Raw genomic sequence first — 112647 nt, 5'->3', positions numbered from 1 at the left:
AGGAATGCAGGTAGGGGCGCATGGTGTTGGCGCGCAGTTCGTCGGCGAGGTCGGAGGTGGTGAGCCACCAGCGCATCATGCCGCGCACGGTGCGGGCGGACAGGGTGCGGTCGTGGACGCGGTAGTCGATGCGCGCGGCGATCACTCCGCCAAGGCCCCTGGGAATCACCGACAGCAGCAGGACGCCCAGGAGCAGCGGGTGCAGCGAGGTGAGGACGGTCGCGGCCGAGACCAGCTGGACGAAGCCGTTGGTGAGGGTCTTGGCGTCGTCGGCGAGGTCGACCGCGCGCAGGGCGCCGATCTCGGCGGCCTGGCTGCGGTCGGTGAACCCTTCGGTGTCGTAGGCGGACAGCTCGGCCTTCATGTGGAGGTCGACCAGGGTGAGATCGGCGGCGGAGGCGATCTTCGGGTTCAGCCGACGGGTGGCCCAGTCCGCGAGGATCCACATGCCGGCGCCCATGGCCATCGCGGCCACCGCGACGGCCAGGGCCGGCCACGCCTGGCGCAGCCCGGTGCGGGCGTGGAGGGTGGTGAGGTGGGGCAGCGCCCGGGAGACCGCGGTGAGCATGACGGCCGTGCCGAGGCCGGACAGCACCTGGCACACGATGATCGTGACCGTCATGCGCCGGTCGACGGACCAGGCGAGGCGGGCCGACTGGGCGAGCGCCATCGGGATCCGGCGGGCCATGTCCCACAAGGTGGCGTCGTCCATGGCACGGCGGTGCTTGCGCCCGTTGTAGTCGAGCTCGGGCGGGGCCGAGGGCTGCGCGCCCGCCGTGCGGGCGGCGGGAACGGTGGCCGTGTCCGCGACCGTGCCCGTGGGCGTGGCCGTGCCCGTGGGCGTGGCCGTGCCTGCGGGCGGGGTCTGTGGCAGAGCGGTCGCGGGCCGCCTGCCGGTGATGCGGAGCCGTTTCACGCGAGTACTCCCGTCATCAGTCGGTGAAGGGTGCGGTGCCCGCGCTCGGCGGCGTCCGGATCGTCGTGCGCGGCGCGCGGGGTGAGGGCACGCACCGCGTCCAGGCCGGCCAGGCAGGTCAGCACGTGTTGCTCCTCCGGTGTGAGCTCGCGTCCGTATCCGCCGAGGAAGGCGGTGCGCAGACGTGGTCGATCGGCCCAGGCCCCGCAGGCCAGGGCGACGAAGTCCTGGACGACGGGCGCGAATCGGGACCGCGCGAAGCCGATCCAGGCCGCGTGCCCCGACCAGAGCAGGTTCGCCGGCGTGGCATTCCCGTGAATGAACCCGAGCGGCAGCGGCCCCACTTGACGGAGCCGGTCGGTCAGGTGGCGTACGAGCGTGCGCTGTTCCGGTGTCAGCCGGTGCCCGGCCGCTTCGACGTGGCGGTCCGCCTCCTGCGCCGCCGTGTGCAGCGCGCCCTCGGCCTCGGTGCGCCAGTGGCCGGTGAGGTCGCCGGCGGTGTGGAGCCGGGCCAGGAGCAGACCGGCCTGCCGGTGGGCCTCGTACTCCTCGGCGGCTGCGAGCGGGAGTTCGTTCGCCGGTCGGCCGGGCAGGGCGGCCGTCAGGAGCGCCAGGTGCTCGGCGCTGGACGCGTGCAGCTGGGGTGCCCGGCCGCCTCCGAGTGCGGGTGCGGCGTGCCTCAGGGCGAACGTCTCCCGCTCGTAACTCCGCGCCGTGGCCGCGACCTTCAGATAGAAGCGGCGGCCGTCTGCGCGCACGAGTTCCCACACCCGGGAGTTGTCGCGCGGGGGCGATGCGTCGCGGGCTCGGGCGGTGCCTGAGATCTGTCGTTCGGCCCAGCGGTGAAGGGCCGTGGGACGTGAGGGTGCCTCGCTCATGCCCCCCACCTCGGTGACGGTCGTGATGCCGATGCGAACGGGGCGCGACGAGCCTCCGCGGGGCGCCGGGGCACCACGGGTCCGGCGGGCAGAGCGGGAGGATTTTCGAACGCGGGGTGGGCGGCGGGAAGAGGGCTTACGGGATTCACGGTGTTCTCCTCGGTAGGGATCGGGTGGAGCACCCCGGACAACGCGGCTGATCACGTGGCCGATACGGGGCGGACCGGGCGACGGTTCGAGCGCAGGTTCGAGGATGGGCGTGGCGGGCAAGTGCGGTGGGCGCCCCTGCCCGTTCGATTCACTCGGCCAGGGGACAGCGGTGGAGGCGTGACCCGAGCGGGGGATTGCGTGAGGGTGTCGAGAGCGCGGTTCTCCTGGGTGGGTCGTGACCGGACTGGGAGAGGGAACCTTCGGTCACGCCACTGACAATCGGGCGGGTGCGGTGCCGCATTCCGGACAATCCGAGCGGCCCGTTCGGCGCCGGGAGCGGGCATCGGGCAGGCCGCCCGGCCTGGGACGGAGCCGGGAGAAAGGATTCTCGAACCGGTCGCGGAATCCCCGCGGCCAGGCGGTCGCCAAGATGGCTTGAACTGCCCGGATCCCGGTGCGGGTGGCGCAGCATTCCGGAGTGGCGGCCCGCATCGGAGCGTCCCGGCGGCTAACGTCTGCACCTTCGGCGCCGGCCACCGGGGGTCTGCGCGGTGGCCGGCACGCGATCAACGCCAAGGGATGTCGGCCGGAACCTCTACGAGTTCAACGTTGGTGTTTCTGTGGTGCGGCTTGGCCGCGGGCTGCGGAACTCCGCTACGGCCGACCGCCGAAGGCGGCCAGCGGATCCATCAACAGCACTGCTCAACATGAGGATTGACATAGCGTCAGGACACGGCACCGGCAGCATCGCCGGACAGACCCTTCTGCACCAACGTGATCAATTCCTGGTCGGTGAGGCCGAGTTCGCGGGCCTGGGTGACGAGGTCGTGCACGGATGCGGTGAGCCGGGCGTGGCGGGCGATGCCGGGAGCCGTCGTGACCATCGCACCCCGGCCGCGCCGCAGCTCGATCAGGCCCTCGTCACGAAGCCGCTGGTAGCCGCGGAGCACCGTGTGCACGTTGACGTTCAAGGACGCGGCGACCTGGCGGGCGGGCGGCAGCCGCTCCCCCGGGGCCGCGGTGCCGTCGGCGATCGCCCCCCGGACGCAAGCGGCGATCTGCTCGCCCAGGGGTACCGGCGAGTCGGGCAGGACACGGATCAGCATTCCGGCGCCCGCTCCCCCGCGTGCCGCGCCACCAGGCCGTTGAGGAGCGCGGCCGCGGTCGTGGCGTCGTCGACGGTGACCACGTATTCGCGTCCTTTCACCGTGCGGACCGACAGGGCCTCTCCCGAGCGGAGCACGACTCCCCGCCGGTGCGGCAGGATCCGGTATCCCCAGCCGCCGAAGTCTCCCATGGCGTCGATCCGGGCGCTGCCCGCGTCGGCGATGTCGTCCAGGGGCAGGGCCAGGCGGGGCCGGGGCAGCAGGGTCGAGGCGACCGTGAGTCCGCGCCGGTCGACGGTGACCCGTACGGCGGCGATCGGCGCGCAGGCCAGGCCGAGGACGAACAGGGGCAGTCCCAGCTGCCAGGGCCCGAACACCGTGGCGAGCAGGCCGCCGAGCGTGACCGCGGCGGCCGGGAGCAGCAGCGCGCGGGTGACGACGGTGCGGCTCCAGGCCGCCAACTCGCCCTCGGCGAGCGGCAGTGAGGGGGCTGCCGACGCGGCCTCGCGTCGCGGGGCGGCGTTCGCCAGCCACCGGATCAACGCGCCGGTGCCCGCACAGATCAGGAGCAGCAGCACGGCCAGGAACCACAGGGGCAGCCGGGCGGCCGCCGGGTCGTGGACGCCGGCGTCCGCGTCGGCGACGACGGTGGCGATCAGCGGACAGCCCAGAAGGGCCGCCGTCGCGGCGCCGAGCGCGGCGGTCACCCGCGCTCCCGCGTCCTTCGTGGCGACCGCGGCGAGGACGACGAACAGCACGGCGACGCCGGCGATGAGGCCGACGCCGGACCACAGCGCGGCCTCGCGGCTCATGAAGCCGTCGGCAGTGCCGTCGAGGGAGAAGTGGGTGGCCATGCGGCCGGGCAACCGGTCACGGTTCGCCGAGAAGACCACGGCGTAGGCAGCGGCGGCCACGGCGAACGGACCGGCGGTCAAGGCGCACCGGCGGATGGTGGTCATCTGACTTCCCCCTCATCATTGTTCGTATTCAAGTAGAACAATGACACAGAGCCGGAGTGTCGCGGAAGGCGGTGTCAGGAGTTGCTCCAGCGACGCGTGCTGAGGACCAGTCGGTACCCGTCCGGGTCCTCGACGGTGACGCCCCAGGTGTCCCAGTACGGGTTACGGGCCCCCACACGCCGGCCGCCGTGGGCTTCGAGGCGTGTGAGCAGATCGTGCGGTACCTGCTCGTCGAGGTAGACGACGAGCAGGTCTTCCTCGGTGGGCCGCGGTACGACCGCGGTGTCGTGGACGAGTTCGAGGTGCCAGGAGGCGTCCGGCCAGCCGACCATCAGCAGATCGTGTTCGCCGGGCCTGCCCCCGGCATCCGCCCGGAACAGCACGCTCAGCCCGAGCCCGTCGGCCCAGAAGCGTTCCGCCGCGGCGAGGTCGCGCGAGGGGCGGGCGATACGGATGTGGCTGTGGCCGCCGGCAGGCATGGTGGGCTCCCCGATGTCGGTGTCGAACTCGGTGTCGGTGTGGGTGTTGGTGTCGATCACGTTCTGGGCGAGCAGCCTAGGCAGGGGCACCGCCGACGGCATCGGCCCGAGGACGCAGGAGCCGTCCGCCGCGAGCCCTAAGCCTTCGGACGGTCTGGGCCGGAGCACCACTCCGCGGCGCCCGAGCGCATCCCGGCTGTAAAGGCAGGCGCCCACCTCGCCGAAGGACCCGCAATACGGGAGGGCCAGAGTGCCGCCGAAGGCGAGATCACGCAGACGGGCGAAGACCAGACCGACGTACGTGCGGCCGCGGTGAAGATCGGGAACGGTGCCGCGCGGAAGAAGACCTGCCGCCCGGAACGGATCCGCGGGCCAGTGCAGGACACCAGATCGTGCCAGCTGTGACGAAAGAGCGCCCGCTGTAGCGCGCGAGGCGTGCAGGAGGCGACCGGCTCCACGGGTCGTGTGGTCCGGTGATGCTGTCGGGGTGGTCCGAGCTCGCGCATCTGTGATCAAGCGCCATGGCCCCCGGTCGGCTCTCGTCGCATCAGAGCGCGCCGCTCGGCCTGGGCAGGCCGCCGATCCGTTCCGCCCCGACCCGCTGGCAAGGACTACTTCTGCCTATCAGATGGCTCCTGTCAGCCCCTGGACTGCGTCGATCACGCTGCCGACCACGTCGGTCACCGGCTTGGACGCGTCGACGATTGCCGCGCCACGGCGTTCATAGGTCGCTCGCATCCGAGGGTTCCACTCCAGGGCCGCTGCGAGCTCTTCGGGATGTTGCCCGAATGTGTTCGTAGTGCGGGTAGCGAGCCGGTGGCGGAGGGTGTCCTCGTCGATCACCAGACACACGATGAGGTCGAAAAGATCGCGGACGTCTGCCTCGTTCTCCGCCGACCCGCACAAGAACGCGATTCGGAAGCGAGACTCTTCGACGAGGGTCTCAACGCGCTCACGGACGATCGCCCACCCAAATCGGTCGAGCCAGCCCCCAGGAACCGGATACGGAGGATCCACCACAACCGCGCCCTCAGCCCGGTCGATCCAGCGACTGAAGCCGTCCTCGTCGGCATCGAGCGCAACGTAGCCCCGCGCTCGCAACACCCCGCAGACCGTGGACTTACCGGTTCCTGAATTGCCCGTCACCCACACCAATGTCACGCAGCCAGCGTAGACATGACCACCGGGACAGTGCCGTGACCGTGCAGGTTCGGCGGGTGCAGCTCGATCGGCCTTTCTCTACGGGGCCGTCCGCTGCACCACACGATGATCCAACCCAACCCATCCCGCGATATCCCATCCGGAATCCCGGGATGGAGGGAAGAAGTGATGAACGCGCCGACCGAGGCGTTTGCACTCTGGGCGAGGAGACGCGGAAGCACCGGCGCGGCCCACCATGTCCTCCAAGGCGTCATCCAGCATCCGGACGCCGGGCTTCTCGCTGCGACTGGACGCCGCACATCCCCATCCCCTCGGACAGGCGAATCGCCGCCGCGCATAACGACTGTCCCTCGCCTTGCGATAATGGCCGCCTCATGTTGCGCGACCAGAGCGATGCCGGGCGTCGGCAACCCGCCCACCCCGGCCCACTCCTGCTGCGCAGCGCAGCCAACTCGTCGCCAGGGCACCGATGGAGGGCCCGTCCTCTCGGAGGCGGGCCCTCCAACCGGTTCACGCTTCAGTGCTTGCCGTGCTTGCCGCGCATGGATTCCTTGGCGTCGTGCACGGCTTCCTTCGCCTCACCCTCCGCCTGGTCCATCTTTCCCTCGGCTTTCATCCGGTCGTTTCCAGTGACTTTGCCGACCGCTTCCTTGGCCTTGCCCTTGACCTTGTCCATGCCGCCCTTGCCTGCCATGCCCTGCTCCTTGCATGAGAAATCAGTGACGGTGACAAACTAGATTGAAAATACGCATATCGCTCGGCGAGTACTGCACGAGACAGTCACGGCCAGGGTGACAGCAGGCTGGGCATCCAGCTCGGGAATCCGGGCAGTTCCGAGCAGCACGGGGCCTGTCTCCGCAAAGGGTCGAGCCGGTCGGGCGAGGCGCGAGAGGGTGGTGGCGGGGGATTGCGCCGGGTCCGAATTCGGCGCGGATGCGGTCGCTGACTTCTTCGGCGATCAGGCCGGTTTCGCATGCGTGGTCGAGGCTGATCCGTTCGGCGACCTGGCCGAGGTCTTCGGCTTTCAGGTGATGCCGGTGATCCGGCCGCGTTGCAGGCCGGCTGCCTTGGTGGCCGTCGCGGCGTCGGAGGTCTCGGCGGTGTCGGTGGTCTTGCCGCCTTGGCGCCAAGTGCGTCGCGTACAGCGCAAAAAGGCCCTGTCCCGCAGAACGCGGGACAGGGCCTTCACAGAGCGCCGGGCAGGCCTTGCACCTGCATTTCCCCGCAGGAAGCGGGGCGTCTTTCCTTGGACCACCGACGCATCACCGAACCGGTGCGGTGTGCCCCGATCAGCTCAAGATCAATCGTAGCGCACGCCCGGACGGGCTCGGTGCCGGGACCGGGACCGGGACCGGTGCCGGTGCCGGGACCGGGACCGGGACCGGGACCGGCCGCACTGTGCTGCTTACGGCGCCGGTCCCGGCCGGTGTCATGCCTGGCGGGCGGCGAGGCGCCTGGCCGCCGAACGACGCTTGGGCTGGAGCGGATCGACCATGACCCCGGATCCCCTGCCCGGGGTGTAGTCCCACTCCCGCACCTTGTCCGCGACACGGGTCAGGCTCTCGTCGCCGGGGGCCACGTCGACGTAGAAGAGGGATTCGTCCGGCTTGGAGTCGTCGCCGCCCCAGCGGACGACGCCTTCGAGGTCGGCGAGGATGTCGCGAACGACCAGTTCCTGCTGGGGGAAGAAGCCGCCGCGGGCGCCGCTCGGGTAGTGCTCCGGGCGGATCTGCACCGCGGTGCCGGACGCCTGGTTGGACTCCGCGCGGCCCTTGCGGACCGTGCCGGGAGAGCGCCAGCCCACCACATCGCCCTTGCGCAGGGTGTCGACCTCGTAGTGGAAACGGCGGACGACATGGACGAGTACGGTCTCCACCTCGCCCATGCGCACGGCGACGCCGGCCAGCGGGGTGCCGGGAACGGGCCGGGTGAAGACATTGCCGCCGTCGTCGGCGGCCCGCTCCATCTCCCAGCCGTTGCGCGACGGCTTGCCGGTCAGGACGCGCTTGTCGCGGGCCTTCGCCCGGCGGACCGCTTCACGGACCTTGGCCGGGTCGGGGCCGCGGCCGGCCGCGTAGGCCGGGGAGGTGAGGAACTGGGAGGCCGGCAGGGACGCCACCAGTGCGGCGGCGGTGATCACCGCGGTGCGGGAGAAGAACGTACGGCGGGACAGCTGGGGGGTGTTCAACTGATGTCCTCTTTCTTGAAGTCGGTCCTGGCTCGCCGCTCGGATTCGAGGGCCGCGAAGACTCCGAGAACGACAGCGATCAGCGCCAGTGCCAGCACGGCGGGGTTGACGTAGTCCGGGACGGCGGCCGCGTACGAACCACCGCTGGTGACATGGCAGTTCAGGTGCAGCGGCACGAGGGAGACGTCGACGCCGGAGATGTGCGCGGCCTGCGCCGCGGGCACCGCGGCCCGGCACGCCTGGGTCGTCATCGTCTCGTCCCGGACCAGGTGGACCGCGCCCCAGACGTACATCAGGGCCGTCGCGGCCGCGGCGAGGGCGGCGCCGGCGCGCAGCCGAAGGCCCAGGCCCGCCTGCCGGATGCCGCGCCGGGCCAGCGAACTGGCCCCGTACACCGCCGATGTCACCGCGACGATCAGGCCGATGAGGATGATCGGCAGGACCACGGCCAGGCTGGGCTGATCGTTGTTCATGGAGTCTCACTCACCGCTTGGAGGTCACTGGTTACGGATGATGCCGTTGTACTTCTCGAAGACCTGGTACAGCCCCATGCGCTTGGTCGCGTGCGCCACCGCCTCGTCTCCCCAGCCCTGGTAGCGCCGCAGCACCTCGAAGATCTCCGTCTCGGTGTAGTCGAGGCGCATGGACCGCAGGACAGACTCGCCGCCCGGGGGGTTTTGGCCGCCCTCCTTGCCCTCCGCGTCCCACAGGTGGATGAGCGACACGGTCTGGAGACTGAAGGCGTTGTCCTTGTTGAGTTTCTGCCACATGGTCCAGATGTCGTCGTCCTTGGCGGGGTCGAGGACCGTTCCGGAGACGTACCCCTTGTTGATGCAGTGGTTCCAGGCACGGATACCGACGTCGCCGCTGATCTGCGCGATGCCCGTGGAGGAGTCCCGGATCGGGGTCATGCCACCGCCGATACCGGTGTGGTAGTAGGCGACGGCCGCGTCCACGCCCTGGTCGATGATGTCGTAGTGGCGCATCTCCCAGTACGCGGACGTCTGGATCAGCGCCTTGCGCATGCTGTAGCGGGTCGACTGGGCCGTGACCACGGGGTCGTTGGCGAGGATGGTCTCGAAGCACTGGGTGTGGGTGAAGATCTTGTTGCCGCCGTCGTCGGGGAAGCCGATCGACTGCATGTACTTGCCGATGTCGTCGTGCAGGGCGTTGAGGAAGCTGCCGACGAACGGGACGTCGGGGAGCATTCCGCGCGGCTTGTCGAAGGAGTTCTCGCCGATGTCCCGGCCCGAGGCGACGTTGTTGTCGATCTCGATCTTCCCGTCACCGGATCCGACGGTACGGGTCACGATCTGGTCGTAGGCCCAGTCGGGCGGCAGCGGGTAGCCGAAGTTCCCGGAGAATCCGGACGACATGTCCGAGACGAACGAGGCGGAGGTGTGGCCGGCCTCGGCGACGCGTGTACAGACGTTACGCGGTCCGTACACGCCGATTCTGAAGCGGTTGCCGTCGTCGGTGAGGGCGTCCTGGATGCCCTTGAAGTGCGGCAGGACGTTGCTGGTGATGTCCGCGTCGAGGGCGTCGAAGTCGACCGCGAAGAAGATCCGCGCACCGGCCTTGAAGCCGTGGTCGAGGGCGGCGTTGACCGCGGCCTGTCCGGCGGCGCGGCCCGCGGGGTAGCTGAAGCTGGAGGCGTCGCGGGCGTAGGTCTGGTAAATCGGGTAGCAGCGCAGGCCGTTGTCCGCGATGGTCTGGAGCTCGCCGGGCTGGATCGCCTTCTCCAGCAGGGACGTCGTGCTCGGATTCGTCAGATAGCGGCCTACGTACTTGACGCCCTCGGCCTTCAGGGCGGCCGCCCGTGCAGCCGTGATCCTGGTGACCCCGTCGCATGCCTCGCCCTTGCGGGACTGGTCGCCGTAGGACACGAGGAGCGAGGCCCAGGTGGAGAAGTCACCGGCGCCGGACACCGGGAGCTTCGCGAACGACTGGAAGTTCCTGACCGCCGCCTGCGTGTCCGCGGTGAAGTCACCGAAGGCCACCGAACGCTGGTTGAGGATCATGGCGCCGGAGAAGAGCAGCGCCCAGGTGCCGGTGGTACCGGCCGCGACCGTGTGGCTCTTCAGGCCGTTCTGGGTGCCGGGGCCGAAGACGCCGTTCGCCGTGCCGTCGGCCATGCCGAGTTCGTACTGGATGGCGTAGAGCATCGACTTGGACACATCACGGGAGTTGTGGCCGTCGCAGGGGACGATGAAGTAGTCCGCGCGGTTCACATAGCGACCGTTCATCCACCGCTGCACGCTGCGTATCGCGTCGGTCCCGGAGTTGACGGTGACGTAGGCGTCCATGTTCAGCAGGGCCTTGAACACCTTGGGCGTCAGATCGCCGCCGGGGAACGCTCCGTTGACCCCCATGTCGAGCTTCATGGCGGAAATTCCGGACTGTACACGGGAGTTGAACGTGCCGTCGATGTCGCCGCCGTCATAGCCCTTGCAGTACATGGCGGACTGGATGATCCGGCAGAAGTCCGCCGAAGGAACCGTCGAGGCGTTCAGCTTGGGATACTTGGAGGCGAGCGTCGACAGCGTGGTGGGGCCGAAGGTGTTGGACAGGGTGGCGATTCCCAGTTCGTACTGGAGGGCCCGGGTGAGGGCGTACATGACGGGCCAGCCCGTCTTCCCGTTCTCGTCGACGGTGAGGCCGATTCTGCTTCCGTAGACGCTGTTGACGAATTTCTGGGCGCGCAGCACCATCTCGTCGGCCATGGGGGGTCATGCTCCTTCAAGGATCAAGGGTCACGGATTGGCGGATTGCGGGGCGGCGGATTCAGGGGGCGAGGGAATCGGGCACGGACCGGATTCCGCGCTCGCCGGCGACTGGGCCCGCCGCAGATGACGGCCGGATTTCACCGGTTCACGTCATCCGCTGAACCGGTTCGGGCTTCGGTGCGGGAGTGCATTCGGCGCTGGAGTGCATTCGGCGCGGGAGTGGCTTCGGTCTCGGCTTCGGTTCCAACGCCGTTTTCGTGCAGCCGCGTTCGAATGCATCGCGATTCCAGCGCGCAGGGATCCAGACCGTCTGAAAAGCGTCGGACGGCATGGTCCGGTGGTCCGGGGCGTGCCGACGGAATGCGTGCGAACGCACCGGGAAAGGCATCTTCGGTCGTGCCGCCGTCAGATGCCTCGGACGTCCTCGGCCGACGGTCCGAAAGGATTCGCTCGCAGTGGAGTCAGCCGGTCCCGCGGGCGGACGGCAGGGCGTGGCTCCAAGCGCCATTGCCCGAAAGGCGAAGGGCACGCCCCGTTTCGACGGTCGAGTAATTCTCGTCAGCTTGGTCAGACACCACGGAACCCCATCCCCCGTTCATGCCGACGTCACGACAGACGGCGGCGCGATCACGACCCTGCGCCAGTCGGCACCCTTCTGTCAACGCGTGGCAAAAAAGGGCCCATGGCGCCATGGAATCGACACACACGAACCGGACGGGGCGCGCACCTTGCCGTAGAGCGGGCTCGGAACGGACGGATTGCGTGAGCGTCTGGAGCTGTTGGACTGTTAAGGCTTGCCCTATGGTGCGGCGGCATCGGGAGATTGACCGGAAACAGTCGATTGCTGGAGAGAAAGTCCTGGTTCGCCGTTCAGTGCCGGATGGGATCGGATGGGATCGGTCCGGCTCCGTGCATTTCCGGTCAAGGCTGCTGTGTCCGAATACTGACGGCTGTTCAGGCAGAAGTGGTGCGGCGAAGTCGCGCGTCCAGCAGGCGCATCAGTTCGCCCACCCGACCGCCGCTCTGCGGTGCCTCCGGGTAGCGTTCGAGTACCTCCACTACGGCGAGGGTCGCGCGGCTCGCGGCCTGCCCGATGCTTTCGGTGCCGGTGTCCGGGTCGTCACCGCCGGCGAGTTCGGCCGCTCTGGCCGCGTGGGCGGCCGCTCCGAGGATGTGTTTGACCTGGGTGGCCTGGGCCAGCGGGTGCAGATATGCGGCACCTGCCGCGGACATCGCCGCCCGGGCCGCCTCGCGCGCGGCCGCGGTCTCCGCGCTGCCGGCCGCCTTGAGGGCCGCCCACGCGGTGTCCCGCAGCCGTTTCCCCCGCTCACCGCCCCGGGCGAAGTCCCACGCGGCGCCGATGGCGTCCCGGGGCCGCGGATCGTCCGGGCGTTCCGCCTCGAACAGCGCGAGCACCACTTGCGCGCACGTCGCGGCGAACGCGGTGACCTCGCGGAGGTCTTGCTTGCTCAGAGTGATTCCGCTCGCGTCTTCCGGCATGCTTTCATTCTCGGGCGGCGCGGCGGGGACGAGCCAGGGCGGCCCCGCCGGAGAGCGGGAGGTCCCGCCGGGGCGAATGGGAGCCGCCCCGCCGTGGGTCGAGCCAGGGCTGCTCAACCGGGACGAGCCAGAGAAACCCGCACCGGACGGGACGGGCCCTCTGGCTCGTACGGCTGAAAGCTCATCCTCAATCATCTGATGCAGCCAGCAGATCTGAGCGCCCCAGAGATCACGCTGGGGCAGCTCGCTGTGTGCCGTGATCAGACGACGTCGATCTGCCAAGCGATCACGCCAGTGGCGCCTTTGACCCCATCAACGTCGATGCGAATCGACTTGGGCGCAGTAATGCGCTGCTGCACCACCGACGCATCACACGGCACCATGGTTTTCGCAGCGCTGACGGTTGGCGTGAACTTCACTCGCGCGCTTCCGGTACCGACACATATCAGGTTCAGTCTGTAGGACTTCCCCTCGGTCAGCGTGGGTTCAGTGTGGATGCCATCGGTCACACGCTCCGATCCTGCCTCCACCAGCGTTCCGCGGCCGACTGAAGCAAGGGCCGCTTGAGCCTGCCTGATCAGCTTTGCCTCTGACGGCCCGGTGGACGCGTGAGAGGTGCGGGACACAGGAGGCGGCGAGTCGGCAGCCTTGCCGTGGTCACCCGCAGACGTGCACGAGGTGAGGAGGAACGTCGACGCCATCACGGCGCATCCGATGAACCGGGCTCGCAGGCTCACAAAGGTCATGACGAGGTTTCCCAGTACTTCCAGCCAGTCTCGGACGTGGGCACCGTCGCCGTACCATGGCCGAGCTCGACAGCGCCGCAACCGCCGCCAGTCGATCGGTACTTCTTCCAGGTCAACTTGTAGCCCCACGAACCGTACTGCAAGTGGCCGTACTTGTTTGCTCTGATGTCGTGGGAGTAGTTGTGGCCGGTGGTAATGGTCACGCTGCCACCTACCTTGACGCTGACCTGGGCCTTGGCTTTCGCGATGATCGCGTTGCTCGACCACTCGATGGTACCCGTGATTTCAGCGGAAATAGTCCCACTCTTGGTCACCGAGACGGCTATAGTGCCGCCCGGCCCATCCTTGAATTTGGTCCCATTCCACCAGGAAGGTATGTGGTATGCCGTCTTTGACGTGATGGTGTACCACGTCGATGGCATGTCACACGCCGAGGGGCCAACCACACCTAGCGGCTGATCGTTGTCATCCTCCCATCCCCCCCTGTCGTTGATGTCTGTCGTTTGGTCAGCGGAGATGGCCGTCGCGTCTGACACGACAGATGCGTCGGTCGGTACATCTTCAGCAGCAGCTGTGCCCACGCTCCCGCACCAGATAAGCAGTGCAGTGGTCGTAGCACTGAGCGCAGCGCGCCGTAATTCGATGTCCACGTGAAATTCCCCAGGTCGGCGAGCTGGGTGTAGGCGGTGGCCTGCTGGGGCCGGGTCTCCCACGCCGTGGGAGGTGCCGTGAGCACGAGCCGGTCGAAGCGATGGGGAACCAGGACGGCGGCGTGGAGCAGGGTGGCGGTGCCCAGGGAGAGGCCGATCCGGCGGCGGGGCGTGCGGGGAGACCACGTCGAGGAGGGCGAGCAGGTCCAGGTGTTCGCCGAGGACACCCGCGAGCGCGAGACCCGCGCCCGCGTGGCCGATCTGCGAGCCACATGGGTGCGCCGGTCCGATGCGGCGGCCCGGGAACTGGTCGAGCTGCTGCGGCGCGAGAGCGGGGGGTTCGAGGACCGGTGGGCCGCGCACGAGGTGGGGAAGGCCGTCCCGGCCACCCGTGACGGACGATCACGCGTCGGCCGCGGTCGCGTGCCTAGTGCGCCAAGTGCTCTTCTTGGACTTGTTCCCGCAGGTCTCCATCGAGCACCAACGCCGGTTGCCGGGACGGGACGTGTCCAGGAACCAGGCCGCGCAATGGGGGCCGGAGCAGGCGCGCACCTGGGCCAGGGCGGGGGACGTGGCCAGCGTGACGGCATCGCGCGCGATGTCCGCCAGTACCGCGCCGACAGGGTCCTCGGCCCCGTAGACCGTCGCGCCCGTCCCGTCGAGCCGCGGAACCGGAGTCGCTGCGGCGCCGGCGGTGTTCAGCAGCTCGCGCTCGGCCGCGGGGCAGGCGGCCGCTCCGCCGTCGCCGCGGGCGGCCGTCAGGAGGGTATGGACCGCCTCCCGCAGTTCTCGCGCCCGGACAAGGACGGCCGTGGGTGGAACGGGGATGGCCAGGTCTGCGGGATAGGGCCCCAACTGGGCGACCCAGTCGGCCAGATCCTGGACGGTGGCCAGCTCCTCGGTGGCGTCGCCCGAGCCGCGCAGCCGCAAGGTCCGCATGAAGTCGAGGCACAGCCGGCCTGCGCCGCTGCGGAATCGAGGAGTGGCCGGTTCGGCGGTGAGCACCATGAGAGCCACCCTACTCGGGAACCGGTTTAACTGGTACGTTGCTGGAACCGTTTAAACAGGTTCCAGTGGCGAAGTGCGCCCTCTTCCTTCGTCGCAGTCTCCATCCGCCCCCTTCACGGCCGAGGTGCGCGATGTCCAACAGTCCTTCCCTCCTGCCTTCTTCGACCCTGAGCCGGCCGCTGATCCTGCTCTCAGCCATCGCCTGCGGCATCGCGGTGGCCAACGTCTACTTCCCGCAGGCACTCAGTCCGCTGATCGCCGACGACCTGCACGTGACGTCCTCCTCCGCGGCCCTGGTGGTCACCTGCGCCCAACTCGGTTACGCGTCAGGCATCTTCCTGGTGGTGCCGCTCGGCGACCGACTGCGCCACCGCGGCCTGGTCACCACGCTGCTGCTCCTCACGTGCGCGGGACTCGTCCTCGCCGCGACGGCCCCCTCCCTGCCCGTTCTGGCCATCGCCTGCGCACTGGTCGGTCTGGCCACCGTGGTCCCGCAGATCCTCATTCCCATGGCGGCGGGTCTGGCCGCCCCGGAACGGCGCGGCGCCGTGACCGGCACCCTGCTCTCCGGGCTGATCGGCGGCATTCTGCTCGCCCGCACGTTCTCCGGCACACTCGGCCAGTGGCTCGGCTGGCGCGCCCCCTTCCTGGTCGCCGCCGCCCTGGCCCTCGTGCTCGCCCTCGTGATGGCCGCGGCGCTTCCCCGTACCGCACCGAGCACCAGGCAGCCGTACGTGAAACTGCTCGCGTCCTGCGTCCATATGCTGCGCGCCGAGCCGCTGTTGCGGCGCTCCTGCCAGTACCAGGCGCTCGTCTTCGCCGCGTTCAGCGCGGCCTGGACCGCGCTCGCCCTGTTCGTCACCGGCCCGCGCTACCACCTGGGCACCCAGGCGGTCGGTGTCATCGCCCTCGTGGGGGCGGCCAGCATGTTCGCCACACCGGTCGCGGGCCGGCGCACCGACCGGCACGGTCCCGACGCCGTCAGCCCCGTCTGCATGACCGCGGCCGTCGCGGCCGGCCTCCTGCTGCTCACCGGAACTCTGGGCGGGGTCGCCGGACTCGTCGGCCTGGGAGCGGGCATGCTGCTGCTCGACGTGGCCGTCCAGTCGGGCCAGGTGGCCAACCAGCCCGCATCTTCGCCCTGCGCCCCGAGGCCCGCGCCCGCCTCAACACGGCGTACATGACCTGCGCGTTCCTCGGCGGCAGCGCCGGTTCGTGGGCGGGCGTCCGCGCTTACACGGCGTTCGGCTGGACCGGCGTGTGCACCCTGGTCGCACTCCTCTCCGGCCTGGCCCTGCTACGGCACACGCTGCGCGATCGTCCAACCACACCGGCCACCAAGCGCCTTGTGCTTGCGGAAGGCCAACCAGCGAGCAAATCCGCTGGCACCGACGGCCTTCCGCCCACAAGACTGCACCGGTGAACACCCTGCCACCGCCGCCCGACCCGCTCCTGCTGCCGGTACGGGACCCGCGCGGCCGCGACCTCGTTCTCGACTACGCGGACATGCATGCCCTGGTTGGAGACCTGGTCCTGCCCGGCAACGCGTCGATGTACGTCATGAGCGCGATGGAAACCTCACGCGAGCTCATCCGGCACTCCTACTATCGGTACGAGTTCGCCACCGTCTCCGTGACGCATTCCCTGTTCGCCCTGGAGCACGTCCTCACGGAGCGTCTGGCCACGAACGAACCGCTCCACATCCTCATCGAGCGGGCCACCGACGCGGGGCTCTTCACCGCCGGACTCGCCGCCGAACTCGACCGAAGCCGACTGCTGCGCGACAAGCTGGTGCAGGGCTCCGCGTCAAGTGCCGCCCTCCACCCGCTCCGGGCCCTCGCGATGGTGCGTGCCGTGTTCGATGCCGTCTCCCTGCTCCTTCGCCCATCGTCCACGCCAGCGGCGACAGCCGCCGACGCGGGCGGAGCACAGTCCGACGGGGGCCTTGCCCGGCTGTGGGAGGACCACCTGCACGCGCTGTTCCCCGACGGCTTCCGCGGCGTGGACTTCGACGGCGTGGATCTGGTCCTTCTGGACGCCGACGTCGCCGGCCTCGTGCAGAAGGAGCTGAGGGGCGGACTCGACGACACCGGCATCGCCTGCCTCTGGGGCCGCATCGCCGATCTCGACAAGATCGTTCCTCAGATCAACGAGGAGTACTGCGCCTCCTACTTCACCAGCCTTCGGACCATGGCCCAGGTCGCGGCGGCGCCCTACCTTCCCACCGCGACCTGACCACCGGGGGTTTCCCGCGAGCACGCTCACGGACGGTGTCACACCCCCGGGAGCGGACAGGGTCACACGCCGGCCGCGGAGCCTCCGTGAGGACCGCGGCCGGCGTTCTGGCCCGGCGGAGGGAGCCTGCGCGGCTACAGCGCGTCGGTCACCGGGGCCAAGGTCACGGTCGAGGTGAAGATGTCACGGTCGTTCTGGCGGGCTGTGACGCGGACCCGGGGGCGGCCGAGGGAGTCGGGTGCCAGGGCGTCGGCCAGGATCCAGCACGGGGCGTCGAGTTCCGCGTAGCGGGTGAAGACCGACTCCATGCCGACGGCGACCGTGGCCTCAGGGTGAGCCAGGGCCTGGGCCGCCTGGCGCGCGGCCTCCAGCAGCAGCATGCCGGGGGCGTGGTCGACGGGGTGGTCGAAGAGGATCGGGTGGGTGGTGTCCGTCCGCAGCTGCCAGCGGTCGGAGGTGTGGGTGGGGGACAGCACCACGTCCTCGAAGCCGTCCCGGCCCACCGGTCGCGGGGACGCCGGGGGCGACAGTGGCAGGCCACGGACGGCACCGATGTCGGCGTACCGGCCGCGCAGGCGCTCGTACACGGCGCGGTCCTGGATGGTGAAGCGGGAGTGCGCGACCGCGAACGGCGCGCCGTCGCGCAGGACTTCGACACGCAGGGCGATCGCCGCGGCGCGGTCACGGCGGTAGGTCACCTTCGGGCAGGTGATGCGCAGTTCGACGAGGGCGGGAGCCGGATCCGAGCCCGCGTACAGGGCGGCAGGGGCTTGGGGACCGGTCGGTGTGTCCGAAGGGTCCGAAGAGAGTGCGACAGGTCCTTCCGGGCCGGACTCGGGAGCCGTGTGCGCGGTGGCGGGGGCTTCGGGGCCGGCGGGTATCTCCGGGGCAGGGTCCACGAGGTGCCAGTCGAGGTCCTGCCACAGGAGCTGGTGGCCGAGCGGTACGGCGTAGGCGCCGTGGGACAGCAGCGGCAGGGTCTGACGGATCGTCTCGCTCAGCAGCATCGGATCGAGCAGGCCGTGGCGGGTGCGGTAGAAGGCGTGGTCACGCGGCCACTGGGCGGTGACGGTGAAGGCGTCCGGGCCGGTGCGCTCCCAGTCGCGGAGCAGCACCTCCTCCGGGCGGGTCTTGTGCGTGTAGCTCTGCGGTACGGGTGTGAGCGAGCCGGTGGCATGTCCTTGGGCGACAGCGGTGGCGCGCTCCCCGACGGCGGTGGCGGCACGCCCCTGAGCAGCGGCGGCGTGCTCTTCGGCGGTGGTGTTGACGTCTTCGCGGACAGCGGTGTTGACGCGATCCCGAACAGCGTTCGACGACATGACTGAATCTCCCCCTGGGTTCAGCACGGACGGAATGCCGGTCCCGTTTGGTCTCTCGGGCCCGACTCGAATAACATAGAGGTCGTTCTTTTTGTTTGTCGAGGGGATCAGGAGGCCAATCGATGGCGCGTCAGCAGGAGCGTGCGGTCAGGACCCGGGAAACACTGGTGCGCGCCGCCGCCGAGGTCTTTGACGAAGTCGGTTACGAGGGCGCGAGCATCAACAAGATCCTCGACCGGGCCGGCGCCACGACCGGAGCCATGTACTTCCACTTCAAGTCCAAGGAGGAACTGGCCCGCGCGGTCATCCTGGAACAGGCCGCCGACCTGCGGCTGCCGGAAGGAAAGGGCGGCCTCCAGCAACTTCTGGACATGACCGGCTACTTGGCGGTCGAGATGCAGCGCAACATCCTCTTCCGGGCGGGCGTACGGCTCGCCGTGGAGCAGGGGGCCACCGGTCTCCAGGACTACGCGATCTACGAGTGGTGGGCCGACCAGTTCCGCCAGGAGCTGGTGCGGGCCCGCGAGATGGGGCAGCTCCTGCCGAGCGTCCAGGAGGCGGAGTTCGCCCGGGTCCTGGTGGGCGCCTACACCGGCACGCAGATCATGTCCCAGATCTCCACCGCCAGGGCCGACCTGCCCGAGCGGATCGCCTCGATGTGGCGATGTCTGCTGCCGGCACTGGCTCCGGCCGAGGTCATCGCGGAACTGGATCTGTCCCTGTACAGCGGCAGCGGCAGCAGCGACGCCACCACCGGCTCCGGCGGCGCGACGGAAGCTCCCGAGTGAAGCCCCTCGAAGTGCTGATCACCGGTGCCACCGGTTTCGTCGGTTCCGAGGTGCTCCGCACCGCCCTGCGCGGGCACGCCGACGGGCGCGCCATCAGCGTCCGCGCCCTCGCACGGACGGCTCCGCCCGGCGGATCGGACACCCCCGGCCTGTCCTGGGTGCCGGGGGATCTGTCCGATCCTGCGTCACTGGACGGCGTGGCGCGCGGAGCGGACGTACTGGTCCACCTCGCCTCCAGGGTGTCCGGCAGCCGGGAGGCGTGCGAGGCGGTCAACGTCCGCGGGACCCGGGCGCTCATGGAGGAGGCCCGGAAAGCCGGCGTCCCACGGATCGTGCACCTGTCCACCGCGGCGGTCTACGGGCCAGGCCCGCACCGGGGGATCGCGGTGGACGAGATCGATCCCGCGCCCGTCTCCTCCGCGAGCGTCACCCGGCTCGCCGGGGAGCGTCTCGCCCTGGAGGCGGGGGCGGTCGTGCTGCGGCCCGGACTCGTCCTGGGCGCCGGTGACCGCTGGGTGGTACCGGCCCTTTCGGAGCTGCGTTCCAGGGTCCCGGCCCACTGGGACGGCGGTAGCGGGATGCTGTCGGCGGTCGACGTCACGGACCTGGCCCGCCTGATCGTCACGCTCGCCGGGAGCGACAGTCCGGCGGGCCCGGCGGTGCACCACGCGAGCCATCCGGTGCCCGTCGCCAACCGCGATCTGATGGCCGCTCTGACCGAGCACGGCCTGCTCGAACCGGTCCTCGCCGACTGGTCCTGGGCGACCTGTCTGCGTCAACTGCGGCAGGTGTCGGGCACCATGAGTGAGCGTCAGTTCTCGCTGCTGGCCCGCGACCACTGGTACCGCAGCGAGGAGATCTGGCGGATCTCCGGCTGCCCCGCCGGGCCCGGCCCGCTGGTCCGTCTCGCCGGGTCCGCGTCCTGGTACCGCGTTCACCTGGCGGCCGGTTGAGCGATGCGTGGGCGTCGTACGGCGGATACGTGCAAGGGCGTCGTACGGCGCATACGCGCAAGGTGCCAAAGTCGTCCGGCAGGTGCGCGAGCGGGGCGGCATCGGCGCCGCCCGCCGATAGGCTCCGGGGCACCGAAACACACCGAAGCAAGAACCGTCATCAGCGAGCGCCGTCATCGTGTGCCCGGACCGGCAGCCCAACCATGCTGAGCGGTCCAGCGGGACCACCGCCCGTCCCGCGGGACCGCAGCACAGCCCCGCTGGATCGCGCAGTCCCACAGGACCGCGCAGTCCAGCCGAACCGCACAGTCCGTCGGACCGGCCTGTACGGCTGGGCCGCCGGGGCCCGCGGCACGTGTCACCGTCGCAAGAGGCCCAGGAGCCCGGCTTCGCCGGTAGCCGTCAGGCGGCCGGCGGTCCCGGCGTCGCCGGGGCCGTCTCCTCCCCCGTGCGGCGCACGGCGCCGGACACACCGATCACGCCGGGCCGCTCCGGCCCGACCGGCGCAACGCCTTCTAGCAGCCCGGAGGAACCGTGCAGCCCGGTCGAGACCAGCGAACCCCTCCACCGCCGGCCGCCCCCACCCCACGGGAACGGCGTTGTCGCGGCGTGGAGGCCCCGGCATGGTGAGACAGCTGCGGGCCGAACAGACCCGCCACGCACTGATCGCCGCCGCAGCGGCGGAGTTCGACCGGCACGGGTACGCCGGGACCTCCCTGTCACGGATCTGCCGGACGGCCGGCACGACCATGGGCGCGCTGACCTTCCACTTCCCCACCAAGTGCGACCTGGCGGAAGCCGTACGCGCCGCCGGGAACACGGCCACCCTCACCGCCCTGCGACCCCTTGGCGCCGTACCGCGCCCCGGCATCCAGGCGGTCGTCGACCTGACGTTGGAGCTGGCCCAGTTGCTGGAGCGGGACGTCACCGTACGGGCGGCGGGACGGCTGGCGCAGGAAATGACGGCCGGTCCCGAGCAGCGGGACGCGGGGTGGGTCCCTGTCCTGCGCGACCTGCTGGAACGGGCCCGCGCCGAGGTGGACGGGATCCGGGTGCCGTGCGACGGGGAACTGCGGGACATGGAACTGCTGGTGGCCTACCTCATGGCGGGCGCCGAGGCTTCGGTACGGTCCGGGGCCGAAGGAGGCAGCGTGTCGCGGGAGTTGCGCGCGCTGTGGGCGTTCCTGGCGTGCGGCAAGCTCCACGCCGCGCTCACGGCCGACCCGGCCCACGCGGCAGACCCGGCCCTCGCCACGGACCACTCCCCCGCCGGGGACCCCGAGAGCACGCTCTGACGTCTCGACCTTCCCTCCGTCGCACCCGACTACGTTTCCGAACAGCCCAGTTCACCTCGCCACCGGCACACCTCACCCCACACACCTCAGACGGGAAATGGACTCCACCATGGACGGTACGACCGTGCGCGCAACGCTCCTTCAGATCGATGTGAACCCCGGCGAGACGGCCGGTGCCCGCCGCGAGCGGGTCGCGGACCTGGTCCGGGCCGAACACGACGCGGACCTGGTGGTGCTGCCCGAGCTGTGGGCCGTCGGCGCCTTCGCCTTCGACCAGTTCGAGACCCACGCGGAACCGCTGACGGGCCCGACGGCCGCGGCGATGGGGGCGGCGGCCCGTGACGCCGGGGTGTGGCTGCACGCCGGTTCGCTCGTCGAGCGGTGCCCGGACGGCGCGTTGCGCAACACCTCGCTGCTCTTCGGACCCGACGGACGCCCGCACGGCACGTACCGAAAGATCCACCGCTTCGGCTTCGACCGCGGCGAGGCCGCTCTGATGGCCGCCGGGCAGGAGGTCGTCACCGTCCCGCTGACCGGCACGGGGCTGACCGCGGGCCTGGCCACCTGTTACGACCTGCGCTTCCCCGAGCAGTTCCGGCTGCTCGTCGACGCGGGCGCCGATCTGCTGGTCGTCCCGGCCGGCTGGCCCGCGCGGCGGCGCTCGCACTGGTCGCTGCTGGCACGGGCCCGTGCGGTGGAGTCACAGGCGTACGTCCTGGCCTGCAACACCGCGGGCACGCACGCCGGCGTGGAACAGGCGGGGTACAGCGTGGTCGTCGACCCGTGGGGCGAGGTGGTGGCCGAGGCGGGCGCCGGGGAGCAGGCGCTGCGGGTGGAGCTGGACCCTGGCCTGGCCGCCCGGACCCGCGAGGAGTTCCCGGCGCTACGGGACCGGGTGCTTGGCGTGCCCGTTCCGCAGCCCGCTTAGGCGGGGGTCGCTCCGGACGCCGGAAGCCGGACCAGCCCCCGGCGCCCGCCTTCTGGTGTCCGGAGCTCGCAGGCGGTCGCTCCGGTTCGCCCCGCCGGACGACCTGCCTTCGGTGCGCGCCAGGGCGGTCACGCCATCCCTGCCGAGGCGATCGCGGCGCCGAACTTGCCGAAGTAGAGGGGGAGTCCGGCCCCTGAGGCGGTCGGTCCTTGTGGCCACGAGGCTGCCGTGTAACGCTCTTTCCCGAGCCCGTATGTCTTCTTCCGGACGCACTCCGCGTACCGCCCGAACCGCCGCACCCCACAAGCCCGTTCGCGCCGTACATGGCTCCCGCCTCTCCCCCGAAGCGCCGCCCTGTGCGGCGCTTCGCTGTTCACCGACCCCGAAAACGCAAGGAGTTGGCCGTGGCCGACGAAACGTCCCTGTGCACCTCGACGCGCTGCCGCAGGGCGGACGGCGATGCCGCCCGCCCGCACGGGCGGCGCGCGGAGTCCGGCAGCCGCCTGTGCGGCCTGTGCCGGCGGGCCGTGGTCCGTGACCTCGCGGCCCTGCCGGGGCTGCACGGGCACAGTGAGGCCGAGTTGGGCCGGCCCTCCGGCGGTGCTCCCGCGCAGCGCATCACCGGCAGCCGGGAACCCGTTCTGCCCGTACGGTCCTCGGTGCTGGAGGGCCGCCGCGAGGTGGTCGCCGTGCTGTCCTCCTGGTCCCGGCTCGTGGTGGACGAGGTGGCGGAGGCCGCACCGCCGCGCCGGACGGTGGCCGCCATGGCCTCCTTCCTCGGCCGACACGCGGGCTGGCTGGCGGCCCGTCCGGAAGCCGGCCGGTTCGCCGACGAGATGGCGCGGGCGACGGCGGGTCTGCGCAGGGAGGAGGCGCCTCCGCGGGTCGGCCTCACGTCCCTGGGACCGTGCGTCGAACCGGGCTGCGTGGCCAAGGTGTTCCTGCCCCGGCGGGGCGGCGAGGGGCTGGTGCTGCGCGGGCCCGTCTGCACCGCGGGGCACGTCCTGACCCCGCGCCAGTGGCTCGCCCTGCGGGAGTCGGCGTGAACGGCCGCGCCCGACGGGTGCCCACCGAACTGGCGGCGCTCGTCCTGGGCGTCCAGGAAGTCACCATCCGCCAGTGGGCGCGGCGCGGCAAGATCACTCGGTACGGGACCGCGCGGCGCGCGCTGTACGACCTCGACGAGCTGACCGCCCTCGCCCGGACCACGGCGGCTCCGCCCGCGTCCGCGCCCGCCAGCGGGGGCGGGACACCGGCCGTCGGCGTCCACCACAACTGACGGCCGAACGGCGGCCGTTCGCCTCCGGGCGCGCCCTCCCGGCCGCCACCCCGCCCGCTCGCTCGCCTCCCCCACCCCCACCTTCCTCCCCCACGCCCCCACCCCGGGTGCCCCTGATCACGGGCACCTCCATGCCCCACGAGACCGTTTTATCCACATTTATCCGCAAGGAGAGACGACACCGATGGACACCACCGACTGGCAGCAACACTGGAACGACCGCCGTGGCCCCTTCGTGGAGGAATGCCTCCAGGCCCGCGACGACCTGCTCGCGGACCTCAAGGACCCCAAGTCCGCTCAAGAACGGGTGCTGCGCGACATCATCGGCGTCTGCGCCGACTCCCTGCACTGGAAGGCGCAGGGCTACAACGTCACCGCCGAGGACCCCTCACGCTTCCGCTCGGTCCTGCCGATCAGGCGGTACGCCGACTTCCTCCCCGAGATCGAGCGCGAGACCCGTACGAAGGGAGGCGTGCTCTCGTGCAGCCCCGTACTGCGCTGGCTCAAGACGAGCGGTACGACCGGAGTGCCCAAGCGGGTCCCGTACACCCTGCATTGGCTGCTCACGTACCGCATTCCGGCCATGAAGGCCATGTGGGGGACCTACCTGCTGCACCACCCCGAGCTGCTCGCACACCCCTGGGCCACGCTGGACACCCAGACCGTGCGCGAGGACGTCTACGACTTCGTGCACGGCGTGGAGCACCAGGCGATCAGCAACCGGCACCCCCAGATCAACAGCCGTGACTGGAACCCGCCGTGGTACCAGTCCCCCTGGTTCAACACCCAGGCCCCCGCCACCCACACGGGCCGGATGTACCACCGCATCCGCCACCTGGTCGGCAAGGATCTGCACTACATATCGGCCATCAACCCGAGCACGCTCATCTCGCTGCGCGACCTGGTCGCCGAGCACGGCGAGGAGCTCGTACGCGATCTGCGCGCGGGAACGCTCGACGGCCAACCGTGGTCCGAGCCGGACGAGGAGGCGGCCCGTCATCTCGAATCCGTGCTGGCCAAGGGCGAGTTCAGCCTGACGGACGTGTGGCCGTCGCTGACGCTGTACAGCTGCTGGCTGTCCTCCAGCGCCGAGCTGTACCGCGCCAAGCTGGACGCGGTGCTGCCCGGCGTCAGCAAGCTGCCGTTCATGGGCTGCGGCACCGAGGGCGTCACCTCCGTACCGGTGGACGAGTCGCTGGACAGCCAGCCCCTCGCGGTCGGCCAGGCCTACTTCGAGTTCGTCCCCGCCGACGTGCCGCTGGGCGAACTGGTCGACGCGGGCACCCGGGTGCGGACGCTGCTGTTCGACGAGGTCGAGGCGGGCCGCGACTACCACCTGATCATGACGCAGGGGAACGGTCTGTACCGGCTGTGGACCGGTGACATCTACCGCGTCGACCGGATCGTCGACGGCACGCCGTGGCTGCACTTCGTCCACCGGGACGGTGTCTTCCACTCCTTCACCGGCGAGAAGATCACCGAGGCCGAGGTCACACAGGCCATCAAGCAGGGCATGGCCGGGCTCGGCCTCGACACCGGCCTGTACATGTGCGGGCCGCAGTGGGCCGAGCCGCCGTACTACGTCGTCGCCACCGAGGTCGCCGTCCCGAGCCGGGAGCTCGACCGGGCCCTGTCCCTGGCCGTGGACCGGGAGTTGTGCGAGGTCAACATCGAGTACGCCTCCAAGCGTGACAGCGGCCGGCTCGGACCCCTGAACGTGCGCACCGTCCCGTTCGACGCGATCACCGCGTATGCCGAGTCGCGCCGCCAGGTGGGCAACGCCACCCAGTACAAGTACAAGCCGTTCCACCAGGACGTCGACTTCATGACCGGCATCGACGGGATCGGCCGGGTCGACGGAAGCACCGCCGACACACCGCCGCCCACGGCCACGGCCACCGACTCCGAGTCCGACTCCACCGACACACCGGCCATCGCCACCGTCATCACCACCGACACACCGGTCACCGCCACCACCGTCATCACCGCCGGCACGCCGGTCACCATCGCCGCGGTCGCCACCGCGGGCCACTCCGCACGCTGAGGAGAACAACGACATGATCGAGACCAAGAGGCCCCCGCAGAACACCCGCCGCGAGATAGTCGACCTGCCCTCCGGTGGCGTCGACCTCGCCCTGCATCTGTGGCGACCCCAGTACCCCCAGCGGGTCAAGGGCGCCGTCTTCTACTTCCACGGCCTCCAGAGCCACGCCGGCTGGATGTGGGAGGTCGGCCCCCGCTTCGCCGACAACGACATCGCCTTCTTCGTGCTTGACCGGCGCGGCAGCGGGATCAGTCCCGGCGAGCGCGGGAACCTGCCCGACGCCGAGACGCTGCTCGGCGACTACATCGCCGCGCTGGCCCGGGTACGGGAGATGATCGGCGACGACGTGCCGCTGTCGCTGTTCGGACACTGCCTGGGCGGCTCCTTCCTGGCCGCCCTCATGCACCACCCGGACTTCACCACCCGCTACGACGCCGCCGTGTTCTGCTCCGCCTGGCTGGGACGGATGCACGCCACACTCGGCGAGGACGAACTGCGGGCGCTGGCCGCCGAGTCCGGCACCGAGCCGTGGGACGCGGGGCTGAGGTCACGGGACTTCACCGACGACCCCAAGTACCAGCAGTTCATCGACCACGACGATCTCGCCGTACGCCTGATCACGCGCCGCTCACGGGCCACCCTGCTGGAGTTGGAGAAGCGCTATCTGGAACCAGGCACGCGTCCCCTCCCCGCAGTCCCGGCGACCTTCGTCTCGGGCATGAGCGACCCGATCGTCGACCTCGACAGCGCCCACCGGGTGTTCGCGGCGCTGGCACCGGACCGCGGGACGATCATGAAGCTGCCCACCGACAGGCACTACCTCTTCTTCACCGGCGCCGGCGCGGACCTGGTCGACTGGACCTCGACCCACACCCTGCTCCAGGGACTCGACCGCAATGGCTGACACGGCGGTTGAGACCAAGGGCGGGACCGCGGCCCTGATCGCAGACCGGACTGTGGACCGGACCGCAGACCGGGCCATACACGGAACCGCGGTCGAGGGCGCGGCGGTGCTCTACCGGGTGCGCCTGCCCATGCATGCCCGCTTCGACCATCCCGCGGCGCGCCGCGCCGCCTCCGACAGCCTGGTCCTGCGGCTCACCTGCGAAGGCACGAGCGGGATCGGCGAATGCGCGCCCCGTCCGTATGTGACCGGCGAGAGCGGCGAGTCCGTCATGGCGGCGTTGCGCGGAACCCCGCTGCACCGGGTCTTCGCGCTGCTGCGCGGCGAGCCGCCTGCCGAACTCCTGGAGCGCATACGGCGCGAGGGCTTCGCGGAGGTCTTCCGGATCACCGGCCAGAACAACCTGCTGTGTCTGCTGGAGACGGCTGTTCTGGACCTGCTGGGGCGCCGACTCGGGCTCGGCGGGGCGGAGTTGATCGGCGCCGGGCCGACCCCGGACGGTCCACCCGCCTCGGTGGCTGCGCTGCCCGTCTCGCAGGTGCTCGACCTGAGCATCACGGCCGAGGAGTTCCTGGCCACGCGCGGGCCCTTCCACTTCGTCAAGATCAAGGCGTCCGACGACATCGAGCGTGACGCCCGCAGTGTCCGGGCGGTGCGCGCGCACGTGGGTCACGGTGTGCCGGTCATGGTCGACGCGAACATGAGCTGGACCGAGGCCACCGCGCTCCCCCACGCCTGGCGACTGCGGGACGCGGGCGCGGACTATGTGGAGGAGCCGCTGCCCAAGGGCTCATGGGCCGCCCTGGGCGTCCTGCGTCGCAAGGCCGGGCTGAAGATCATGCTGGACGAGTCGCTCTGCACGCTCGACGACGCTCGGACCGCGGTCGAGACGGGAGCGTGCGACGCCTTCAACATCCGGGTCGCCAAGAACGGCGGCCCGCTGCGCGCGGCCCGGCTCATCGAGCAGGCCCGCCGGCACGGCATCGCATTCCAGATCGGTGTCCAGGTCGCCGAGGTCGGCCCGCTGATCAACGCGGGCCGGGCGCTGGCCTTCTGCCACCCTGATGCTCTGACCGTCGAGGCCGGCCAGAGCGACCGCTTCTTCCCCGAGATGATCGTCTCGCCGCGCCCGGTCGTCGACCGCAGGGCGAACACCCTCTCGCCCGCTCCGGGTTCGGGTTTCGGCGTGAGCCTGAACGGCGCGGCGGAGCCGTGGGCCGTGCTCGTCCTCCCCGACGAGAACGGCTCCTGGCAGCCCGTGGCCCCCACCCCGCGACCCGCGGCTCACGCCTCGCTCTGAGCACCTGCCGGACAACTACGTTCCGACGGCCGCGCCCCGACAGTCCGGCCCGGCAACTGCGCCCAGGCAAAGGGTTCTTGACCTCCGCGCCACGGCTCCCGGCGTGCCCTGACATCCGTCCGCCACCCGGGTCCCGTGCCTCGGCACCAGCCAAGCGCAGTGCGCCATGCGCCGACATCCATACAACATCCAAGGAGATTCCTGCCATGAACGTGTTCTTCGAGTGCACCTACCAGGGCGAGCGCCACTTCGGCCTCGGTCTGCCCGCGGACGGCGAGGCGCTCACTCTCCACCCGGTCCGCCCCGGCGAGGACCTGGGCGCCTCGGTCGTCGCCGCGGTCTCGGCGGCGGGCGGCGACGGTCACGCACTGCGGGCCGCGCTCACGGCGGGCCGTCCGCACGTGGTGGTCCCTGCCGCCGAGCGCGGCAGCCTCGTACCGCGGCCCCCGCTGCTGCCCGCGTCCATCGGGGACGCGATGGTCAGCGGCTTCATGCAGACCCACAACGTCAAGGTCGACTCCGCCACGCAGGCGCAGCCCAACTGGTTCGTCAAGGGCCTCGGGGAGGTGCTGAAGGTCTCCGGCGAGCCGCTGTCCGTGCCGCCGGGCGCCGTCGCGCTGTGCGAGGAGGCGGAGGTCGTGCTGGTGTACGTCACCGACGAGCACGGCAGTCCGCAGTACGCCGGCTACACCTTCGGCAACGACCTCACCGACATCGGCCGGTTCCGGCGCCACGCCGGGCACCTGTCGTACGCGAAGCTCTGCGACGCCGGGGTGGCGCCCTGGCTGTTCCTGGACGAGCCGCCCCGGTCGGTGACCGGCCGGGTGACGATCGAACGGGACGGCGCACGGGTCTGGGAGGGCGACTTCACCACCGGGACCAAGGCGCTGCACTTCGGTCTCGAGGACATGATGTCCGGGCTGTTCTCCCACCGGGCGCTGCTGCACCCGGGGCGCGTGCACTACGTGTATCTCGGCGCCGACCGCAGCAGTTTCCACGGCGGGTTCATGATGGCCGACCGCGACCGCGTCACGCTCGACTTCGACAGCCACGGTGTCAGCCTGACGAACACGGTCTCCTGGCCCGGCCTGGGGGCGGCGCAGCCGGTCGCGGCGGGAGTGACGGGGTGACACGCGGTTCCACCCGTTCCACCGATCGTCCGCCGCGCCGCCCACGCCGGCCGCGCCATCAGCGCCGCATGCGCCCCGGAACGAGCCCATGGGCATGCCCCGCGGACCGGCACGCCGGTCCGCGGGGCCGCCGGCCGGTTCGCCCGAGCGCGCACCGGTGCGCACCGGCGGCACACGGACGCCCTCCGGCCCGCTCCGCACGACCGTCGTTCCTCCCCCGAGAGCGGGAGGCACCCCCCGCCCGGCCCATGGGCCCGGGTTTCCACGAAGGAGAGCCCCGATGACACCGACCGGGCCGTTGCGCAGACTCAGCGGGACCGAGGCGGCCTGTGCCTGGCGGCACGTGCTGACGGGCGGGCAGACCCAGACCGCCACCCGTCTGACGGTGGCCGCCGTGTTCTCTCCGGCATACGTGGAGCGGGCCGTGGGCCAGTGGGCGCGGGGGTTTCGCGCACTGTCCCTGCGGATCGTGGAGGAGGACGGAAGCCTGTGGTTCCACGAGGTGCCCGGACTCGACACGGACCAGTTCCACCAGGAGACGTACCCGGCGGCCCCTCCCCTCCCGGCCCAGGCGTACGGATACGGGTACGGGTACGGGCATGACGGCGCCGCGAGAGCGGGGACCGCCCGGTCCGGGGACGTCCTGAGGACCGGCGGTCCCCTGTGGCGGCTGGAGGTGGGCCACGATCCGGCCGCCGCCGCGACCCATCTGCTGCTGACCTGTCACCCGGCGCTGTGCGACGGCCCGTCCACCGCTCGGCTGCTGCGGGCGCTGCTCGACACCCTGCTCGGACCTGGCCCGTCCGGCCGACGCGACCCCGTCCACCGGCAGGACCCGGCACCCGACGCGGACGAACTGACGTACCGGCCGCCACCGCCCCCGAACCCGGAACCGCACCCGCACCCGCACCCGCACCCACAGCCGGGACCGCGGACTCCGCTCGCGCAGGCGACGGGACCCAGAACCCCGGGCGCAGTCCCGGCACCGGGCTCGGCGGGAGCGGTGGTGGTGCCCGGCGTCTCGGGGACCACGGCGCCGGTAACACTGACCGCGCGGCAGACCGCACGCCTGACAGCGTGGTGCCGTCGGCACCGCATCACCACGGAGCAGTTCTTCGCGGCGGCGCTGGCCGACTCCTGCGCGCGGGCGGCGGGCCAGGAGGAGGTGGCCCTGCTGACGGCGGTCTCCCTGCGGCAGCGGTACGCGGAGCAGGTCCGGGTGCCGGAGGTCGGCTGCTTCGTCCGCCTCGTCCCTGCGAGCGTACGGGCGGGAGACGGAGGCACGCTGGCGGACCGTGCGCGCGCGTACGGGCTCGCCCTTCGGGTGGCGGACGCGGCCTGGCGCCCGACCCGGCAGGACCACGCCCGCATCCGGCGGGCGGTGGAGGACGAGACCGCGTTCGCCGGCGGCGGGCTCGGCTTCCGCTTCGCGCAGGAGGGATGCGCGGACACCGCGCTCGGCCACCACGCAGCCCTCGTGACCCGGTACACGACCACCCCGTACACGGCCGCCACCACCTCCCACGCGGCAGGCGCCACCCCGTGCACGGCCGCCATCGCCCCCGAAGCGGCCGGCATCTCCCACCCGGCGGCCATCACCCCGAACGCGGCTGCCGTCCCCCCGTACGCGGCCGCCGCCACCGCGTTCGGGACCGTGCACGCGCCCCGCCCGTACGGGACCAGGCACGGTCGAGCCGCGTACGAGACCGCGTACGGCCCTTCGTACAAGGCCGAGTTCGGGGTCTCCAGCGGGGCGGCGGCGCAGGGCACGGCCCCCCGACAGCTCGGCTTCCTGCACCTGACCCGCTTCAGGGGGGCGCTCACGCTGTCGCTGGGCATGCCCAACCCCGCCGAGTCGACGGGCCCGTCGGCGGGGGCCGGCGTCGCGTCCGGGGGGCTCACCGCGCCGCGGATCGCGGCGGAGCTGACCGCGCGCGCCCTGGACCCGGTCACCTGACCCCCGCGCCCCGGTGCCGTGTCATCGCAGGTCAGCCCGTGTTTTCCGGTCTGCTTCGGCGGGCGGACTTCGCTAAGTATCCGGCAGTCCCCACCCCGGAGTCGAAAACAAAGCGATCGTTCTCTATTCTTTCTGTTGCGGCCCCGATCAAGGGCCGGGACCAGCAGGACCAGCGGGAGGGACACGAGCGATGGCGACGAAGCCGGGCACGCGGGCACGGGCATCGGTCTCCGCGTTCACGCAGGAGCTCTTCGGGCGGCTGCCCCGAGCCGACCAACGGCGGTGGGCGCACGCCTACATGGAGGGACTCCTGAGCACGCCGGGCAAGAAGAGCGTGCGGCGCCTCGCGGCGTCCGTGTCGGACTCGTGCACGGCCCCCCAGTCCCTGCACCAGTTCATCAACGCCAGCCCCTGGGCGTGGGAGCCGGTACGCGCCGAGCTGGCCCGGTGGGTCCAGCAGCACACCGCGCCCCGCGCCTGGACCATCGGCCTGGCCGTGGTCCCCAAACGGGGCGACCGGTCCTGCGGCGTGCACCGCCGGTTCGTTCCCCAGGCCGGCCGCACCCTCAACTGCCAGGTCGGCGTGGGCGCCTTCCTGTCCACGGACACCGAGAACGTACCCGTCGACTGGCGTCTGCTGCTGCCCGACCCGTGGACCAACGACCCGGTGTTGCGCAGAAGGGCCCGCATACCCGAGAGCACCGGACCCCGTAGCGCCGAGGCGCAGACCCTCGATCTGATCGAGAGCCTGCCGGCGGGCGGGCAGCTCGCCGAGGTGCCCGTGGTCGCGGACCTGGAGGGTTACGCGGACAGCGGGGAGATCGTGCGCGAACTGATCTCCCGGGGACGCCACTTCGTCGTCGCCGTGCCCGCGGCCCTGCCGGTGCTGGCGACCCCGGCCCGTCAAATCCGCGCCAACGCAACGACACACACCACAACCTCGATGGGCCTGAAGACCAGCATGCCTCCGACGAACTCGACGACCCCCGCGGGTCCGAGCGTCCTGACGGCCCGGCAGGTCCTCACCCGCCGCGATGCCGCGCCGCCGCACCTCGTGACCGTACGGACGCGGCGGGGCGAGGAACGCACGGCGGAGATCCTGACCGGCCTGGTCCGGCTGCCGGACGGCAAGGCGGGCGCAGTACGCCCGTCGGCCTCCGCCGGACACCCGCCCGCCTTCCGCGTGTTCGCCGAACGGGACCCGAACACCCGCCGCCCGGGACGGACATGGATCACCAGTCTGGTCAGCCGGCCCGCCGGCGAACTGCTCGAACTCGCGGCCCTGCACGCCAACACCGCTGACACCGTGCGGCAGTTGGAGGACGACTTCGGTCTGCGCGCCTTCGAGGGCCGCTCCTACCCCGGATGGCATCACCACATGACGCTGGTCTCCGCCGCCTTCGCCTACAGCAGTCTCACCACCACACGAAGGGGCGCCACCTCATGACGCTTCCCAAGGCGTTCTGGCTGCTCTGGTGCGGGCAGACCGTCAGCCGGCTGGGCATCCTCGCCCCGGCCTTCCTGATCCTCTTCCTCCAGCAGGACCACCTCGCCGACTCCGGCACCACGCCCGTCATGGTCGGCCTGTTCGGGGCCGGCATCCTCGCCTCCGGGCTGGTGGGCGGCGCGGTGGCCGACCTGATCGGGCCGCGGCGCACGATCATCGCCGCCCAGCCGCTCGCGGCCGCGACGGCCCTGCTGTTCCTCGTGACCACCGACGTGTACGTACTCGGGCTGCTCTGCCTCGCGACCGGATTCCTGTCCGCGGTGGACCGGCCGGCCGGCGCCGGACTGATCGCCAAGATCGTCCCGCCGGAGCAGTTCTCGAAGGCCTACAGCCTCTTCCTCGTCGGGTTCAACGTGGGCATGTCGCTGAGCCCGGTCATCTCCGGATTCCTGCTCTCGTTCTACCCGCCCGCCCTGTTCCTCGTCTGGGCCGCGGGCAGCGCCCTCTACGCACTCCTGGTCTGCGCCCTGCCCCCCGACGAGCCACGCCCCGAGCAGCACGACCGGAGCACGACCTCGGCGCTGCGCCGCGCGGCCCGCAGCGTCACCGAGCCCTACCGCTCCCCCGTCCTGGTCGCCTACCTCGCCCTCGTCTTCCTGCTGGCCTGCGTCTATCTCCAGGTCAACTCGGCCCTGCCGCTGGACATGCGCCGCTCGGGACTGAGTCCGAAGGACATCGGCATCGTGCTGGCCATCAACGCGGTGCTCTCCATCGCCCTGCTCCCCCTGGTCCCCAGGGCGGTCAAGAAGATGGGCGACGAGACACCCCTGGTCCTGGCGGCCGCGCTGATGGCCGTCGGCTTCGGCCTCAACGCGCTGGCGAACGACACCGCACTGTTCACCGCGGCGACGGTCATCTGGACGCTCGGCGAGGTCCTGTGGGCGCCCATGTCGGCGACGTTCATCGCGGTCCGGGCCCCAGAGGGACGCGTCAGCACCTACCAGGGCTCCTACTTCTTCGCCTGGAACGCCGCGTTCGTCATCGGCGGCCCCGTCGGGATCACCGTGGCGAACGCCTACGGATATCCGTCCCTGTGGATCTGCCTGCTGCTCCTCGGCCTCACCGCCGCCGCCGGCTTCAAGTCCCTGCCCCGCTTCCGCGGCTTCGCCACCACGACCGCCGGCACGGCACAGCCCCCGGCGCCCGCCGAGACACCCGACGCCTACGCGGCACCGAAGTAACCCGAGAGTCCCACGGCTCGCACCGAACACGCGGCCGCGACGGCGCCGGGAACGAACCCCGGCACCGGCCGTGACACCCCCACCAACCCCAACCCAGGGAATCGACATGACCGTACAGACCTCGCGCACCGCCCTCCTGATCGGCGCGGCCGGCGGAATCCTCCAGGACGTGGCGCGCGGCCTGGCCCGCGAAGGGCACACGCTCGTCCTGTTCGACAGGAACGAGGAGGCCGTGAACCGCCTGGCCGCCGAACTCGCGGAGCAGACCAAGGTCGACGTGGTCGTCGGTGACATCACCGACATCCCCGCCGCAGAGGCACAGCTCGCCGACGTCGTCGACCGGCACGCCCCCTCCATCCTGGTCAACGGGGTGGGCGGAGACACCCGGGTCATCGGGTACGCGGACCTGACCGAGGAACACTTCGGCCAGTCCCATCTGGAAAACGTTGTCAGCACGTTCGTCGCGATCAAGGCGTGTGCCCCGCGGATGGCGCGGGACGGCTACGGACGCATCGTCAACTTCGCCTCGGCCGGAGGCCGCACGTACAGCCATTTCAACAACGCCGCCTACGTCGGCGCCAAGGCCGCCGTGATCGGCATGACCAAGCAGATGGCCTACGAGCTCGCCCCCGCCGGGGTCGTGGTCAACGTGGTCGCCCACGGGCCCATCGCGACCGAGCGCGTGGCCGGCGCCTGGGAGCGCCGCGACCCGGAGCAGAAGCAGGCGGTGCTCTCCAAGCTGCCGATGCGACGCATGGGCACGGTCGCCGAGGCGGTCGGCAGCGTCCTGCACCTGTGCTCCGAGAGCGCCGGCTACTCCACCGGCGCGGTGATCGACGTCAACGGCGGCCTCTACATGTGAGACCCGGCTGTCCGAGAAGTCCGGCAGAACCGGAAAGAGCGAGAAGGAGAGATCCGTGGCGAAGTTCGTCGTCGAATTCGAGTACAACGTGGACCGCGCGGGACGCCAGGGACTGCACCCGGCGCACGCCGAGAACCTTCACCGCCTCGCCCGCAGCGGCGTACTGCTCCTGGGCGGGCCGCTGGCCGACGAGAACGCGGGCCTGCTGCTCTACGAGGTCGAGGACCGGGCCGAGCTCCAGAAGGTGCTGGACGCCGAGCCCTACGTACAGGGCGGGATCGTCGCCGCCACCCGCATCCGCCAGTGGTCGCCCGGCAAGGGCAGCTGGATCACGGAAGGAAAGAAGTGACCTTGAGCGCCACGACATCACCGGCATCCACCGCATCGCCGGTGTCGGAATGGGCGGACAGCGGCTGGATGACGCTGCGTCAGGAGGCCCTGCACACCGCGATCGCCGACCCCGCGATGGACTCCATGCGGATCCTCAGCGAGACCGCCATGAAGTTCCCGGACGCCCTCTCCTTCTCCTCGGGGGCGCCGTACGACGGGAACCACGACCTGGCGGACCTCTCGTTCCACATCGACCGCTACGTCAAGCATCTCCAGGAGCGCGGTGTCCCGCAGCAGCGCATCACGCGCACGCTGTTCCAGTACGGACCGGTCAACGGCTTCATCCAGGACGACGTGGCACAGATGCTGCGCAACGACGAGGACATCGACGTCCCCGCCGAGGCCATCATGATCACGCACGGCTTCCAGGAGGCCACGCTCGTCGCCCTGCGCGGTCTGTTCGCCGGCCCCGACGACGTGCTGCTGAGCGTCTCCCCGGCCTACGTCGGCATCCGCGGCGCGGCCCGGATGCTCGACATCCCCGTCGAGGGGATCGGCGAGGGCCCCGACGGCCTCGACCCCGAGGCCGTGGCCGCGGCGGCACGCGCCGTGCGGGCCGGGGGCAGGCGACCGGTCGCGGTCTACCTCGTCCCCGACTTCTCCAACCCCTCCGGGACCGTGCTCCCGCTCGCGGCCCGCCGGCGCCTGCTGGAGGTGGCGGCCGAGGAGGACCTCGTCATCCTGGAGGACAACCCGTACGGGCTGTTCGCACGGGACGGCGAGGCGATGCCGACCCTCAAGTCGCTCGACACCGCCGGACGGGTCGTCTACCTCGGTTCGTTCGCCAAGTCGGCCTTCCCCGGCGCCCGTCTGGGCTACCTCGTCGCCGACCAACCGGTCACCGGCGCCGACGGCGTCACCCGCACGCTGGCGCAGGAACTGTCCCGGGCGAAGGCCATGTTCAGCGTCGGATCCTCCTCGCTGTCCCAGGCCGCGGTCGGCGGCATCCTCGCCGAGAACGGCCACACCCTGCGCCCGGCGACCCGCGAACTCGCCGCCGTCTACCTGGAACGGCTCCAGGTGACCCTCGACAGCCTCGCCGAACACTTTCCGCCCGAGCACTACGCCGAGCACCAGGTCCGCTGGAACACCCCGCGCGGCGGCTTCTTCCTCACCGTCGAGGTGGGCTTCGAGGCCGGACTGGGCGAGATGGAACGCTGCGCCCGCGACTACGGGGTGAGCTGGGCGCCGATGAGCATGTTCCACATCGACGGCGGCGGCGAACGCCAGATCCGCCTCGGCTTCAGCAACCTCGCGCCGGAGGCGATCCGCGAGGGCATCGCACGCCTCGCCCGCTTCATCGCCCAGACACCCCGCACCGAGCCTCGCACGCCCCTGGTCGACGAGCGGCCGCGCGTCACGTCGGAAGAAGGACGAGCATGAGCCAGAGCAGCGGTCAGCGGCCCACCGTCGTGGTGGTCGACGGCTACTCCGCCGGAAACTTCTACCCCGCGGCCTTCACCGGGACCGGTGCACGGGTCGTCCATGTGCAGAGCACCCCCGAGCTGATCCCCACGATGCTCGCACCCGGCCTGTCCGAGTACGAGGAGAACATCGTCGAGGGCGACGAGAACAGGCTCCTTGAACGGCTGCGTGCCCACGACCCGGTCTGCGTGGTCGCCGGCCAGGAAGGCGCCGTACCGCTCGCGGACCGCCTCGGCGAAGCACTCGGGGTGCCGTCCAACGGCACCCGGCTCTCGGCGGCCCGCCGGGACAAGTACGAGATGATCGAAGCACTGCGGCGCGCCGGTGTGCGGTGCGCCGACCAGTTCAAGAGCGACGACGTACGGGAACTGACCGACTGGGCCGAGAGGCGCGGCGTGTACCCGGTCGTCGTCAAACCGCTCAGCTCCGCGGCCTCGGACGGCGTGTACATCTGCGACAACGCCGAGGAGGTGACCGCCGCGGCCACCGCGGGGCTGGCCTCGAAGGACATCTTCGGCACGGCCAACACCGAGATCCTCGTCCAGTCCTACCTCAAGGGCACCGAGTACATCGTCGACACCGTCAGCAGCGACGGCGAGCACTACACCTGCGGTGTCTGGCAGTACGAGAAGACGCTGCTGCCCTCGGGCAAGAACATCTACAACCGGGACATCCTCCTCGCTCCGGACGCCGGTCCGGTGCCGGCCCTGGTGGCGTACGTACGCGAGGTGCTGGCCGCCCTCGACGTCCGCTGGGGGCCCGCGCACGCCGAGGTCATCATGACCGAACAGGGCCCCGCCCTCGTCGAGATCGGCACACGCCTCAACGGCAACATCCACGCCGGCTTCCACGACGTGTGCCTGGGCCACAACCAGGCGGGCCTGGCCGCCCGGGCGTACGTCAGGCCGGAGGAGTTCCGCCGCGAGTACGGCGGCCGCGTCTACGACCGGCTGCAACCCGGCGTCGTCTACAACACCCCCACCGAGCAGGACGGGGTCGTCGAGAGTGTCGACACCGCGGCGGTGGACGAGATCCGCGCGCTCGACAGCGTGTACCTGGCGGGGCTGAAGCTGGCTCCCGGCTCCCGGATCCGCCCCACCACCGACCTGCTGACCAGCACCATGCGTGTCTATCTCACGGCGCGCGACGAGGACCAGCTCGACGCCGCGTACGAGAAGGTCCGCGGCCTCAAGGACTCCGTCTACCGGGTCGTCCCGCAGCCGTAACGGCTGCCGCAGCCGTGGCCCTTCTCATGGCCGGCTGCCTCCCGTGGGTCCTCGCGCCCACCTCCTCAGCCCGTCCCACACCGGTTCCGGAATCAGCTCCGGAATCTGATCCGTCTTCATATTCCCCGGAGGAATGCTGTGCACAGCCGTATCGGTCTCTTCCTGTCCCCCGTCCACGAGACCGGCCAGGACCCGCACCTCGCCGTCCGCCGCAACCTCGAACTGGTCGAGCACGCGGACCGGCTGAACTTCGACGAGGCGTGGTTCGGCGAACACCACACCCTGGGCTGGGGCCTGGTCGGCGCCCCCGAGACCATGATCGCCGCGGCCTCGCAGCGCACCACCCAGATCAAGCTGGCGCACGGTGTCGTACCGCTGTCCGGGCACCACCCCTTCCACGTCGCCAGCCGGGCCGTCCACCTCGACCACCTCAGCCGCGGCCGCTACATCCTCGGCGTCGGCCCCGGCGTCCCCTTCGACGCGAAGATGTTCGGCCTGGCGCCCGACGTCCAGCGCCGCCGCCTGGACGAGGCCCTGCCGACCGTCCTGGAGCTCGTCAACGGCGACTCCCGGATCACGCAGAAGACCGACTGGTACGAACTCCAGGACGCCAAGCTCCAGTTGCCCCGCTTCAGCCCCGACGGCATCGAGGTGGCCATGGCCACCAGCGGCACCTCCTCCTCCAGCCCGCGCCTGGTCGGCAAGTACGGCCTGAGCATGACGTCGTTCGCGCTGCCCTTCGCGCTGATGACGCCGGGTGCTCCGGACCACATCGGTCTGGCGCAGCAGTGGAAGTACGCCGAGGAGTCCGCGGACGAGCACGGCCGGAGCCTGCGGCGCGAGGACTGGCGCATCGCGCTTCCGGTCCATGTCGGGGAGACGCGCGCCGAGGCGTTCGCCGACGTCCGTGAGGGATACGACCGCTGGCTCTTCGAGTACTTCGGCAAGGCGGCGGGACGCGAGGTCATCAGCCCCGACACCCCGCGCGAGCGGGCGCTGGAGGCGCGGGTCGAGGCCGGCGGCGCGCTCGTCGGTTCGGTCGAGGACGTCGTGCAGGGCATCCGTCGCATGCAGGAGGCCACGGGTGGCTTCGGCAAGCTCCTGGTCTACGTGGCCGACTGGACCTCGTACGAGAAGACCAACCGCAGCCTGGAGCTGCTGGCCCGCTATGTGTCCCCGCAGATCACCGGCTCGGCGGCGCGTCCGCAGGAAGCGGTGGACTGGGCCATCGCGAGCCGCGCCGACGGCCGCTGAACCCCGCCGCGGGCGCGCCGCTCGGCACGGGCGGCGCGACACGCCGAGCTCGCAGTCGCACCGCGCAGAGCGCAGGGCGGCGCGACACGCGGAGGTCGCAGGTCGCAGGTCGCAGAACGCAGGGCGGCACGACACACGTAGGTCGCACAGCTCTAGGCGGCACCTCACACCTAGGTCGCGCGGCACACAGCGGCACGGCAGACGGAGGGTCACACGGCGCGGGGACGGAAGACACCGCCCCCGCGCCGAGCCCGGCCCCTTTCCCCGCCCCGCCCCGCCCCGCCCCGCCACCAGGCGTCGCCCGAGTTCTCCGCCCGCCCCCGCCGGTCCCGCCGGTCCCGCGGCCCCCGCCGGTCCCCTTCACCGGGCTTCCTCACCCTTCTCCACCACCCTTCGTCCTCACCCGAGTTCCTCATTCGATCTTCTTCCTCGTCCGTCGGCGCCTTGCCGGTATTTCAGCTGGAGAGCACATGCTGGAGCAGCGTTCGTTCCGCAACATCCTGGGCCGGTTCACCACCGGGGTCGTCCTGGTCACCGCGCAGACACCGGCGGGCCCGGTGGGCATGGCCGTCAATTCCTTCACCTCCGTCTCCCTCGACCCGCCGCTGATCGCTCTGTGCGCGGCGTCCACGTCGACCACCTGGCCCGCGATCCGGGAGGAAGGCGGCTTCGCGGTGACCATCCTGGGCGGGCAGCACGCACAGCTGTGCCGCACCTTCGCCACCAAGGGCGCCGACCGTTTCAGCGAGGGCGCGTGGGACTCCACCCGCGCCGGACACCCCATCCCCGTGGACGGGCTGGCCTGGCTGGACTGCCGCATCACCGCACTCCACCAGGCCGGCGACCACGAACTGGTCATAGCCGAGGCCCTCGAAGGCGCCATCACCGACGACCAGGGTCCCCTCGTCTTCCACGCCGGACGCTTCGCCGAACTCATCGCCTGACGCCCGGCCCCGGCCCACCGCCCGCCACACGAAGGGCAGACCCGCGTGTCCCTCACCGACCCCCCGCCCGCACTCCCGGCCCCGGACCACACTCCCCACCGCGGCGGGCGCTCCCACCTCCGTACCGCACCCCGCCGTCCCGTCGACCGCGGCGCGATCACCGGCGTACTGATCTCCGACTGGCAGCAGACGGGCCCCGACACCTTCGTCCTCGGCGCCCAGTGGCCCCGGGGACACGCCTTCTACACGCCGATCGCCGGTGTCTGGCACGACCCCCTGCTGGCGGCCGAATCGCTGAGACAGGCGTCCCTTCTGGTGGGCCGGAGCTACGACGGAATTCCCCGCGGCCACCGATGGGCCGTCAGTGAACTCGACATCGAGGTGGCCCCGGCCGGCCTCCTCGCGCACCACCGGCCCTCCACGTTCCGACTGGACATGGCCCGCGTCCCCGAAGCGGCCCCTGGTGCGGGCACGGCCCCGGGAACGGGAGGAGTGACGGCCATGGCCATGGAGGCCGAACTGCTGCGGGACGACGACACCTTCGTCGGGGCCGGCCGGATCGGTCTGCGCATCCTGCCGCCCACCGCCCGGACCCACCCGAACGCGATCCGCCCCGGCCCGCCTTCCGGCCCGCCGCTCCTGCCGCGAGCCCTCCCACCCCCCGTCGTGGGCCGCCTCAATACACGGGACGTGACGCTCGGCATTCCAGCCGCTCGCCCAGAACAGGGTGTCCACGTCTGGCAGTTGCGGATCGACCCCACCCACCCCGCGCTGCCCGACGAGCCCACCGTTCACATCCCCGTCATGCTGCTCCTGGAGGCCGCCCGGCAAGCCGCCCAAGCGGTCAGCACTCCGTACCGCGTCCTTCCCATCGAGATACGCAGCACCTTCCACCACCCCGTCGAACTCCACAGCCCCTGCACCATCACCGCGACCCCGCTCCCCCGGTACGACGCCACCGAGGACACCGCCGTCCATGTGACCGCCACCCAGAACGGCGTCCAGGCCTTCGACAGCCTGATCGTGACGACCCCCACCGACTGACGGACACCGCCCCGGACGACGACGTCGGGCCCGCACCAGCGACCGGCCCCTCACTGTTAACGTCACGCCATGTCCAAGACCGAGATAGACGCACTGACCGCCCAGTTCTTCGGCGCCTTCGACAACCGCGGCGGCAAGCCCGCCGACGTGGACCGGATCCGGCGGCTCATGCTTCCCGGCGGCGTGATCGTCAAGACCGGCCCGGACTTCACCGTCTACACCGTCGACGAGTTCATCGAACCGCGCAGGCGGCTCCTGGCGGACGGCCGTCTCGTCGAGTTCTCCGAATGGGAGACCGCCGAACAGACGCGGACCACCGGCGACATCGCCTCCCGAACCAGCGAATACAGCAAGTCCGGAATCCTGGACGGCGAACCCTTCGAGGGCGGAGGAACCAAGACCCTCCAGTACGCCCGTACACCGGACGGCTGGCAGATCACGGCGGTCGCCTGGCACGACCACCCCTGATCCACACGCCGGCCGGGTGCGGCTCGGAGCACGGGTGGATCCGGCAGGTGCCGGCGAGCGGCCCGGAACCAAACGGCGTGCGCTACGAGCGAATGCGCACGTGATCGGTATCGTCGCGGCGGAAGGCGCCTGTCGGCCCACACCGCCCGAAGCAGAGCGATCCGATCAGAGGAGCACGCCATGACCGATCCCCGGAACGGGGCCGCGTCGGGCGGCGAGCCGGTGACGGGGGCCTCGGAGGAACACCGTCCGAGCGCTCACGACGCGGTTCGCCTCGCCCTGGTGATCGGTGCTCTCGGCGTGGTCTTCGGCGACATCGGGACCAGCCCGATCTACACGTTGCAGACCGTGTTCGACCCGGGCGACCCGCATCCGGTCCCCGTCACCACCGCCAACGTGTACGGCGTCGTGTCCCTCGTGTTCTGGTCGGTGATGACCATCGTGACGGTCACCTATGTGCTGCTGGCGATGCGCGCCGACAACGACGGTGAGGGCGGCATCATGGCGCTGATCACGCTCGTACAGCGCTGGAGCTCGCAGGGTGGCCGGCGGATCACGGCCGTACTGGCCGCCCTCGGCGTCTTCGGCGCTTCGCTGTTCTTCGGCGACAGCATGATCACTCCGGCGATCTCGGTGCTCTCCGCGGTCGAGGGGCTCAAGGTCGTCCAGCCGTCGCTGGAGAGCGCGGTCGTGCCGATCACCGCGGTCATCATCGTCGTGCTGTTCCTGGTGCAGCGCAGGGGGACGGCGGCGGTGGGCCGGGTGTTCGGGCCGGTGATGGTCACCTGGTTCGTGGTCATCGGCGCCTGCGGCGTGGACGGCATCATCGACCACCCGGCGATCCTCAGGGCGCTGTCACCCACGTACGCGCTCGGCTTCCTGTTCGGTCACTTCGGCACCGCCTTCTTCGCCCTCGCCGCGGTCGTGCTCTCGGTCACCGGCGCGGAAGCGCTGTACGCGGACATGGGGCACTTCGGCCGCCGGGCCATCACGCGCGGCTGGATGTTCCTCGTCTTCCCGGCCTGCGTTCTCAGTTACTTCGGTCAGGGCGCGCTGATCCTGGCGGACCACAGCAACATCAGCAGCCCCTTCTTCTTGCTCGTGCCCCACTGGGGCAGATGGCCGATGGTCCTGCTGGCCACGGCGGCCACGGTGATCGCCTCGCAGGCGGTGATCACGGGCGCGTACTCCGTCACCTCCCAGGCCGCCAAGCTCGGTTATCTGCCGAGGCTGCGCATCGCGCACACCTCGGAGTCCACGATCGGCCAGATCTACGTTCCCTGGATCAACTGGCTGCTCATGGTCTCGGTCCTCACCCTGGTCTTCGCGTTCCGCAGTTCCACGGCGCTGGCGTTCGCGTTCGGCATGGCGGTGACCGGCACCATCACGATCACCACCCTTCTGTTCTTCTACGTCGCACGGGCCAAGTGGAGAACACCCCTGTGGCTGGTCGTCCTCGGCGCGAGCCCGCTGCTCTTCGTGGACCTGCTCTTCGTGGCGGCCAACCTGACGAAGCTCGTGCACGGTGCCTGGCTGCCGCTGCTGATCGGCCTCACCGTCTTCACCGTCATGACCACCTGGCAGCGCGGACGCGCGATCGTCACGGCGGCACGGGTCCGGGACGAGGGGTCGCTGCCCGGGTTCGTCGAGAGTCTGCGCAGCGGTGAGCTGCCGACGCTCCGCGTCCCGGGAACGGCCGTCTTCCTCAACCGGGGCAAGCAGACCACGCCGCTGGCCATGCGGGCCAACGTCGAGCACAACCACGTACGGCACGACCAGGTCGTGCTCCTGGCCATCGAGACCGAGCCGGTGCCCCGCTTCCCGGCGGACCGGCGACTCGTCGTGGACGATCTCGGGTACACCGACGACGGGATCATCCACGTCACCGCCCGGTTCGGCTACATGGAGACGCCGGACGTGCCGAGCACCCTGGCGATGCTGGATCCGGCCCTGACCGAGGGGCCGCTCCAGCTCGACCGGGCGTCCTACTTCCTGTCGACGATCGAACTCCGTCGGGGCAAGGCTCCGACGATGGCCCCGTGGCGCAAGCGGCTGTTCATCGCCACCTCGTACATCACTGCCGACGCCGCCGAGTACTTCGGCCTGCCCCGGGACCGTACGGTCATCATGGGCTCCCAGATCGACGTGTAGAGGCGGATCCCGGGCGGGCCGGCCGGCGAGGGAGGGATGACCGGCCCGCCCGGGAGATCAAGGAGCCGGTCACAGCCCCACGTCGCGGCGGCGGATGTCCTCCAGGGACTCCCGGCGGACGAGCAGACGGGCCTGTCCGTCGCGGACGGCGACCACGGGCGGGCGGCCGACCAGGTTGTAGCCGGAGGCCATGGACAGGTGGTAGGCGCCGGCCACGGGGATCGCGAGCAGGTCGCCGGGACGTACGTCGGCGGGGAGGTCCGTGTCGGCGGCGAGGATGTCACCGGCTTCGCAGTGCCTGCCCACCACGGTCGCCCGGGCGGTGCCGGCGGTGCTGTGCCGGCCGATCAGACGGGGGGCGTAGCGCACGCCGTAGAGGGCGGGGCGCGGGTTGTCGCTCATCCCGCCGTCGACGGCGACGAACACGTTGCCGCCGGTGTGTTTGACGGACAGGACGCGGTAGACGGCGATGCCCGCGGGTCCGGCGATGGCCCGTCCCGGTTCGATGACCAGGCGCGGGACGGGGATTCCGGCCGCCGAGCAGGCGGCGGTGAGTTCGGTACGTACCTTGCGGGCCAGCATGGTGAGGTCCAGGGCGGGTTCGCCGGGGCGGTAGGCGATGGCGTGGCCGCCGCCGAGGTCGATCTCGGGCAGGATCAGGCCGTGCTGCCGGTGCAGTCTGCTCATGAGGCCGACCATGCGGCGTACGGCGACCAGGTACGGCGTGACACTGGTGATCTGCGAGCCCAAGTGACAGTGCAGGCCGGTGAGTTCGAGCTGCGGCTGGTCGAGGATGCGGGTGATGGCGTGCGCCGCGTAGCCGTCGGTGATGGACAGGCCGAACTTCTGGTCGTCGGTGCCGGTGCGGATCTTCTCGTGGCCTCCGGCGCTGATGCCGGGCACCACCCGGACCATCACCTTCTGGTGACCGTCCGGGCCGACGGCGGCGGCCAGCCGGGCGATCTCGGAGGGGCTGTCGATGACGATACGGCCCACGCCCAGGCGCAGGGCGGTGTCGAGGTCACGGGGAGACTTGGCGTTGCCGTGCAGCACGATCCGCTCGGGCGGAAAACCGGTGGTGACGGCGAGTTCGAGCTCGCCTGCGGAGCAGACGTCGAGGCCGAAGGCCTCCTCGTCGACCCAGTGGGCCATCGCGCGGCACAGGAACGCCTTGGCCGCGTACAGGACTTCCGCGTCGGGGAAGGCGTCCCGGTAGGTGCGGCAGCGGTCGCGGACCTCGGCCTCGTCCAGGACGTACACGGGTGTGCCGAAGCGGTCGGCGATCTCGGGGAGCGGCACGCCGCCCACGGAGAGGTCTCCGTGCGGTGCCTCGGTGGTGGAGGCGGGCCACACCGACAGGTCCGCGGCGGTGGTGACTGGGTCGGTCGCGGTGGCGGGTTCGTGAACCGTGGTCATCGTGGCTGCCCCTCTCAGGCGATCCGCAGCGCGGGCATCTCGTGGGTGACGGGCCCGGCGGCCGGTGGGACGGGGGTCAGCGGGGTGGGTGGCGTGACCCGCGCGGGCGCCGGGGCGGTGAACTGCGGGTCGACGGTGACGGCGGTGACACCGAGCGGCGCGGTCAGCGCGCGCAGCGCGGATGCGGCGAGCCTGATCCACGCCTGGTCGGTCCCGAGGGTGGCGGTGAGCCGGTGCTCGGAGGTGAAGCCGACGGCCGTTCGGTCGCCGAGCGGGGTGCGGAAGAGCCGGGCCGCACACCCTGAGGGTCCCGGCCGGACCGGTACGTACAGGGGTCCGGCCGGGGACCGATCGGAGGGGTCGGGGTCGTCGCCGTGGAGAAGGACTGCCATGGGGTGCCTCCCGGGGGGCAGGGAGCGTGGGCTCTGATCTGTGGGACCCCGGACGCGGGGAGGCGGTCCGGGGTTCGCTGCCGACGTTATGCCCGGCGCCCCCGGCCGCCGGAGCGGTCCTGACGGGACGCTGACGAGGATCGGGCCGCCTTTGACGGGACGCTGACAGTGCTGACGGGAGGGCGCCGCGAGGACCGTCAGAGGGGCGCCAAGAACCGGAGCACGGACTGCCGAGGGTCAGGGAACGGAGGTGGGATGGAGGGCGGTTCACGAAGAGTCGCCGACCGGGAAGCCCCGGCCGGCATGTGCGGAAGGTGGAGGCGATGTCCCAGTCACCCACGCCCCCGGTCCCTCGCGTCGTCGTGGGCGTGGGTGACTCGCCTGGGTGCCTCACCGTCCTGGGCCGGGCCGCCCACGAGGCCCGGCTGCGCGGTGCGGAGCTCTGGGCGGTGGCCGCCTGGGAGCCCCCGGAGGGTGGCCTCGCCGCCCGACGGTTCCCGGCCGCGGCCGCCACGGTCCCGGAGTGGGAGCGCCTCGCCGGGGAAAGACTCGGGGAAGCGCTGCGGGACGCGTTCGGCGGCTACGGCTCCGAGCTGCCCGGGCGGGCGCTCGTCGTCCGGGGCGCCCCCGGACCGGCGCTGGTGCGGATGGCCGACCGGGACGGCGACCTCCTCGTCGTCGGCGCCGGCACACGTGGCCGGCTGCACCGCGCGCTGTGGCCGTCGGTCGGCCGCTATTGCCTCGCCCGCGCCCTCTGCCCCGTTCTCGCGGTCCCGCCCTCGCCGCTGCGGGCGGCGCTGACGGCCGCGCACCGCCGCAACAGCCTGCGGCTGCGCCTGGACACCGGTCATCTGGAACGGGAACTCGAAAGCCTGCCCCCCGATGCCTGAGGTTCCGTTCGCCGGTTCGGTGCCGATTCCCCGGCGGTTCGCGCCCGGCCGATCGGCTGTCAGTGATGACTTTGGGTTCGCCCTTCTCCGTGCGACGGGCGGAGGCCGGAGAGGGTGACCTCGACGAGACGATGTACGGCTTCGTCCGACGACAGCCCATGGGCGGCCGACAGCGCGTGCAGGCAGTAGTCGGCCAGCTCGCCCGGGGAGACGTCGTCGCGGACGGCGCCCGTCGCGGCGGCTTCGGCGACGACATCGCGCACCAGGTCGTGGAGCCGTCGCTGAGCCTCGACGACGTGCCGGTCCCGATGGACGAAGGCGGCGACCTCTCCGTCCTGGGGCCGCTTGTACGTGATGTGGGCGTACCCGCGCAGGACCGCTTCGAGCCGTGCCACGGGTCCTTCGGTGTCGTCCCGGGCCCGGGTCAGCAGGCCCAGGTGAGCCGCGACATGGCGCTCGTGCCAGGCGAGCAGGATCGACTGGACGTCGGGGAAGTACTTGTACAGCGTCGCGCGCCCGATCCCGGCCCGTTTGGCGATCTGCGACATCGTCACCGACGCCAGTCCGTGCTCGCCCACGAGCGCGACGGTGGTCTCCAGAACAGCGTCCTGCACGGCGCGCCGATGCGCGTCCACCGTCTCGTCCCACAGCTTCGGCATGGTGCGAGGATACACAACGACCAGGTCACGACACTCTGTCTTGACAGAGACAATGTGTATCGATAAATCTGGAGGAGTCGTACCGTCCGTACCTGCGAAAGGAGCGGTCATGCCGACCGCCGAAACCCGCCTCGCGACCGACCGTGCGAGCCGCTACCTCGCCCAACTCCGCCGCCATCTGGGCCAGATGCCCCACATGAGCCACCGTCCGCACGGCGGCGGCCACAGGGAGGGAACGACACGGCCCGAGGTACGGCATGTCGAGTTCACCGGCACCCACGGCACCGTCCGCTTCGCCGAAGGGCTGTGGACCCTGGACGCCACGGCCGACGCGCTCACGCTGCGCGTCGGCGCCGCCGACGAGGACGCGCTGCGACGCCTCCAGGACGGAATCACCGCGCGGATCGAGAAGATCGGCCGCCGCGACGGACTGCGGGTGCAGTGGCGACGAGCCGGGGCCGACACCCCGCCGCAGATGGAGGCCGATGCACGGAGCGACACCGGCGAGGCCGGATGATCTGACCGTCCGTCACCGCCCGGTCCGGACCGCGAGGTTCGGGCCGGGCGGGAGTCCGGTGCCGTCAGTGATAGGCGTGCACGACGGCATGCCCCTTGCCACGACCGATCATCCACCGGTTGACCGGCGTGGTGAGCACGAACGCCAGAGCCAGGGACAACACGAGCGAGGCCCAGAACAGGAGTTGACCGAGGCCGGCGTCCATCGCACCGGGCACGGCCACGACGACCGTGTTGTCGATCACTTCCATGACGGCGATGGACACGGTGTCCGCGGCCAGCGCGACCCTGAGCGCCCTGCGGAGCGGCAGCCCGGCGCGCAACACGCCACGCATGGTCAGCGCGTACCCGAAGACGAAGGCGAGCGCGATGGAGAGGGCGACGGTGGTCGCGTTGTGCAGCCCCGCGGCGGTACCGATCACCAGGCCGAGGACTTCGCCGATGGCGCAGCCCGTCAGGCAGTGGAGCGTCGCCTGAGCGGCGGTGCGCCAGGACGTTCCGGAGTCGTGGTGGGCATGGTGCTGATGGTGCGTGCCGTGGTCCATCGTCGGCCTCCCCTTGTCGGATCGCACTCCTTCCAACCACATACCCCCCTGGGGTATTCCGAAGCGGCGTAACGAACCCCGGTGAATGGTGCGGCTCGGGTGGGCCGGCCTGCGGGCTCGGGGCGGCTGTCCGGCAACCGCCCCGAGCCCGTGGGGGCCGAAGGTGCCGCTACCTACCGAGCATCCTGTCCATGCCGGTGATCTCGGAGGACTGCGAGGCGACGATCGACTTCGCCATCGTCGTGGCGGGGGCATAGGCGCCCTTGGCCCGCTCGGTCTTCGCCATCGCGATCGCACCTTCGTGATGGCTGATCATCATCCGAAGGAACGCCTTGTCGAACGCATCACCGGAGAGGCTCTTCAGCTTGCCCATGTCGTCGTCCGACATCATCCCGGGCATCGACGAGCCGGCATGGTCCATGCCCGGCATGCTCTCCATGCTGGACATGTCCGTGTCCGGGACCTTCGCGTCCCAGGCCTTCAGCCAGCCGGACATGGTGTTGATCTCCGGATCCTGCGCCTGCCTGATCTTCGTGGCCAGGTGCCTCACCTGCTGGGACTTGGCCCGCGAGGCCGCCAGATCGGCCATGACCACGGCCTGCCGGTGGTGCGGGATCATCCCCTGGGCGAACGACACGTCCTGCGTGTTGTGACGGCCGTGTGCGGCGGAAGCGGCGCCCGAGGGACCGGCGGTGGCCATCGTCCCCGTGTCGTGGCTCGTGCGCCCCGACGGCGAGGACGAGGAATTGCTGCTGCCGCAGGCGGCCAGCACCACCGCTGCGGTGGCAGCGGCGGCGAGGACCGCGGTCCGGCGGAAGAGGGAACGGCGAGGTGCCATGAGAGGTACGACTCCTTGAAGTGCCCGCGCCCACGCGCGGGAGAAACGGATGCATGCGGGCCGGAGCACGCCACCCCCGTCAGGAGGGTGCCGTGCGGGAGCCTCTAGATCCGCAGGAGCTGCAACTCGGACAGATCGGGTGGTGCGCGGGCGTCGACCGGCCCAGGAGCCGAACCGCCGACGGTCGCCGCGGATTCGGTACGGGCAGCCACGCCGGGCATCAGGGCGGGCGGAACGTAGGCAGTGGACGTACCGCCCGCCGCGCAGGTCCCACCGGTGTGGTCCATGACCGTGCCGCTGTCGCCCGCGTCGGACAGATGCCGGCAGTCCGCACCGGCAACGTGGTCGGACGCGGTGCGATGCCCGGGGGACTCCGCCGACATCATGACGGCGTGCTGGCCCGCGGCCGGCATACCGGTGGGTGACAGGGCATGCATGCCCAGCACCCCCGCCACCACGGCCAGGACCAGCCACATCCAGCGCGCGGAACTCCCAAGGGAGTTGGTGCGAACGCCGGAGATCATGGACTCATCGTAGCGCCCGGCCGATTCCCTCACGCAGGTCACCGAGGAACCGTCAGCCCTCCGGACCCCGCTGCATGCGTCCAGAAGGGCTGAACGCATCCGACGAGGTTCTCCGGCGCGGCAGCGTCATCGACCAGGATGCCGGTTTCCCGGGCTTCGTTCGGTGGCTGAGGTCAGTGCTGTGCGGCGGCCATGCGCTCGATCTCCTTGAGCACGAGCTCGGGGCGGTCCTTCGGGACGTCGTGGGAACTGCCCTTGGCGGTGACGAGCGTGCGGTCGGGCCCGTCCTGGACGAACGAGGCGGCGGCGTCCCGCCAGCGCTGGGCGTCCTCGGGAGAGCCGTCGAACGGGGTCTTCTCCGAGACGATGACCGTCGCCGGCACCGCGCTCGGCCACACGGCCTTGTGGTAGGCCTTGTTCGTCGCGACGAAGCTCTGCGCGGTCGAGATGAGCTGACGGTTCCGCGGCTCGTCCGGTGCGTTCTTCGCCGCCTCGACCTGGGGCCCGCTGAAAGCCACGAGGCGGGCGATCTCCTCGTCGGTGAAGAGGGGCGGCAGGTTGGCGTCGACGAGGACCGCGCCGGAGAGCATCCGAGGGTTGTCCTGGGCGAAATAGGTCGCGATCTCGCCGGCCTGTGAGTGGGACACGAGGGTCACGTCCTTGGTGACACCCAACTGCCTGAGCCCCGCCTCGAGGTCGCTGACGGCGCTCGCGACCTTCCACGGACCGGGCACCACGTCGCTCCGACCCAGTCCGGCCCGGTCGTAGGTGATGACGGTGGCACCGGTGGCCGCGTGGAGCCTGGGGACGAGGTCCTTCCAGTACGAGGAGTCCTCGCCGCCGCCCGAGTCCAGGACGATGACGGAGCCGTGGCCCCGCACGACGTGGAAGGCCAGCCGATGACCGCCGTTGTCGATCATGTGCAGCTGCGTCTCGCCCGCCTTGCCGGTCCCCGGGGAGGCGGACGAGGTCGCGGACGGCGAGGCCGCGTGCGGGGACGCGGAGTCGTGGCCGCCGCAGGCCGTAGCAGTGCCGACGGCCAACGCCGTCAGGGCGAGGGCCGACAGGGCACGGTTCACGGACCGGCGGGCGGGAGGAGTGCGGGACATGCTGATCCTTCGGACGAGGGGTGCTGAGGCTGTGGCACCCATCATTCGGTGAATCGATTCATCGCAGAATCCGGCTGGCACGCGTGTCCGTGATGCGGTTGACGCGAGGGAGAGCGGTGGGGTTAACCCCCGGCGTGCGATCACCGGTTCGGCGACGCGCAACGGGCTTCCTGCCGCCGACGGCCGGGCCCGGGCTCGCCGGGCCTGGGCTTGCCGGGCCTGGGCTTGCCGGGCCTGGTCGTCCGACGTCTCGGGTCTCGGGTGCGCGGGACACCTGTCGTGACGCGGACCGGAACCGCCTCGGACCCCTGATGCGACCATCGCCTGCCCGCCGGTGGCGGCGCACCGACGTCGACCGCGTCGACCGCCCGCGCGGGATCGGGTTGAATACGCATCCGTGAGCGAGATGGAGCGTGCGGCGAGTCGGACGGCGGTACTGGTCTGCCAGGGGCGGGCCGTGGCGGACGGGAGAGTCGCCGCCGGCCGGTTCTCGGACCCGCTGGCGGTGCGGCTGCTGAGCACCGAGGAACGTGTCCCCGTGGACGAGGTGCGCACGGGAGTGCCGCCCGAGGGCTGGCAGGCGCGGTCGCGGTATGAAGGTGTACGGGCGTGCGCCGAGGTGATGGTGCCGCGTACGGTCGCGATCGACGAGGCCCTGCGCGCCCGCGTGACCCGGCAGCTCGTGATCCTGGGAGCCGGTCTGGACACGCGTGCGTGGCGTCTGCCCGAACTCGCGGGGACGGACGTGTGGGAGGTCGACCATCCGGCCTCCCAGCGCGACAAGCGGGCCCGCCTCGCCGAGGCCGCGCAACAGCTCCGAGGGTCCGAGGAGAGCGGTGGCCCGTCGGCCGAACTGCCGGTCGTGGCTGGTTCCGTGAGGTTCACGCCGGTCGACTTCTCCGTCGACGACCTCAGTGCGGCGCTGGACGGCGCCGGGCACGACCCCTCCGTACCGACGACGTGGCTGTGGGAAGGGGTCGTCCCCTACCTCACCCGCGCCGAGGTGCGCGCCACCGTGGCCGCGCTCGCCGCGCGGTCGGCCCCGGGCAGCGTCCTCGTCCTCAATTACCAGGCGCCTTCCGCGAAAGCGTCCGTGGGCCGGCTGCTGGCCCGAGTGATCGGCGGTGCGATCACCTCCGGCGAACCGTGGCGCTCGCTGTGGAAGCCCCGACGGATGGCAGCCCTTCTCGACGAGTACGGCCTGCGGGTGGTGTCCGACGACGACCTGCAAAGCCTCACCCATGCCTTCGGCGGCCCGGCGCGAGGGCGGACGTCCCTGCGATCGGGCCGCGTGGCCGTCGCCGAGAGCCCGGACCGCGAGGACTGACCGGACGGGAAGCAGTCTGAGCGCGCCGCTCCCCCCTCCCTCGCGCCACCGCAGGACCGCTTCGGCGGGCATCGAGATCGGCGGGCAATTCACTAAGGCAGACTGATAAAGTAGCCTTAGTATATGAGCGATGATCCGCACCCCGACACAGTCGCCTCGGCCCTGCTGGCCGGCATCAGCGTGCTGGTGCGGCGGGTACGCCAAGTGCCCGTCGAAGGCGGGCTCACGATGCCCGAGCGGACAGCGCTGTCCCATCTGGCCCGCTCGGGTGCCACCACGTCGTCGGCGCTGGCCCGCGAAGCGCAGATCACCGCACAGGCCATGGGGGCGACACTCGGCGCGCTGCGAGACCGAGGTCTGGTCGAGCGTCGCCCGGACCCGAACGACGGCAGGCGGGCGCTGCTGACCGTGACCGAGGCCGGTCACCAGGCGCTGAAGAACAAGCGCAACGCGCGGGCCGAACTCATCGCCCGGGCCCTGACCGGCGGCACCTTCAGCCCGACGGAACTGGAGCAACTCGCCGCCGCCGCGCCGCTGTTGGAGCGACTGGCGCAGAACATCTGACGTGGACAGGAGCACGAGGCGGAAGGCCACCACCACTCCCCCGCGCCTGGCGCGCCGCCGACCTCCACAGGAGAAAGAGACTTCATGACACTGACAACCATCGACCCCGCGTCCGCACTGGTCGTCATCGACCTGCAAAAGGGCATCGTCTCCGCCCACGCCGACCGTCCGGTCATCGCGGCCGTCGAGCGGGCGGCACGGCTGGCCGCCGAATTCCGGCGGCACGATCTGCCCGTGGTCCTGGTCAACGTCACCGGACGCGCGCCGGGACGCACGGAGGCCGGAAGAACGCAGGCACGTACGGAGGCCGGAAGCACGCCAGCACGTACGGAGGCCGTACGGTCCACGGGCGGCGCGGCGCTGCCGTCCGACTGGGCCGATCTCGTCGACGAACTCGACGTCCAGCCGACCGACCATCTGATCAGCAAACGACGGCGCAGCGCGTTCCACGACACCGGTCTCGACACCCTCCTGCGGGGCCTGGGCGTCACCCAGACCGTGCTGGCCGGCATCTCGACCAGTTCGGGCGTCGAGTCGACCGCACGCTCGGCCTCCGACCACGGCTACCACGTCGTCCTGGTCACCGATGCCATGAGCGACCCCGATGCCGACTCCCACCGTCACAGCGTCGAACGCGTCTTCCCCAAGCTCGGCGAGACCGCCACCACGGCCGAGGTCATCGACATGGTCGGGGCGACGCGATGACTCTGCTCGGCCGGCTCCTGAACAACCGCAGGGCGGGCGAGACCCACATGGCCTGGCACCTGCCGAACCTGCAAGGCCCCGAAGCGCTGAACCTCACCAGCGAGGACTTCGGCCACGGCCGGGCCATGCCGCTGCGGAACTGCGCGAAGACCATCGGCGGTGACGATGTGTCACCCCACCTGGCCTGGACCCCGCCGCCGCCCGGAACGGCTCAACTCCTGCTGGTCGTCGAGGACGTGGACGTCCCCCTCATCAAGCCCGCCGTGCACTGCCTCGCCCTGATCGACCCGGCGGCCGACCACCTGGACCCGGGCGCTCTCGCCGCACGGAAGCCCGCCGCGGGAGTGCGGGTGCTGCGGTCCACGATCGGGCGGGGATACCACGGCCCCGGGCCCATCAAGGGCCATGGTCCGCACCGCTACGTCTTCCAACTGTTCGCTCTCTCAAGCCGCTTGGACGGCGCGCCCGGCTCGACACCGCCGGACCGGACCCGGCCCCGCGTTCTCCTGCCCGCCATCACCGCGTCCGTCCTCACCCGCGGCCGGCTGACCGGCACGTACGAACGCTGAACCCGGCGCGGACCAGGGCGCCTTCGCGTCTCCGTGCCACGGTCGGCTGCTACGTTCCGAACCATGACCGACAGTGTGTACGTGGGCAATGCGGGCAGTGACGCGGCACTGGACCGGGGGTGGCTGCTGGGGCACTTCAAGGACGCCGCCGATCCTCGGCACAGCGAGGCCGTGGAGATCAAATGGGGCGTCCACCCGAAGGGCGACGAGCGCGCTCTGTGGGTGACGGGTGAGGAGCGCACCGCCCTGCTGGTGCTCATCAGCGGGCGGTTCCGGGTGGAACTGCCCGGCCGCAGCGTCCTGTTGGAACGGCAGGGGGACTACGTCGTGTGGGGCCGGGGTGTCGATCACTCCTGGTTCGCGGAGGAGGAGTCGGTGGTCCTGACGGTCCGCTGGCCCTCCGTCCCGGGCTACAGGGCGACCGAGTAGGACGGTCCCGTGAGGGGCTGAGGCGAGGCAGCGGCGTCGGCCCCTCCGCTCAGCGGGACGCCGTGGACTCGTCCGGCAAGGGGACCAGGGCCGTGACCAGCCGGCGGATCAGTGCGGCGGTGTCCTGCTGTGGTGGGCCCGGGTGCATGAGCAGATGGTGGACCGTGCCGGTCAGGGCGAGCGCGAGCATGGGGCAGTCGGCGTCCGGGGCCACCCGGCCCAGTCGCTGTTCGGCTTCGAGGTAACGGGTCGTCGCGTCTTCGACGGCGCCCGGTCCGGGAGCACCTTCGGCCCAGGACCGGGCCACGCGCTGCGCGACCTCGTGGCGCGAGACGGCCGCCGCGGCGATCGCGGGGCCGTTCGTGCCGAGCATCGCGAGGGCCGCGACGGTGAGATTGTCGTGCACCGCGCCGCTGCCCGCCCGGTCGGGCAGCGGGCCCACCTCCGCGGCGATCCTCGCGAACCGGTCCAGGACGAGTTGGGCAACGAAGTCGTCCAGGTCCGTGAAGTGGTTGTAGAGCAGGCCCTTCGCGCAGCCCGCCTCCTCCGTGACGGACCGGTTGGTCAGTCCGGCCGTGCCCTCCCGCGCCAGCACGCGCTCCGCCGCGGCGAACAGCCGCTCCCTGACATCGGGGATCGCAACTCCGCGCGGTGACATCGGTTCCTCCCGGTCGCCTTCGGCACTCTTCGGCACTGCGGCAGTTCACCACTTGCCAGTATGGGCAAACGCTCATACCTTGGTATGGGCAGATGCCCATACTAGCTCACCCGGCAGGAGTCATCTCATGCGCGAGCTCGTCAACACCGCACAGTCCCGGGCCTGGAACGGCGACGAGGGCCGGCACTGGAGCGAGCACCACGACCGCTGGAACGCCATCAACGAGGGGTTCAACGCTTCCCTCGTCGCCGCGGCCGGAATCGGCCCCGAGGACCGCGTGCTCGACATCGGCTGCGGGGTCGGTCAGACCACGCGACTCGCCGCCCGCACCGCCGTCCGGGGATCCGCCCTGGGTCTGGACCTGTCCGGCCCCATGCTCGACCGGGCGCGCCTGCTGGCCACCGAGGAGGGCCTGGGCAACATCGGTTTCGAACAGGGCGACGCCCAGGTGCATCCCCTGGCCGAGGCCACGTTCGACGTGGCCCTGAGCCGTTTCGGCGTCATGTTCTTCGCGGATCCCGTCGCCGCGTTCGGCAACATCGCCCGCGCCCTGCGCCCCGGCGGACGGCTCGCGTTCGTGTGCATGAGCGACCCCGCCCGCTGCGAATGGGCCCAGGCGCACGGGGCGGTGAGCGCGGCTCTGCCTTCCGTGCCGCGGCCGTCCGGCGACTCGGCCGGCCCGGGCATGTTCTCGCTCGCCGACCCGGTGGTCGTGCGGACGGTTCTCGGGAAGGCCGGGTTCGACGACGTACGCACCGAAGCCGTCGACGCGCTCGGGAATTTCGGGCGGAACGCCGACGACGCGGCCGGGCACCTGCTCGGGTCGGGACCGGGGCGGCACCTGGTGGAGCAGCTCGAATCCGCGGGCGACCAGGACGGAGCACAGCGCGTACAGGCCGCTCTCCGCGACGCTCTCACCCCGTACGAACAGCCGACGGGTGTACGGATGCTGACTGCGGCCTGGCTGGTCACGGCCGTCCGCCGGTGACCAGCGGGTCCGTCTCCCCACCCGGGGCGCATCGGCTCACGCGGGTGCGGGAGCCGCCGTGTCCGCCGGGGGGACGTCGGTGGGCGTCATCGCGACGGCGCGCTCCAGCCTGCGGACGAGTTGCCAGACCACAATGATCGACAGCACGGCGACGCAGACGTGCAGGCTCTCGCCGATCATCATCTGCCGCAGGGCATGACGCGCCTCGTCCACGTCGGCGGCCTTCTTCAGGTCCTCGAGACCATGGCCGTACCCATTGGCAGTGGCCAGGACGGAGAGCCACCAGGCCGTGAGCAGGGGGTGTCCACGGTGGCGCCGCCCCTTCGGCCGGGAGGCGGCCCAGAGGTCGTTGACGAACATCTTGGGGACGAAGAGCTGCGCCACGGGTATCACCCAGCCGAAGAGCAGCCACGCCCTGCGCCGACGCTGACCCTCACGCCAGAGCACGTCCGCGACATCACGCATCCCGGCGAGCCAGACGCTGAACTGGAGCAGGGCCAGGAACAGCAGCCCGGTCCGCCAGCCCACCAGGTTTCTGAAGTAGGTGTCGACCTCGACCCACGGGTTGTCCACGTACGGCCCCGACACCGAGGCTCCCGCGAGCAACCGGTACTTGTACCAGGCCGTCAGCGCGACGGCCAGACTCACGAGACCGAACGCGGCCAGGGCCCCGCCGGCGAACCTGGCCTGCCAACGCGGCAACCGAACCGCTCCCACCACTTCGCCACCCCCGGAAGTCACCTGTTCGGACTTCGCGCAGGTCAGCAGCGGATCCTACCGTCCGCCCACCCCGGCACCACGACCCACCTCCACGATCTCCCGGTCAGTAGCCCGACGGGGTCGGCAGGTAGCCGTAGCAGTAGCCGTGTCCGGCAAAGCGGTCTGTGGCGTCGTAATTCAGCAGGCCGCGTCCGGTCAGGGGCCCGACGACGCCGTCGGCGGGGCCGGTGTTGTCCGTGTTGGCCTGGAAGTCGTAGACCGCGTTCCTGGTCTGCGGGCCCCAGACGCTGTCCTCCGCGATGGCGGCGCTGCCCGCGCGGCGGCGGTAGTCGTTGACGAGGTGCTGTACGCACCACACGGCGGTGGCGTTCTTGCTGTGGCCGTCACCCACGTACGAAGCTCCGACAACGGCCGAGGCCGGACCGGTGGAAAGGCTCACGACGGCGACAGCGGCAGCCGTTCCGCACAGCACACGGCCAAGGAAGTTGTTTGAAATAACGGACATTCGAGTCACTTTCACTTACGGAACAAGCGGGCGGAGCCGGGCGTCGGCCGGGCTCCGCCCTGTTGCGTGATGGTCCGACGGATCCTCATGGGGACGAAGACGTCGGACGTACAAGGGCCGTTGCCGGCCGACCCCCGCCCGGGGAGGTGATCCCCCGTCTCCCCGGGCGAGGGAGATCATCAGTGCGCGTGGGCGTCGTACAGGGTGGTGCAGTGGTTGCTGGCCTCAAGGGTCATCCAGTGCCACTTGATCTTGTCCCGGGTCTGCGGGCCGTAGACGCCGTCGGCGTCGATGCCGAGCGACCGCTGGACGCGGGCGAGGGCGGCGGCCGTCTTCGGGCCGAACTGGCCGTCGATCGTTCCGAGGTCCTGGCCGTAGCAGTAGTTCAGGGTCTCCTGGAGGTAGTACACCTGCCGGCCACTGGCACCCGAGCGCAGGGAGCAGAAGTTGCTGCCGTCGGCGCCCACGGGGTACTTCGCGTAGAAGTCGCCGCTGTAGTAGATGGTGTAGTCCGTGCAGCTCGGCATGGCGGCCTGCGCGGCCGGGCCGAGCGTGAACAGGCCGGCGGTGATGGCGGCGGCCGCGCCGACGGTGGCGAGCGTGCGCTTGAACTTCATGGTGGGTGGTCCCCCGAAGTGCGGTCCGATGCGAGTCATGGCAAGCGGACTGTGAACGAATGCGGGTGGGCGGCGAGTTGCCGTCCGACGCCCAAGAACGTAACAGCGCTCCGGCACCTCTGAGGCACCTGCGCGGGGCGTCCCAGAGGCGGCCGACGTCCCGAGAAGGGGTGGGCGTGAGGGGCCTACGGGGCCGCCGCACGCTGGTCCGGACGGGTTTTCGGCGTCCCGCGGAACAGCGCGACCACGGGCCCGTCCCACGGTGTCCCGCGTACGTCCCAAGACGTCCCATCGCGTCCCACGACCGTCCCGACGCACCCGCGACGTACGTCCCGGTTGTCCGGGCGGGCCGGAAAAGATCGGCCGGAATCGTAGCTGACAGCAGGATTCTCGATCGCGTTACGTGTCATGTCTCCGTCGATTCACGCGCAACCGTCACCGTCCAGGCGGAGATTCACCCCCACGATGGAGGAACCGTGACCGGCCCGACCAACCGCCGTAGATTTCCCCTCCGCCCGCTCGCGGCACCGCGCACCGCGCTGCTCGGCACCCTGAGTCTGTTCCTGGCGATCGGTGCCGCCGGAGCCGGAGGCACCACCGCCTCCGCGTCCGCCGACGACACGAACTCGCTCCAGTTGTCCGGCACGACCACGTCAGGAATCCACAACACGTACGACCCCAGCGCGTTCACCTATCTCGCGCAGGGCCTCGACACCGGTACCTCGATGATCGAGCTGGACGTCTGGGACGACTTCTTCACGCACGAGTGGAAGGTCAGCCACAGCAGCCTGACGAGCAACGGCAACAACTGCGTCAACGCCTCCTCGGCCGCGGACCTGTACACCGGCGGCGCCAACAAGGACCTGGAGAGCTGCCTGGACGACGTCCGGGTGTGGCTCGGCGCGCACCCGGGCCACGGGCCGCTGATCATCAAGCTGGAGATGAAGGCCGGCTTCCAGGCCAACTTCGGGATGAGCCCGGCCAAGCTGGACCAGTCGATCACGGCGCACCTGGGCAGCCTGGTCTACAAGCCGAACGACCTTCTGAACAAGCCCGGCGGCGGACAGTACGCCACCCTGGACGAGGCGGCCAAGGCCGGGAACTGGCCGACGCGGGCGCAGTTGGCGGGCAAGGTTCTCCTGGAGGTCATTCCCGGCACGGTGGAGGAGGGCAACCCGACCGACTCCCTGTGGACGGACAAGGAGTACGCGACCTACCTGCGGGACCTGCACACCGCGGGCACGACCGCGCAGGCGAACATCTTCCCCTCGGTCCACAACGCCGCGTCGGGCGACCCGCGCACGCGCTACTCGGACACGACGCTGCGCCCCTGGTTCGTCGCCTTCGACGGTGACGCGTCCGCCTACGTCAACAACGGCATCGACACGAGCTGGTACGACACCAACCACTACCTGCTGTTCATGACGGACTCGCAGAACGTGTCGCCGGCCCTCGACGACGTCAGCCCGTCGGCGTCCGACGCCTCGGCACGGGTCGCACTGCTGGCCAAGGCGCATGCCACGGTCGCGTCGAACGACTGGCGCGGCCTGCCGGACGTGCAGTCGCTGGTCCTGCCGCGCGGCTGAACCACGACCGCGCCTCGGTCGCGTGGCCGGCAATCCGCGGCCCGCACCGAGACGGTCACGGCTGAAAACAGGAGCGGGGCCCGGCGACTGCCGGGCCCCGCTCACCGCACTGATCTGGCGTCAGCCGCGGACGATGTTCTCCGCCTGGGGGCCCTTCTGGCCCTGGGTGACGTCGAAGGAGACGGTCTCGCCCTCGACCAGCTCACGGTAGCCGTTGCCGGAGATGTTCGAGTAGTGGGCGAAGACGTCCGGGCCGCCACCGTCCTGCTCGATGAAACCGAACCCCTTCTCGGAGTTGAACCACTTCACGGTGCCGCTGGCCATGCTGATGTCCTTCGATATCGCCGAGGAGGACCCCGGCTGCTACATGTCACGGGGCCGCCCTCAGCGGACAGCGCCCGACGTCTTTTTTACCCCACGAGGCCGACTCATGACTATGGCTCCGGGGTGACTTGGATCATGATTTGAGCCCATGAGCGAGGTCTGTCCACGCTGTGGCCGCCGCCGTCCGGCCACGAGAGCGGCGCAGTCCGTGACGAGTGGGGCATGACCCCGCAGGGTGGTCAACCGCGACGAGTGGGGCACGCCCGCGCAGGGTGGTCAACCACGACGAATGCGACCATATCGGCGGTCGCGATCCACGCCGCGTTCACTTCCGGAACACAGGCAGCAATCCCTGCCGCTCCTATTGTCAGGTCCTGAACAAGCCCTTACGTTCCGAAGGAATGCATGGGACCGCTCCCACGCGTCGTCTCCCCCCATCGAGCAACGGAGCTCCGATGACGACAGTCCCCGCACGACACACATGGCTCATAGGCCTCGTGCTCGCCGCCTGCACGATGCTGCTCGCGGCGCCGCAACCCGCGCACGCCAGTTCCTGGGGCACCCCCCAAACCGTCAACTCCTGGAACGTCATCAGCGGCCGCTGGACGGCCAACAACGAGCTGGAGACCTACACGCCCGACTGCGTCTGGTACGACGGCGACACGCTGATGATCAAGACCTACAACGCGGGCGGCCAGGTCTACTACTCCGGCCGCGTCGAGTCGAAGGCCCTGTACGGCTACGGCACCTACAGCTTCACCGCGAACATGCCCAGCGGACAGGGGCTGCTCCCCGCGGTGTGGGCGGCCTATCTGAACCCCTGGCTCCCCGAGATCGACGCCGCCGAGATCGTCGGATCCAACCCCAACACCGTCTACCAGACCTTCCACGACACCAGCAACGCGCAGACCCAGTGGGCCGCGACCAACGCGGGGGGCTGGACCAACAGCTTCCACGTCTACTCGTTCAGCTGGTGGCCCGACCACATCGACTTCTGGGTGGACGGCGCCTTCCAGGGGACCAAGTGGTACACCACCGCTCCGGGCGTCGGCATGCACTTCATCGTCAACACCGCGGTCGGCGGCGACTGGCCGGGCAACCCGAACTCCTCGACCTGGGCCACCGCGGACGGGGCCCGCTACCTCAAGGTATCCGCGATCACGTACACCCCGTACTACCCCTGAGCGGCCCCAAGGCGGCGCTCCGGTCACCGCCGGTACCGCCTGATTGAGCGGGCCGTAGCGACTGCGACGGCGTCGCACTGACGAGAAGCCTCGTCAGTGCGACGCTCCTTGTTCCGGGGAGAGCCATGACTCAGGCACGGCTCGCCGGGCGCTATCAGCTCAAGGAAGTACTGGGCCGGGGTGGCATGGGCGTCGTCTGACGCGCGGAGGACGCGCGGATCGGCCGAACCGTGGCTCTGAAGGCGCTGCCGTCCGTGCCAGGAGGCTTCGTCGTGCCCGACCCCTGCACCTCGTGGAAGCTGCGCCGACTGCTGGACGGTGACGGCGGCCGGTAACTCACGGCGCCGGCGCCCCGGCCCTCTCGGCCGCGTGGGTGGTCCGGGCACGTGCGTGACGTGCCCGGATATGTCATGCGGTCGGTCAGACGCGGTCGGCCGCGATCAGGAGGTACTGGAAGGAGCCGTCCTTGTACGAGTTGATGAACGCCGTCTCGATGCCCGTGACCAGCGAGGACGTGGCCCGCAGTTCCCAGTACGGCAGGGTCTCGGGCGTGAGGTCGATGACGGCCTGCGGCACCAGCCGGTTGTCCGCCATGGCGCGCAGGTACTCCCGACGGGAGTGGATGTTGCACTCGAAGTGCGCGTTGATCTGGGAGACCCACTTCGACGGCTGCCCGTAACGCGGGTTCCAGCAGCCGGTGATGGTGACGTAACGCCCGCCGACCGACAGGACACGGGAGTGTTCGGCGAAGAGGTCCTCCAGGTCGACGTACATGCTCGACTCGTTGTTCCACGAGCCGGCCGCCTGTCCGCTGTCGAGCGGGGTGTCGAGCATGTTGCACACACGAGCCCGGACGTGGTCCTCGATGCCGAGTTCCAGGGCGCGACGGTTGGCGAACTCCGCCTGCTTGGCGGACAGGGTGACGCCCTCGACACTGCACCCGAATCGCTGGTGGGCCATGACCATCGAGCCACCGCGTCCGCAGCCGGCGTCCAAGAGGGTGTCGTCCCGCCCGATGGGGCCGAGGTGGTCCAGGAGGACTTCGGCCTGCGCCGACTCCAGGCGGTGGAGTTCGGAGACCAGCCTGCTCTCGTACCCGGCATCGGTGGTGTCGCCGAGGGCCGCGTGGTCGATGTCGCCGATTCCGTAGTGGTGGTGGTAGAGCCCGTCCACGTCACCGAGACGCAGGTTGACGGGCCTGGCCTCGCCGTCCCAGTAGCGGGCGATGTCCTCCTGGTAGGGCGAGGCGGGGCCGGGGATGAACGCGGTGGTGGCGGTGGTGAGTTCCGTGCTGGTCATGGTGGGATCCGTTCCTTACCAAAAGTCGGGCAGGCTGTATCGGTAGGTGTTCGTCTGGTGCCAGTGGTGGTTTCCGTCGACCCACACGGCCACGCCTCGCAGGAAGCGCAGCACACTCGGGACCGGGCAGGCGGCCGCGAGGGCGGCGGCCTCGGACTCGAATGCGTGCATGAGGTCGTTGTGGAGCTCGACGGCTTTCAGATAGGCGTCCCGGTCCGGGACACCCTCACGCTCGGAGATCACCACGGGCAGATTGAGATGGGTGCCCGGGCTGTCGAGCTCCTTGGTGTAGGAGTAGAGGTCGTTCACGATGGTGGTGGCGTTCGAGGCGAGCGCGATGACCCGCTGCATCTCCGGCTGGGCCTGCACGTCCGCGGGCAGTTCGTAACCGCCGATGGTGTCGGTGATCGTCGGGCAGGGACGGAAGTTGTTGAACTGGCGCATCGCCAGGTATTCCCAGACCTCGGGCACGTGCTCCGCCTCGGCCCACGCGGCCTCCGCGAGGTAGCCCAGGTGCAGACGGGCCATGTCGTGCCGGTACCGGTCCGCCTGCGAGGGGGTGGCCTGCTCGGCGAAGTACGCCATGGCGGAGCGGTAGGCGCGCCGGGGCGCGTCCGACTGGAGCGACTCCCTCCACGGCTGTTCGTACTCCGGTGTGGTGAGGACGGGGTCGAGAGCGGTGTGTGCCAGCAGAAGCCTGCTGCCGAGCCCGACCGGTGAGCCGCCGTGGTCCTCGCAGTAGCAGTCGTCGAGGACGTTCTCCGCGACCATGAGCCGTGCGGCGATCATCAGGTGGTCGATGGTGGGAGCGTCGGGGTGGCAGGCCACCATGTACCGTCCGACGGAGAAGCCGTCGAACTGGTCCTCCCACTCCGGGGGGTAGGCCTGGACCTCGTCCACCGCCCATCGCTTGATCCGCCGGCCGACCTCCTCGACCCGCACGGGGTCCGGCGGTGCCACCGGGTGGTGGTAGAGGCCGGGAACCGGTGTGCCCTCCGTCGGCGGCACGGCCTCCCGGGGTCGTGGTGGTTCCTCCCGCCGCGCGAGATACAGGCCCGCCGTACCCAGGCCGCTGGGACCCCGCAGAACCCGTTCCAGGACCCGGGTCGCCGGATCCACCGCGGCCCGGCCCGCCGCCTCGGCCTGGGGGACGAGCACGCCGGTCGCGTCGGCGCTGGTGGTCTCCGTGCCGGGATCGTCCTGGGGCTCGGCGGCGGTGAGACGGATTCGGGCCCCGACGAGGGCCACGGCGTCCGCCAGGCGTGACTGCGCAGTGGTGGGCCCGGGCTCGGGCATCCTTGGCTCCTTGGTGAAATGGTCGAGGTCCTCGCCGGGCCGGGGGCCTCGGGGGTGAACGCCCCTGGGTGCGCGGGAGTTCGGGCCGTGGACGGGCCGCGCTCGTCGCGGAACAGCTCGCGCCTTCCAGTGGCGTGGCAGGCGGCACCTGCCCGTGGAGGGGCGTCGCGACGGGCGACGATCGCCCGTCGCGCCACTGGTATCGGCCAGGGGCCGCTAGTGACGACTGCGGGCGATCTGGACGTTCTCCAGCACGCCCAGCGCGTCGGGCAGCAGGATGGCGGCGGAGCAGTACGCGGTGACCAGGTACGAGAGGATCGCCTGCTCGTTGATGCCCATGAAGCGCACCGACAGGCCCGGCTCGTACTCCTCCGCCAGGTCCGCCTGACGCAGGCCGATGACGCCCTGGTTGTCCTCCCCCGTTCTCAGCGCGAGGATCGAGCTGGTGTTCTCGTCGCTGACGGGGATCTTGTCGCAGGGCAGGATCGGGACTCCGCGCCAGCCCAGGACCTCCTCGCCATGAACCTCGACGGTCTCGGGGTAGAGCCCGTAGGCGCTGAACTCACGGCCGATCGCCGCGATCGTCCTGGGGTGGGCGAGGAAGAACTTCGTACCGCGGCGCCGGCAGAGCAGATTGTCGAGGTCGTCCGGCGTGGGCGGCCCGGAGTGGCTCTGGATCCGTTGCTTGAAGGCGGCGTTGTGGAGCAGTCCGAACTGGCGGTTGTTGATGAGTTCGTGCTCCTGGCGTTCCCGCAACGCCTCGACGGTGAGACGGAGTTGTTCCTCCGTCTGGTTCATCGGCCCGTTGTAGAGGTCGGCGACCCTCGAGTGGACGCGCAGGACCGTCTGGGCGATGGAGAGTTCGTACTCCCGCGGGTGGAGTTCGTAGTCCACGAAGGTATTCGGCACATCGGCCTCGCCGATGTGACCGGCCGACATGGCGATCTCGGCCTCGCCGTGGTGGTTCTGGCGCCGGAGGGCGAGGGCGCCACGACGCTCCAGGTGGGTTCGCAGGCCGGGGGCCGAGGTCAGTACGGCGGTGAAGTCGGCGCGGGACAGCGTCAGTAGGGTGCCCGCCGTACGCGCGGTGGCGGTGCAGTCCCAGGTCGCGTCGGGATCCATGAGGGCGTTCTCGCCGAAGTGCCCGCCGTCGGCGAGGACGGCGTCCGTCGCCTCGTCCCCGTACCGGCCGACGGACGTCTGGCCGATCCGGCCGTGGGCGATCAGGTGCAGGTGCTCGGCGGGAGTGCCACGACGCGCCAGTACCTCGCCGGGCTGGAATTCGTGCTGGACACATCGGTCGGCGAGCGCCGTCAGCACCTCGACGTCCTCGAAGCCCCGCAGCAGGGCGAGTTCACCCAGCTGACGGGGAATCACACGGACGTCGGCACCGTCCTGGACGAACTCGATGTGTCCGTCGCCGGTGTTGTAGCTCAGCCGGCGGTTCACCCGGTAGGTGCCGCCCTTGGTCTCCACCCACGGGAGCATCCGCAGCAGCCACCGCGAGGTGATCTCCTGCATCTGCGGGGCGGACTTGGTGGTGGTGGCGAGGTTACGGGCGGCCGCGGTGCCCAGGCTGGACTGCCGACGTGGCTCCAGCCCAGCTTCCGGGCTGGTCTCAACGGTCATCGAGCGAGGTCTCCTTTGCGACGGCGTCGATCGGCGCGTGCGCGCCGATCACCGGGTGCGGCAACGGATGGGCGAAACAAGTGGAATTCGCCCGGATCCATGGGGACCGTATCGGCCGATGCGCCCGACTTGCCTGTCGAGCCGGTCGAGTTACCTCGATGCAGCGATCTTGTTCGGTGCGTGGTTTAGCCGAGACCGGCTGGATTCGGACAGGGTGATCGAGTTCCGGCCGGTGGCAGGGGCGACCCGCGCGCTCGGCGCTCGGACCGGACACTTTTCCGGTGCCCCTGTCGAGTCGTGTCGGGCGTGGGCGCCGGAATCTGCCGCACCGCAGGTGCACTGCGCTCCGGGGACGCCCCCAACCATTGCGCAAACACTGTCTGGCCAGGGATGATGCCCCTCATTGTTCGTACGGCAAGGGTGGAACAGCTGTGAGCGAGGAAGCCCTCGACGGCGGAGCGGAATCGTCGGGATCGGTCGGCCGAATCCGGTATCGGGCTTCATGGCGGCAGTTCCTGCCACTGGGCCTGCTCTTCGGCGCCCTCGCGCTGATGCAGCTGTCGAACCTCTGGATGTGGGCACATCGTGGGTCCGGACTGCCGAGCGTGCCGCTCGACGCACGCGTCCTGGCCGTCGTGCTCCCGATCGTCTTCGCACTCGAACTGTGGATGCTGGGCCGTTACTTCGGGATCACCCTGACTCCGGAGGCCGCCATCGTCCACAATCTGCGTCGCCGGACCATTCCCTGGACCGACGTGGCCGAGGTCGCGGTCGAGCCGTTCAGCGGTGGGCGGCGGGTGGTGCTCTACGAGACGGATGGACACCGCACCCCGCTGCGCATGCCCAACTCCGCCTTCCTGTCCCGCGACCGCCGCTTCGACGAGAAGGCCGCGACCATCCGGGACTGGTGGCTCGCCCATGGCGGCACGGACACGGACACGGGCACGGGCACGGCCGCGGACGCGACCGCCGAACCCGTCGGCTGGGGGCACACCTACGGACGACTGTCCGAACGGCTGAGCATGCGCCCCACGCCGAGCCGTTCGGCGCCCGTCGCGCTGCTGCTCGTCCTGCTCGCGGCCGACGCGCTGGTGGCCGGATTCGCCGGGAGTCCCGTCGCCGACCACCCGACGCCGCTCGGCCGCGCGCTCGGCGGACTCGTCGCGATCGCGCTGCTGCTGGGCGCGGGCTTCCTGAGTCTCGGCAGGGGCGTGGTCCTGACCTCCGGCCACCTGGCCGTACGAGGGCTGCGGTCCCGTACCGTTCCCTGGGACGACATTGAAGGGATCGTCACCGAGCCCCATGGCGGCGGGCGCAGACTGGTCCTCGTCGAAACGGACGGACGCCGGACGCCGTTGCCCGTGCCGCGTGTCGGACGCGTGCTCTGGGACTCGGAGTTCGAATCCAGGAGCCAGACGCTGCGGCATTGGTGGCACACCCACGCGACGACGCACACGGGCCCGTCCGATCCGGCCACCCTCGAACCCTCGGACCGGCCGACGCTCCTCCCCTACCCCGGGCCGCGGCTCTGGCAGAAGACGGTGGTCACCCTGGTGTGCGTCGTCCTCGGCTACGAGATCCTCGTCTCGGTCCTGGTCGGAACACTGGTCGCCACCATCGGCGCGTGAGCAGCCCGGCCGGCGTCAGACCCCATACGAAAGTCAGGGTGTAGCGACGGCTCCTACGATGGCGGGCGAGGCGGGGCCGTAGCGCAGAGGTCGTCGCGCGCGGTCTCCAAAATCGCGAGGACGCCGGTTCGAATCCGGCCGGCTCCGCCTTCCGGCGCATCCGGCTGCGCCGGGGACCACCGCCTTGACCATCGGGCCAGGTACAAGCCCCGCCGCATGTGGTGCCCGAATGCGCTCAGTTCGGCTTCCGCGTGGTGCAGGCCCTGCGCTCGGCCTCCCGCGCGAGTTTCGGCAACCCGTGCTTGAGCCCGCACCGGAGGCTGTCGTTGCTCCGGCCCTTCGTCCAGGTCGTGAGTGTCCCCCGAACGGTGCCGCCCGCGCACGACACCGAGAACCTCGCCGTCACCAGCCAGACTCCCACCGCTTCGACGAACCGGCCCCGGACGGCGGTGTCCGATGCGTTGAGCATCTCCGAGGTGGTGCGTTCGGCCGGGTCCGCGAGCGTCAGCCGGGTCCCCACCGGTTCCACGGATATCGAGATCTTGTTCTCCAGCGACGCCTGAGCGTCCGCGGGACGCACACCCGCTTCGACGGCTCCGCGGGACATATGGGCCGACATCGGGCGGATCAGTCGCGGCTCGGGCGGCCGCGCCGAGCCGTGTGCCGGAATCCGGATCTCCTCCGCGTCCGAGAGTCCCACCAGGACGTCCCGGCGGTCGACGGACTGCCACACATAGCCGTCCGCGTCGCACCTGGGCGCGGCCGAGCGTGACGGGGACGGCTTGCGGGCAGCGGCAGCGTCGAGCGACGTCTGCTCCCGCGCGGCGCAGCCTGTGAGCAGAACGACGGCACACACCACCGACAGCGCAGATCTCAACGGCGTTCCTTGCCTGGTGGGAGGGCCCGGTCGGGCCTGGTGACCGCCAGTGTGCCAGGGCGGGATCCACCTCCTTCGGGGGCCCGGCACGTTGTGCTGATCGCCTTGCGCTGACCGCCGCGTCGGGGCACGGCGAGGGTCGTACGGTGGTCGCGTGACGAACGTGTTGATCGACGAACTCCGGACCGCGTACGACGCCCAGCTGCGCGGTGTCACCCCGCCCGGCGGCGCCGCCCGTATCGAGAAGGACGGCCCCTTGACCCGCGTCGTCGGCCGGCACCGCGGCTTCGTCTCGGGCCCACGCGATCTCGGTGTGTACGGGACGGACCTCGACCTGCTCATCGCTCGGCAACGCGACTTCTATGCCGCTCGTGGCGAGGCGGTCGAATGGAAGACACGCGCCCACGACCTCCCCGCCGACCTCACCGAACGGCTCACCGGGGCCGGGTTCGTGGCCGAGGACAGCGAGACCGTGCTGATCGGGGAATCCGCGGATCTGGCCGCCGACCCCGTCCTGCCCGACGGCGTGACCCTGCGCCGTGTCACCGCCGAATCCGACCTTCGGCGGATCGCCGTCATGGAGAGCAGGATCTGGGGCGAGGACTGGAACTGGCTCGCCGACGACCTGGCCGCGCGGATCGAGAACGCCCCGGAGAACATCGTCGTCCTCGTCGCGGAGGCGGGCGGCGAAGCCGTCTGCGCGGCCTGGCTGGTGTTCCAGGACGGCGTCGACTTCGCCGGCCTGTGGGGCGGTTCGACCGTCGAGGAGTGGCGTGGACGAGGCATCTACCGGGCCATGGTGGCGCACCGCGCCCGACTCGCCGCCGCCCGGGGCGTCCCGTACGTATATGTCGACGCGTCGGCCGACAGCGCCCCGATCCTCACCCGGCTCGGCCTGCACGCGGTCACCACGACGACACCGTATGTCTGGTCACCCTGAGGTCGGCCGGAGCGGTCAGAGAGGTCTGTCGGTCTGCCGGTCCATCCAGGCGACGGCCTCCGCGTGTTCGGCCTCCGTCGGGGCGGGCTTCACCTGGTCCGGGTGACGGATCAGGCAGTGCTCGCGGGCGGTCCGCAGCCCGACGGCCCGGGCCTCCGGCGAGAGGCCGGGGTGCTCGGCGACCTCCACGGCGCGCTGCCACCAGCTGCGGCTGCGGGGGTCGACGGCGTAGTGCCACAGGGGTTGTTCGGGGTCGGCCACCCCGATCAGTACCCGTCGCAGGACGTGCTCGCTTATGCCCGGGGTGCCGAGCAGCCGGTCGGCCACGAAGAGCGGGTGCTCCCCGTCGAGGCGGGCCCTGACCAGCACCCAGGTCATCAACTGGCCCACGTCATGGGCGCGCGAGGTCACGAACTGCCAGAGTTCGGCGGCCTTGGCCTCGTCGGGGGCGCCCAGATGGGTGAGGAGCCGCAGCTCGTTCTTCCAGACCGGCCGGGGCCCGTTCCACCAGGCGACCAGCTTTCCCGCCGCCGGGTGATCCAGGTCGAGGGCGAGACAGGTCAACGTGACAACCGGGTGGCGCCATTCGGTGTACGTGGTCCGGTACGTCTTGGTGAGGTCCTTCAGCCGACGCGGCAACAGTGCCTCGACGTCGGCCTCCGTGGCCAGGCCGTGGGCGAGGAGGAGTTCGAGGCAGAAGCCGAGTCCTTGCAGACCGGTGTCCGGGGCTGTCACCTGCTCCCGCAGCCAGCTCACGTCGACGTCGGTGAGAGTCCGGTAGCGGTGCCATAGGTCGCCCAACGCCCCCTCGTACGCGGTGAGATCGGGGCCGGTGCCGGACAGGAGCCGGTCCCGGGCGGCCTCGTAGCGGTCCACGGCGGCCAGTGCCTCGTCGGCGTCGACACCGACGAGCACGGAATCACCGCCGCGCAGCGCCTCCTCCCGTACGAGATCGGCCTGGTCGCGGGCCGCGGTCGCCGCGAGGACGCGCAGGGCGTCCGGCAGCCGTTCGTCCGTGGCGAAGCGGACGGCGGCGAGGGCGGCGTAGGACCGGCCGGCCCGGTGGTCGGCGCCCGTCGCTTCGCGCCAGTCGGCCGTGACTGCCCCGATCAGCGCGTCGTGGAGCCGGATCCGGGAGGTCTCCGGGGCCTCGGACGCAGCCAGTTCGGCAGCGACGGCGACCGCGGCCCGTACCGCGTCCGGCTCGTGGAGCGACCGGTGCATCGCCAGCCAGGCGCCGACCGAACCCGGGTCGCCCAAGAGCGCGAGCTTCCGCACGGTCGACAGGGCTCGCTCGGACGGCACTTGTCGCAGGATCGCGGATGCCTGGGGACCGAGGGCGGCCGCGATCTCCCAGGTCTCCTCGTGGCCCTGTCGGAGCAGCGCGTGGAACAGTCCGCGCCAGGCGCCCCACTCCGCGAGGCGTCCTTCGTGCTCCAACCGCCAGGCGCGCAGCAGCCGTTCCGTCTCCTCGGGTGTGAGCGCGTCCCTGCGCTCCAGCGGGACCACGAACCGGGCGGTGGCGGCGAGGTCCAGCGGCTCGCGCAGCCGATCGTGGAGCCACTCGGCCTCGGCCGGCGCCAGGGGACGATACCGGAGGGAGGAGGCGCTGCGGTCCAGCGGTTCGTCGAGTGCTTTGAGGAACTGGCGTACGCCGTCGGGGTCCTGGGGGTCGGGCAGCCCCGCCTCGTCCCGGTGGGTGGCCCGGTCCAGTACGAACGCCGAACGTGGCCCGGCGTCGACGACCCGGAATCCGGTCGGCCCCTCGCCGAGCCCGGCGGCGACGGTGGTGTGGTCGCCGCCCCAGTGCACCAGCAGTTCACCCGTCAGGGCGCCTGAGCGGTCGAAGGCATGGGTGTGGGACTGCCAGTGCCAGTAGGCGAAGGAGGTGGGGCCGGTGAGCCCTCGCGCTTCGAGGAGTTCGGCGGCGTCACCATGGCCGTCGGACTGCGTGTAGCGGGAGCGCCTCGGGGGCGGTAGCACGAGGAAGCCGTCGCCGCCGAGGTCCCGCCACCAGGCCGTGATCGTGGCGAGGTCCGAGGATCGACGCGGCGTGCGGGGCCCGGGCGGGGTGGTGTCGGGGCTGTTCACGTGCTGCTCCCTGGGGGCTCCGGGATCCCTCCCGAACGAATCATCGGCCGGGATTCACCCTGCCACAGGGGTCTGACATTCCTGCTTTCCCTGTGACAAGGGCCTGGCATCCTCCAGGGCGCGATGCCGCCCGCAGCGGCTGGACTGCCGCTGTCAGTGGTCACCCGAGGTTTCGAGCACCGACTCTTCATCTTCGGTCGGCTCCTCCGGGGTTGACTTCGGAGGAGGGAACAGCGCGGCTTCCAAGAGGTCCAGTGCGAACACCATGAGAAGCAGGGCCACCGGAACGAGCAGGGCTATCAAGATGATCATGACGCCTCCCCGTAGAGCAATGATCCGTAGTCGGTGATGCGGACATCGGTTCCCCTTCAGCGTGCAGCCAAATGGAGGATGCCGCATGTCACAGCACGCAATCATGTAGGCCGATCGAGTGACATCCCGTGCGGCGAAAGGGCACGGAACGCAGCCGGCGAACGCCCTCCGGGGTGACAGCCACGGTCCGCGTCGGCTGGGCGACCACTCCCCGTCCTGGTCGTTGAATTGCCCTCTGGTAGCGTTTCTCTCTTCGGCCGGGGCAGCCCGCCGGAGTCTTGACTGGATGCACGATGACTTCTCCAGATGGCGATGTTCTCGCCGCAGCGGTGGCAAGCGTTGCGAAGACCTTCGGCGGTATGACGGCTCACTCGGACGAGAGAGGCTGCGGCCGGTGCTTCGACCCGAGTGAGGTCGAACTGCTGCGGACTCCTGATGTGCCGCTCCCGCCCGACCTTGTTCGTCGGGTCGCGCAGAAAGAACCCGGTCACTGGGACGATCAGCCCGCAATCATGCGCAGGATCCTGCCGCAGTTGGTCGTGGGGCTCGCCGAGGGCGTGGGCGAGTCCGACCTCATGGTCCGTGGACTGGCCGCGGCGAGCTGGTCGAGATGGCCAGGAGAGCAGGCCGGCGCGGTGACCGGCTTCCTGGAGGCATGGTGGACGCAGACCTTGCGAACGGAGTCGCCGACCAGCTCCGCATGCGTGGTGTTCGAGAGCTGCGTGACCGCGAGTTCCTCGGTCACCTCGTGGCTCGCCCTGTGGGACACGGAGATGAGCCCGGTCGCCCGCCGTCACCTGGCGGACAGCATCGGTCTCTGGCGCGAGGAGTTGACCTCCGACTACTCGCCCTTCACGTGGTGGTGGGGCACCGAGGCGGAGGAGCGAGCGGCCTGGCGCGAGGTGAAGACCTGGCTGGCCGGTCGGGCCGAGGCACCTGTCATGCCGGGCGACTGGGGACCTGACTCACGGCCGTAGCATCGGCGCGGCCGCACCCCGGGCTCCACTCGGACCGTCCCTCACCTGGAGCATGCCTCGGGCTACATTCGTCCGATGAGCACCGAGGAGCCAGCGAGTTGCGCGTTCTGTATGGGAACCACCGATGTCAGCCCGTCCGGTGATGGCGTCACATTGGAGATCAGTCGGGCCGGTGAACCAAGCAGGCAGTTCGTTTGGGCCCACCTCAATTGCCTGGACGAACGCCTTCACAAGCACATCACGCGAGGCCCGTGGCTCGACGACTAGAGGAGTCCCGTGCCGGGACGGCCGCCGTCGGCGAACATGAGTGTTCTGCCGACGGCGGTCTTGGCGCGAGATGGCCGATGATGCGGTCCGCCGCCGACTTGGATACCCCATACAGCGGGGCGAGTTGTCGCATCGTCAGGTTGGTACGCCAGTACGCTGCGACCAGCAGGACCCGGTCCTCCAGCGGCTGAAGAGGCGAAGTCGGCTGATGCCCTGCCGCCACTCCCGGCAATCGAGAGTCTCGCCCAAGGAATCGGCGAGTTCTGACTTTCTCCGCGACAACTCGGTCGAAGGCCTCGACCGCGCGCGGCGGAGGATCGATCCGGCGACAGTCTGTGCTCGGGGCGGCCGGGCAGTCATGGGATGCTTCGCGGGCAGCACGGAGGGCGCCGTACGATCGTATGACGGCGGCCCGATGGACTCGATCACGAAGACGGCCGGGCACGCTGACACCCCAGCACCGTCGCCAATCGGGAGCGTCTTGGCCGTCAACCGGTCTCAGTCCCAGGTCGAAGTTCCAACGGCCCTGACCCTGTCGCAGAACGGCGATGCCTGGCGGGCCTGGACCGCCGGCCTGCCGACCCTGGCCGAGGAGTTCCTGGACCGCTGGAGTCTGCGACTGGACGGGCCGCCCGCGCACGGGGCTGTCGCACTCGTGCTGCCGGTGCTCCAGGCAGACGGCTCGCCCGCGGTACTCAAGCTCCAGCCCGTTGACGAGGAAACCCGAGACGAGCCGTTCGCCCTGCGCGTCTGGGGCGGCCGCCATGCGGTCGCACTGCTGAACACCGCCCCCGACTCCGGGGCCATGCTCCTGGAACGACTCGATGCCACCCGGTCCCTCGCGACGGTGCCCGATGCCACTGCGGCCCTCCAGCACCTTGCCGAGCTGCTGAAGCAACTGGCCGTCGTTCCTGCCCCCGACGGCTTCCGACCCTTGGCCGACATCGCCCGAGCCATGCTCGACCGGGTCCCCACGTACTCCCGCTCGCTCGCGGACCCAAGTGAGCGACGGCTGCTGGCTACGTGCGGGGCTGCGCTGAGGGAACTTCTTGACGAGCCCGGCGACCGGCTTCTGCACTGGGATCTGCACTACGACAACGTTCTCGCCCCGCTTCCTTCCTCGCAGGTCTCGGGACGGGGTCCCTGGCTCGCCATCGACCCCAAACCCCTTGCCGGCGACCCCTGCTTCGAGCTGCTGCCCGCATTGCGAAACCGGTGGGACGACGTCGTCTGCACCGCAGACGTACCCGGGGCCATCCGCCATCGCTTCCATCTCATGACAGAAGTGGTCGGTCTGGACCGCGAGCGGGCCACCGGATGGACACTCGGCCGCGTCCTGCAAGGCTGTCTCTGGGACATCGAGGACGGCGCGGTCACACTCCAGCCGGAGCTGAAAGCCATCGCCCAAGCGCTACTGGCCTCCTGACGCTTCCGGTCAGGGTGCCTGTCGGCTCAACCTGGGCGGAGACGCAATCAGCCTTCCTCCGGTACGAACCAACCACGATCCAGTCATCGAAGTCGGCCGCCGAAGCGATCCGGCGCCCGCCGTCACCGGGCCGGACCGCAGCCTCCAGCTCGGCCGGTCCGACATATCGACTACTCCGCCCACTCACGTCGGTCAGCCTGAAGCGCTTCCCACACACGCCCCAGAGGCGCGACCCTGCGTGCGAACAGAAGCAGGGGTCACGCGGAGCAGCGGCCCCGTTGATCCTGGTCCGCACGCCTCCTCCGAGCCGGCCACCGCCATGACCGCTTCGTTCAGAGCTCGTCCTGCATGAACGAGTCGGGCGCGAAGTAGGCGACCGCCGCGTTCAGTCGGTCCTTGTCCAAGCGCCACCCGGTCACCACACGGGAAGAGATCGCCACATCTGGCGGTACCGGGGTCAGCATTCCCAGGACAGCACGGGCCTTCGGGCCGTCACCGGGCAGGGCCGGGGCGCCTTCCCTTCGGGCGAGCCCGACGTAGAGCAGGGAGGCGACCCCCGCGGGCCGGCGCCACAGCACGAAGCCAGTGATGTCGTTCCACGGCACATGGGCGGTGGTGGTCTTGTACCGGGCGGGGCTCCCGCCGAGGAGCACGCCTGTCTCGTCCACCCGGAACGCGACTTTGCGGCTCATCGCCACGAACGCCATGAACAGCCCTCCCACGCCGAACAGCGGCAGGCCAAGAATCCGCAGGTACAACGGCATGCCTGGAAGCAGCAGGGCCGCGGTGAAGAGGGCGGACACCACCACGATTCTCCTGGTCTTGGGGTCCCAGCCGTAGCGCGCCTCATACACGGGCGAGGTGTTGCGAGTCATGGCTAGATCATGACAACACCCAACGTGCCCGGGACATGCGCGCCTGGCGGGCCGCGGTCCGAGCGGGGCTGCTTCCGAGCGTGATTGTCAGTGGTGCCCCGTAGTTTGCGGTCATGGGTATGTATTTGGTCAGTGTCTGTGCGGAGGACTGGTTCGGTGACGAGGAAGAGGGGTGGGGGGAGGTCTCCGTGGCGTTGAACGACGCTTTGCGGCAACTGGGGCTGCCGCTCTACGAGTCGGTGCCGGCGGAGAAGGAGTTCCTTCGCGGTTCGGGGCAGGCCTTCGAGGAGAAACTCGTCCCGCCGATGGACGGGTTCGTGGCGCTGTGCCGGGCGCACCTGTCGCGCGAGGAAGAGGAGACACTTTGTGGCTGGGGGGTGTTGGTGCCGTTCTCTCTCGACGAGGCGATCCAGCTGCCCGTCGACACTGCGTACACGAACTCGCCGACCCTGGTCGCGGGTGCTCCCCAGGTGCTGGCGATCGCCGAGAAGCTGGCGACGGCCATAGAACTGCCGGCCGAGACACCCCACACGTGCGACAACCTGGATCTGACCATGTGGTTCCTGGACGGAGCGGCGAAGCGGCTCGCCGCTTCGCGACCGGGTCCGTGGAGCCGAGACCTGGACGCGGCCTTCTATGTCGCACTGTTTCTGCGTGCAGCCCAGCACTCGGTGCGACGGGGGTGTCCGATGGTCTTCTCCTGACATCCACCGGCGTCACCCATGCTTCGGGGACCTGCCTTCACCAGGTGTTCACGGTGTATCCATACTGTGCACATGAGCACACCAGCCAGACCGCAGGTCTCGACGCAGACCACTCCCGCACCCTCGCCGAACACGGCACCGAGCCTCGCCGCCGACCGCCCTCAGCCCCCGCGGAAGTGGTGGATCGCCCCGCTCGTCGGCGTGCTGGTGGCGCTGCCGGTCCAACTCGTCGCCGCGTTCCTGCTGCTGGTGTCCCCCATGGCACTGGACTCGTGCTCCGCCGCCAACCCCTGTGGGCGCACCGAGGCCGCCATCGCCACGACCCTGATCCTGTTCCTGCTCGCCGTGCTCTCCCTGGGGCTGCCGTGGTACCCGGCGAAGCGGAAGAGCCGCGGCGTGGGCATCGGGATGAGCCTGATCCCCCTGGGCCTCACCTTGGCGTCCATCGGAACGCTGCTGCTCGGGATCGGGCTCGGCTGACGGCGTGTGTTCGAGGGCGCTTCCGTCGGCTCGCCGAACGGCCCCTCTTGGACGACGGCGGACTGGCGGCCGCCGGACGTCGTGGCGCCTGCGGCACCCGCGCCCATGAGGACGCGGTACGGTCACCGCCGTTCGACGTATTCGACGGTCTGCATCATGCCGAGCTCCTCGTGGTGGAGCTGGTGGCAGTGGGCGATCGTACGGCCGGTGAAGTCCTCGTACCTGACCAGGAAGGTGACCCGGTCCCCGGGTGTTCCGCCGGCCAGGCCGATGGTGTCGTGCCAGACGGGCGGGTCGAGCCGTTCGACGTTGCGGTGGGTGAGGAGGACCTGGTTGGTGTGGAGGTGGAAGGGATGGGTGTGCTCCGGCATCGTCTCGTCGGTGCGCACGGTCCATCGCTCGACGCTGCCGAGACGCAGGGTGTGATTGGTGTAACCGGGGTCGAACAGGCCGTGGGCCCGGTCGCGGGTGAGGTCGCCGCCGGGCTCGGCCGCGGGGGTCGGGTTCGTGCCCAGCACCCGGAAGGCGTTGGGGAACGCCCCGGCGAAGACGCCCGCGTCGGTGTGGAAGACGACTTCCCGGTCCGCGTCCGGATTGGCGATGTCCCGCTCGTCGAGGAAGGGCCTTCCCGGCGGCAGTGAGACCGGCAGCGCCATCGGCGGCTCGACCGGCTCTCCCGCGACCTCGACCGTCATCAGCGGACCGGGCAACGCGGCGGCCCGCAGCTCGTACCGGCCGGGCACACCACCGCGAATGAGGACGTCGGCGCGGTTGCCCATGGCCAGGTCCAGCACGTCCAGGGCGACGGGCCGGGGGAAGGTGACACCGTCCTGCGCGATCTGGTGCAACGTCAGATCACCTCCCGAGCCCGTGACTTGAAGTCGTAGAGCGGTGAACGCGGTGGCGGCCACCAGCCGCCAGCGCTGGACCTCGCCCGGGTGCAGCCGGAGCGTGGGGTTGACCTGCCCGTTGACGGTGAAGACGGAGGGGATGCCGGTCATCCATCCGCCGGAGGTGAAGGCGGGGACCTTGCCGTCCTTGAACTTGAGCTCGTTGACACAGACGACGATGTCGGCGGCGGCCCTGATCTCGGGGACCTCGTCGACATCACCTTCGACGACGATCACCCCCGCCATGCCTCCCAGGACCTGTTCGGCGGTGGATCCGTGCAGGTGGGGGTGGTACCAGTAGGTGCCGGCGGGATGGTCGGCCGGCACCTGGATGCTCGTCCCGTACGTCGGCTCCACGGCCCCGGCGGCAACCTGCTCGGCGGTGCGGGGCGCGAACTCGCGCAGCACGTTGTCGGCATGACCTGACGGGCAGACGTGCATCCCGTGGGTGTGCAGGTTGAAGCTGTTCGCGTGGTGCGGGGTGTTGTGGCCACCGTTGTGGGGCGCATTGGGCGGCAGGCCGTTGATGTGTGTCAGCCGCAGGGTGTGTCCGGCGCGCAGGCGCAGGGTCGGCCCCGGGATCGTCCCGTTGTAGGTCCGCGTGGTCACCGGCCCGTGGCCCGGGATCCGGACGTCCGTGAACCGGACGTCGAGTGTCTGCTCCAGGACGGGCGACGCCGAGCCGGGCACCGCTCGTGAGGAGGACACCGCCGGCTGCGGAAAGGATGCCGGCACCGCCGTCGCACGCGGACCGGCCAGGATGCCGCCGGTCGCCGTGGCGAGGCCGGCGACGTGCATGGCCTTGAGCATCGACCGTCGGCTGATTCCGTCACTTTGCCCCATAGGCGGGCAATGTAGATCAATCAACCCGGGGCATCCCGGGTGACGCACCGCACCGGCATGCAGGAAGGGTGCGGGGCGGGCCCTGTGCGCGGGTATGCACACCGCCTTCGCCCGCAGCGTCAACTGACGTCACTTCAACTGACGGTCCGTCAAAATATTGACACCGAGCCCCCTTTGTCCAGACGCACGGACGGTGGCACTCTCGTCACCGAGCGCGCTTCCGCCGACTCCCGGGCGGGACCGGCGGAAGCGCGCGGACCAGGGCGGCGCGCCGCCCGTACGGGTGAGCGGCCGGCGCCTTCACACGGATCAGAAGGCGTGCGGGCCGAATCGGCCCCAGGCGACGACAGCGGCCAGAACCAGCAGCACCAGGTTCACCGGGACCAGCGACATCTCCCGGCGGCGGACATGGATGACCGTAGCGCCGGCCATGACCAGCACGAGGCCGAGCGCGGCCAGCGGCGTCAGCACCACGGCGATCCCGAGGGCCGCGGGCACCACGAGCCCCACCGCGCCCAGTATCTCCACCGCCCCGATCAGCTTCACCGAGCGTTCGCCCTCGTCCTCGGTCCGCCCTGGGCAGCATGCTGATGCGGCTGCCCGCGGCGCTGGACGCGCAGTTGCAGCGCGACGCCGGGATCAGCCACTTCGAGTACCAAGTCATGGCAGGACTGTCCATGGTCCCCGAGCGCACCCTGCGCATGAGCGAGCTGGCGGCGTTCGCCGAAGGATCACTGCCCAGGCTGTCCCAGGTCGTCGGCCGCCTGGAGAAGCGCGGCTGGGTGACCAGAAGCACCGACCCCACCGACGGCCGCTACACCGTCGCCACCCTCACCGACGACGGGTTCGACAAGGTGGCCGCCACCGCGCCCGGACATGTCCAGGCGGTACGGAGCTATGTCTTCGACGCGCTCACCCGGGCCCAGGTACGCCAGATCACGGCCATCGGCGCCCGTATCGTCGGCGCCATCGACCCCGCGCACCCGCTGGTCAGCGGTGAGATGGAACGGCTTCGCCCGAAGAAGTAGAGGGCGGCCGGGAGGGGCGCGGGGCGAGCCGCGGTTCGCACGCCCCCCTCGTCGGCCCCCGTCGTCGCCTTGCCCCGAGGTCCCGCCCCCGCCGGGACCACCGCCACAAGACGGCACCGACCACTCGCCCCTCATGGCACACTGCGCCCATGTCTGACGGCCCCGTCTCCGCGACGCCGCACTCACGGCCGGATCCGCCCCGCGTGGCCTGGCGCAAGGAGATGCGCGAGCGGGTCATCGCCGAGGCCAGGGCGCTGGCCGCCCAGGACGGCTGGGACCGCGTCCGGGTGGCCGACCTGGCTCTGCGCGCCGATGTGTCACGTCCCTCCATCTACAAGGAGTTCGGCGACCGGGCGGGGATCGGCGCCGCCCTCGTGGAGTACGAGACGCGGGAGTTCCTCGTCGGCCTCGCCGCGGTGCTGGACGCTCATCGCGGCCATCCCGCCCCGGCGCTGGAGGCGGCCGTGGCCCACGCCCTGGAGCAGGCGGACGTCAATCCGTTCGTCGGCGCCGTGCTGACCGCCACGCGCGGGGGCACGGACGCGCTGCTGCCGTTCCTGACCAGCAGACCCGAGCCCATCTTCTCCAGCACCCGGCGACTGCTCCGCCTCTGGCTCGGCGAAACCGTGCCACGTGCCGACGAGAACGCCCGTGCCGCGGCCGCCGACATGGCCGTACGCCTCACCGTCAGCCACATGCTGCTGCCCGCCGAGGACCCGGGAGCGACCCCGCTCCACATAGCGCGGACCGTGTGCGCGGTCCTCGGTGTGCCGGAGCGGGACTGACCGGCCCGAGGGCCTGGCCCCGGCTCGCGAGGGCGTCGCGTGACACCTCAAGCACAGGCTGGGCGGGGCCGGCCGGACCGGCGGACGCCGGGTGAGAAGACGATCACTCTCCAGAAAGGACGCGCCGGACGGACGGAACGGCGCTCGAACACCGAAGACTGACGGGCCGACCCCGCCACGGATCATGTTGCTGCATTCATTCCGTTGTTGCAAGTAGGTCGCAATAAAGGGGTCGTCGGCCACCCGACCCGGGCACGCTCCGGAGTGGCGGCGCGCCTGATGGGCACACCCGCACGCCGACCGACCGCCCGGCGGCGGCGCGACACGGCATCGACCGGCGGCCCGGAATCAGTGCTCCACCTGCGGCGCGGGGGAACAACGCCGCAGCGGCCGCGCCGACGTCCTTCGGCGCGGCCGCTGCGGCCGCTCTCGACACCCGGACATCGGGCGCATGCAGATGATCTTGGCATGCGGCCTTCCCTTTGTGAAGATCCTGTATTCATTTCGTGAACCATGAGGCCAGCTGGACCGACGTCGAGGACGGGCCACCGGCGGCGGCCCGTCGGGACGGTCAACTCCCTTGTCGCCCATCACCGCTCCGTTTATAGTCATGCTGACCATAAAGGAGATCACCCGTGAACTGGAACCTCAGCTGGACCGAAGCGCTCGGCTTCGCGACCGGCGCCCTCTGCGTCTGGCTGGTGGCACGTCAGCACATCGCCAACTGGCCTGTCGGCATAGCCAACAACGTCTTCTTCATCGTGCTCTTCGTCCAGGCCGGCCTGTACGCCGACGCCGGTCTCCAGGTTGTCTTCATCGCACTGGCCGCCTACGGCTGGTGGATCTGGGCCAACGGCTCCGGACCCGATGCCGCCGGTGCCCTGCCGGTGCGTCGTACGACAGGTGCCGAGTGGGCCTGGCTCGCCGCGGCGGGGGTGCTGGGCACCGGCGCCCTGACGCTGCTGCTCGACCGGGCCACCGATTCCACCGTCCCCTTCTGGGACGCGCTCACCACCGCCCTGTCCCTGGCGGCCACCTACGGCCAGTGCCGCAAGCTGCTGGAGTCCTGGTGGCTGTGGATCGCCGCCGACCTGGTCTACATCCCGCTCTACGCCTACAAGGGCCTGTACCTGACCTCCCTGCTGTACGTGGGTTTCCTCGCCCTGTGCGTGACCGGCCTCGTCGGCTGGCGGCGCACCCTCGCGACCACCGGCGCCCGCGCCGCCACGGCGGTGACCGCGTGAGCGCCGCCGCCCGCCGGTACCGCCACGGCCTGGTGCTCGGCAAGTTCTATCCGCCGCACGCGGGTCACCACCATCTCGTCCGCACCGCCCTCGCGCGGTGCGAGCGGCTGACCGTCCTGGTCTGCGCGGCCTCCGTCGAGTCGGTGTCGCTCGCCGACCGGGTGACCTGGATGCGCGAGGCTCACCCGGGGGCCGAGGTCGTCGGAGCGGTCGACGACCACCCCGTGGACGTGCACGACCCCGCCGTCTGGGACGCCCACATGGCGGTCTTCCGCGGGGCCGTCCCGGAGCCGGTGGACGCCGTGTTCACCTCCGAGTCCTACGGCACCGAGCTGGCCCGCCGGTTCGGCGCGGCCGAGGTGAGCGTGGACCCGGATCGCCGCCTGTACCCCGTCTCCGGCACGGCCGTGCGCAAGGACCCGGTGGGCTGCTGGCCGTTCCTCGGCCCGGGCGTGCGCGCCTCCCTGGCCCGGCGCGTGGTGGTCCTCGGCGCCGAGTCCACCGGAACCACCACGCTGTCCCGGGCACTCGCCGACCACTACCGCGCGCGTGGCGGTATCTGGGCGGACACCGGCTGGGTTCCCGAGTACGGGCGCGCGTACAGCGAGGAGAAGCTCGCCGCGCTACGGGCCATCGACCCCGAAGCCGACTGGTCCGGGGTGGAGTTCACCTCCGAGGAGTTCCCCGTCATCGCCCGCCGCCAGGACGCGGACGAACAGCGGGCGGCACGCGGTGGCTCCCCCGTGCTGTTCTGCGACACCGACTCCTTCGCCACCGCGATCTGGCACGAGCGCTACCTCGGTGCACCGAACCCCGAGGTGGCGGCCGTGGCCGCCCTGACCTCGCGCCACCTGTATCTGCTCACCGACCACGAGGGCGTGCCGTTCGAGGACGACGGTCTGCGCGACGGCCCGCACCTGCGCCCGTGGATGACCGGCCGGTTCAGGGAGGAACTGGAACGCACCGGCCGCCGGTTCCTGCTGGTCACGGGCAGTCCCGAGGAGCGGCTGCGCGCGGCCGTGGCGGCGGTGGACGATCTGCTCGCCGAGGGCTGGCGGTTCACCGACCCGCTCCCGGAGCACCGCTGACGGACCCGGCCCGGTCACCGGGGCGGCGGGTCTGCCGTGCGGGCCGGTGCGCGGAGCGCAGGGCCGCCGTCGCGTAGACCCCTCCGGCGATGACGAGCAGACCCGAGAACGTGAGGATCGTGTCGATCCGCCCGAACCGTACTCCGGCGATGTCGGCGGAGAAGCCGCGCAGGACGGTGCTCGCGAGCCAGCCTGCCGCCGACACGCCCACCAGGGCGGCCAGTTGCTGCACCGGGTTGATCACCGCTATCACCCGGCCGAGGTGCGACTGCGGCACGTGGTCGAGCAGCACCGGGGTGAGGGAGGCGTTGACGGCGGCCAGCGGGATGCCGGTCACGGCCAGGACGACGATGGCCGGGCCCAGTCCGGTGAGCCGCGAGTACGCCACCAGGCCGATGCCGGTGAGGATCAGGCAGGTCGAGAACACGCGGGCGCCGCTGAGGCGTCCGGCCAGCCAGGCCGTTCCGAGCGCGCCGGCTACGAGGCCGAAGCCCAGGGCCATTTCGAGCGTGCCGTACCAGCGGGACGCGGCCCCGAGGTTGTCGGTCACGAAGAAGACGTTCAGGGAGTTCAGGGCATCGGCGCCGATGGTGACGAGGACGATCGTGACGACCAGGGCGGTCACCGGCCGGCTGCGCGTGACCATCCGCAGACCGTCGAGGAACTCGGCACGCACCGAAGAGACTTGGGCGGCAGGAGCCTGACCCGGTGGCACAGCGGTGGCCGGACCCGGACCGACCTCGGGTCCCGTCACCGGACGTTTCCGGGTCGGCCGGACCGCCCGTACGGCGGCCAGCGACACCAGGAACGAGACCGCGTTCAGCAGGAGCGCCCAGCGGACTCCGACGGAGAACAGCAGCGGGGCCGCCAGAGGCGGCCCCGCGATGACGGCGATGGCCTGGGTGGCCTGGCCTATGCCGGCCGCCCTGGCACGCTGCTCCGGTTCCACCACCTCGCTGATGAGCGCGAACCGGGCCGGGTTGAAGAACTGTGCGGCGGCGGTGGACAGCAGCACGGTGACGTACACGGCGACGAGGACCGTCGTGTCCGACAGCGTGCCGCCGGGTAAGAACGCGACCACGGTCAGCGAGCCGATGAGGACCGCTCTCACGAGGTCGGCGCCCAGCATCGTGCGCCGGTGGTCCCACCGGTCGACGAACACTCCGGCCGCGGGACCCACCAGAAGGGTGCCGACGGCCATGACGACCACGAGTGCGGACACGGCTGCCGGCGCGTACGGCCTGCCGGCGAGCACCACGGTGCCGATCCACAGGGACAGTGTCGTGCTGAAGGCGAAGTCCCCTGTCTGGGAGACGAGTTGACCGACCCACAGCAGCCGGTAGTCGCGGTTGATCAACACCATCGCGTCATTGTGGGGGCACCCGCGCAAGGTTGGGAAGAGCCCTGTGCGCCCCTAGCCTTCACCCTCCCCGTCGTCCCCCGTCGGCCGGAACTGGTTCGCCGGTACGGGCAGCCCGTAGTGCTCGCGCAGGGTCGTGCCCTCGTACTCCTCGCGGAACAGGCCCTTGGCGCGCAGGATCGGCAGGACGTGCTCGACGAAGGCCGCGAGGCCCGAAGGCAGGGCGGGCGCCATGATGTTGAACCCGTCGGCGGCGCCGCCCTCGAACCAGGCGATGACCGTGTCCGCGACCTGCTCGGGCGTGCCGACGAACTCGAAGTGGCCGCGGCCACCGCCCAGCCGGGAGATGACTTGGCGGACCGTCAGCCGCTCTCGTACCGCGAGATCGATGATCAGGTCGGAACGGCTCTGTGAGCCCTCCAGCTTCGGCCTCGCGAGGATGAAGTCCGGCAGTGGGGAGTCGAGTTCGAAGGCCGAGGGTTCGGTCTCGAAGACGGCGGCCAGTTGGCGCAGCCCGTACTCCGGGACACGCAGTTCGTCGAACTCCCGGGCCAGTGCGCGGGCTTCGGCCTCGGTCGACCCGATGTACGGGACGATCCCGGGAAGGACGATCACCCCGTCCGGGTCGCGTCCCGCCTTGCTCGTACGTGCCTTGATGTCGGCGTAGAAGGCGGCCGCGCGCTCGTAGGTCGTGTGGGCGGTGAAGATGGCCTCGGCGTGGCGGGCCGCGAATTCCTTTCCGTCCTCGGAGGAGCCGGCCTGGACGAGCAGGGGGTAACCCTGCGGCGGACGCTCGACGTTGAGCGGTCCGGCGACCTTGAAGTACGTGCCCCGGTGGTCGAGCCGGTGCAGCCGCTCGGGGTCCGCGTAACGTCCCGCGGCCCGGTCGACCACGACGGCGTCGGACTCCCAGCTGTCCCACAGGGCCTTGGCCACCTTCAGGAACTCGTCCGCGCGGGCGTAGCGCTCGGCGTGGCCGGGGCGGTCGTCGAGGCCGAAGTTGGCGGCCTCGTCCGCCCCCGCCGAGGTGACGATGTTCCAGCCGGCCCGGCCGCCGCTGACGTGGTCCACGGAGGCCAGTCGGCGGGCGAGGTTGTAGGGCTCGTTGTAGGTCGAGGACACGGTGGCGATGAGACCGATCCTGCTGGTCGCCTGGGACAGGGCGGTCAGCAGCGTCAGTGGTTCGAGCTGGCCCGGCGGCCGGAACTCACCGGTCCCGACGAGGGCGGGTCCGTCCGCGAGGAACAGCGAGTCGAACTTGGCGCTCTCGGCGAGCTGTGCCAGCTCGATCCAGTGCCGGAGGTCGAAGTCCGCCCGGGGGTTGCTGTGCGGGAGCCGCCACGACGCCTCGTGGTGGCCGGCTTCCATGAGGAAGGCGTTCAGGTGGAGCCGGCGCTGCTTCTCGGTCACGGGTTGTCTCCTTCGCGTCGTGGCGTACGGGGTGGGGGCTGCGGTCACTTGAAGGTCAACTTGGAGCTGTCGTAACCCGCCGGGAGCAGGTTGTCGGTGATCGACGAGAGGTCGACCTTCTTGGTGATCTGGCCCGCCTCCAGGAAGGCGTCCGCGAGCTTCTGCTCCAGTTCGATGTCCGACTTCTCCACCGGGGTCACCCGGTTCGAGTAGGCGGCCAGCGACGCCTTGGCGTCCTCCAGCGGGATGCCCTGCTCCTGCGCGAGCGCCTTCGCGTACTGATCGGGGTGCTTGATGGCCCAGGCGTACTCGCGGGAGAGCCGCTTCAGTGCGTCCGTGAGGGCCGCACGCTTGGTCCTGTCCTTCAGTGACGAGTCGCTCGCCACGTAGTAGCTGCTCGTCTGGTCGATCGGCGGGAGGCCCTTGACCAGGATCCGTGCGCCGTTCTTCACCGCGATCGCCGACTGCGGGTTCCAGATCGACCAGGCGTCCACCTTGCCGGTGTTGAACGCGGTCGCGGCGGCCGCCGGGTCGAGGAACACCAGTTTCGCGTCCTTGGGGCCGAGCCCGGCGCTCTTCAGCGCGTTCAGGGCCAGTCCGTGCGCGGAACTGCCCTGCGGTACCGCGATCCGCTTGCCCTTGAGGTCGGCTGCCGTCCTCAGCTTCGAGCCCTTCGGGACGACGATGTTCTCCACCGCCTGGTCGGGCGTGAGCGAGCGGTTCACGGCGACGATCTTGAAGCCGTACTCCTTCGCGGCGCCGGTGATCGGCGGTACGTCACCGACGCTGCCCAGGTCTATGTCCCCCGACGCGGCGGCCTGCACGAGTGGTGGGCCGTAGGTGAACCGGGCGAACTTCACCTTGTAGGGCGCGCTGTCGAAGACGCCGGTCAGTTTCGCCAGGGCCTGGCTGCCGTCACCGCCATTGTCCCCGATCGTGAAGGTGTACTTGCTCCACTCGGGGTGCTGGGCACTGCTCGCGTTGCCGGCGTTGCTCAGCGGCGCCGCGGTGTCCGAGGAGGATCCGCAGGCGACGAGCGAGCCCGCGAGGGCGAACGGACCGACGGCGATGACGAGCCTGCTGATTGCGTTGCGCATGGGATTGTCCTGTGCTCTCTGTGCTGGAGGTGAGTGTTCGGGGGTCAGTGCTGCCCGGCGAGGCCGAGGTCGTCGAGGAGCCGGGCGCGGAGTTCCTCGCGTGCGCCGCTGGCTTCGCGGTCCGCCGCGGAGAGGTCGACCTGGTGCGAGGTGCCGATGCGGCCGTCGCTCATCACGAGGATGCGGTCCGCCAGGGCGATCGCCTCGTCGATGTCGTGGGTGACGAGCAGCATGGCCGCTTGGTGCCTGGTCCGCAGGGCCCGTACGAGGTCGTGCATGCGCAGCCGGGTGATGGCGTCGAGGGCCGCGAACGGCTCGTCGAGCAGGACGAGTTCGGGCTCCGAGACGAGCGCTCGGGCAAGGGACACCCGCTGGGCCTCGCCGCCGGAGAGCTCCTTGGGCCATGCCTTCTCACGGCCCGGGAGTCCGACCTCGGCCAGGACGTCCCGGGCCCGCTGGTCGGCGTCGGGTCCGTGCAGGCCGAGCGTGACGTTGCGCAGGACGCGCTGCCAGGGCAGCAGTCGGTCGGCCTGGAAGACGACGGCCCGCTTCGCCGGAACCTCCACCCGTCCGCCGTCCGGCCGGTCAAGGCCGGCGAGCAGTCGCAGGAGGGTGCTCTTGCCACAGCCCGAGGGACCGAGCAGGATCACCAACTCCCCCTCGTCGATGGTGAGATCGAGGTGGTCGAGCACCACCCGGTCACCGAAGCGCCGGACGACCCGCTCGGTGACGACGCCGGTCCGCCGGCGGAGATCGGTCGCGACTGTGCTGCTCATGACGCCTCATAACTGGGGCGCCACCGCAGCAGCACCCGCTCGAGAGCCCGGACGAACTGGTCGGCCAGCAGACCGAGGAGTGAGTAGATGACCAGGCCCACGAAGACCTGGTTGGTCTGGAGGTAGGTCTGTCCCTGGGTGATGAGGAAGCCAAGTCCCTTGTCCGCGTTGACCGTTTCCGCGGCGACCAGACCGAGGACGCTGTAGGCGAGGGAGAAGCGCAGGCCGACCAGGAAGCCCGGCAGGGATCCGGGCACGAGCACCCGCGTCACCAGGCGCCAGGTGCCCGCTCCGGTCGTACGGGCCATCTCGATGAGCCGCTGGTCGACTCCGCGGATCGCGGCGAACAGGTTGAGGTACATCGGGACGCCCGCGCCGAAGGAGATCAGCAGCACCTTCGTCAGTTCGTCGATGCCGAACCACACGATCATCAGCGGCAGCACCGCGAGGAGGGGGATCGTGTTGAGCACCTGGACGACTCCGTTGAACAGGTACTCACCGCTGCGCAGGAGTCCGCCGAGCACTCCGGCGACGATGCCCACCGTCAGGCCGAGCGCGAGACCGATGCCGGCCCGTTGCAGCGAGATGGCCAGGTCGGGCCCGAGCACGCCCTGCCGCCAAAGATCGACGGCGGATTGCACGATCGAGGTGGGTGCTGGGGCGTAGGTCTTCGTCACCACTCCGGCCCGGGCGAGCACCTCCCAGGCGACGAGGATCGCGACCGGGGTCGTGTAGATGCCCAGGGGCCAGCGCAGCCGCTCACGCAGTGCGCCGAGTGGGGTCCGGCGGCGCGCGCCTCGTGGCTGGAACACCTCGCGTTCCCGCTCGGCGACGCGGTCGGCCGGGGGGCCGGCGCGGGCGGTTGGTTTGTGGAGGGACAGGGTCATGGGGAAGTCCTTCTGGGAGAGGTGGAGTTACTACCGGGTGGTGAGGGACGGAGCGGCTACGAGGGATGGGCCCACGGGCGCGTACAAGGTCCGGGCCGGTGCCGGGGACGAACGGGCAGCGTCGTCTCGCCGAGGGCGCTCACGGCCGACGCGCACGCCACAGGAACGCCGGGCCGACCCTCACGCCACAGGCACGCGCGACCGACGCTCACGAGGAGCGCAGACGGCGACAGTCACGCGGGAGGCCCGTACGGCGACAGCGCCCGACCACTCGTACGACCTCCCCGCGTGGGCGGGTCCCGCCACGGAGGCGTCTGCCCGCGTCAGCGGTGGAGAGGTGAGGTCGCGGCGGCTCGGAATGCGGACGCGATGATCCCGCGGAACATGAACAGCGTTATGTCACAAGGGATGTGACACCGCGTCCGTCCGACGGGCACAGCAGGGAGCGCATCGGCTGCCGGGGACGATCTACCGGGTCAGCGACAACAAAACGCACTGGCGACGTGCGCCAGATCGATGTGGCGCCGCCGGGTCAGGTCCACGCGCGGGTTCATGGAACGGGAGTTCAGCAGACGGTCACATCGGTGGTCAAGGAATTCGGAACTGGTCTTGCATGGCGGACACCGGACGCCCCTCCCTTTGCCGTGGACGCCCGACGAAACACGCCTGTTCGGCTGGTTCGCGACGCCGCCATGTGGTTACCTGGGCTCATGACCGTGCTCGTGACCCGCCGCCACGTCGATTTCGCGCGTGTCACCACCACCGGTTGTCCGGCCGCGAGCTGACGTCACGCTCGGGCTTCTGACCAGCGTGTCCTTCGCCTTCACCGCGGTGCGCTGAACACCGCTTCCCACGCATCTCCTTCATCGCGTCGCCCTCCCCGGGTCGCGCTCCCCGCGTGACCTTCGCCGCCTCGCCTTCGCCCCCTTGCGTCCGCGTCGCGCCGAGCGCCGCTGCCTGCCGGCGGTGGTCGGCGGCGCCATAAATTCTCACGCCTTCCCGTTCTCACTCTCCGTACAAGGAGCAGCACCATGAGCCAGCCCATCGACTCCGTCACCGCCGGCCACACCCCGGAAGAAGCACCCGCGGGACCCGACACCTCGGCATGGTCCTTCGAGACCAAGCAGATCCACGCCGGAGCCGCGCCCGACCCGACGACCGGCGCCCGCGCGACGCCGATCTACCAGACGACGTCGTTCGTGTTCCGGGACACCCGGCACGCGGCCGACCTGTTCTCGCTGGCCGAGCCCGGCAACATCTACACGCGCATCCACAACCCCACCCAGGACGTCTTCGAGCAGCGAATCGCCGCGCTGGAGGGCGGAGTCGCGGCCGTCGCGCTCGCCTCCGGACAGGCCGCGGAGACGCTCGCGATCCTGACGCTCGCGAGTGCGGGCGACCACATCGTCTCCAGCACGTCGCTGTACGGCGGCACGTACAACCTCTTCCGGCACACGCTCCCCAAGCTGGGCATCGAGGTCTCCTTCGTCGACGACCCCGACGACGTCGCGTCCTGGCGGGCGGCGATCCGGCCGAACACCAAGGCGCTGTTCGCGGAGACGCTGGGCAACCCGCGCGGCAACGTGCTGGACGTGCGGGCGGTCGCGGACGTCGCGCACGCCGAGGGGGTACCGCTGATCGTGGACAACACGGTCCCGACTCCGTATCTTCTGCGGCCCCTTGAGCACGGCGCGGACATCGTCGTGCATTCGGCCACCAAGTTCCTGGGCGGGCACGGGACCACCATCGCGGGCGTGGTCGTCGACGGCGGCACCTTCGACTTCGGCGCGCACGCCGAGCGGTTCCCGGACTTCACCGAGCCGGACCCGAGCTACCACGGCCTGCGGTACTGGCCGGCTCTCGGCCCGGGCGCCTTCGCGGTCAAGCTCCGGGTCCAGCTGCTGCGCGACCTCGGGCCCGCGCTGTCGCCGCACTCCAGCTTCCTGCTGCTCCAGGGCGTGGAGACGCTGAGTCTGCGCATCGAGCGCCACTCGGCGAACGCCCAGGCGCTCGCCGAGTGGCTTGAAGGGCGCGACGAGGTCGCCGCCGTCCACTATCCGGGCCTCGAATCCAGCCGCTGGTACGAGGCGGGCCGGACGTACCTGCCGCGCGGCGCCGGTGCCGTGGTCTCCTTCGAGCTGCGGGACGGCGTGGAGGCGGGCAAGCGGTTCGTCGACGCGGTCGAGCTGTTCAGCCATCTCGCCAACATCGGGGACGTACGCAGCCTGATCATCCACCCGGCGTCCACGACCCACAGCCAGCTCGACGAGGAACAGCTCGCGGCGACCGGCACCTCCCCCGGTCTGGTGCGCCTGTCGGTCGGCATCGAGAACCTCGCCGACCTCAAGGCGGACCTGGAGGCAGGGTTCCGCGCCGCCAAGGGCGCGTCCTGAACCCGGTATTGACGACCCATCAGGAACCTCTCCCGCCGGCCACCGGTGGCTGGCGGGAGGGGGACCCTGCGGGGCGTCGTCAGTGGTACGCCCGCGAACAGTCGCTCGCGCTGGAGGCGGGCGGTGAACTGCCGGGTGCGCGGCTCGCGTTCGAGACCTGGGGCCGGCTCGCGCCGGACGCCTCCAACGCGGTCCTCGTGCTGCACGCCCTCACCGGGGACAGCCATGTCGCCGGACCGGCCGAATCCGGGCACCCCACGCCGGGCTGGTGGGATGGCCTCCTCGGAGCGGGACGCGCCCTGGCCCCCGACCGCTGGTTCGTCGTCGCACCGAACGTCCTCGGCGGCTGCCAGGGCAGCACGGGACCCTCGTCGCTGCGAACCGCCGGGGGCCGCTGGGGCGGTGACTTCCCCTTCCTGACACAGCGCGACCAGGTGGCGGCCGAGGCCGGGCTGGCCGACGCGCTCGGGATCGAGCGCTGGGCGCTGGTGGTCGGCGGTTCGATGGGCGGGATGCGGGCTCTGGAATGGGCCGTGTCGCGTCCCGAACGCGTCGGCGCGCTCCTGTTGCTCGCCACGACCGCCGCGGCGAGCGCCGAGCAGATCGCCTGGGCCGACGTCCAGGTGCGTGCCATCCGCTCCGACCCGAACTGGCTCGAAGGCCGGTACCACGACAGCGGCCGCGCTCCGCACACCGGACTCGGCCTGGCCCGGCGGATCGCTCATGTCACCTACCGCAGCGAGCCGGAACTCCGGGCGCGCTTCGGCCGTACGCCCCAGGGCGCCGAGGACCCCTGGCACGGCGGCCGGTACCAGGTCGAGTCCTACCTCGGTCACCACGCCGACAAGCTGGTGCGCCGGTTCGACGCGGGCAGTTATGTCGTGCTGTCCGAGGCCATGAACAGTCATGACATCGGCCGGGGGCGTGGGGGCGTACGCGCCGCCCTGCGCCGGGTGACCGCCCGTACCCTCGTCGCGGGGGTCGGCTCCGATCGCCTCTATCCACCGGCCCAGCAGGCGGAACTGGCGGCGGGCATCCCCACCGCCGACGGGCTCAGGATGATCGAATCGCCGTACGGGCACGACGGCTTCCTCATCGAGGTGGATCAGGTGGCGGCGCTGGTGCGTGAACTCCTCACCTCGGAGGACGCCGGGTAGGCACACCCCGCCCGACGCCTCCAGGGGCTCACGCGATGGGCCGGCGGGAAACCCTCAGCCCTTGTCGCCCGCGCCCGAGGCGGTCTTGGAGAAGCCGTGCTGCCAGGCGGCCTTCGCCCCGGAGTCGCCGATGCGGTAGACGTCCACGACGGCTCCCGCGGCCACCACCAGCGACAGCACCGTCGCGGCGACCCGCACCCACGTGCCCGGGCGGCGCGCGGTGTCCGGGGCCTCGGGGGCCGCGGTGCGGCCCACCCACCACCACACGGCGACCGCCAGCACGAACAGTCCCCCGGCCCAGGGAAGAAGACCGTCGCCGAGCTCGGCGTGGCGGCGCACCAGCGCGTTGTCGCCGACGTGTCCCTCCAGCCATTCACCGGCGTTCGTCGTGAGCGGCACGCTCACGAGGGTGGCCAGGGCGACGAGCGGCAGCACGAGGCCCAGGCGCCGGGCCGCCTGGGGCCATATCGCGCAGACCACGAGTGCGAGCGCGGTCAGGGGAACGAGGACGACCACGAAATGCACCAGCAGGACGTGCGCGGGCAGGCCGTTGACCAGGCTCATCGACAACTCCTTGGGAGGGGTGAGTACGCACCCGTGTTGATCAGGCGCGCCAGCCTGTCACAGGAATCTCTCAGCTTCTTCTGAGTACCGCGCCATCGCTCCCGGTGGACCGATCCGACGGCGTCCCGCAGGACAGCGGGGGGCCGTGGATAGTCCCATACGGACTCGATTGTGCGATCGATGGATTCGGGCATGCCGTCGCGGGCGGGGCCCTCTACCGCGCCACACGACTGACATGAAGCCGTCACACTGGAACGGAATGCGGGCTCGTCGGCCGCTCGTTCCAACGGACATGACTGTTGGTGTAGCACTCGACGCATCCGACGCGCGGAACCAGGTCGACGCCAGTGTGCGACTGGCCGAGGAAGCCTCGGCCGCCGGTCTGCGATCCGTCTGGTTCGGCCAGACCTTCGGCGCGGACTCGCCCCAGCTCGCCGCGCTCGTGGGGCGCGCGGTACCGGACCTGCACGTCGGCACCTCCGCCATCCCGGTCTTCGGGCGTCACCCGCTGCTGGTCTCCAGCCAGGCCCAGACCGCCCAGGCGGCCACCCACGGCCGCTACCACCTCGGACTGGCGCTCGGCACGAAACTGCTGACGGAGACCGGGTTCGGTCTTCCCTTCGAGCGCCCCATCGCCCGCCTGCGCGAATTCCTCACCGCGCTGCGCCAGTTGACCGAGACCGGCACGGCCGACTTCCACGGTGAACTGCTCACCGCAGCCACCCCGTTCCCGGCGCGCGTCCCGGGCGCCGAGACCGGCGTTCCGCTGCTGGTGGCGGCGATGGGCCCGCAGGCACTGCGGGTCAGCGGCGAGCTCGCGGACGGGATCCTGCCCTACCTCGCGGGACCGCGCGCGCTCGCGGAACACATCGTGCCCGCGCTGACCTCCGCCGCGCAGGCCGCCGGACGGCCGGCGCCCCGGATCGTGGCGCTGGTGCCCGGCGTGGTCACGGACGACGTGGACACCGTACGGGCGCGGGCCGTCGAGAACCTCGCGTTCTACGAACAGATCCCGTCGTACGCCCGGGTCATCGAGCTCTCCGGTGGCCGGCGCGCCGCGGACCTGGCCGTGATCGGCGACGAGAAGGCGGTCGAGGCCGAGGTCCGGCGCTATCGCGACGCCGGTGCCACCGAGGTCGTGTTCTCGGGCACCGCGATGGCGGGAACGGCGGACCGGCTGCGCACATGGGCCCTTCTCGGCGAACTGGCCCGGTGAGAGCGTCCGCGACCCCGAAGAGTCCCCTCGTCCCGACGTCCTCCCTGATCCCGTATCCCGGATCCCGCGCATCTCGCATCCGGCATGCATCCCGCATCCCACACCACCGCACCTCGCTTCCCGTACAGCCGTATCCCCTAGTCCCCGCACAGGGCCGTACCCCCGCCTGCCGAAGGAGAGTTCATGACCACCGAGGCGACCACAGCAGACCTCCACGCCTTCACCGAACAGTGGCTGGAGTGGTACCGCGAGCAGGAGGCCCGGCTCGCGGATCCGCACGGATTCCTGGCGATCACCGGACTGCACTGGCTCGACGAACGGCCGCACCGCTTCCCCGACGCTCCCGGCGCGTGGCGCACCGGCCCCGAGGGTGTCGTCGTCGTCCTCGACGACGGTGAGGAACTGGTCGTCGACGGGACCCCGGTGCACGGAGAGCACCGCTTCGGCGTGCTGCCCGAGCGCGGTGGCGTCCACGCGCTCTGGAAGGACGCCGTCATCGAGGTCGCCAAGCGGGGCGGTCAGGACATCGTGCGCCCCCGGCACCCGGACGCGCCGCTGCGCACGGCCTTCACCGGAACGCCCGCGTACGCCCCGGACCCGCGCTGGGCCGTGACAGGCCGCTATGTCCCCTTCGACCGGCCACGGCCCACCACCGTGGGGGCCGCGGTCGAGGGCCTGGAGCACGTATACGACGCTCCGGGCAGCATCGAGTTCGAGCTGGACGGCCACCGGCTGTCGCTGACCGCCTTCCCCGGGCACGGTCAGGGACGGCTGACCGTGCTGTTCACCGACGCCACCTCCGGGGTCACCACCTACGCCGCGAACCGGTCCCTGTCCATCGAGCCGCCCACGGCCGACGGCACCGTCGTGCTCGACTTCAACCGCGCCGCGAACCTGCCCTGCGCCTACACGGACCTGGCCACCTGCCCGCTGCCCCCGGCGGAGAACCGGCTGCCGGTGGCGATCGAGGCGGGCCAGCGGATCCCGCGCGAACGCGGCGGCTCCTGAGCCTTCGCCGGCCTGGACGGCGGCCGACCGTGGCATCTCCTCCCCGCCGCGGCGGCCGCCTCCCGCATGCCTCATGGCGCCGACAAGGTGCCGCGACCGATGAACAGGACATGGAGGAGGGGGAGTTCGAACACCACCGTCGGCGAGACCTGTCGGGATCGCGGGACGCGTACGGGCTCCGGTGCACGAGTTCCCCGCCGCCGCGACCGACACGAGCTGAGGACCGACGTCATATGACCACTCCCACCATCACCTCCCTCGCGTTTCTCACGCCGGGCAACTTCGCCGACGACGACCCGTACACGGGACTGGAGGAGACGCTCCAGCTGTTCGAGTTCGGTGAACGGTCGGGTTTCGACGGTGCCTGGATCAGGCAGCGGCACCTCGAACACGGCGTCGGCTCGGCCGCCGTGTTCCTGGCCGCCGCGGGCCAGCGCACCGAGCGGATCGAACTCGGCAGCGCCGTCATACCGATCGGCTACGAGAACCCCTTCCGCCTCGCCGAGGACCTGGCGCTGGCCGACGTCCTGTCCCGGGGGCGGCTCCAGATCGGCTTCAGCACGGGGATGCCGCACGCCGACCTGCTCGGCGACCTCGTGCACGACGGGGACTGGCGCGGCTTCGACCTGTCGTACGGCAGGATCGCCCGGGTCCTGGACAATCTGCGCGGCGATCACCTCGGCGGCCCGGACACGGTCATCCACTCGCCGGGCAACGTCCAGCGCCCGCGTCTTCAACCGCACAGTCCCGGTCTGGCCCGGCGCATCTGGTACGGCGGGGGAAGCCTGCGTTCGGTCCGCTGGGCCGGTGAGAGCGGCCTCGGCCTGCTGACCGGCAACATCGTCACCGGCGAGGGGACGGACGACTTCACCACGGCCCAGCTGAACCTGCTGGCCGCGTACCGCCGGGCGCTGTCGCCCCTGAGCGCGGAGCGTGCGCCGCGGGTGGCTCTCGGGCGGGTGATCGTGCCCTTCGACAGCGCGGACGCGGCGGGAAGGGCCCGCTACCGCGCCTACGCGGCGGCCCGGCACGCCCGGACCCTGGCGCCTCAGGGCCCGAAGCGGACCCTGTTCGCCCCCGATGTGGTGGGCACGTCCGAACAGATCCTGGAGCAGTTGACCGCCGACCCGGTCCTCGGCCAGGTGTCGGAGCTGCGTCTGGAGCTGCCCTACGAGTTCCACCGCGAGGAGTACGAGCAGATCCTGCACGACGCTCGGCACCTGATCGCGCCCGAACTCGGGTGGCGCCCCGCGTCGAACGGAACAGAGCCGGCCGGATTCGAACCGGCGTCCTCCCACATGAGGTGAAGGCGCGACGACCTCTGCGCTACGAACCCTGTCCCTCCGGCGATCATACGGTCCACCCGCGCTTCCCCACTCGGATTTCCGGCACCACCGCGCCCCCGTCGGCCCCGCGTTTCGCGCGGGCCGGCGGGGGCCGACGTTTTCGATCAAGGACGAGCACCCGTTACCTGGAAGAAACAGTTCCGCAACCTTGACTGTATTGGTCCAGTCCAATAGCGTCACCTCCGCACAGAACCCCACAGCAAACAACTCCCCCCTACCGTCACGTTGTTGACGGAACATCACCCCCTCCGGGAGGGCCCCCGTGGTTTCCCGACGTTCCTTCCTGGCCGGAGCCGTTGCCGTCGCAGGCACGGCCGTGCTCAGCCCGTTCTCACCGGTCTCGCCGCTGACGTCCACAGCGGCGGCGGCGGGAGTCTCACTCCCCGTGAAACTGGCGAACAACTCCGGCCACGACACCGTCTACGCCTACATATCCGGCACCGACAGCAGCGGCTGGCCGGTCTTCGTCTCCGCGAACGGCGCACTGAACCGACTGTCCAGCCCCTCGTCGCCGGTGACCCCCATCGCCGACTACTCGATCCCGCTGGGCGCCTCCGGTTCGGCCGCCAGGACCATCACGCTGACCGACTACATCATCGGCGGCCGCGTCTGGTTCTCGGTCGGACAGAAACTCCAGTTCTTCGTCAACCCGGGCTCCCCGCCCGGTGTGGTGCAGCCCGCCCTGGTGAGCTCCGACCCCAACTGGGCCACCAACTGGACGTTCTGCGAGTTCACCTTCAACAGCGCCAACCTGTACGCGAACATCTCCTACGTGGACATGGTCGCGCTGCCGATCTCGATGGCCAGCACCGGCAGCGGGGGCAGTCAGTCGGTCAGTCCGCTGCCCGCCGGCGCCCTCGCCTCCATCGCCTCCGGCCTCCAGACACAGCACGCATCCGACGGAGCGCCCTGGGACAGGCTGGTGGTCACCGACTCCTCCGGTGGGGTGCTGCGCGTGATGGCGCCCGCGCACTCGCCGGTGGACTTCGGCGGCTACTGGAACGACTACCTGAACCGGGTCTGGAGCCACTACGCCTCCACCCCGCTGACCATCAACGGCCAGGGCAGCATCGGTTCCTACACCGGCACCGTCTCGGGCAACGCCATCGTCTTCTCGGGCCTCAACACGAACGGCGTGCCGTTCACCAAGCCGAGCGCCGTCGACATCTTCGGCTGCGCGTCCGGACCCCTCTACAACTCCGGAGGAGACGCCCGCGGGGCGATCGCCGCCCGGCTCGCCGCCGCGATCAACCGCAGCACCCTGCTGGTCTCGGGCGGCAACAACAACCCCGACGGCGTGACACCCTCGCAGTACTACACGGACCCGGTCACGAACCACTACGCCCGGCTGGTCCACAAGTACGCCAGCATCGGCTACGCCTTCCCGTACGACGACGTGGGCCCGACCGGCTCCGCCCCCGTCGACGGGCACATCCAGGACGGCGCGCCCACCTCCTGGAGCATCACCCTGGGCGCCGGCACCGGCTCGGGCGGAGGATCGGGCGGCGGCACGGGCAACGTGAGCGCCTACAGCACCATCCAGGCGGAGTCCTACTCGGCGCAGAGCGGGACCACCACCGAGAGCTGCTCCGACACCGGCGGCGGCAGCGACGTGGGCTACATCGCGAACGGCGACTGGCTGAAGTTCTCGTCCGTCGACTTCGGTTCGAGCTCTCCGGCCCAGTTCAAGGCCCGGCTGGCGTCGGGCGCGGCCGCCGGTGTCAGCGGTGCCGTCCAGGTACGGCTCGACAGCACCACCGGCACGAAGATCGCCGAGATCAGTTTCGCCAACAGCGGCGGCTGGCAGACCTGGCAGACCGTTCCCGCGAACATGCTCGCCTCCGCCACCGGAGTCCATGACGTCTACCTGGTGTTCTCGGGCAGCACCTCGGACTTCACCAACGTCAACTGGTTCACCTTCACCAGCTGACCCGGATCCGCGGCAGCGACGGTGAGAGCGGTGCGATCGCCCCGGCAGGGGGGTTGCACCGCTTTCTCCGTGTCAGTGGGCGATGCCGTCGATCAGCTCGCGGGCACCCTGGCGCAGCAGGGCCAGTGCCACGGAGGCCCCGAGGTCCGACGGGCTGAGGCGCCCGGCCCATTCGTGCGCGTTCAGGACGGTCTTCCCGTCCGGGGTGAACACGCAGGCGCGCAGCGACAGATCGCCTCGGGACGCACTGGCGTAGCCGGCGATCGGGCTGTTGCAGTGGCCCTGGAGGACGTGCAGGAACATGCGTTCCGCCGTGGCCTCCTGGTAGGTGGCGGCGTCGTTCAGACCGCTGACGACGTCGATCGTGGACGTGTCGGCCTCACGGCACTGGAGTGCCAGGACGCCGGCCCCGATCGGCGGGCACATCGTCTCGGTCGACAGGATCTCGGTGATCACGTCGGTGCGGCCGATGCGCTCCAGTCCGGAGACGGCCAGCAGCAGTGCGTCGACCTCTCCCGAAGCGAGCTTGTCCAGGCGGCGGTTGGCGTTCCCGCGGAACGGCACGCATTCCAGCTGCGGGTGGGAGGCGGCGAGTTGGGCGACCCTGCGCACCGAGGAGGTCCCGATCCGGGTACCCGCGGGGAGTTCGTCCAGGAGCAGGCCGCCGGGGTGGACGAGGGCGTCCCGGATGTCGTCCCGCTTGAGGAACGCGGCGAAGGTCGTGCCGGCCGGGAGCGGCCGGTCCGCGGGCACGTCCTTGACGCAGTGGACGGCGAGGTCGGCCTCCCCCGCGACGAGTGCCGCGTCGACCTCCTTGGTGAACGCCCCCTTGCCCTCGACCTTGGACAGGTCTCCCATCCATTTGTCGCCGGTCGTCCTGACCGGGATCACTTCGGTCCTCAGACCGGGATGAAGCACGCCGAGCTCGGCGCGGACGCGCTCCACCTGGGCCAGGGCCATGGGCGAGTCGCGGGAGACGATACGGATCAGCTCAGGGGCGGACATGTCGTACACGATAGTGCGTCACCGCCGGGCTCCCGTACCGAACCCGAAGGCCCAACTCAGGTGCGCGGGACGGGCGTTCGACCCTCGGACAGAGGGCCGGGAACGGTCCGCACACAGGGGGCGTCGCCTCAACCCGCTGCGGCGCCACGGCGTCTCGCCGCGGACCGGGCCACCGGGATCCCCGCGGCCGCCAAGAGGAGCAGCACCCCGCAGACGACGGCCGCCGTCCAGGACGCGTCCAGGCCGGTCACGGAGTCGGCGGCCGTCGTCCCCGTCAGGCTCAACACGGGTGCGGGGTGCTCCGGTTCGGGCTGTCCCGCCACCGTCTTCTGGTCCCAGGTGACGACCTCGCCGTCGTCGTACCGCTGCGACGCCACGAAGGCCAGTTCGGACACCCCGGTGGGCAGGCGGTCGATGTGGACGACGAACTCGGCTCCGTCCTCCCCGCCGATCGCCCCGCCGGACCAGCCGACGGTGCTGGCTTCGCCGCCCGCGCCGGCCGGCTCGACGGTCCAGCCCGCCACCCGCTCCGCGCGCATCCCCCGCACGCCCTGCGGTGCCTCGATCCGCACCCCGACGGTCCGCGCGGACGCCTTCTCGTTCGGCACATGGAACGTCATCTCCACATTCCGCGCGCCGGGGGCCACCTCCTGGTCGGCGTGCACGTGCACATGGGCCCAGGCCGGGGCCGCCATAACCAGCAGCAGTGCCGCGGTGACGAGGGCCACGGCGGTCCGGGCGGGGGGAAGGAGGTTCATGGGTCGGTTCCTCTCGGGCGCCCCGGGGGCGGACGGACGGGGCGGGACGGGCGGGGTGCGGCGGGGTTGCGTGGTCACGCGGGCGGAGCGGTGGTGACGAGGGCCGCGGTGATGCCCAGTACGGCGGCCGCAACGAGCAGTTCGGCCAGCAGGCCGCGTCTGAGACTGCGTACGAGCGCCGCTTCGGGCGGCGCGGTCGGGGCCGGTGCGGTGAGCGTCAGCGTCGTGCCCGCCGCGTCGAAGGTCGGCGGGGGCGGCGGGGGTGCGGGGCGCGTGACGTGCCGGTGGACCCAGCGGCGGGCCAGGGCGCCGAGCGCGACGATCACGGCGACTCCCGCCGATTTCAGGAGCAGCAGCCGGCCGAACCGTGTGCCGAGGAGATGGCTCGCGGAGCCCACCTCCCGCCAGGCCTGGTAGGTCCCCGTCACGACGAGGGCGACGACGGCGGTGAACGCCAGCCGGGAGAACCGGGGCAGCACGGCGGCCGCTTCGCCGAGAAGAGCGGGGCGGGACACGGTGGCCGCGATCAGCGCGAGTCCGCCCAGCCAGAGCGTCATGGCGGCCAGGTGGACGAGGTCGGCGGCCATGGCGAGCGGTGCGTACCGGCCGTCGACGGCGTGCCCGGTCGGCGGCCAGGTGCCCCAGAGCACGGTGACCGCGGCGGTGGTCGCGAGGACCAGCGGCTTGGCGGGCCCGTCTCTTCCCGCTCTTCCCGCCGAGGCCGTGGCCAGCAGGGTCGCGGCGCCGAGCACCGGCAGGGTGTAGAAGCGGACCGCGTAGGCCAGGTCGGTCGTCGCCGCGTGCTGGTGGGCGTCCGATCCCGACCAGGCCTCGGCCAAGGCTCTGCCGTCGGCCCAGACGGTGTGGACGGTCAGGGTGGCGAGTGTCCCGGCGGCCAGCAGACCGAGTCCGCCCCACACCAGGAGGCGGGTCCTTCGGTCGCGCAGCGCGGCGGGCCACAGCCAGAGCGCGGCGAGCAGGACGCCGGGTCCGAGGGCGAGTCCGGCGTAGCCGGTCCCCCGGGCCGCCCCGAGGAGCCGGCCGGACCAGGCACCGTCCGCGCCGGCGAGGGGAGGGACGGCGCCCACGACCTGGCTGGCCGCGCCGATGGAGAACCGGTAGGTGCCCGCGACGGGATGCCCGTCGGCCGAGGTCACCTGCCAGGCAACGGAGTACGTGCCCGGGCGCAGACTTCCCGGCAGGGCCGTGCGCAGGGTCTGCCTCCGCCGGTCGTCGGGGTGGCCGCCGAGGTCCGTCCGGCGCATGTGGTCGTCGAAGACGCGCACCGCGTCGGCGCCCGCGGTCACCGGCTGGCGGAACGTCAGCGCGACCTGTGCGGGCAGACGGGGCAGCACCTGGCCGGCGGCGGGTTCGCTCGACAGCAGGCCGGTGTGCGCGGTGGCCGGGACGGCGGACGCGGCCTGGAGGAGCAGCGCGCACAGCACGAGGCCGAGCGTGGTGACGATACGGCGCATCCGTTCTCCCCCTGGTGCAGTGGCCGGACGGCACGTCCAGGGTGCCGCCGCGCCGCCGCCACGGGCAGCCTCGCCCTTGGGGGGTGCGACCCCCTCAAAACGAGGGGGTCAGGACCGTACCGGCAGCACGGTGCGCACTTCGGTGCCTCCGTCGGCGCGTTCGGTGATCGTGACCTCGCCGCCCAGCTCTCCGGCCGTGTCCCGGATGAGCTGGAGTCCGAGATGGCCGGTGCTGCCGAGTGCGCTGCCAGGACCCTTCCCGTCGTCCGTCACCACCACGAGCAGGTGGTCCTGGCCGCCGGTGACGTCGATCCATGCCCGGCCGGCGTCGGAGTGCTTGAGGATGTTGGTCACGCACTCGCGTGCGCAGCGGTAGGCCGCCGCCGCGAGATCCGGCCCCAGCGCGCCCCGCACGTCGACGGTGGGCGAGACGGTGATGCCCTCCCGGCGCAGTCGTTCGGCGAGCAGTTCGACCGCCTGCGGCAGTCCGTCCTCGGTCAGGTCCGGCGGGTAGATGTCCACCATCAGCGTCCGGAGCGAGCCGACGGCCCCGCGCAGGACCTCGGAGATGCGGTCGAGCATGCCGCCCGTGGCCGCCGGGGTGCCGGCCGGCAGGTCGGACCGGACGGCGGCCAGCGCGTACCCGGCGCCGGCGAGGTCCTGGACGACACCGTCGTGCAGATCGCGGGCGATCGCGCGCCGCTCCCGCTCCGACGCGGTGAGCGCCTTGCGGAGGAGGCGGCTGCGCTCGGCGTCGGCCTGGCTGACCCGGCGCAGCAGTTGCACCGAGACAGGGAGCTGGGCGACCAGGAGCAGGAGCAGGGCCAGGATCGAGAAGGGTACGAGGGTCCGCATCAGCTCCTCGCGCGCGGTGGCCACCCGCTCGTCGGTGGAGTACACCTCGAGCGCCAGCCGTTCGCCGGAGTCCAGGTCGAGGGGGACGTAGACCTCCACCAGCCGGGTGCCGCCGTGGGGCTCGGTGATGTTCTCCTCGTCGGAGAGGTCGGTGAGGTCCGCCCAGCCGGCGTGCTTGTCGATGGTCGTGCGCACGTCGTCGTTGAGGGGGAAGGACATGCCGATGGCCTGGGGCTCGTTGGAGTAGAGCACTTGTCCCTGCCGGTTCCACACCTTCACGCGTACGATGCCGGCCTCGCTCTCGCGCGCCTCGACCGCCGCGTCCAGCTGCGCCTGCGCGCCGCGGTCGCCCTGGATCAGCCGGGGCATGACCGGCTTGAAGATCACGTTGCCCATCAGCTGCGCGGACCGCGCGGCCTCGTGGAGCGCGGTCCGCTTGGCGATCGACTCCGCGGCGAACACGGTGGCCGCGCCGACGACCGTGAAGGCGCCGAGACCGATCAGGATCATCGCGATCACGGCATGGCGGACCGTTCTGCTGCCCTCCGGTCCGGGTGCGCTGAGCGTGTCGTCGCGTCCGGGGGTCGCGGGGCCGACGCGGTCGGCGTTCACAGGGCGTTCGCGGTCAGCCATCGCTGTGCGCCTCGACGAGACCGAGCTGCTGCGCCTTCACGACGGCCTGCAACTGGGAGCGCACGCCGAGCTTGAGGTGGATCGACTTCACATAGCCGCGGCAGGTGTTGACGCTGATGCCGAGCAGTCTGGCGATCGCGGCGGGGGCCAGCCCCTTGCCCATCAGCGTGAGCACCTCGGTCTCGCGGGGGGTCAGACTGGCCACGACGGGATCCTCGGTGGCCGGTGGCCGGGGCGGTTCACCGAACATGGAGGCGGACACGAGCATCGATCCCTGGCGTACGTCGCGCAGGACGCCCAGCATCTCGTCCAGGGAGCCGGACTTCGGCACGAACGCGCTCGCTCCGGCCTGCGCGGCGCGGACCACCCAGTCGGGATCACGGTGGGCGGAGACGATCACGACGGTCGCGTCCGGCGTCGCCTCGCGGATCCGCCGGGTGACCTCGAGTCCGCTCTCCGCGCCGAGCGAGATGTCCATGACGACCATGTCGGGTCGTTCCCTGACCGCCAGTTCGACGGCCGCGGAACCGGTGCCCGCCCAGCCCGCGCAGTCGAAGTCCGGCTGGGATCCCAGCGCGAAGGCCAGCAGCTCCGCGAAGGTCCGATGATCGTCCACGATCAGCACCCGTGTCGTCGGGGCACCCTGTTGTCCCGGCATGTTCTCCCCACCTCAGCGGACCGCCACCATGGCCGGAACGCATATGCCATGGAATCACGGTGTGGATGAAGGGAACACGGGTTGTGAAGAAATTGTGTCCTCACGGAAGGCCGACCCCTCCGGTTTGGGGGGTGGCTGTGACGCCCGGGACCAGGCACCGTTGAACCATGCCGATTCGCCTGCTCGTCGTCGACGACCACCCGCTCGTGCGGGACACCCTGGCGGGCGCGCTGGGCCGCAGTCCGCTGGTCGACGTGGTGGGCGTGGCCTGCGACGGTGCCGAGGCGGTCGAGGCGGCGGTGCGGCTCCTGCCGGACGTGGTCCTGATGGACCTGGTCATGCCGGTCCTGGACGGGGCCGAGGCGACCCGGCGGGTGCTGGAACTCCGTCCGGGGACGCGGGTCGTCGTGCTGACCTCCGCGGTCGGCGGGCGGCAGGAACGGGCGGCCCTGGACGCCGGGGCCGCCGTGATCCTGCGCAAGGACACCGGGATCGACGCGGTGCTCGACGCCGTGGTGACGGTCTCCCCCAAGGTGTGAGCCGCGACCGGGGACGGGGATCGGCTCCCGCGTGCGTCGGCCGGTCACGGCGTGCGTGACACGTCATCTGCCGGTCGGGGTGTGCGTGGTGCGTCATCGGCCGGTCGCGGTGTGCGTGGTACGTCGTCGGCCGGTCGCGGTGTCCGTGGTGCGTCGTCGACCGGTCAAGGTGTGCGTGGTGCGTCATCGACCGGTCAAGGTGTGCGTGGTGCGCGTCGCCGTGTGCGTGGCGCGCCGGCCGGTCACGGTCTCCCGGGCCTCGGCCACCAACGCAGGATCACACGGCCGGTCACCCGGGCGACGGGGACCGGTCCGAACTGCCGGGAGTCCACGGAGTGCCGCCGGTTGTCGCCGAGCACGAAGACGGTGCCGGCCGGTACCCGCGCGGGCCCGAAGTACATGCCGTCGACCGTGCGCGGGTCCACCGCAGGTTCCTCGACGGCACGGCCGTCTATCTCCAGGACCCCGTCCTCGATCGCGACGGTGTCACCGGCCACCGCGACGACCCGTTTGACCAGCGTCGCGCCCGACCCGTCGAACACCACGAGGTCGCCGCGCCGGGGCGGGGCGTCGCGATAGGCCCGGTCGTCCACGAGCAGGTGATCCCCGGACAGCAGCGTCGGCTCCATGCTGGTCGACTCGACCCGCACCGGCTCCACGAGGACGGCCGCGACCACCGCCGCCACGGCCACCGCGGCGAGCAGGGCGGTGCGGAGGACGGCGACGGGTCGTCGTCCTCCGCACCGCCTCGGCCCCCTCACCCAGGCAGGCCGGTCAGACCGACCGTCCACAGCACCGCCCCGATGACGAGGAGTCCGTTGACGGCCCAGGACCGCCCCCGGCCGGACAGGGCACGCACCAGACACGGCAGCGCGGCAAGCCGCAGAAGCATCGCCGCCGTCGCGAACGGACCGGCGCGCAGCGGCTCCTCGCGCGGCCCGGGCGTCGCACCGGCGCGCAGGGCGAGGGCCTGCACGGCGATCAGCAGCCCGAGGACGAGAACCGCGGACAGGATGAAGGGCGTACGCGGATCGACCCATACCCTTCGGGCGAGGGCGAGTTGGACGAGGGCCGCCGCAAGGAACGGCAGGGACACGGCCAGGCCGTGCGCCAGATTCTGCTGGAAGACGACCAGGTCGCCGACGGCCGCCGCGGCACAGAGCAGTGCGCCGAGGCGGCGGGCGGGAACGTACGGGCCGGGTCGCGGGCCCGTCCCGGCGGTGACCGCCTCGACCGGGGGCGCGTCAGTCGATGGAGTCATCGGCGTATCCCAGGGTCGGGGCGGGCCCGGAGGCGGCCGGGGCCGCGTACACCGGGTGGTGTCCGTCGGCGGGCGGCCCGACCCGGAACTGGGCCATCATGTCGTGGTCCTCGTGCACCAGGTTATGGCAGTGGATCATGTAACGCCCGGTGTTCGGGCCGAACTTGACCACCATGCGCACGGTCTCGTTCTCGCCGACGAACACGGTGTCCTTGCCGCCGAGTTCCCACGGGGAAGGCGGCTTGCCGTTGCGGTCCAGGATCTTGAAGTCGACCAGATGGACATGGACCGGGTGCCACCAGCCGCCGGACTTGTTCTCGAACTCCCAGATCTCGACGTCCCCGAGCGCCGGATCGGCCCAGACGTACTCGTAGTCGGAGGCGATCACATCGGCCCAGGTCTTGCCGTTGACGGTCCAGATGCCGTCCTTGCGGATGAACTCGAACTTGCGGGTCTTCTTCGCCATCGCGGCGGTCAGGTCCATCGCCGGGGCGTTCGGGTTCAGCACGTCCGGGACGGAGTTGCCGGACAGGTCGGTGGCATCGCCCGTGACGTCGAAGGCCATCACGTTGCCCGTGGTGTCGAAGTCCTCGACGTTCGGCACGCTGAGGTTCTGGAGCACCACGCGCTGGCCGGCCTTGTACTTGGCGAAGTCGATGACCACCTCGTAGCGTTCGGCGATGCCGTGCCGGTAGCTGGTCACGCTGCGGGGCTGTGGCATCAGGCCCGCGTCCGTGCCGATGAAGACGAACGGGTCGCCGGTGCTCAGCGCGAACCTGTAGCCGCGCGAGATCGAGCCGTTCAGGATCCGGAAGCGGTACTTGCGCCGCTCGACCTTCATCACCGGCCAGGGCCGCCCGTTGACCAGGATCACGTCTCCGAAGATCCCGGAGTGGCCGCCGTCGTCGTACAGCAGCTGTCCGTCGCGGTCGAACATGGCGTCGCGGACGATCAGCGGGACGTCGTAGCGGCCGTGCGGGATCGGCAGCGACTGCTCCAGGGCGTCGTGCATCGTGTACATCGCGGCGAGACCCATGTAGGCGTTCTCGGCCGTGTGGTGCACGCCGTGGTCGTGGTACCAGAGCGTGCGCGCGTCCTGGGAGTTCGGGTAGTGGTAATCCTTGTACTCGCCCGTCCGGGTCACGTCGCTGGCGTAGCCGTCGTACTCCGGCAGCGAGGCCGATCCGTGCAGATGGACCGAGGTCCACGACTCGTACCCCAGGCGCGGATGCACCGCGGGCAGCTGGTTGATGTGCCGTACGACGGCCGGCCGGCCCCGGGTGGCCCGGATCGTCGGGCCGCCGAACGTCCCGTCGTACGACCAGGTCTCGGTCTTCATGCCGGGCAGGATCTCGGTCATGGCGCTGCGCATGGTGACGCTGTAGTAGTCGGTGGTACTCGACCGTGCGACCGGTACCGCCTCGGGCGGTACGGCGAACGGAACGGTGAACGGCTTGGGGAACTTGCTGACGGCGATCCGGTCCGAAGCCGTCTTGGCGCGGACGACGCGTTCGAGCGGCAGCGCCAGCGCCGCGGACGCGAGGACGCCGTATTTCACCAGGTCACGCCTGGACAGCGCGTTGTCGTGCATGTGTTGGGTTCACCCCCATGGTGGGCCGCCGTGACGGCGGCTCGGGCACCCCGCTCTCCCCCATGGAGTCGCGGACGCCCGGGTCTTCTCGGGTTCTCGGGTACGGCGGTGTGTGCCGGATGTACGGGGTGGGGCTCGCGCCGTCGGTGTCGTCCCGGTCGCGGGAAGGCTCGCGGTGTTCCTGAAGCACCGCCGAGGCGAGGTGACCGGACGGACGGGCTGGGCGCGGGCGGCCGGTGGAGGGGGTCCACCGGCCGCCCGGCAGGCAGGGAAGGCCCGCGAAGGAGGGGATACCTTCGGCCGTCCTGCCCTGGCGGGCGCCCCGGCGGTCGGTGTTCGCGGCACGACGAACTCCCCCCGGCGGGGCGCCGGTCGGCCGGCTAACCGTTCGGCACGGTCACCGATTCGAGGACCCCGCCCTTGTCCGAGGAGATGTGGACGGGGCTGGGGTTCCTGGTCGTGGCGGGGCCGGTCCGCAGACGCAGGCTCCAGGTGCCGTTGACGGCGCCCGCGGCGGGCGGCTGCACGATCACGCCGGAAGCGAAGACCTCGCCGTTCGGGCCGCCGATGCGCAGGGTCAACGAGGCCCCGGGGATCGATCCGGTGCCTTCGAGCCGCAGGTCTCCGGACTTCCACTTCGCGAGCGTGATCGCGATCTTGTCGACCGCGGGCGCCTTGGGGGTGACCTCGGCCGGATCGGAAGGGGCGCCACTACCGACCACGTTCACGGCGACGACGGTCACGGTGTACTTCGTGTCGTTCTTCAGCCCGGTCAGCAGCACGCTGGACGCGCCGGCTCCGGCCGTGGTGGTGAGGGGCGCGCCGGAAGCGGGCGTCGCGGTGATCTCGTAGCCGGTGACCGGGGAGGTGCCCACGTCCGCGGGTGCCGTCCACCGCACCGTGGCACTCGCGTTGGAGCCCTGAGCGGTCACCGACTGCGGAGCGCCCGGCGCCTTGGCCGACCCGAAGGTGTACTTCTCCATCCGCGCCTGCGAGGCGTTGCCCGCCGCGTCGAAGGCCACGAACCGCAGGGTTCTGGCCCCGTCGGACGCCTTCAGCTCGAACGGCCCGGTGTAGAGCGTCGCCGCGGGTCCTGTGGTGCCCGCCTCCAGCGGGTCGGAACCGTCGAGCGTGTAGTAGATCTCCGCGCCCGCCTCGTCGGCGCTGAGCGTGACCGTGGTGTCGGCGGTGTACAGCCCGCCGGCGGGCTTGGCCGTGACGGTCGGCGGGGTGGAGTCCGCGGACCCAATGCCGCCGGGCAGCGCGGGCGGCCAGGACTCACCCGCCTCGCCGAACGACCTGACCTCGACCCGCTTGCCCGCGACGGAGCCGGGCAGGGTCACCGAGGTCGCGTCCGGGTCGTTGACGCGGACGCCGGTCTCGCCCTGCACGCCCTTCTTGCTGAGCCGGTCGACGGCCCGCACGGTGTAGCCGAGGATCGGCGCCGCACCGGGGGTCTGCTTGGACGGGGTCCAGCTCACCTCGGTCGTGTCGCCCTGGTCGTGCACCACCACGCCGGTGGGCGAGGCGGGGCCCTGCTGGACCGCCCCGGCCGGGCAGCCGCCCATCCCGGGTCCGCCGACCTCGCCGAACTCCGAGATCGTCACGCCCTGGGTGTTCCCGTCGGGGTCCTGGTCCTGCCAGCTCGACACGGTGTACAGACCGTCGGCCGCCACGGCCGCGGTCTTCTCGTTCAGGAACTCGTACGTGGCGGTGAAGCCGCCGTCCGCGGCCACCCGCAGCCCGGAGGAGTAGCCGCCCTTGGGCGCGTTGGCCAGGGCACCGGGTACGGCCCGTACGTCACGCCGTGCCACCTCGGTGGTGCGCAGGGCCGGTTCGATGATCCGGTGCTCCAGGAACGCCGGGTCGACCTCGGGTCCGAGCCGCCCCTGGATCACCAGGGTGGTCGGCGTGGTCAGGGCGCCGCCGGTCACACCGATGTCGAGGGCCGTGGCGTCGGCTGCCACGGTGCCGCCGAACCGCACCGACACGACGTCACCGGCGCGGATGTCGGGCGTCACCTGGAGTCCGCCGCCCGCGCCCCAGCACAGGCCGCCGGGGTGGTTCACCTCGATGGCCGGGTTGCCCGCCGCGATCGACTCGGCCGAGGCCATCGTGCCGCTCGCCGAACCGACGAGGCCGACGTGCGGGCGCTGCACCTCGATGGTGACCTGCTTGCCCGCGTACTCGGAGAACCCGTCGACCGAGACGAAGTCCCGGTCCGGGAAGATGGTGATGTTGTCCGGGAAGGCCGGGACGGCCGCGTGGGCGGTGACCGGCGCGACCGAAGCGCTGATCACCATGCCGGAGATGACGAGGCCGGCGGCGGTGGCCTTACGCCTGCCCCCGCCCCGCGCGAACTTACTCATGACGACTTCCCCTCCTTGGCCGTACCCGGACCGGGCTGCGCCGGGCGGTCGGCAGCGATGAGCGGACGCCAGCCTGCCCAACGCGCCGCCGTCCCGGCAGCCTTGTCTTGGGCACCCGCCCATCCCCAATCTGGAGGGGTCGTCGTCGCGGGGCCGCGCAGCCCGGGAGGCCGGGGATGCCTCAGCGGTCGTCGCCGCCGTGGCCGCCCCGGTGCCGGCCGCGGCCACGCCCGCCGTCGTCACCGGCGTGACCGCTCCCGCCGTGGTCCTCCCCCACGCTCGGGTGGTCCTCCCCCACGCTCGGGTGGTCGTCCCCCACGCCCCGGTGGTCGTCACCGCCGGCGTGGACGCCGTGGTCGTCCCCCGGGGCGTCGTCCCGTCCGCGGGTTCCGCGACCGCGGCGGTCGTCTCCGGAGGCGGGCGCACCACGGTCGTCTCCGGCCGTGGGCGTGCCACGGTCGTCACCGCCGGTGGGCGCGCCGCGGTCGTCACCGGAAGTGGGCGTGCCGTGGTCGTCGGTTCCCTGACGCGCGCCGTGGTCATCTCCCCGGCGGTCGTCGCCGCCGCGCCGGTCCAGGGACGCCGACGACGGTGTCGTCGTGGGTGCGGGCGAGGCCGTGGCGGACGGCCGGTCCTCGGGACCGCCGCCGTGCCGGTCGGTGCCGCCCGTCGCGAGCGCCGAGTACCCTCCGCCGCCGACGAGTACGGCGGCCACGAGGGCGGTGGTGATGGAAGCGGTGCGCTTCATGTCGAGCCTCCCCGGCCGGACGACTGCCCGGCCTGTTCGTTTCTGTGTCCTGGCTGTTGGATGACGCCAAGGTGCCCGGGCGAAGCTGAAGGGGACCTGAAGCCACCTGAAGATCCCTTCAGGTTCCGTTTGGGAGGCTGGGCACATGCGCCTGTTGATCGTGGAGGACGAGAGGCGGCTCGCGCTCTCGTTGGCGAAGGGCCTGCGGGCCGAGGGTTTCGCCGTGGACGTCGTCCACGACGGCAACGAGGGCCTGCGCCTGGCCTCCGAGGGCGTGTACGACCTGGTGCTGCTCGACATCATGCTGCCGGGCCTGAACGGCTATCGCGTCTGCGCGGCCCTGCGCGCGGCCGGCCACGACGTGCCGATCCTGATGCTCACGGCCAAGGACGGTGAGTACGACGAGGCGGAAGGCCTGGACACCGGCGCCGACGACTACCTGACGAAGCCGTTCTCGTACGTCGTCCTGGTGGCGCGCGTCAAGGCGCTGCTGCGCCGCAGAGGTTCCTCCGGCGCGTCACCGGTCCTGCGTGTCGGAGGGCTCGTCGTCGACACGGCCACCCGCCGGGTGTGCCGGGACGAGACCGAAGTGCCGCTCACCGCGAAGGAGTTCGCCGTTCTGGAGCAGCTCGTGACACGGGCGGGGCAGGTGGTCGGCAAGCCCGAGATCCTCGAACACGTCTGGGACTTCGCGTACGACGGCGACCCGAACATCGTCGAGGTGTACGTCAGCACGCTGCGCCGGAAACTCGGCACGGAGACGATCCAGACCGTGCGCGGCGCCGGCTACCGGCTGGTGACCTCGTGACCCGGCGGCCGTTCGGGTCCGTCAAGGCCACGATGGTCCTGTGGGCCACCGCGGTGGTGACGGTCGCGCTGGTGGGCGCCGGGGTCGCGGTGCTGGCGTCCCTGCGGGTGAACCTCACCGAGCAGGCGCAGGGCGAGGCCAACGACACGGCCCGCAGGATCGCCCTCGGGGTCGCCACCTGGCGCGGGGGCGACGCCCGGCTCGTGCTGCCCGAGGGGGCCCGGGAGGGAGTCCCCGTGCAGGTGACGGACGAGGAGGGCCGTCTGCTGGCCGTGGGTGGCGGGCTGGAGAGCATCAGCGGCACCGGTGTGACGGCCGTGCGTGTGCCGCGGACCGCCCCTTCCTCCACCGCGCCTTCTGCCGGCGTGGCCGCTTCCCCGACGCCGGTCCCGGCGCCCGCCGCGCAGCTCGGCACCGCGACCGCCGACGACCACGGGGGCGGGCATGGCCGGGGGCGCGGTCGGAGCGGCGACGACGGCGCCTCGGACGACACCGGTTCGGGCGGCGGTGGTTCGGACGACCACGGGACGGACGACCACGGCTCGGTCGGCGGCCCGACGCCCCAGGCGGGCGACCCGGCCATCGGGACCATCGGCGACACCGTCCAGGAGGGCTCCGGCCACGCCGTGATCGACGGGCGCGATGCCCCGTACCGCTTCGCCACCGTCAAGGCCACCGATCTCGGCGGGCGGACGGTGCTCGTCCACGCGGGCGCCGCCCTGACGGCGCGCGAGAGCGCCGTCCGCAGCGCCGCGGCGGCGATGTTGGCGGGACTGCCGCTGATCCTGCTGGTCGTCGGTGGTGTGACCTGGCTGGTGACACGGCGTGCCCTGGCCCCCGTCGAGGGCATCCGGCGCGAGATGGCGGCGATCACCGCTTCCGAGGACCTCTCCCGGCGCGTTCCGGAACCCGCGTCGCACGACGAGGTGGCTCGTCTGGCCCGCACGACCAACGAGACGCTCACCGCGCTGGAGGCCGCCGTCGACCGCCAGCGCCGTTTCGTGGCCGACGCCTCCCACGAGCTGCGCAGCCCCATCGCCTCGCTGCGCACGCAGCTCGAAGTGGGCTCGGCGCACCCGCAGTTGCTGGACGTGCCCGGCGCGGTCAAGGACACGGAGCGGTTGCAGCACCTCGCGGCCGATCTGCTGCTGCTCGCGCGGCTCGACGCCGGGGAACGGCCGGGGCAGGGACGGGTCGACCTCGGCGAACTGGTCCGCGAGGAGACGCGCCGTCGCCCCCGGGGCCGGGCACCGGTGTCCTTCCCTTCCGGCGGGGCTGGGCAAGTGACGGGCTCACGCGGCCAGTTGGCGCGGGTGATCGGCAACCTCCTGGACAACGCGCAGCGGCACGCGCACACCGAGGTCGTCGTGGGAGTGAAGGACGAGGGCGACCAGGTCGTGCTCACGGTCGCGGACGACGGCGGCGGTGTGCCGGGTGCCGAACGTGAGCGGATCTTCGAGCGGTTCGTACGGCTGGACGACGCGCGCGCCCGCGACGACGGCGGCGCGGGGCTGGGCCTCGCCATCGCCCGCGACGTGGCGCTGCGCCATGGCGGCACGCTCACCGTGGGCGAGGCTGCGTCCGGAGGGGCACTGTTCGAACTGCGCCTGCCGGCCGGGGCCGTCCCGCCGCCTCCCGCACACCCGACCGCGGAGCGGGCTCAGGAGTCCTGACGGGCCGCGATCCCTACCCACTCCTGAGACGCCGAAACGGCTGGGAGCCTGTTCACGGCGGTATCAGGGCGCCCCGGGCGTCGTGTTGTCGGCAACAGACCTCGCGTGAAACAAGTCACGGCTGCGCGCTGTGCCAAACAGGCTGCTCCTCCATGTAAGTTCCTGCGTCCAAGGGGCGTGGACTCCCCCTGATCGAACATTCGTGCCGCACATCTGCGCCCCTCCGAGGGAGACATCGCCATGCCCGCACAAGAATCGGCCCACCACCCGCCCCAGCACATCGGAGTGGTGGCCGAGTCCACTCCCGGGGAGACCCGTGTCGCGGCGACCCCCGCCACCGTGCGTCAGTTGGTGGGGCTGGGCTACGAGGTCGTCGTCGAGTCGGACGCCGGAACGGCGTCGGGTTTCACGGACGAGGCCTACTGCGAGGCGGGCGCACGGATCGGCGACGCCTGGCGGACGGACGTCGTGCTCAAGGTCAACTCCCCGTCGTCGGGTGAGATCGCGCGCGTACCCGACGGCGCCACGCTGATCGGGCTGATCGGTCCGGCCCAGCGGGCGGACCTCCTCGACGAGCTCGCGAACCGCCCCATCACCGTACTGGCGCTGGACGCGGTACCGCGCATCTCGCGTGCGCAGTCCATGGACGTGCTCAGCTCCATGGCCAACATCGCCGGCTACCGGGCCGTGATCGAGGCGGCGCACGTGTTCGGGCGCTTCTTCACGGGCCAGGTGACGGCCGCGGGAAAGGTGCCGCCGGCGAAGGTGCTGGTGGCCGGGGCCGGTGTCGCCGGGCTGGCCGCCATCGGCGCGGCCTCCAGTCTCGGAGCGATCGTCCGGGCGACCGACCCACGGCCCGAAGTGGCCGACCAGGTGAAGTCGTTGGGCGGCGAATACCTCGGGGTGAACGTCGCCCAGGAGGCGAGCACCGACGGCTACGCGAAGGCGACCTCCGCCGACTACGACCGTGCCGCGGCCGAGCTGTACCACCAGCAGGCGCAGGACGTCGACATCGTCGTCACCACCGCGCTGATCCCGGGGCGGCCCGCCCCGCGTCTGCTGACGGAGGAGGACGTGGCGGCGATGAAGCCCGGCAGTGTCATCGTCGACATGGCCGCCGCGCAGGGCGGCAACGTCGCGGGGACCGTCGCGGGCCGCATCGTGGTCACCGACAACGACGTGACCATCATCGGGTACACCGACCTCGCGTCCCGGCTGCCCACCCAGGCCTCGCAGTTGTTCGGCACCAACCTGGTGAACCTGCTCAAGCTGCTGACGCCCGGCAAGGACGGGCGTCTGGTCGTCGACTTCGACGACGTGGTCCAGCGGGCGGTGACCGTGGTGCGCGACGGCGAGGTCACCTGGCCCCCGCCGCCGGTGGCCGTCTCGGCCCCCGCGGCCCCCCAGCCCGCTCCCGTGGCCGCCGCGCAGCCGAAGGAGTCGCGGCTGGGTCCGTCGGCCCGGTTCGCCCTGATCGGCGCCGGCATGCTGGCGATGTTCGCGCTGGTCGCCTTCGCGCCGGCCCAACTCGCGGCGAACTTCACGGTGTTCACGCTGGCGGTGGTGATCGGCTACTACGTGATCGGCAAGGTGCACCACGCGTTGCACACCCCGTTGATGTCCGTCACCAACGCGATCTCCGGGATCGTGGTGATCGGAGCGCTGCTTCAGATCGGGCACGAGAGCGTGGTCGTCACGACGCTCTCGTTCGTGGCGATCCTGCTGACCAGCGTGAACATCTTCGGCGGCTTCGCCGTCACCCGCCGCATGCTGTCCATGTTCTCGAAGGGCTGAGCCGTCATGACGTCAACCACAGCCTCACACGCGGCGGACCTGGTCGCCGCCCTGCTGTTCATCCTCAGCCTGGCGGGGCTGTCCCAGCACCGCACCTCCCGCGCCGGTGTCGTGTACGGCATCGCCGGGATGGCCTTGGCCCTGGTCGCCACCGTCGTTCTCGCGGCGCAGAGCATCACCGCGGGCGCGGTCACGCTGATCGTCGTCGCGATGGTGCTGGGCGCCGGAATCGGCATCTGGCGGGCACGGCAGGTCGAGATGACCCAGATGCCCGAACTCATCGCCGTGCTGCACAGCTTCGTCGGCCTCGCCGCGGTGCTGGTCGGCTGGAACAGCTACCTGGAGGTCGAGGCGCACGGTGCCGCGCAGACCCATGTGACGGCCGACCTGCTGGGGATCCACCACGCCGAGGTGTTCATCGGCATCTTCATCGGCGCGGTGACCTTCACCGGCTCCATCGTCGCGTTCCTCAAGCTGTCGGCGCGCATCAAGTCCCGTCCGCTCGTCCTGCCGGGCAAGAACGCGCTCAATGTCGCGGCGC

109 protein-coding genes, 2 tRNA genes and 1 pseudogene (2 of these 112 running past the window's edge) are annotated in these 112647 nt (G+C 70.9%); 57 read left to right on the top strand and 55 right to left on the bottom strand.

Features of this window, described 5'->3' with window-relative positions; all coding sequences use genetic code 11:
* From WJM95_RS32835 to WJM95_RS32765, 15 genes are all read right to left on the bottom strand, one after another.
* Positions 1-688: the 5' portion of an ABC transporter ATP-binding protein gene (locus tag WJM95_RS32835; RefSeq protein WP_339136004.1), read on the bottom strand. 1079 nt of this gene lie to the left of the window's left edge; 688 of the gene's 1767 nt are visible here — the first part of the coding sequence; it begins with the start codon at positions 686-688; its stop codon lies beyond the left edge, outside the window.
* 224 nt (positions 689-912) lie between these two features.
* Positions 913-1794 (bottom strand): phosphotransferase, encoded by an 882-nt coding sequence (locus WJM95_RS32830; protein ID WP_339134384.1) that lies wholly within the window; start codon positions 1792-1794, stop codon positions 913-915.
* A gap of 875 nt (positions 1795-2669) precedes the next feature.
* Positions 2670-3050 carry a GntR family transcriptional regulator gene (locus WJM95_RS32825; RefSeq protein ID WP_339134382.1) on the bottom strand — a complete coding sequence of 127 codons (381 nt, stop codon included), beginning with the start codon at positions 3048-3050 and terminating at the stop codon, positions 2670-2672.
* Positions 3044-4009 carry a DUF1648 domain-containing protein gene (locus tag WJM95_RS32820; RefSeq protein WP_339134380.1) on the bottom strand — a complete coding sequence of 322 codons (966 nt, stop codon included), beginning with the start codon at positions 4007-4009 and terminating at the stop codon, positions 3044-3046. The genes WJM95_RS32825 and WJM95_RS32820 overlap by 7 nt, the downstream gene beginning before the upstream one ends.
* A gap of 74 nt (positions 4010-4083) precedes the next feature.
* On the bottom strand, positions 4084-4488 hold the full coding sequence (locus WJM95_RS32815; protein WP_339136002.1) for a VOC family protein: 405 nt from the start codon (positions 4486-4488) through the stop codon (positions 4084-4086).
* A 624-nt stretch (positions 4489-5112) separates the two neighbouring features.
* Entirely contained in the window at positions 5113-5649 is a 537-nt protein-coding gene (locus WJM95_RS32810) for an AAA family ATPase (RefSeq protein WP_339134378.1), read from the bottom strand.
* Between the two features lie 517 nt (positions 5650-6166).
* Positions 6167-6343: a CsbD family protein gene (locus WJM95_RS32805; RefSeq protein WP_339134376.1), complete on the bottom strand. Its 177-nt coding sequence runs from the start codon at positions 6341-6343 to the stop codon at positions 6167-6169.
* 330 nt (positions 6344-6673) lie between these two features.
* Entirely contained in the window at positions 6674-6799 is a 126-nt protein-coding gene (locus tag WJM95_RS32800) for a hypothetical protein (RefSeq protein WP_339134374.1), read from the bottom strand.
* Between the two features lie 279 nt (positions 6800-7078).
* Positions 7079-7789: a hypothetical protein gene (locus WJM95_RS32795; protein ID WP_339136000.1), complete on the bottom strand. Its 711-nt coding sequence runs from the start codon at positions 7787-7789 to the stop codon at positions 7079-7081.
* 44 nt (positions 7790-7833) lie between these two features.
* Positions 7834-8310, bottom strand: coding sequence for a hypothetical protein (locus tag WJM95_RS32790; RefSeq protein WP_339134372.1), 477 nt, complete (start codon positions 8308-8310; stop codon positions 7834-7836).
* 24 nt (positions 8311-8334) lie between these two features.
* A complete protein-coding gene (locus tag WJM95_RS32785) occupies positions 8335-10560 on the bottom strand; it encodes a glycoside hydrolase domain-containing protein (RefSeq protein WP_339134370.1) in 2226 nt (741 codons plus the stop codon).
* A 957-nt stretch (positions 10561-11517) separates the two neighbouring features.
* Positions 11518-12063, bottom strand: coding sequence for a putative immunity protein (locus WJM95_RS32780; protein ID WP_339134368.1), 546 nt, complete (start codon positions 12061-12063; stop codon positions 11518-11520).
* Positions 12064-12323: 260 nt separating this feature from the next.
* A complete protein-coding gene (locus tag WJM95_RS32775; protein ID WP_339134366.1) occupies positions 12324-12809 on the bottom strand; it encodes a hypothetical protein in 486 nt (161 codons plus the stop codon).
* Positions 12806-13459, bottom strand: coding sequence for a hypothetical protein (locus WJM95_RS32770; protein ID WP_339134364.1), 654 nt, complete (start codon positions 13457-13459; stop codon positions 12806-12808). Before WJM95_RS32770 ends, WJM95_RS32775 begins: the two co-directional genes overlap by 4 nt.
* 402 nt (positions 13460-13861) lie before the next feature.
* Positions 13862-14467, bottom strand: a complete 606-nt coding sequence (locus tag WJM95_RS32765; RefSeq protein ID WP_339134362.1) for an ABATE domain-containing protein — start codon at positions 14465-14467, stop codon at positions 13862-13864.
* Between the two features lie 131 nt (positions 14468-14598).
* Between WJM95_RS32765 and WJM95_RS32760 the strand changes: the two genes are divergently transcribed.
* Both WJM95_RS32760 and WJM95_RS32755 read left to right on the top strand, forming a co-directional pair.
* Positions 14599-15651 (top strand): MFS transporter, encoded by a 1053-nt coding sequence (locus tag WJM95_RS32760; RefSeq protein ID WP_339134360.1) that lies wholly within the window; start codon positions 14599-14601, stop codon positions 15649-15651.
* A gap of 235 nt (positions 15652-15886) precedes the next feature.
* Entirely contained in the window at positions 15887-16702 is an 816-nt protein-coding gene (locus tag WJM95_RS32755) for a hypothetical protein (protein WP_339134358.1), read from the top strand.
* A 134-nt stretch (positions 16703-16836) separates the two neighbouring features.
* Here WJM95_RS32755 and WJM95_RS32750 read toward each other — a convergent pair whose 3' ends face one another.
* Entirely contained in the window at positions 16837-18021 is a 1185-nt protein-coding gene (locus WJM95_RS32750) for a ScbA/BarX family gamma-butyrolactone biosynthesis protein (protein WP_339134356.1), read from the bottom strand.
* 122 nt (positions 18022-18143) lie between these two features.
* Between WJM95_RS32750 and WJM95_RS32745 the strand changes: the two genes are divergently transcribed.
* The 22 genes from WJM95_RS32745 to WJM95_RS32640 all read left to right on the top strand — a co-directional run bounded on the left by WJM95_RS32745 (position 18144) and on the right by WJM95_RS32640 (position 43051).
* Positions 18144-18809 carry a ScbR family autoregulator-binding transcription factor gene (locus WJM95_RS32745; protein WP_339134354.1) on the top strand — a complete coding sequence of 222 codons (666 nt, stop codon included), beginning with the start codon at positions 18144-18146 and terminating at the stop codon, positions 18807-18809.
* Positions 18806-19762, top strand: coding sequence for an NAD(P)-dependent oxidoreductase (locus tag WJM95_RS32740; RefSeq protein ID WP_339134352.1), 957 nt, complete (start codon positions 18806-18808; stop codon positions 19760-19762). The genes WJM95_RS32745 and WJM95_RS32740 overlap by 4 nt, the downstream gene beginning before the upstream one ends.
* Positions 19763-20385: 623 nt before the next feature.
* Entirely contained in the window at positions 20386-21057 is a 672-nt protein-coding gene (locus tag WJM95_RS32735) for a TetR family transcriptional regulator (RefSeq protein ID WP_339134350.1), read from the top strand.
* A gap of 124 nt (positions 21058-21181) precedes the next feature.
* Positions 21182-21985 carry a carbon-nitrogen family hydrolase gene (locus WJM95_RS32730; RefSeq protein ID WP_339135998.1) on the top strand — a complete coding sequence of 268 codons (804 nt, stop codon included), beginning with the start codon at positions 21182-21184 and terminating at the stop codon, positions 21983-21985.
* A 404-nt stretch (positions 21986-22389) separates the two neighbouring features.
* Positions 22390-23031 carry a hypothetical protein gene (locus tag WJM95_RS32725; RefSeq protein ID WP_339134348.1) on the top strand — a complete coding sequence of 214 codons (642 nt, stop codon included), beginning with the start codon at positions 22390-22392 and terminating at the stop codon, positions 23029-23031.
* The gene (locus WJM95_RS32720) at positions 23028-23264 is read left to right on the top strand and encodes a transcriptional regulator (RefSeq protein ID WP_339134346.1); all 237 of its coding nucleotides are present in this window, start codon (positions 23028-23030) and stop codon (positions 23262-23264) included. The genes WJM95_RS32725 and WJM95_RS32720 overlap by 4 nt, the downstream gene beginning before the upstream one ends.
* A 184-nt stretch (positions 23265-23448) precedes the next feature.
* Entirely contained in the window at positions 23449-25308 is a 1860-nt protein-coding gene (locus WJM95_RS32715) for a GH3 auxin-responsive promoter family protein (protein ID WP_339134344.1), read from the top strand.
* A gap of 13 nt (positions 25309-25321) precedes the next feature.
* Positions 25322-26212 (top strand): alpha/beta fold hydrolase, encoded by an 891-nt coding sequence (locus WJM95_RS32710; protein WP_339134342.1) that lies wholly within the window; start codon positions 25322-25324, stop codon positions 26210-26212.
* Complete coding sequence (locus WJM95_RS32705) at positions 26205-27512, top strand: enolase C-terminal domain-like protein (protein WP_339134340.1); 1308 nt, start codon at positions 26205-26207, stop codon at positions 27510-27512. Before WJM95_RS32710 ends, WJM95_RS32705 begins: the two co-directional genes overlap by 8 nt.
* 206 nt (positions 27513-27718) lie before the next feature.
* Entirely contained in the window at positions 27719-28642 is a 924-nt protein-coding gene (locus WJM95_RS32700; protein ID WP_339134338.1) for an FAH family protein, read from the top strand.
* Positions 28643-28922: 280 nt separating this feature from the next.
* On the top strand, positions 28923-30599 hold the full coding sequence (locus WJM95_RS32695; protein WP_339134336.1) for a hypothetical protein: 1677 nt from the start codon (positions 28923-28925) through the stop codon (positions 30597-30599).
* Between the two features lie 190 nt (positions 30600-30789).
* A complete protein-coding gene (locus WJM95_RS32690; RefSeq protein WP_339134334.1) occupies positions 30790-32046 on the top strand; it encodes a transposase in 1257 nt (418 codons plus the stop codon).
* Positions 32043-33287, top strand: a complete 1245-nt coding sequence (locus WJM95_RS32685; RefSeq protein WP_339134332.1) for an MFS transporter — start codon at positions 32043-32045, stop codon at positions 33285-33287. Before WJM95_RS32690 ends, WJM95_RS32685 begins: the two co-directional genes overlap by 4 nt.
* 106 nt (positions 33288-33393) lie before the next feature.
* Positions 33394-34149: an SDR family NAD(P)-dependent oxidoreductase gene (locus WJM95_RS32680; RefSeq protein ID WP_339134330.1), complete on the top strand. Its 756-nt coding sequence runs from the start codon at positions 33394-33396 to the stop codon at positions 34147-34149.
* A gap of 55 nt (positions 34150-34204) precedes the next feature.
* Complete coding sequence (locus WJM95_RS32675; RefSeq protein ID WP_339134328.1) at positions 34205-34498, top strand: YciI family protein; 294 nt, start codon at positions 34205-34207, stop codon at positions 34496-34498.
* Between the two features lie 68 nt (positions 34499-34566).
* Positions 34567-35922: a PLP-dependent aminotransferase family protein gene (locus WJM95_RS32670; RefSeq protein WP_339134326.1), complete on the top strand. Its 1356-nt coding sequence runs from the start codon at positions 34567-34569 to the stop codon at positions 35920-35922.
* Entirely contained in the window at positions 35919-37190 is a 1272-nt protein-coding gene (locus WJM95_RS32665) for an ATP-grasp domain-containing protein (RefSeq protein WP_339134324.1), read from the top strand. The genes WJM95_RS32670 and WJM95_RS32665 overlap by 4 nt, the downstream gene beginning before the upstream one ends.
* Positions 37191-37328: 138 nt before the next feature.
* Positions 37329-38444 (top strand): LLM class flavin-dependent oxidoreductase, encoded by a 1116-nt coding sequence (locus WJM95_RS32660; RefSeq protein ID WP_339134322.1) that lies wholly within the window; start codon positions 37329-37331, stop codon positions 38442-38444.
* Positions 38445-38914: 470 nt separating this feature from the next.
* Entirely contained in the window at positions 38915-39388 is a 474-nt protein-coding gene (locus WJM95_RS32655; protein ID WP_339134320.1) for a flavin reductase family protein, read from the top strand.
* A gap of 45 nt (positions 39389-39433) precedes the next feature.
* Complete coding sequence (locus WJM95_RS32650; protein ID WP_339134318.1) at positions 39434-40432, top strand: ScbA/BarX family gamma-butyrolactone biosynthesis protein; 999 nt, start codon at positions 39434-39436, stop codon at positions 40430-40432.
* A 69-nt stretch (positions 40433-40501) separates the two neighbouring features.
* Complete coding sequence (locus WJM95_RS32645; RefSeq protein ID WP_339134316.1) at positions 40502-40900, top strand: nuclear transport factor 2 family protein; 399 nt, start codon at positions 40502-40504, stop codon at positions 40898-40900.
* Between the two features lie 180 nt (positions 40901-41080).
* Positions 41081-43051, top strand: a complete 1971-nt coding sequence (locus tag WJM95_RS32640; RefSeq protein ID WP_339134314.1) for a potassium transporter Kup — start codon at positions 41081-41083, stop codon at positions 43049-43051.
* 69 nt (positions 43052-43120) lie between these two features.
* On the opposite strand, the gene lysA is transcribed toward WJM95_RS32640, so the two are convergent.
* Positions 43121-44467: a diaminopimelate decarboxylase gene (gene lysA, locus WJM95_RS32635; protein ID WP_339134312.1), complete on the bottom strand. Its 1347-nt coding sequence runs from the start codon at positions 44465-44467 to the stop codon at positions 43121-43123.
* A 14-nt stretch (positions 44468-44481) separates the two neighbouring features.
* Positions 44482-44859 (bottom strand): SAV_915 family protein, encoded by a 378-nt coding sequence (locus tag WJM95_RS32630; protein WP_339134310.1) that lies wholly within the window; start codon positions 44857-44859, stop codon positions 44482-44484.
* Positions 44860-45182: 323 nt separating this feature from the next.
* Here WJM95_RS32630 and WJM95_RS32625 point away from each other — a divergent pair, with 323 nt between their 5' ends.
* Positions 45183-45749, top strand: a complete 567-nt coding sequence (locus WJM95_RS32625; protein WP_339134308.1) for a universal stress protein — start codon at positions 45183-45185, stop codon at positions 45747-45749.
* A gap of 59 nt (positions 45750-45808) precedes the next feature.
* Here WJM95_RS32625 and WJM95_RS32620 read toward each other — a convergent pair whose 3' ends face one another.
* A complete protein-coding gene (locus WJM95_RS32620) occupies positions 45809-46408 on the bottom strand; it encodes a TetR/AcrR family transcriptional regulator (RefSeq protein WP_339134306.1) in 600 nt (199 codons plus the stop codon).
* A 109-nt stretch (positions 46409-46517) separates the two neighbouring features.
* Here WJM95_RS32620 and WJM95_RS32615 point away from each other — a divergent pair, with 109 nt between their 5' ends.
* On the top strand, positions 46518-46925 hold the full coding sequence (locus WJM95_RS32615) for a DUF2218 domain-containing protein (protein WP_339134304.1): 408 nt from the start codon (positions 46518-46520) through the stop codon (positions 46923-46925).
* Positions 46926-46989: 64 nt separating this feature from the next.
* Here the strand turns inward: WJM95_RS32615 and WJM95_RS32610 are convergent, their stop codons facing one another.
* From WJM95_RS32610 to WJM95_RS32595, 4 genes are all read right to left on the bottom strand, one after another.
* Entirely contained in the window at positions 46990-47469 is a 480-nt protein-coding gene (locus WJM95_RS32610; protein WP_339134302.1) for a DUF4396 domain-containing protein, read from the bottom strand.
* Between the two features lie 169 nt (positions 47470-47638).
* On the bottom strand, positions 47639-48307 hold the full coding sequence (locus tag WJM95_RS32605) for a DUF305 domain-containing protein (RefSeq protein ID WP_339134300.1): 669 nt from the start codon (positions 48305-48307) through the stop codon (positions 47639-47641).
* A gap of 104 nt (positions 48308-48411) precedes the next feature.
* On the bottom strand, positions 48412-48831 hold the full coding sequence (locus tag WJM95_RS32600; RefSeq protein WP_339134298.1) for a DUF6153 family protein: 420 nt from the start codon (positions 48829-48831) through the stop codon (positions 48412-48414).
* Positions 48832-49004: 173 nt separating this feature from the next.
* Positions 49005-49940, bottom strand: a complete 936-nt coding sequence (locus WJM95_RS32595) for an alpha/beta hydrolase (RefSeq protein WP_339134296.1) — start codon at positions 49938-49940, stop codon at positions 49005-49007.
* A gap of 406 nt (positions 49941-50346) precedes the next feature.
* Between WJM95_RS32595 and WJM95_RS32590 the strand changes: the two genes are divergently transcribed.
* The 5 genes from WJM95_RS32590 to WJM95_RS32570 all read left to right on the top strand — a co-directional run bounded on the left by WJM95_RS32590 (position 50347) and on the right by WJM95_RS32570 (position 53534).
* Positions 50347-51267 carry a class I SAM-dependent methyltransferase gene (locus WJM95_RS32590; RefSeq protein WP_339135996.1) on the top strand — a complete coding sequence of 307 codons (921 nt, stop codon included), beginning with the start codon at positions 50347-50349 and terminating at the stop codon, positions 51265-51267.
* 123 nt (positions 51268-51390) lie between these two features.
* A complete protein-coding gene (locus tag WJM95_RS32585; RefSeq protein WP_339134294.1) occupies positions 51391-51831 on the top strand; it encodes a MarR family winged helix-turn-helix transcriptional regulator in 441 nt (146 codons plus the stop codon).
* Between the two features lie 84 nt (positions 51832-51915).
* Positions 51916-52536 (top strand): isochorismatase family protein, encoded by a 621-nt coding sequence (locus WJM95_RS32580; RefSeq protein ID WP_339134292.1) that lies wholly within the window; start codon positions 51916-51918, stop codon positions 52534-52536.
* Positions 52533-53105: a YbhB/YbcL family Raf kinase inhibitor-like protein gene (locus WJM95_RS32575; RefSeq protein ID WP_339134290.1), complete on the top strand. Its 573-nt coding sequence runs from the start codon at positions 52533-52535 to the stop codon at positions 53103-53105. The genes WJM95_RS32580 and WJM95_RS32575 overlap by 4 nt, the downstream gene beginning before the upstream one ends.
* A 63-nt stretch (positions 53106-53168) precedes the next feature.
* Positions 53169-53534: a signal peptidase I gene (locus WJM95_RS32570; RefSeq protein WP_339134288.1), complete on the top strand. Its 366-nt coding sequence runs from the start codon at positions 53169-53171 to the stop codon at positions 53532-53534.
* 49 nt (positions 53535-53583) lie between these two features.
* Here WJM95_RS32570 and WJM95_RS32565 read toward each other — a convergent pair whose 3' ends face one another.
* Entirely contained in the window at positions 53584-54228 is a 645-nt protein-coding gene (locus tag WJM95_RS32565; RefSeq protein WP_339134286.1) for a TetR/AcrR family transcriptional regulator, read from the bottom strand.
* A 91-nt stretch (positions 54229-54319) separates the two neighbouring features.
* Between WJM95_RS32565 and WJM95_RS32560 the strand changes: the two genes are divergently transcribed.
* A complete protein-coding gene (locus WJM95_RS32560) occupies positions 54320-55180 on the top strand; it encodes a methyltransferase domain-containing protein (RefSeq protein WP_339134284.1) in 861 nt (286 codons plus the stop codon).
* A 36-nt stretch (positions 55181-55216) separates the two neighbouring features.
* Here WJM95_RS32560 and WJM95_RS32555 read toward each other — a convergent pair whose 3' ends face one another.
* The 3 genes from WJM95_RS32555 to WJM95_RS32545 form a co-directional block, all read right to left on the bottom strand.
* Complete coding sequence (locus tag WJM95_RS32555; protein ID WP_339134282.1) at positions 55217-55882, bottom strand: DUF4328 domain-containing protein; 666 nt, start codon at positions 55880-55882, stop codon at positions 55217-55219.
* A gap of 121 nt (positions 55883-56003) precedes the next feature.
* Entirely contained in the window at positions 56004-56291 is a 288-nt protein-coding gene (locus WJM95_RS32550) for a peptidoglycan-binding domain-containing protein (RefSeq protein WP_339134280.1), read from the bottom strand.
* A 293-nt stretch (positions 56292-56584) separates the two neighbouring features.
* On the bottom strand, positions 56585-57061 hold the full coding sequence (locus WJM95_RS32545) for a peptidoglycan-binding domain-containing protein (protein ID WP_339134278.1): 477 nt from the start codon (positions 57059-57061) through the stop codon (positions 56585-56587).
* Positions 57062-57498: 437 nt separating this feature from the next.
* On the opposite strand from WJM95_RS32545, the gene WJM95_RS32540 reads away from it, so the two are divergent.
* Positions 57499-58608, top strand: a complete 1110-nt coding sequence (locus tag WJM95_RS32540; protein WP_339134276.1) for a phosphatidylinositol-specific phospholipase C domain-containing protein — start codon at positions 57499-57501, stop codon at positions 58606-58608.
* A 120-nt stretch (positions 58609-58728) separates the two neighbouring features.
* On the opposite strand, the gene WJM95_RS32535 is transcribed toward WJM95_RS32540, so the two are convergent.
* Positions 58729-58932: a cold-shock protein gene (locus WJM95_RS32535; RefSeq protein WP_339134274.1), complete on the bottom strand. Its 204-nt coding sequence runs from the start codon at positions 58930-58932 to the stop codon at positions 58729-58731.
* Between the two features lie 455 nt (positions 58933-59387).
* On the opposite strand from WJM95_RS32535, the gene WJM95_RS32530 reads away from it, so the two are divergent.
* Complete coding sequence (locus tag WJM95_RS32530; RefSeq protein WP_339134272.1) at positions 59388-60116, top strand: glycoside hydrolase family 16 protein; 729 nt, start codon at positions 59388-59390, stop codon at positions 60114-60116.
* 420 nt (positions 60117-60536) lie between these two features.
* Here WJM95_RS32530 and WJM95_RS32525 read toward each other — a convergent pair whose 3' ends face one another.
* The 3 genes from WJM95_RS32525 to WJM95_RS32515 form a co-directional block, all read right to left on the bottom strand.
* Positions 60537-61415 (bottom strand): geranyl diphosphate 2-C-methyltransferase, encoded by an 879-nt coding sequence (locus WJM95_RS32525; RefSeq protein ID WP_339134270.1) that lies wholly within the window; start codon positions 61413-61415, stop codon positions 60537-60539.
* Between the two features lie 15 nt (positions 61416-61430).
* Positions 61431-62711 (bottom strand): family 2 encapsulin nanocompartment cargo protein terpene cyclase, encoded by a 1281-nt coding sequence (locus WJM95_RS32520; protein ID WP_339134268.1) that lies wholly within the window; start codon positions 62709-62711, stop codon positions 61431-61433.
* Between the two features lie 216 nt (positions 62712-62927).
* Positions 62928-64340, bottom strand: coding sequence for a family 2B encapsulin nanocompartment shell protein (locus WJM95_RS32515; RefSeq protein ID WP_339134266.1), 1413 nt, complete (start codon positions 64338-64340; stop codon positions 62928-62930).
* Positions 64341-64771: 431 nt separating this feature from the next.
* On the opposite strand from WJM95_RS32515, the gene WJM95_RS32510 reads away from it, so the two are divergent.
* Entirely contained in the window at positions 64772-65968 is a 1197-nt protein-coding gene (locus WJM95_RS32510) for a hypothetical protein (protein WP_339134264.1), read from the top strand.
* A 72-nt stretch (positions 65969-66040) separates the two neighbouring features.
* Positions 66041-66115: transfer RNA gene (locus tag WJM95_RS32505), tRNA-Trp, on the top strand.
* An 88-nt stretch (positions 66116-66203) separates the two neighbouring features.
* Here WJM95_RS32505 and WJM95_RS32500 read toward each other — a convergent pair.
* Positions 66204-66845 carry a hypothetical protein gene (locus tag WJM95_RS32500; protein WP_339134262.1) on the bottom strand — a complete coding sequence of 214 codons (642 nt, stop codon included), beginning with the start codon at positions 66843-66845 and terminating at the stop codon, positions 66204-66206.
* Between the two features lie 154 nt (positions 66846-66999).
* On the opposite strand from WJM95_RS32500, the gene WJM95_RS32495 reads away from it, so the two are divergent.
* The gene (locus WJM95_RS32495; RefSeq protein WP_339134260.1) at positions 67000-67785 is read left to right on the top strand and encodes a GNAT family N-acetyltransferase; all 786 of its coding nucleotides are present in this window, start codon (positions 67000-67002) and stop codon (positions 67783-67785) included.
* 15 nt (positions 67786-67800) lie between these two features.
* Here WJM95_RS32495 and WJM95_RS32490 read toward each other — a convergent pair whose 3' ends face one another.
* Both WJM95_RS32490 and WJM95_RS32485 read right to left on the bottom strand, forming a co-directional pair.
* Positions 67801-69876, bottom strand: coding sequence for a hypothetical protein (locus WJM95_RS32490; protein ID WP_339134258.1), 2076 nt, complete (start codon positions 69874-69876; stop codon positions 67801-67803).
* A gap of 153 nt (positions 69877-70029) precedes the next feature.
* Positions 70030-70188, bottom strand: coding sequence for a hypothetical protein (locus WJM95_RS32485; protein WP_339134256.1), 159 nt, complete (start codon positions 70186-70188; stop codon positions 70030-70032).
* 512 nt (positions 70189-70700) lie between these two features.
* Between WJM95_RS32485 and WJM95_RS32480 the strand changes: the two genes are divergently transcribed.
* Entirely contained in the window at positions 70701-71165 is a 465-nt protein-coding gene (locus WJM95_RS32480; protein ID WP_339134254.1) for a hypothetical protein, read from the top strand.
* A gap of 334 nt (positions 71166-71499) precedes the next feature.
* On the opposite strand, the pseudogene WJM95_RS32475 reads toward WJM95_RS32480, so the two are convergent.
* Positions 71500-71619: pseudogene (locus WJM95_RS32475) on the bottom strand (transposase family protein); the annotation flags it as partial.
* Between the two features lie 294 nt (positions 71620-71913).
* Between WJM95_RS32475 and WJM95_RS32470 the strand changes: the two are divergent.
* Positions 71914-72858: an aminoglycoside phosphotransferase family protein gene (locus WJM95_RS32470; RefSeq protein ID WP_339134252.1), complete on the top strand. Its 945-nt coding sequence runs from the start codon at positions 71914-71916 to the stop codon at positions 72856-72858.
* 332 nt (positions 72859-73190) lie between these two features.
* On the opposite strand, the gene WJM95_RS32465 is transcribed toward WJM95_RS32470, so the two are convergent.
* The gene (locus tag WJM95_RS32465; RefSeq protein ID WP_339134250.1) at positions 73191-73733 is read right to left on the bottom strand and encodes a hypothetical protein; all 543 of its coding nucleotides are present in this window, start codon (positions 73731-73733) and stop codon (positions 73191-73193) included.
* Positions 73734-73846: 113 nt separating this feature from the next.
* On the opposite strand from WJM95_RS32465, the gene WJM95_RS32460 reads away from it, so the two are divergent.
* On the top strand, positions 73847-74437 hold the full coding sequence (locus WJM95_RS32460) for a hypothetical protein (RefSeq protein ID WP_339134248.1): 591 nt from the start codon (positions 73847-73849) through the stop codon (positions 74435-74437).
* 72 nt (positions 74438-74509) lie between these two features.
* The gene (locus WJM95_RS32455) at positions 74510-74917 is read left to right on the top strand and encodes a hypothetical protein (protein WP_339134246.1); all 408 of its coding nucleotides are present in this window, start codon (positions 74510-74512) and stop codon (positions 74915-74917) included.
* Between the two features lie 122 nt (positions 74918-75039).
* On the opposite strand, the gene WJM95_RS32450 is transcribed toward WJM95_RS32455, so the two are convergent.
* Both WJM95_RS32450 and WJM95_RS32445 read right to left on the bottom strand, forming a co-directional pair.
* Positions 75040-76650, bottom strand: a complete 1611-nt coding sequence (locus WJM95_RS32450; RefSeq protein ID WP_339134244.1) for a multicopper oxidase domain-containing protein — start codon at positions 76648-76650, stop codon at positions 75040-75042.
* A 309-nt stretch (positions 76651-76959) separates the two neighbouring features.
* Positions 76960-77196, bottom strand: coding sequence for a DoxX family protein (locus WJM95_RS32445; RefSeq protein WP_339134242.1), 237 nt, complete (start codon positions 77194-77196; stop codon positions 76960-76962).
* A gap of 38 nt (positions 77197-77234) precedes the next feature.
* Here WJM95_RS32445 and WJM95_RS32440 point away from each other — a divergent pair, with 38 nt between their 5' ends.
* From WJM95_RS32440 to WJM95_RS32425, 4 genes are all read left to right on the top strand, one after another.
* Positions 77235-77678, top strand: a complete 444-nt coding sequence (locus WJM95_RS32440; RefSeq protein ID WP_339134240.1) for a MarR family winged helix-turn-helix transcriptional regulator — start codon at positions 77235-77237, stop codon at positions 77676-77678.
* A gap of 149 nt (positions 77679-77827) precedes the next feature.
* Positions 77828-78463, top strand: coding sequence for a TetR family transcriptional regulator (locus WJM95_RS32435; protein WP_339134238.1), 636 nt, complete (start codon positions 77828-77830; stop codon positions 78461-78463).
* 635 nt (positions 78464-79098) lie between these two features.
* Positions 79099-79707: a nicotinamide riboside transporter PnuC gene (gene pnuC / locus WJM95_RS32430; protein ID WP_339134236.1), complete on the top strand. Its 609-nt coding sequence runs from the start codon at positions 79099-79101 to the stop codon at positions 79705-79707.
* A complete protein-coding gene (locus WJM95_RS32425) occupies positions 79704-80795 on the top strand; it encodes an AAA family ATPase (protein WP_339134234.1) in 1092 nt (363 codons plus the stop codon). Before pnuC ends, WJM95_RS32425 begins: the two co-directional genes overlap by 4 nt.
* Here WJM95_RS32425 and WJM95_RS32420 read toward each other — a convergent pair.
* From WJM95_RS32420 to WJM95_RS32400, 5 genes are read right to left on the bottom strand one after another with little or no spacing between them, the layout of a single operon-like run.
* Complete coding sequence (locus tag WJM95_RS32420; protein WP_339134232.1) at positions 80767-82158, bottom strand: MFS transporter; 1392 nt, start codon at positions 82156-82158, stop codon at positions 80767-80769. The two genes, WJM95_RS32425 and WJM95_RS32420, sit on opposite strands and share 29 nt — an antisense overlap.
* A gap of 51 nt (positions 82159-82209) precedes the next feature.
* Entirely contained in the window at positions 82210-83565 is a 1356-nt protein-coding gene (locus tag WJM95_RS32415; RefSeq protein ID WP_339134230.1) for an LLM class flavin-dependent oxidoreductase, read from the bottom strand.
* Between the two features lie 44 nt (positions 83566-83609).
* A complete protein-coding gene (locus WJM95_RS32410; RefSeq protein WP_339134227.1) occupies positions 83610-84662 on the bottom strand; it encodes an ABC transporter substrate-binding protein in 1053 nt (350 codons plus the stop codon).
* A 44-nt stretch (positions 84663-84706) separates the two neighbouring features.
* On the bottom strand, positions 84707-85438 hold the full coding sequence (locus tag WJM95_RS32405; RefSeq protein WP_339134225.1) for an ABC transporter ATP-binding protein: 732 nt from the start codon (positions 85436-85438) through the stop codon (positions 84707-84709).
* Complete coding sequence (locus WJM95_RS32400; protein WP_339134223.1) at positions 85435-86325, bottom strand: ABC transporter permease; 891 nt, start codon at positions 86323-86325, stop codon at positions 85435-85437. The genes WJM95_RS32405 and WJM95_RS32400 overlap by 4 nt, the downstream gene beginning before the upstream one ends.
* Before the next feature lie 503 nt (positions 86326-86828).
* On the opposite strand from WJM95_RS32400, the gene WJM95_RS32395 reads away from it, so the two are divergent.
* From WJM95_RS32395 to WJM95_RS32385, 3 genes are all read left to right on the top strand, one after another.
* The gene (locus WJM95_RS32395) at positions 86829-87110 is read left to right on the top strand and encodes a hypothetical protein (protein WP_339134221.1); all 282 of its coding nucleotides are present in this window, start codon (positions 86829-86831) and stop codon (positions 87108-87110) included.
* Positions 87111-87356: 246 nt separating this feature from the next.
* Positions 87357-88718 carry a bifunctional o-acetylhomoserine/o-acetylserine sulfhydrylase gene (locus tag WJM95_RS32390; RefSeq protein ID WP_339134219.1) on the top strand — a complete coding sequence of 454 codons (1362 nt, stop codon included), beginning with the start codon at positions 87357-87359 and terminating at the stop codon, positions 88716-88718.
* Between the two features lie 8 nt (positions 88719-88726).
* Positions 88727-89875: a homoserine O-acetyltransferase gene (locus WJM95_RS32385; protein WP_339134217.1), complete on the top strand. Its 1149-nt coding sequence runs from the start codon at positions 88727-88729 to the stop codon at positions 89873-89875.
* A gap of 54 nt (positions 89876-89929) precedes the next feature.
* Here the strand turns inward: WJM95_RS32385 and WJM95_RS32380 are convergent, their stop codons facing one another.
* The gene (locus WJM95_RS32380; RefSeq protein WP_339134215.1) at positions 89930-90439 is read right to left on the bottom strand and encodes a DUF2231 domain-containing protein; all 510 of its coding nucleotides are present in this window, start codon (positions 90437-90439) and stop codon (positions 89930-89932) included.
* Between the two features lie 292 nt (positions 90440-90731).
* Here WJM95_RS32380 and WJM95_RS32375 point away from each other — a divergent pair, with 292 nt between their 5' ends.
* The 3 genes from WJM95_RS32375 (at position 90732) to WJM95_RS32365 (ending at position 93970) form a co-directional block, all read left to right on the top strand.
* Complete coding sequence (locus WJM95_RS32375) at positions 90732-91655, top strand: LLM class F420-dependent oxidoreductase (RefSeq protein WP_339134213.1); 924 nt, start codon at positions 90732-90734, stop codon at positions 91653-91655.
* A 183-nt stretch (positions 91656-91838) separates the two neighbouring features.
* A complete protein-coding gene (locus WJM95_RS32370) occupies positions 91839-92663 on the top strand; it encodes a DUF1684 domain-containing protein (RefSeq protein WP_339134211.1) in 825 nt (274 codons plus the stop codon).
* Between the two features lie 110 nt (positions 92664-92773).
* Positions 92774-93970, top strand: coding sequence for an LLM class flavin-dependent oxidoreductase (locus tag WJM95_RS32365; RefSeq protein WP_339135994.1), 1197 nt, complete (start codon positions 92774-92776; stop codon positions 93968-93970).
* Here WJM95_RS32365 and WJM95_RS32360 read toward each other — a convergent pair.
* Positions 93927-94000 (bottom strand) — tRNA-Met (locus WJM95_RS32360). The two genes, WJM95_RS32365 and WJM95_RS32360, sit on opposite strands and share 44 nt — an antisense overlap.
* Before the next feature lie 271 nt (positions 94001-94271).
* Here WJM95_RS32360 and WJM95_RS32355 point away from each other — a divergent pair.
* On the top strand, positions 94272-95939 hold the full coding sequence (locus WJM95_RS32355) for a beta-1,3-glucanase family protein (RefSeq protein WP_339134209.1): 1668 nt from the start codon (positions 94272-94274) through the stop codon (positions 95937-95939).
* A gap of 72 nt (positions 95940-96011) precedes the next feature.
* Here the strand turns inward: WJM95_RS32355 and hemC are convergent, their stop codons facing one another.
* The 5 genes from hemC to WJM95_RS32330 form a co-directional block, all read right to left on the bottom strand.
* Entirely contained in the window at positions 96012-96944 is a 933-nt protein-coding gene (gene hemC / locus WJM95_RS32350; RefSeq protein ID WP_339134207.1) for a hydroxymethylbilane synthase, read from the bottom strand.
* A gap of 128 nt (positions 96945-97072) precedes the next feature.
* A complete protein-coding gene (locus WJM95_RS32345; protein ID WP_339134205.1) occupies positions 97073-97702 on the bottom strand; it encodes a DUF1775 domain-containing protein in 630 nt (209 codons plus the stop codon).
* A gap of 74 nt (positions 97703-97776) precedes the next feature.
* Positions 97777-99177 carry a copper resistance protein CopC gene (locus WJM95_RS32340; RefSeq protein WP_339134203.1) on the bottom strand — a complete coding sequence of 467 codons (1401 nt, stop codon included), beginning with the start codon at positions 99175-99177 and terminating at the stop codon, positions 97777-97779.
* A 108-nt stretch (positions 99178-99285) separates the two neighbouring features.
* A complete protein-coding gene (locus WJM95_RS32335; RefSeq protein ID WP_339134201.1) occupies positions 99286-100665 on the bottom strand; it encodes a histidine kinase in 1380 nt (459 codons plus the stop codon).
* The gene (locus WJM95_RS32330; RefSeq protein WP_339134199.1) at positions 100658-101323 is read right to left on the bottom strand and encodes a response regulator transcription factor; all 666 of its coding nucleotides are present in this window, start codon (positions 101321-101323) and stop codon (positions 100658-100660) included. Before WJM95_RS32330 ends, WJM95_RS32335 begins: the two co-directional genes overlap by 8 nt.
* A 167-nt stretch (positions 101324-101490) precedes the next feature.
* On the opposite strand from WJM95_RS32330, the gene WJM95_RS32325 reads away from it, so the two are divergent.
* Positions 101491-101862 carry a response regulator transcription factor gene (locus WJM95_RS32325; protein WP_339134197.1) on the top strand — a complete coding sequence of 124 codons (372 nt, stop codon included), beginning with the start codon at positions 101491-101493 and terminating at the stop codon, positions 101860-101862.
* 242 nt (positions 101863-102104) lie between these two features.
* Here the strand turns inward: WJM95_RS32325 and lepB are convergent, their stop codons facing one another.
* From lepB to WJM95_RS32300, 5 genes are all read right to left on the bottom strand, one after another.
* Positions 102105-102623 (bottom strand): signal peptidase I, encoded by a 519-nt coding sequence (gene lepB / locus WJM95_RS32320; RefSeq protein ID WP_339134195.1) that lies wholly within the window; start codon positions 102621-102623, stop codon positions 102105-102107.
* Positions 102620-103123 (bottom strand): hypothetical protein, encoded by a 504-nt coding sequence (locus WJM95_RS32315; protein WP_339134193.1) that lies wholly within the window; start codon positions 103121-103123, stop codon positions 102620-102622. Before WJM95_RS32315 ends, lepB begins: the two co-directional genes overlap by 4 nt.
* Positions 103107-104714: a multicopper oxidase domain-containing protein gene (locus WJM95_RS32310; RefSeq protein WP_339134191.1), complete on the bottom strand. Its 1608-nt coding sequence runs from the start codon at positions 104712-104714 to the stop codon at positions 103107-103109. The genes WJM95_RS32315 and WJM95_RS32310 overlap by 17 nt, the downstream gene beginning before the upstream one ends.
* A gap of 380 nt (positions 104715-105094) precedes the next feature.
* Entirely contained in the window at positions 105095-107083 is a 1989-nt protein-coding gene (locus WJM95_RS32305) for a fibronectin type III domain-containing protein (RefSeq protein ID WP_339134189.1), read from the bottom strand.
* Positions 107084-107264: 181 nt separating this feature from the next.
* A complete protein-coding gene (locus tag WJM95_RS32300; RefSeq protein WP_339134187.1) occupies positions 107265-107831 on the bottom strand; it encodes a hypothetical protein in 567 nt (188 codons plus the stop codon).
* 145 nt (positions 107832-107976) lie between these two features.
* Between WJM95_RS32300 and WJM95_RS32295 the strand changes: the two genes are divergently transcribed.
* The 4 genes from WJM95_RS32295 to pntB form a co-directional block, all read left to right on the top strand.
* Complete coding sequence (locus WJM95_RS32295) at positions 107977-108639, top strand: response regulator transcription factor (protein ID WP_339134185.1); 663 nt, start codon at positions 107977-107979, stop codon at positions 108637-108639.
* A 32-nt stretch (positions 108640-108671) separates the two neighbouring features.
* Positions 108672-110312 (top strand): HAMP domain-containing sensor histidine kinase, encoded by a 1641-nt coding sequence (locus WJM95_RS32290; protein ID WP_339135992.1) that lies wholly within the window; start codon positions 108672-108674, stop codon positions 110310-110312.
* 240 nt (positions 110313-110552) lie between these two features.
* Entirely contained in the window at positions 110553-112106 is a 1554-nt protein-coding gene (locus tag WJM95_RS32285) for a Re/Si-specific NAD(P)(+) transhydrogenase subunit alpha (RefSeq protein WP_339134183.1), read from the top strand.
* 6 nt (positions 112107-112112) lie between these two features.
* Positions 112113-112647, top strand: the 5' end (the start) of a protein-coding gene (pntB, locus tag WJM95_RS32280) for a Re/Si-specific NAD(P)(+) transhydrogenase subunit beta (RefSeq protein ID WP_339134181.1). It continues 920 nt past the right edge of the window; 535 of the gene's 1455 nt are visible here — the first part of the coding sequence; the start codon lies at positions 112113-112115; its stop codon lies off the right edge, out of view.

It is taken from the genome of Streptomyces sp. f51, from assembly GCF_037940415.1.
In the GTDB taxonomy this organism is placed as follows: Bacteria; Actinomycetota; Actinomycetes; order Streptomycetales; family Streptomycetaceae; genus Streptomyces.
This window is presented reverse-complemented; position numbering and strand designations above follow the sequence as displayed.

Bases quoted from the DNA above. Each gene is read 5' to 3' on its own strand.
- WJM95_RS32820 (WP_339134380.1), bottom strand. From the start codon at position 4,009: ATGACCACCATCCGCCGGTGCGCCTTGACCGCCGGTCCGTTCGCCGTG.
- WJM95_RS32790 (WP_339134372.1), bottom strand. From the start codon at position 8,310: ATGAACAACGATCAGCCCAGCCTGGCCGTGGTCCTGCCGATCATCCTC.
- WJM95_RS32710 (WP_339134342.1), top strand. From the start codon at position 25,322: ATGATCGAGACCAAGAGGCCCCCGCAGAACACCCGCCGCGAGATAGTC.
- WJM95_RS32370 (WP_339134211.1), top strand. From the start codon at position 91,839: ATGACCACCGAGGCGACCACAGCAGACCTCCACGCCTTCACCGAACAG.
- WJM95_RS32390 (WP_339134219.1), top strand. From the start codon at position 87,357: ATGAGCCAGCCCATCGACTCCGTCACCGCCGGCCACACCCCGGAAGAA.
- WJM95_RS32580 (WP_339134292.1), top strand. From the start codon at position 51,916: ATGACACTGACAACCATCGACCCCGCGTCCGCACTGGTCGTCATCGAC.
- WJM95_RS32405 (WP_339134225.1), bottom strand. From the start codon at position 85,438: ATGAGCAGCACAGTCGCGACCGATCTCCGCCGGCGGACCGGCGTCGTC.
- WJM95_RS32665 (WP_339134324.1), top strand. From the start codon at position 35,919: ATGAGCCAGAGCAGCGGTCAGCGGCCCACCGTCGTGGTGGTCGACGGC.
- hemC (WP_339134207.1), bottom strand. From the start codon at position 96,944: ATGTCCGCCCCTGAGCTGATCCGTATCGTCTCCCGCGACTCGCCCATG.
- WJM95_RS32785 (WP_339134370.1), bottom strand. From the start codon at position 10,560: ATGGCCGACGAGATGGTGCTGCGCGCCCAGAAATTCGTCAACAGCGTC.
- WJM95_RS32375 (WP_339134213.1), top strand. From the start codon at position 90,732: ATGACTGTTGGTGTAGCACTCGACGCATCCGACGCGCGGAACCAGGTC.
- WJM95_RS32460 (WP_339134248.1), top strand. From the start codon at position 73,847: ATGGGTATGTATTTGGTCAGTGTCTGTGCGGAGGACTGGTTCGGTGAC.
- WJM95_RS32680 (WP_339134330.1), top strand. From the start codon at position 33,394: ATGACCGTACAGACCTCGCGCACCGCCCTCCTGATCGGCGCGGCCGGC.
- WJM95_RS32315 (WP_339134193.1), bottom strand. From the start codon at position 103,123: ATGACTCCATCGACTGACGCGCCCCCGGTCGAGGCGGTCACCGCCGGG.
- WJM95_RS32300 (WP_339134187.1), bottom strand. From the start codon at position 107,831: ATGAAGCGCACCGCTTCCATCACCACCGCCCTCGTGGCCGCCGTACTC.
- WJM95_RS32705 (WP_339134340.1), top strand. From the start codon at position 26,205: ATGGCTGACACGGCGGTTGAGACCAAGGGCGGGACCGCGGCCCTGATC.
- WJM95_RS32345 (WP_339134205.1), bottom strand. From the start codon at position 97,702: ATGAACCTCCTTCCCCCCGCCCGGACCGCCGTGGCCCTCGTCACCGCG.
- WJM95_RS32340 (WP_339134203.1), bottom strand. From the start codon at position 99,177: ATGCGCCGTATCGTCACCACGCTCGGCCTCGTGCTGTGCGCGCTGCTC.
- WJM95_RS32610 (WP_339134302.1), bottom strand. From the start codon at position 47,469: ATGGACCACGGCACGCACCATCAGCACCATGCCCACCACGACTCCGGA.
- lysA (WP_339134312.1), bottom strand. From the start codon at position 44,467: ATGACCACGGTTCACGAACCCGCCACCGCGACCGACCCAGTCACCACC.
- WJM95_RS32440 (WP_339134240.1), top strand. From the start codon at position 77,235: ATGCTGATGCGGCTGCCCGCGGCGCTGGACGCGCAGTTGCAGCGCGAC.
- WJM95_RS32520 (WP_339134268.1), bottom strand. From the start codon at position 62,711: ATGCCCGAGCCCGGGCCCACCACTGCGCAGTCACGCCTGGCGGACGCC.
- WJM95_RS32295 (WP_339134185.1), top strand. From the start codon at position 107,977: ATGCGCCTGTTGATCGTGGAGGACGAGAGGCGGCTCGCGCTCTCGTTG.
- WJM95_RS32410 (WP_339134227.1), bottom strand. From the start codon at position 84,662: ATGCGCAACGCAATCAGCAGGCTCGTCATCGCCGTCGGTCCGTTCGCC.
- WJM95_RS32760 (WP_339134360.1), top strand. From the start codon at position 14,599: ATGTCCAACAGTCCTTCCCTCCTGCCTTCTTCGACCCTGAGCCGGCCG.
- WJM95_RS32310 (WP_339134191.1), bottom strand. From the start codon at position 104,714: ATGCACGACAACGCGCTGTCCAGGCGTGACCTGGTGAAATACGGCGTC.
- WJM95_RS32735 (WP_339134350.1), top strand. From the start codon at position 20,386: ATGGTGAGACAGCTGCGGGCCGAACAGACCCGCCACGCACTGATCGCC.
- WJM95_RS32625 (WP_339134308.1), top strand. From the start codon at position 45,183: ATGTCCCAGTCACCCACGCCCCCGGTCCCTCGCGTCGTCGTGGGCGTG.
- WJM95_RS32615 (WP_339134304.1), top strand. From the start codon at position 46,518: ATGCCGACCGCCGAAACCCGCCTCGCGACCGACCGTGCGAGCCGCTAC.
- WJM95_RS32825 (WP_339134382.1), bottom strand. From the start codon at position 3,050: ATGCTGATCCGTGTCCTGCCCGACTCGCCGGTACCCCTGGGCGAGCAG.
- WJM95_RS32530 (WP_339134272.1), top strand. From the start codon at position 59,388: ATGACGACAGTCCCCGCACGACACACATGGCTCATAGGCCTCGTGCTC.
- WJM95_RS32595 (WP_339134296.1), bottom strand. From the start codon at position 49,940: ATGTCCCGCACTCCTCCCGCCCGCCGGTCCGTGAACCGTGCCCTGTCG.
- WJM95_RS32585 (WP_339134294.1), top strand. From the start codon at position 51,391: ATGAGCGATGATCCGCACCCCGACACAGTCGCCTCGGCCCTGCTGGCC.
- WJM95_RS32775 (WP_339134366.1), bottom strand. From the start codon at position 12,809: ATGACCTTTGTGAGCCTGCGAGCCCGGTTCATCGGATGCGCCGTGATG.
- WJM95_RS32545 (WP_339134278.1), bottom strand. From the start codon at position 57,061: ATGACTCGCATCGGACCGCACTTCGGGGGACCACCCACCATGAAGTTC.
- WJM95_RS32450 (WP_339134244.1), bottom strand. From the start codon at position 76,650: ATGGGGCAAAGTGACGGAATCAGCCGACGGTCGATGCTCAAGGCCATG.
- WJM95_RS32745 (WP_339134354.1), top strand. From the start codon at position 18,144: ATGGCGCGTCAGCAGGAGCGTGCGGTCAGGACCCGGGAAACACTGGTG.
- WJM95_RS32380 (WP_339134215.1), bottom strand. From the start codon at position 90,439: ATGAGCCTGGTCAACGGCCTGCCCGCGCACGTCCTGCTGGTGCATTTC.
- WJM95_RS32365 (WP_339135994.1), top strand. From the start codon at position 92,774: ATGGAGGAGGGGGAGTTCGAACACCACCGTCGGCGAGACCTGTCGGGA.
- WJM95_RS32685 (WP_339134332.1), top strand. From the start codon at position 32,043: ATGACGCTTCCCAAGGCGTTCTGGCTGCTCTGGTGCGGGCAGACCGTC.
- WJM95_RS32455 (WP_339134246.1), top strand. From the start codon at position 74,510: ATGAGCACACCAGCCAGACCGCAGGTCTCGACGCAGACCACTCCCGCA.
- WJM95_RS32465 (WP_339134250.1), bottom strand. From the start codon at position 73,733: ATGACTCGCAACACCTCGCCCGTGTATGAGGCGCGCTACGGCTGGGAC.
- WJM95_RS32480 (WP_339134254.1), top strand. From the start codon at position 70,701: ATGCGCAGGATCCTGCCGCAGTTGGTCGTGGGGCTCGCCGAGGGCGTG.
- WJM95_RS32590 (WP_339135996.1), top strand. From the start codon at position 50,347: ATGGAGCGTGCGGCGAGTCGGACGGCGGTACTGGTCTGCCAGGGGCGG.
- WJM95_RS32630 (WP_339134310.1), bottom strand. From the start codon at position 44,859: ATGGCAGTCCTTCTCCACGGCGACGACCCCGACCCCTCCGATCGGTCC.
- WJM95_RS32695 (WP_339134336.1), top strand. From the start codon at position 28,923: ATGACACCGACCGGGCCGTTGCGCAGACTCAGCGGGACCGAGGCGGCC.
- WJM95_RS32420 (WP_339134232.1), bottom strand. From the start codon at position 82,158: ATGGTGTTGATCAACCGCGACTACCGGCTGCTGTGGGTCGGTCAACTC.
- WJM95_RS32815 (WP_339136002.1), bottom strand. From the start codon at position 4,488: ATGCCTGCCGGCGGCCACAGCCACATCCGTATCGCCCGCCCCTCGCGC.
- WJM95_RS32400 (WP_339134223.1), bottom strand. From the start codon at position 86,325: ATGACCCTGTCCCTCCACAAACCAACCGCCCGCGCCGGCCCCCCGGCC.
- WJM95_RS32525 (WP_339134270.1), bottom strand. From the start codon at position 61,415: ATGACCAGCACGGAACTCACCACCGCCACCACCGCGTTCATCCCCGGC.
- WJM95_RS32690 (WP_339134334.1), top strand. From the start codon at position 30,790: ATGGCGACGAAGCCGGGCACGCGGGCACGGGCATCGGTCTCCGCGTTC.
- WJM95_RS32830 (WP_339134384.1), bottom strand. From the start codon at position 1,794: ATGAGCGAGGCACCCTCACGTCCCACGGCCCTTCACCGCTGGGCCGAA.
- WJM95_RS32645 (WP_339134316.1), top strand. From the start codon at position 40,502: ATGTCCAAGACCGAGATAGACGCACTGACCGCCCAGTTCTTCGGCGCC.
- WJM95_RS32805 (WP_339134376.1), bottom strand. From the start codon at position 6,343: ATGGCAGGCAAGGGCGGCATGGACAAGGTCAAGGGCAAGGCCAAGGAA.
- WJM95_RS32605 (WP_339134300.1), bottom strand. From the start codon at position 48,307: ATGGCACCTCGCCGTTCCCTCTTCCGCCGGACCGCGGTCCTCGCCGCC.
- WJM95_RS32560 (WP_339134284.1), top strand. From the start codon at position 54,320: ATGCGCGAGCTCGTCAACACCGCACAGTCCCGGGCCTGGAACGGCGAC.
- WJM95_RS32575 (WP_339134290.1), top strand. From the start codon at position 52,533: ATGACTCTGCTCGGCCGGCTCCTGAACAACCGCAGGGCGGGCGAGACC.
- WJM95_RS32715 (WP_339134344.1), top strand. From the start codon at position 23,449: ATGGACACCACCGACTGGCAGCAACACTGGAACGACCGCCGTGGCCCC.
- WJM95_RS32780 (WP_339134368.1), bottom strand. From the start codon at position 12,063: ATGCCGGAAGACGCGAGCGGAATCACTCTGAGCAAGCAAGACCTCCGC.
- WJM95_RS32325 (WP_339134197.1), top strand. From the start codon at position 101,491: ATGCCGATTCGCCTGCTCGTCGTCGACGACCACCCGCTCGTGCGGGAC.
- WJM95_RS32535 (WP_339134274.1), bottom strand. From the start codon at position 58,932: ATGGCCAGCGGCACCGTGAAGTGGTTCAACTCCGAGAAGGGGTTCGGT.
- WJM95_RS32765 (WP_339134362.1), bottom strand. From the start codon at position 14,467: ATGGTGCTCACCGCCGAACCGGCCACTCCTCGATTCCGCAGCGGCGCA.
- WJM95_RS32330 (WP_339134199.1), bottom strand. From the start codon at position 101,323: ATGCCGGGACAACAGGGTGCCCCGACGACACGGGTGCTGATCGTGGAC.
- WJM95_RS32570 (WP_339134288.1), top strand. From the start codon at position 53,169: ATGACCGACAGTGTGTACGTGGGCAATGCGGGCAGTGACGCGGCACTG.
- WJM95_RS32750 (WP_339134356.1), bottom strand. From the start codon at position 18,021: ATGTCGTCGAACGCTGTTCGGGATCGCGTCAACACCGCTGTCCGCGAA.
- WJM95_RS32700 (WP_339134338.1), top strand. From the start codon at position 27,719: ATGAACGTGTTCTTCGAGTGCACCTACCAGGGCGAGCGCCACTTCGGC.
- WJM95_RS32620 (WP_339134306.1), bottom strand. From the start codon at position 46,408: ATGCCGAAGCTGTGGGACGAGACGGTGGACGCGCATCGGCGCGCCGTG.
- WJM95_RS32285 (WP_339134183.1), top strand. From the start codon at position 110,553: ATGCCCGCACAAGAATCGGCCCACCACCCGCCCCAGCACATCGGAGTG.
- WJM95_RS32515 (WP_339134266.1), bottom strand. From the start codon at position 64,340: ATGACCGTTGAGACCAGCCCGGAAGCTGGGCTGGAGCCACGTCGGCAG.
- WJM95_RS32600 (WP_339134298.1), bottom strand. From the start codon at position 48,831: ATGATCTCCGGCGTTCGCACCAACTCCCTTGGGAGTTCCGCGCGCTGG.
- WJM95_RS32435 (WP_339134238.1), top strand. From the start codon at position 77,828: ATGTCTGACGGCCCCGTCTCCGCGACGCCGCACTCACGGCCGGATCCG.
- WJM95_RS32655 (WP_339134320.1), top strand. From the start codon at position 38,915: ATGCTGGAGCAGCGTTCGTTCCGCAACATCCTGGGCCGGTTCACCACC.
- WJM95_RS32290 (WP_339135992.1), top strand. From the start codon at position 108,672: ATGGTCCTGTGGGCCACCGCGGTGGTGACGGTCGCGCTGGTGGGCGCC.
- WJM95_RS32640 (WP_339134314.1), top strand. From the start codon at position 41,081: ATGACCGATCCCCGGAACGGGGCCGCGTCGGGCGGCGAGCCGGTGACG.
- WJM95_RS32670 (WP_339134326.1), top strand. From the start codon at position 34,567: ATGACGCTGCGTCAGGAGGCCCTGCACACCGCGATCGCCGACCCCGCG.
- WJM95_RS32305 (WP_339134189.1), bottom strand. From the start codon at position 107,083: ATGAGTAAGTTCGCGCGGGGCGGGGGCAGGCGTAAGGCCACCGCCGCC.
- WJM95_RS32485 (WP_339134256.1), bottom strand. From the start codon at position 70,188: ATGATCATCTTGATAGCCCTGCTCGTTCCGGTGGCCCTGCTTCTCATG.
- WJM95_RS32335 (WP_339134201.1), bottom strand. From the start codon at position 100,665: ATGGCTGACCGCGAACGCCCTGTGAACGCCGACCGCGTCGGCCCCGCG.